This is a genomic window from Acinetobacter qingfengensis (assembly GCF_008693185.1).
GTDB classification, from domain to species: Bacteria; Pseudomonadota; Gammaproteobacteria; order Pseudomonadales; family Moraxellaceae; genus Acinetobacter; species Acinetobacter qingfengensis.
This window is the reverse complement of sequence record NZ_VXKN01000010.1, coordinates 1-115,343: the sequence shown is the minus strand read 5'-3', so window position 1 is coordinate 115,343 and position 115,343 is coordinate 1. Positions and strand designations below refer to the sequence as shown.

The window sequence follows — 115,343 nt, the reverse complement described above, 5'->3', positions numbered from 1 at the left end:
ATTGGCGATTATGCCTATTTGAAGGAATTGTCACAAGCAGGAATTAATAAATCCTAGTAATTTTCCAACGTAATATCAAACATATTACGCTAAACATCAGGAAAAAACCTGTAGAAAATTCCACAATTAAACCACGAATAAAAAGATAATGATCCTGATCGAGAAGAGGAACTAATTTCTCTGTATTTAAATAACAAAAGATTGCGCCCAGTATAACTGAACTGAATAAAGTTAAAAAAAATTGCCAATAATTCGGTGCATGTGTATTAATTATAGGCGCAGAAAGAACTGGTCGAATCAAAAAATAGACCAATGGCAAGGTAATGATTGAGGTTGTATATTGTAGAAATAAATCCAGTGGCATGGTTTTATGCAGCAATGGCACTTGAATGGATTGCATCATAAATTCAGTTGAAAAAAATATGGGTTGATTATCGTGAGTAAAGCTATCCCAGAGGAAATGCGTGCCAATCCCAACTAATATGCCAACCGTACAGAAAAAAATTGCATCAATTCTGGAATTTCCCAAAGGTGTGATTTGCCGATTTAACCCATAATAAACATATGGACGATATAAACTGAACCAGAGTAAACAGCCGATTAAACCAAAAATTAAATCTACACTGAACATGCCTGAATATTCATGTGCCCAATCCCGATCATTGATGATTTGTCCTGCAATATCCGGAATTGCTGCCCCAATTGCAATGCTGGCCAGAGGCAATTTCCGTTTAAATAAAGGATAAAGTGCAGGTGCAACCACCATATGGGAGAGAGTAAAAGCCATAAAATCAATGTAATGTTAAAAAAGCGTTTTATCTAATCATATTGGTCACAGGATTGCAGTATTTTTTATTAACAAGCTGTGACGACCTGTTATACGTGTGTATGGTAAGTAAATAACTGGCAATAAGATGATGTGCCCATGATCGTGGTTTAAGACCTTGATAATGCCCACAATGACTGCCATGTCGTGTCGTTACCAGAATTGTTGCTGAATTTGCTTCAATAACCTCACGATATTGCCAAGCATTATTGATATGACAAATTGGATCATCTTCAGCATTGAGAATCATGGTAGGAATAGCAATGTTGGTAAATACATCAATCGGATTACAAGCATTTAAATAGGATTTATAACTGTCAAAACCAGCGAATTCGAATAAAACTTTTTGAATATCTTGTAAACGTTTACTTTTTATGACCGGTTGTAATGCAGGGTGTTGTTGTAATTGCTGTTGGTAAGGCAGAATAAAGCGTTTTTTTATAGAGGTTGCCATATATCGGTCATAAAATTTATGGACTCGATCAAATGCGACGTTCAGATCGTAACCCGGACAATAGGCAAATGCTCCACGTAATGGTGTATTTTTTCCGACTTCACCAAGATAACGCGCTAATACTGCTGTACCGGCAGAACTTCCTACTGCATACAAAGGCGAGTCAGGAAACTTGCGCTGGATATGGTCGAGTTGAGCCTGAAAATCAGGTACAGAACCCATAATATTGATACTAGTAAATGGCTGGGATGTAGTGGTATGACCACGACGTAAGCATAAAGCAATACGCCAGCCAGTCTGCCGATAAAGATCTTCGACAATTTCAGTCATACTCTGGGTATCACCTGTAACAGTATGTAACATAATAATTGTTGGACAGTCTTGAGGTAAATCATAACCTAACCAAGCAATTTCGGTTGTGGCACCATCCAGCATGCGGCATTGTTCAATTGGCTGATATGCCAGTGGTTTATTGCGAATTTTATGTTTTAAAGTCATATAAATGATTTGTGCATGCGGATTAATTAACCAAGGCGTTACAGCATACTTTTGTTCAAGTATGGGTAATTTTTTAATAATAAATTGATTTTCTGGTGTTTTTTTAAAGTACAGCTTGGGCTTTTGTATCGTACGATATTGGTAATGAATTGCTGTTAAAGCACCTAAACTGACAATTGCTTTAAGCATTTTATAATCTCGCCGACTGTACTTTAAGCAGCTCATTATAGCAAAAATGGTTACATGACAAATGAGGGATATGTGTTTATTTTTTATAAGTAAAAAATGACTATTTAAAAATTTCTATATTTTACCCTGGTCTATCTTGCTTGAAAATTCTTGCACTTTTATAAAAATGTTATAACATAACAAAATTATATTTTTGGGGATAGACATGCAATTTAAACAAAATACATTGTGGATTGCGGTTGCAAGTACATTGTTTTCAACATTTAGTATTGCCAACGATGAGATATCACAACAGGTAACGAAAGTACATCAACTACAAGCCATCACGGTAACCGCACATCCACTTAATCCCAATCAAAATGATTTTGCGAATGCAGTTAATGTGGTGGAAAAAGAACAACTTAGTCAAGGATCTGCAACACTGGGGGATGCACTTAACGGTAAACCAGGTATTAATAGTGATAATTTTGGTCCTGGGGCTAGCCGCCCTGTAATTCGTGGACAAACTGCACCACGTGTCAAAGTCTTAACAGATTCTTCCGAAACAATGGATGCCTCTCAGATTTCACCTGATCATGCTGCAACGGTTGATCCAGTATTAGCAACACGAATAGAAGTATTACGTGGTCCATCTACATTATTATATGGTGGTGGAGCCATTGGTGGTGTAGTGAATGTATTGGATGAAAAAATTCCAACCCGTATGCCAGAAAATGGTGTGGAAGGTGAAGTTCATTTAAGAGGTAATACCAATACTAATGAAAAACTGGGCGCAGCTGGTATTACTGTAGGCTTAGGCGACCAGTTTGCTTTACGTCTGGAAGGTGATCATCGAGAAGCTGATAATTATCAGGTCAGTGGTTATAGTCATGAAGGAGAAAAAGAGAAACGGGTAGATGGTACATGGAATAAAGGCCAGAATGCCAGTATTGGATTATCATGGATTGGTGAAAAGGGTTATGTTGGTCTGGCATATACTGATCGTCAGGATAAATATGCTTTGCCGGGACATAGCCATGAATATGAAAGTTGCCATTTACATGATCTAAGTTTGCATTGTGGGGCACATGATGATGAAAGTGGACACGATCATGATCACGAACATGAAAATGCACCATGGGTCGACTTAAAATCCAAACGTGTTGATTTACGCGCAGAATATTTACAGCCGTTTTCAGGTATTGAAAAAATTCGTGCCAGAGCCAGTTATACGGATTATCAGCATCAGGAAATTGAGGATGGTGAAGCAGCAACTACATTTAAAAATAAAGGGTATGATGGTCGTCTGGAATTTGTACACCAACCTTTAGCTGGATGGGAAGGCGTATTTGGTTTGCAATATGCGCATTCTGAATTTGATAATATTGGCGAAGAAAAATTCTTGCCAAAATCAACCACGGAAAATCTGGCAGCTTTCCTGATTGAGCATTATCAATGGAACGACTTACATTTTGAGTTGGGAGGTCGTGTTGAAAAACAAACTGTAGATACAGATGAGTCTGATTACAAGGATTTTGATGATACAGCATTTTCTGCATCAGGTGCTATGACCTGGGAATTTATCCCAAATTATGTCACTTCATTATCCCTGAGTTATGCTGAACGTTTACCAAATGCTCAGGAACTTTATGCCAATGGTGTCCATTTGGCAACCAACACTTATGAACTGGGTGATCAAAATCTGGGTAAAGAGAAATCTAAAAATCTTGAACTTGGCTTAAGAAAAGTTGATGGAGATCTAACATTTGCAGTAAATGCTTTCTATAATCAGGTTGATGATTATATCTATGGTCATACACTGGCACATTATGAAAATTTCCGTTTAATTCAATATCGTCAGGCAGATGTCAACTTTTATGGTGCTGAAGCTGAAGTAAAATATCAATTTACACCAATGTATAGCACCAAAGTATTTGCTGATCATGTTCGTGCTGAACTTGATCAAGGTGGTAACTTACCAAGAATTCCTGCAACACGTGCTGGTATTCGTTTTGATGCAGATTTTCTGGACGGTATTCATGGTGGTGTAGAATATGTTCACGGCTTTAAACAAAACAAAATTGCAGATTTTGAAGAAGTCACTGATGCCTATAATCTGGTTAATCTGGATGTAAGTTATGATAAAAGTTTAAATAAAAAATTATCTTATCAGGTTTATCTACAGGCAAAAAATTTACTGGATGAAACCTATTATAACCATGCATCATACTTATCTACTATTCCACAAATGGGACGTAATTTTACAGCGGGTATTCGATTCCGTTTCTAAAATTGACCAGTTTAGATGCGTAAAGCCACATGATTATTCGTGATCATGTGGCTTTTTTGTATAGGAAAGCAGATTAATTTTAGTGTTCAGGATAATTTTTTATCATTGGATGAATCATGGGGAGAGTCAGTGATATTGACCTTGAATAGATCTGAAGTTTTGACCCAACTTACTAGAATAACAACTAAAGTTACGCCACCACCAAGCATTGATGCATAAACAGCACCTAAATATTTGGCGGCCAGACCAGACTCAAAAGCCCCTAATTCATTACTACTGGATACAAACATACCATTTACTGCAGCCACACGGCCACGCATATTTTCAGGTGGAAAAATTTGTAAAATCGTCTGGCGAATCACTACGGAAATACTGTCACAAGCTCCAGTCATGGCTAGGGCAAATAATGATAGCCACATTTGTCTAGAGCAGGCAAAAATGATGGTAAAAATACCGAACCCTGCCACAGCCAACAACATATTGCGCCAGGCATGTTGGGTAGGTGGAAATCTGGTCAGGACAATCATGGTGAGTAAAGCACCAATGGATGGAGCAGCCCGCAAGAAGCCCAGTCCTTCAGCACCGATTTTGAGAATATCATTGGCAAAAATAGGTAAAAGGGCGATCACACCACCAAATAACACTGAAACCAAATCAAGAGAAATCGCCCACAATACAATTTTGGTTTTGAATATAAAGCGAAATCCTTCACTTAAACTTTGCCATAAATGATCATGTTGAATTGTTGGAAAAGTACGTTTACTTAGTTTTGAAATTAAAATAAAGCTGATAATAAGCAGACAAGTGACAATAAAAAAACTATTTTCTCGTCCTAAATAAGCCAGCATAAAACCACCTGAGACAGGCCCCAGAATTACACCACTTTGCCAGCCAATCGTTGTCCATGTTGCGCCATTGGCATACAGTGCTTTAGGAATCAGAAATGGTTTGAGCGATGTTGCAGATGGATTATAGAAACCCCGAATCGTACCTAGGCAAAAAATAACTGCATAAATTCCCAATGCCAGTTGATCTGTACTGATCTGGTGCAATCCATGCCAATGAAATAATCCCCATAAAATCATTGGCATTGGAATGGAAAAAAATAAACAGCATTGCATAATACGTTGTTTATTAAACTTATCTGCAAAATAACCACCCCATAAAGACAGGGTAATAAAAGGAATAGCTTCTGCCAAACCAATTAAACCCAAAGTTAACGGATCTTTGGTAATTTGATACAGAGAATATGAAACAATGACTTCCTGAATTAAAATCGCCAGAGTCAGACAAAACTGATTAACAGTAACAATAGAGAAATCTCGATAACGTAGTGCCGCAAAAGCATCAGTATGCTGTGACATGCCTCTTCCTTGTATGAATTGTTCTGAGATTAAATCATGGATATAACAGAAAAAATAGCTGAATACTAAGATGGAGATATAAGATATAATAAAATAGCAAGAATTAAATGTGATAATATCACTAAAGTATAAAAGGATGATTTTATGGAAATTTATCACCAAATTATAGCGAGTCCAGTTGGCGCATTGCATTTATACGCCAGTACGCAGCATTTACTTGGGATATTGTGGGGAAATGAGCAGCCAAAATGGTTATTACAGGCAAAAAAAATACATGTACAACCCAATGTCATATTGCAAAAAACTCAAAATCAATTAACAGAATACTTTGATCGAAAACGTCACACATTTGATCTACCGCTCTTGTTACAAGGAACTGTATTTCAAAAAACAGTATGGGATTCCCTGCAAAATATTCCATTTGGGGAAACTTATAGTTATTTACAGATTGCACAATTTATTGATCATCCGAAAGCAGTGAGGGCGGTTGGTGCTGCAATTGGAAAAAATCCTATTTCTATTATTGTACCTTGTCATCGGGTCATTGGAACGAATGGTAAACTCACAGGATTTGCAGGTGGTTTGGAAAATAAAAAAATCTTATTAGATATTGAACAACAAGTTGTTTTTTGACATAAGCATACAAAGAACTCCGTGACATGAATTGGCATATTCGGCTAAAATCTGGCAAATTTTAGGTTTTCGGTTTATCCTACTATGCCGTCAAAAGTGATCGCCTGTTTTGCTGGTTTTTTTTTGTCCTAGCAATTATTAATCCATTTCGGTATTTACCAATTCCTAGCTTTATTTCAGAAATATTGGTTTTTGCTGCAATTATTTTGGCAATCGTATTATTTTGGAAAAAAACACTTTATTCGCCTAAAATTGCACTGCCTATACTGGTAATTGCATTTATTCCGATTATCCAGTTTTTATTTGGACAAGTATTTTTTCTACAAAATGCTGTTTTACCAAGTTTATTTATTTGTGCAACATGGTTTGCATTATCCACCAGCTATAGTCTGACACTAGCAAAAGCGCCAAATACAAAACCTTCAGAAGGTTTTATGTATTGTTTTGCTTTAACCATGATTGCTGCAGGCGTTATTTCTTGTATTGTTGCGATTATTCAATGGTTGCATTTGGATTTACATACTCGATTGGTACTTAATTTAGTCAGTGATCGTCCTTATGCAAATATTGGACAACCTAATTTATTTGCAACATCGCTGATCATGAGTGTGTTATCTGTTTTATATCTTTATGAAAAATATAAAATAAAAACCATTTTGGCCGTGTTGCTGGGGGCATTGTTGTTATTTACCATGTCTTTGACATTATCACGTACTGCATGGCTGGCCAGTATTGTGATTGTATTGTTTCTCTTGGTTAAAGCCAAATCCAGTGGCTTTCGATTGCAACGGCGTTATATGTTGCTATGGTTTGCATTATTTATGGGATGTTTCTGGATATTGCCATATTTAAATCATTTGGTTGCTGAATACATTGCAGCAACGCCAAAATTTCAGATGCGTTCAATGGCAGATCGGACAGGTTCAGGATTTGAACGTTTTGAGATGTGGAACCAGATTTTCCATGCCGTATTACAACAACCGTGGACAGGGTATGGCTGGTATCAAACAACAGCAGCACAATATGCCGTTGCCGGTCAATTTCCGGTGCATGTTTGGCTCACCAGTTCGCATAATATCATAATTGATTTATTGGCCTGGAACGGTCTGTTACTGGGTGGCTGTATCATCGTTTATTTTTTCTTTTTCTTGCTGATATTATTTCAAAAAGCAAAAACTGTAACTGCTGGTTGTGCCATCCTAATGATGTTCGCTGTATTGATTCATGCCTTACTCGAATACCCACTGTATTATGCGTATTATTTGATTCCAGTGGCATGTTTAAGCGGTGTCATTTTGGCACAGCAAACTCAACCAAAAAATCAGATTCGATTATCTCGATGGGTGCCACGTATAGGATTTATTGCCGGAATTATTTTTATGGCATGCACCTGTTATTTTTATAGTCAGCCCACGCCTCCGGCAAAGGCTTTAGGACAAAGTACACATAGCTGGCAACTTAGAACATGGTCATTATTTGATAAACTGGATACCCGTACACAATGGGTAAGATTAAAGCCGGCAACACATTTAAGCCCGATTGAAATTGAACATTACCGTCATGTGGTACAGTGCTATTTAACACATTATGATATGTATAAATTCGCACAAGTTTTAGCTTACAATGGCGATCAACAGGGTGCAATAGAGTTACTGGGCAAGATCAACGCCATGTACAATAAAAAATATACTTATAGTGATTTATTAAATACTTTAAAAGAAAAAAGCTCTAATTCATAATTAGAGCTTTAAATAAAAAATACCATCCAAGGCGGGTTTAATCATCTTCTAGCTGACTTTGAATATAATTTTCAATGCTAACTTTTTCAATAAGATCAAGTTGAGTATCTGCCCAATCTAGATATTCTTCTTCTTTTTCAAGAATTTCTTTGAGTAAGTCTCGGGTAACATAATCAAGTTCTTGTTCAGAAAGTTTAATCCCTGCTTGTACTGACTCAATGTTTTCTTTTACTTTACGAACGTCACACTGTAAAACTTCTTGTGTGTGCTGACCAATATACAATTTACCCAAATGCTGTAAGTTAGGCAGTCCTTCCAGAAAAAGAATACGTTCGATAATTCTATCCGCATGTTTCATTTGACGGATAGATTCTTTATATTCAGCTTTGCCTAGATTTTCAATTCCCCAGTCATTAAACATACGGGAATGTAAAAAATATTGATTAATTGCCGTTAGCTCATGAAATAAGACCTGATTAAGCTGCTGGATAACTTGTTTATTACCTTGCATACCATTCCCCGAAATATCATACCATTGGCAAATAGTTTAAGTGTTGTATCGATATTAGGCGAGTATTTTTTTGAACAGCAAATGAGAATAGAAATGAATATACCTTTGATAAAAAAGAAAAACCCGCTTTGAGTCGAAGCGGGGAGGAGAAGTTTGATCGTAGTTCTTGTTTGTGGTTATTATCGTTATCTTGTCAATAAAATTATGCTGCTACAGAAATTCTTGCTGCGATCTCTGCTAGTTCTTCTGAAATAATGGCTCTTGCTTCAGGAGCACAACGACCACAACATGTGCCTAGATCTAACATATCTCGCACTTCACGAAAACTTTGCGCACCGTTTTGCATGGCATCTTTAATGTCTTGATCAGTGATTCCACGACATAAGCAAACATACATAATATCGTCAGCCCGAGATTAAATTGGATAATTAATATTATTGATAATTATTATCGTTTGTCAAATAAAATTATCGATTTTTTGATATTTATTGATAGGAAAAAAAGATCATTTTTTGAATCACGATAGGAAAATGATAATCAATATTTATATTTAAAGAAGTATTTTTGCAGAAAATATTTTTAGGTTATTGATATATATTATTTTAATTTATGTTTTGCTTTAAATTTGTCTAATCAATAAAAAATCCGGAATAACCCATTCCGGATTTTTATATCAACTAGACTGTTGGTAATAGATTCAAAAATTATTTTTTGACAAAGACTATACCGTCCATTTCGACTAATGCACCTTTTGGTAAGCTAGCAACGCCTAATGCTGCACGTGCAGGATACGGCTGTGCAAAATATTCTCCCATAATTTGATTGACAAGCTGAAAATGCGATAAATCCGTTAAGTAGATATTTAATTTGGTAATATCCTCAAGACTGGCATCTGCGGCCACACATACAGCTTTCAAATTATCAAATACTCTGCGAATTTGCGCTTCAATCCCTTCAACAAGCTCCATACTATAAGGATCTAATCCAATTTGTCCGGAAAGATATAATGTATTTTCAACCAAAATTGCTTGGGAGTAGGTGCCAATTGCAGCAGGAGCATGTTCAGTATGAATCACTTGACGAGACATGATAGGATTTCTCCTTTATTTAAAATGTAAAAATTAACTTAGCTTACTTTAGCCGTGTGGTGTGTGGCAATAGGCATGTGTAAACGAGTAATGCGAGGAAAATTAAGTATCATCCGCAAATCTCGAATAATTTGTGCAATATGATTACGGTCAATCACAACAATGTTGAAGTAGGTTTTCTGATCTTCGTGCTGTACAGACTCAACACCGGCATTACTTTTACGTGCCTGATAAATGGCCTGCGTTGTTTGTTCATCATTTAATGTCTGGTCAATGACCAGATATGCGTGGAAGCGGACGGCTTCTTGCTCCTGATTTTGCCAAGACAACGGCATAATATTTTCAGGGTGTAAACGTTGTTCCTGAATTAGATTTTGACAAGGTGTACGATGAACAATCAATCCTCGGCGAGTTAAATGTCCAGTAATGGTATCGCCAAAAACCGGATTACAGCAATGCCCATATTTGACTTCTACACCTTCAGTACCTTGAATTAGGGTGTCTGATTCGGCATTTTCTGTTTCTTGATGATTATAAAGCTTGTTAGCAACCAGCTGTGGTACTAGATCCCCTACGGCGATTTGCTCAAATAGAGCATTTTTATCTGCTAGGTGACGCCAGCTTAAAATATGCTCCCAATCCTCATCATTCAATTGCTGAACAGATCCTCCAAAAGGTTTTAATGCCCGATTCAGCGCTTGTTTACCAATCAGAATTTGCTCATCTTGATCCTGATCTTTCAGGATATTTTGAATGGCGCGGCGAGCTTTTTGCGTATTTACAAAGCTAAGCCAATCTGGATTTGGTGTGGCAAGTACATCTGTAATGATTAATACTGTTTGACCGTTTTGCACAGCAGTAGAAAGCGGTTGCTGTTCACCATTGATTTTGCAGCCAACTGCATGATTACCTAAAAATAAACTGGCTGCATAAGCAAAATCTACAGCAGTTGCACCTCGGGGTAATTCGTGTAAATGACCTTGTGGGGTATAGGCTACAATTTTTTCCTGATGTAAATAATCCAGTAAATCACTAAAAGTAGTTTTTGCACATTCATCATCAATGATGTCATTTAAGTTATATAGTGAAGCTTGAATTGCAGAGCGACAGGCTTGTGGTGCTGCCTCACCCAGTACCAGCCCAAAACGGGAAGCTTTACGCATTAATTCTGTCTGGATGGTTAAGGATAGATAGGTTTTTTCGCCTTTTAAATGCAATAGTAGTGCCTGATTACCGCCTGGCATTGGTTTACGAATGTGATCGGTATACGATAATGTGGTGAAATTTTGTCTAAGTAAGTCAACTAGCGTATCGCAATCCTGCACGGATCGTAGGATGATATCAAAGGCATGGCTGTGCGTAAGCTGATGTAAATTGATGTCATTTTTAATAAAATGCCGTAGTAATTCTGTATTATTATTTTTCTTTTTAATTCGACCTTCAAGTTGATGATCTTTTAATAGCGTGTTTAGATGTTTTTCCCATGTTGCCTGATATTCACAGCGGCGAGGTTTGGTTTCCTGTAAGGCCTGTTGCACACTGGCATACATATCCAGATCCAGATTCTGATAACACAGGTTTTCAAGCCAGTCGGCCATTTCGTTCATACCGACCAAACGTGCCATAGGAACGTAAATATCAAATGTTTCCTGAGCAATTCGTTTGCGTTTATCCGGGCGTAAAGCACCGAGTGTTGTCATATTATGATAGCGATCAGATAATTTAATAATGATGACACGAGGATCTTGTAAGGTGGCTTGCAGAAATTTTCTGAATGAAGCTGCTTTATTAAATTGCTTATCACTGGAGCTGGTGAGTTTTGTTACACCATCAACAAGATCGGCAACAGTTGGATTAAAACGAGCACTGACATCTTCTTTGCTCACAGGCGTATCTTCAATCACATCATGAAGTAATGCGGCAATTAATGTATCTTTGTCCATGCGCATTCGTGCCAGCATACAGGCGACAGCGATCGGATGAATGATATAAGGTTCGCCACTTTTGCGTGTCACGCCCTTATGTGCATCATCTGCAAAATTGCTTGCATCCATTACTTTATCAACTTGTTGAGTAGATAAATATGGTTCAATCATTGTTTTGAGCTGCTGCTTGGCATGGCTGACTGCATCACCTGGCATAAATAGACTCATCCTAAGCGTTGGTTGTCTGAAAAAGGTTAACTTATAATGAAAAACAAATTGGAATGAAAGTCAATTATAATCTCTCAAAATTGTATTATTTTTGATACAACAGGACGGAAAAATGTCCTGTTGCTTTTAAGAGACAGGTTTATCAGAGATGGAAACCTAAATTAGAAACTAAAATTACCTAAATTCAGGTTATTGGCGGAAAGTGCCAAATCTAGATTAGATTGTTGTAAATCCTGATCACGTTGTTTCAGGATATCTTTCGTGACAGTACCTAAAGCGATTTCACGAAGTGCAACAACCGTAGATTTGTCATTATCCCAGTCAACAGTCGGTTCAATGTTTTGGCGTGCCAATTGACGAGCACGTTTACTCGCAACTAATACCAACTCAAAACGGTTATCGACATGTTCCAAGCAATCTTCAACGGTTACACGTGCCATGTTTAGCCTTATTTTGATCAAAAAATTAATCAGTAATTGTAGCGTTTTTTATGCGCGTTCTCAAGCATTGCACCACAGTTTCATATCAAAGTAAGTTCTGTGAAGGGGTTAATAATTTCTGAATTAATTCACCATTTTTTCTGGCTTGTTGTTCAAGGGTTAGACGGTTGGCTGTAATAATGGATTCTAGTTCATGCAAAGCCCGATCAAATGAATCATTGACGATAACGTAATCAAAATTCACATATTGTTGCATATCAATCACGGCACCATTTAAACGGCGTTCAATGACTTCAACGCTGTCCGTACCACGATTGGATAAGCGTTGACGCAAGTCAAACTGGCTTGGTGGCAAAATAAAAATTTGAATGGAATCTGGAAAAATTTTGCGCACCTGTTCCGCGCCTTGCCAGTCAATTTCCAAAAGTACATCATGGCCTTTCTTGAGTTGCTCTTCAACTTTGGCTTGCGATGTGCCATAAAAATTACCGAATACCTCTGCATATTCGATAAAGCCATTTTTATCGACCAATTCCAGAAAGTTATCTTTATTGGTAAAGTGATAATGCACGCCATCCAGTTCTCCCGGACGTTGTGAGCGTGTGGTATGTGATACAGAAACATGTAAATTGGTGGTACGATCCAGTAGTGCTTTGACCAAAGAGGTTTTTCCTGTGCCTGACGCAGCAGATACCACAAAAAGTAAACCCGACATATAAAAATTTCCTGTATCATCAGTAATGCTGTTTAGATTGTATTAGAATGTTGATCTAAACAAAACCCAAATCCTTTTATTTTGTCAGCATATCGTTCAGGTGCAACAATGGAAATTCTTTTAGCCAATCCCCGTGGTTTTTGCGCAGGCGTGGATCGAGCCATAGCAATTGTGAACCGGGCACTAGAATGTTTTGGTGCGCCGATTTATGTGCGTCATGAAGTTGTTCATAATAAATTTGTGGTTAATGATCTTAAACAGCGTGGTGCAATTTTTGTTGATGAGCTTGATCAGGTGCCTGATGATTCGATTGTGATTTTTAGTGCGCATGGTGTGTCGAAGTCGGTACAACAGGAAGCGGAGCGTCGTCAATTAAAAGTATTTGATGCAACCTGTCCATTGGTCACTAAAGTCCATTTTGAAGTCACTAAATACTCTCGTGAAGGTACAGAAGCCATTTTAATTGGACATCATGGACATCCTGAAGTTGAAGGGACGATGGGACAATATGATACCCGATACGGTGGGAATATTTATCTGGTTGAAGATGAGCAAGATGTCGAACAATTAAATGTAAATTATCCTGATCGGTTGGCATTTGTAACTCAAACAACCTTATCCATTGATGATACTTCGAAAGTAATTGAAGCTTTGCGTGATAAATTTCCAGATATTCATGGACCGCGCAAGGATGATATTTGTTATGCTACACAAAACCGTCAAGATGCTGTACGTGATTTGGCAGAACAATGTGATGTTGTTTTGGTCGTAGGCTCACCAAATTCCTCTAATTCCAATCGTTTACGTGAGTTAGCCGAGCGTATGGGTAAATCTGCATTTTTAATTGATAATGCAGAGGAATTACAACAGGAATGGTTTTCTGCACATGCCAAAATTGGTGTAACTGCTGGGGCATCTGCGCCGGAAATTTTAATTAAACAAGTGCTTGATCGTTTACAGGACTGGGGTGCTAAAATTCCTGAAGAACTGGCCGGAAGGGAAGAACATATAACATTTAGTTTGCCTAAAGAGTTACGAATAAAAATTACGGAAGTGAACTAGAGTGTGTTGAGATTTAAATTTTTATCAGATTGACTTAATAAAAAAGCTGTTTTACTACCCGTTTAAATTCAAAGTGTAATGACGGTTTAATCGCCTATCATGACACTTTATCTATAAAAAAAACACCTTGGTCATAAAAGACCTCTACCTAATGGACAAATGTATTATCTTTGTATCCAAGCGGTAGGGGTGCAAAGATGCAAAAAAATACAGGATTTACCTTAGTTGAATTAATGGTCACGATTGCGGTTCTGGCTATTATTATGATGATGGCTGTACCTTCTTTTAGCACGTTGATGGCCAAGCAAAATTTGAATGCGACAACTCAAGAGCTTATCGCTACATTAACTGAAGCACGTGGTCAGGCAATTTTAAAAAGAACTGCTGTTACTGTGACATTAAATTCTACTTCTGAAAACTCGAGTAATCATTATTACTGGTCGCCGAAATCAAATAATACTTTAACGGCGCCAAGTGGATTATCTTCTATTACTTTTAATGAAAATGGGACCGTTACTGCGGATACAGATTTTGTGATATGCAATTCCAGATCAAATACAACAAAAACATTTTCTTTGAGTGTCATGGGTGTGGTGTATGCAATGCCCTCAGCAGATGGGACATGCTAATGCAACATAATCAGAAAGGTGTGGGAATGATGGAGATACTGGTTGCATTATTAGTCTTGGCAATAGCAGTGCTTGGTTTTACGGCTTTGCAGTTACGGGCAATTTCCAGTACCGATGAAGCTTTACAAAAAGTCAATGCAATGAGTTTAGCACGCGATCTAGCCGAACGTATTCGAGCGAATCGATCTGCATATTCAACATATCTTGCGAATTTAAATGCTTCAACACAAACAACTTCCGCATCAAAAGCATGCTTAAATGGCACAACCTGTACAGCAGCAGAAATGGCAAATTATGATACGGCGCAAGTGATTAGCAGTGCAAATGATCAGGGTATGAAAATTGCCATGCCAAGTTGTCAAGTGTCTGGAACGATCGCAAGGCAATGTATTTATGTTTCATGGAATAAAACTCAGCCACAAGATGGAACAGCGGATACCAATTGTACCAATGGCGGTTCCTATCAACCCACGGCAAGCTGTGTAGTGATGGAGTTGTATTGATGAAAACACAATATAAGCAATATGGTTTTACCTTAATTGAATTGATGGTGGCGATTGCATTGGGCTTAATTATTGTTGCAGCCGGAATTCAATTATTTATCACCGGGCAGCGCAGTTTAAATATGCAAAAGGGCATAGCTGATATTCAGAATAATGGTGTGTTTGGTCTAAATTATATGCTTAGAGATATTGGTTTAGCCAATCTGGATGCAGCGAGCACAATAATTACTGATACGACCACGTATGGTGGGATTGTTTTATCAACATCAAATTTACCCACAACAATAACGTCTACTATTCCATTGTCACAAAGTTCAGTAAATACCAGTAATGTTAATGTTAGTGCTTCAGCACAAAATAGTGATCAATTGGTTATTCAGTTTTATGCGACACAAGCGGGTTATAACTGCGAAGGTGAAAAATACAATTCGGGGCAATACATCATTCAGCGTTATTTTTTAAGAAAAGATGATAATGGTGCATCAACAGAACCAAACAGTCCACTGGCTTTGGCTTGTGAAGCTGGAAGTTATTCAGGTAGTGAGGCAACAGTGATTTCACCTACAAAATTTGGTGAGGGGAAAGGGCAAATTATTTTGCATCGTGTCGATCATTTTCATGTACTACTTGGTGTTTCTAATGCAAATCATGATGGCGCATTTCGTTATATGAATTTTGCTCAATATATGGCACTTTCTAGCCGGAGTGATACCCGAATTAATTCCATACAATTGGGCATGTTGGTACGCTCTTCTGAAAGTGTTGGCTCGGAAAATCTAATCAGTGAAACTCAAACTTTTCAGGTTTTGGATCAATCTGTAACGGTGAAAACAACAGATTCTACTGCGAAATATTTAAGACGAGTTGTACAACAGACAATCGCATTAAGAAATGGTCTATGCATCACTGACTCTTCATCAACGACAGAAAGTTGTTCTTAGTGGAGCGAAAGTTATGATAAAGCATCAAAACGGTTCCACCTTAATTGTAGTTTTAATCTTACTGTTGATGATTACCATCATGGGCACTTTGGCTGTTCGGCAAGGATTAACAACATTAAATATTGCCACCAATACACAGGCAAACCAATTGTTATTCCAGTCTTCTGATACGCCTTTATACCGTTTAGGCTCAGGTGGATTCTCCAGTACAAGTGGTAAAGCGACCAGCCTATTGGGTTATGCTTTGCTTAATCAAGGTAAAGAAGTGATATTTTGTTTTAGAAGTCAAACTTCTGAAAGTTTATTTAACACGTCAAATACAAGCTTATTAACATGGAATTCGGCACAAACAGATATTACTGTAAGTGGTACTGGTGGTTTTTGTAGTTTAAGTACGGCAACAGATTTTGCCAGCAGTCGTAAAGCACAGATGACTCAAGTTGCAATTATTGCCAATCCAATAACATCTACAGTTGATACCACACCATTCTCTTCTACATCACTTGGAACAGATTCAGATAGTTCCAACGTCACGGATACCAAGTTATTCCGTGTGTACGTTAATTCTTTTATTCCGGCACTTTCTACAGCAACAGATGCTGAAATTACAGCTTGCCTAAAACGTCCTAATGAGAGCCCATTAAGTGGTTCGGCTTCTACGATGTCAAGTTGTTTAAAGGGCTTAAATATTCCATTTAATTCACAAGTCCAAGATTTTAAACTGGATAGTTGTACCATTAGTTCAGCTAATGCTTCGACCATTACCAGTTGTAGTTAATGCTTAGGTGGCTATCATGAAAAAGATAAAATTTATAAAAAATACTGCACTTTGTCGTAAGTCTTTGGCAATCGCAATTGCTACAAGCATTATGAGTATAGGGTTGGTTCCGATTCAAATCACGACTGCCAGTGATATGGAGATTTATCAGAATCCATCAGTACAGGGTAAAACCATTATTATGCTGATGTTGGATACATCATGGAGTATGTATAACAATAAAGATGCTGGGCCCAATAGTAATGAACGACGTAGTGCAGTCATGGAACGTTCAATTAGCCTGATTTTAAATGGTGGAACAGATGATAATGGTAATACTGTCACCGCTTTAGATGATGATGTCATTGTCGGATTTTCAATGTTTGCCAATAGTGTTTACGGTCCTGGTGCAGTCGTTATTCCTGCTCGTCCACTGTCAACCAGTGTAACGGATCCGATTAGCGGTGGAACAATTACCCAGCGTGCTTTAATTCTAAAAGCCATGACATATAGTACGTCTAGTCCAAGCAGCCAGTTACAACCTAACTATTCCGCAACAACGCCAACGGTTAATTTATATGCCGAAACTGCGGCTTATTTATTGGGCACCACTACACTTGGTACAAGTACAACACAATCTTCTGGAGGAAAACGAAATACTGCGATTGGCAATGATATGACAAGTTCATCCACTTTCCAAAATAGTGGTTTTGACTATTCACAAAGTACCACGAAATCAGGATCAGTTTATAGTCCACCACTTACTGCACAAATATCCGATGATGACACACGACAGTGCTCAGCACAGGGGATTTTCTATTTTACCGATGGTACACCAACCCTGATCACACCAACACAAGCATTACCTTTATTGCAAAACTCTTTATCGCAATCGAGCTACGACAGTACTTTTAGTTGTGATAGTTCTTTGCTTAATACGGTTTATTATACTACTGGTAATCAGACCAATAAGGCTGGAGCTTATACGCCATTTTCAAATAGCCAGGATAATTCTAATTTAGAAGATCGTAGTGCCTTAACCTGTATTGGAAATTTTGCCCAACGTTTAGTGAATAAGACAGCATTAACTGCAACACCTCTTGATAAACGCATTTATACCTACGTGGTTGGTTTTGGTGCAGACTTTAAAAACAATACAACCAATTGGTTGGTTGCTAAAGAAATTCGTAAATGGGGTTATATTGGAATGAATGGAAGTCTGGATGATTATGATAATCCGACTTCTGTGACTGGCTTAACAACAACTTCCGGTTTTACTGTGGCTAATGATACAGCCGGGATTGCAACGGCAATGTCTGATTTCGTGTCCCAGCTACAAACAACATCTTTTGATGCGGCTAGTTTTGGTACTTATGTTGTCCCTAAAGATCCATTTGATACGGATAGTTCATATTCATATACCAATAGTGGTGATACGGTCTATCCTGTATTTGCTCCACAGTTCCAACCAAATATCAGTGCCGGTAATTCTACCAAACAACTTTGGCTGGGTAATTTAAAAAAATACCAGATTGTTTCCGGTGTTATTAAAGACAGCACAGGCACAACTTTACTGGATGATGATAGTCAGGTTGTTTCATCAACACATGATTTTTGGAATGCCGGAAGTAGCTCTGATGGTAGTTCTGCATTGTTGGGGGGATCACTTTCACGTTTGATTACACCGGATGCATCTTCGCAGACAACAGCAGCGAATGTAACAACAAGACCATTGTGGATTGATGCCAGTATTACCAGTGGAAAACTTAGTGCTGCAAATAGTCTGACCAAACTTACTACAGCAAATGTACTCACTGCAAGTTATACGGATACGGCTGATACAAACTATAGTTCGAGTGATAGCTCAACTTATTGGCGGGCCAATAAGTATCAACCCTATTTATTGTCAGCATTGGGATATCAATTACTTAAAAATACATTAACTGGTTATACAGCAATAAAAACATGGACGCAGTTCAGTGACGTGAGTAGTTTATCTACAGGCTCCCAAATGGGTGCGATTGTCCATTCCGACCCAATTTTGGTCACGTTGTCTGGTACCTATGATAGTGATTCAGGTACGTATACCGATCGTAGTGATTATGTGGTGTTCGGTTCTATGCAAGGTATTTTGCATATGGTGAACCAATCGACAGGTAAGGAAGTTTTTGCATTCTTGCCAAATGAAATTTTACAAGACAGTACGACGACTGATGGTACGACAACTACGTCTACAGGCGGTCGTCGGGATGCTTTGCTTAATCAGGACAATACTGTTAGATCAACAACATTACCTTATTCAGGTTTAGATGCGCCATGGAATGTCTGGACTGAATATGCTGCGGGCTCTAACAATACATTTAGCGCGACAGTTGCCAATATTTATGGCGGTATGCGTATGGGCGGAAATAGTTATTATGGCATTAATGTACTTGATCCAACTAACCCCAAATTTCTATTCCAGATTGATCCTATCAATGGGACAATTAAATCCAGCTCATCAGTTACAGTGACTACCGCTCAACAGGCTGCGTTGCAAGCCATGGGGCAAAGTTGGTCGAAACCGACACTGGCAAAAATTCGTTATAACAATGAAATCCGTAAGGTAATGATTGTCGGTGGCGGTTATGATACTGCCTATGAAGATACGGGATATGTGCCACAGAAATCTTTAGGGACTACAACCACAACATCAACGCAAACAAGTGATCCAGTGGTAACCACTACTACTGGCTCAACTACTACAACTACAACTCCAACCTCAACTACTACAACCAGTTATGTTACTTCTAATACAGGTGCTGGTACTACAACTGCAACAAGTTCGACATCAACGACAACATCAACCAGTGATCCTGTAACAACAACATCGATCAGTGGTAATACCACTACGACCACAACGGAGACTACAGTAACGACTGTAGCAACAACACCAATCACAGAAACGAAAATTAGTTATTCCAATGCGAATTCTAATAGTTGTCAGGGTGGAGGACGTCGCAGTTGTTATCTAAAAACTACAACAACATCAACTTACAATCAAATTGTTACAACAGTGGAAACAACGACTTCAGTTGTTACCACCACTACAACGAGTACAACTACAACCAATACTTCAAACAAAGGCGCTGGTGTTTATATCTTTGATGCCGAAACCGGTGAACTGATCTGGGATGCCCGATTTGGTTCTAGTAGTACGGCTGCCGGTGAGATTAAAAGCCCAAATATGCAATATAGTGTTGTTAGTCAGATTAAGGCAGAAGATCGTAATAATGATGGTTTGGCAGATCATTTGTATTTTGGCGATTTAGGTGGACAAGTTTGGCGGGTCGATTTAAATAATACTTATGGGACTGCTAAGGTAAGTTTTGCTGAATTAACTCGCTTGGCAGATTTTAGCAGTCAATATCAACGTTTTTATGAAATGCCAACGTTTACTATTCATACAGATAGTAATGGTCGTTTTGCAGCGATTGCTTTGGCATCAGGTAATCGTAGCCGTCCACTAGATGAAACGAATACGTATAATAATCGCTTATATGTATTGTTCGATCATGATGTAACTTCAAATAGTTTATATAGTAGTAGTTATACTAAAACTCTGCAAAATGCGGCTGAATCTAATTTAGTTGCTTTTTCCGGTTTAGGAACTGCTGCGACAACAGCATTTACCAATAAAACTAAAGCAGGCTGGTACTATGAATTAACCAATACAGGAACTTCAACTAGCTATAGTAATGGTACAGTAAAAGCATTGGGTCCTTATGTTGCATTGGCATCAGGTGGAAATTATTCTGATCTATATGTGTCTTTATATAATCCGGAAGAAAGTTCCAGTAATCAGCCAACGACTTGTACAGGTGGAATTACCGGAGTCACCACATCAGCGCAATTTTGTTTGCCCTATGGTATTTGTTCTGGTGCAACATCAGGCGGTATCGTGTTTACTAAAATGGGTGACGGGATTCAAAAACTGAATGCAGCAACTTATAGCAATGGTTCAAGTACTGTATCTGGTATTCTGAACGTTTCAACATCCACAAATACATCCGGGACATCTAATAGTACTTACACGCAAATTAAACAATTTAAACCGTTACGCTGGTTTAACCAAAGTGTGGTTGAGTAAGGGGGGCATGATGACGATGTCCTCTATACGTGGGTTTACTTTAGTAGAATTGATGCTGGTCGTGATTATTGTAGCGATTTTTGCAGTAGTCGCTATTCCATCCTATCAGGCTTATATTCGACGTTCTCATGCAGCAGCAGTTCAGGCAGAAATGCTACGTCTTGCGGATCAATTAGAACATTATAAAAGTCGTAACTTTTCATATCATGGCTTTGATCCTTATTATTTATATGGCAAGACCAGTGGTGTGAGTAGTTTTGAATTTCCTGTACAAGATGATGTAACCAAACGTTATACAATTACTTTGGCAGATGTCAGCAGTGGCAATAACGATGGCAGTTTATTAGCAACGAATAATGATGGTTTGGGGCAAAAGTGGGCGATCAATGCTATTCCTAAAAGTACTCAATATGATGCCATGCTGTTAACCAGTACAGGAGTACGTTGTAAGACAACGTATTATAGTGATGCGGATTTAACAGATATTAGTGCTTATACAGGCTGTGGCAGTAGCACAGCATCTTGGTAAAATGAAGTGGAATTTATTTCAGTATGAAAAAGCAAACAGGCATTACTCTGATTGAACTTATGATTGTTGTTGCAATTATTGGTATTTTGGCAGTAATTGCTTATCCATCTTATACACAATATAAAATCCGAACGAATCGTGCAGATATTCAGACCGAGATGATGAGAATTTCGCAAAGATTACAGAGTTATCATGTAATTAATCATAATTATAGTGATGTGACTTTGGCTACAGCCGGCGCAACTGCTAATTATCCAACAACAGGATCCGCTTTTTATGTACTGGCTTTAAATGTTGATGAAGATAATCAAGGCTATATCCTTACAGCTACACCACAAGCAGGTATTCAAAATGGCAATGGGATTGTTTGCTTAAACCAAGATGGACAAAAATATTGGGCGAAAGGCGCCACTGCTTGTGCGTTATCATCTTCATCAAATTGGGAAGGCAATTAATCCTCATCGGCTTGGGTTTTTTGTTCAAGCCATTCTTTAACATCTTCATTTTGGATACGATCATAAAGCTCTTCAACAGATACGGTTAAACCGACTGATTCAAAGGTGACATCATCACCCAAAAAGTAATAATTTGGTTGCCAACCGTGTGTTCTGCGTAAAACCTGTATTTCTGCTTTATCTTGTTCGATCAAAACGTATTCCAATAATGTTTCAATTGTTAAATAGTTTTTAAGTTTTAGTGTTTTGTCATATTGCTGCGTACTTTTGGATAGGACTTCTACAATCAATATTGGCGTCTGGGTAAAGCTGTCTTGTCCAGACATGTTTGAGCAATCGACCAGTACGTCAGGATAAAAATACTTTGTGCCAATTTTGACTTTCATATCAGAAGTAAAGGGGCGACAAGATTTTCCTTTTAGGTGATTTCCCAGCACAAGTAATATATTGAATGCAAGTGTATTATGATTGGCAGTTGCACCCACCATGGCAAAGACTTCGCCATCAATATATTCATGTTTGAAATCGCTATGTAGCTCGCCAGTAAGGTAGTCTTGTTCTGATATTTTTAAATGTGATGCAAGATTCGCCATAATCGTATCTCAATCATTGAACTGATGCTTCGAGTATAAACATTTATTCTTTCTTTTGTCTAAAATTTAACGTAAAATACCGCCCTCTATGAAAGGGGTTTGAAATGTTGCCGATGGTCGGTGCAGGGATAATCCGTAAAAATTATAAGGTTTTTCTCATGGTAGTTATTCGTTTAACTCGTGGTGGCGCAAAAAAACGTCCATTTTATCAAATCGTTGTAACTGACAGCCGTAATGCACGTGATGGTCGTTTCATCGAACGTATCGGTTTCTTTAACCCGACTGCACAAGGTCAGGCGGAAAAAGTTCGTTTAGATACAGTACGTTTTGATCACTGGGTTGCACAAGGTGCGCAAGCATCTGATCGTGTTGCTGCATTGGCAAAACAAGTTCAAAAAGCAGCTGTTTAATACATGAGTCAGACATCCATGCAGAATGTGCCAGAAGATCGTATTCAGATTGGACAGTTACGTTCGCCGTATGGTTTGAATGGCTGGCTTTGGGTCTACTCCAATACAGATCCAATGAGTAATATGTTTGACTACTTACCTTGGTATATTCAAACCAAGGCAGGCTGGCAAACAGTTGATGTAAAACGCTGGAAATCACAAGGTAAAGGTTTGGTTGTGAGCCTAAAAGGTGTGAATGATCGCACTGCAGCAGAGCAACTCATCGGTGCCGAAATCTGGATTGCGAAATCGCAATTGCCACAAGCAGGAATAGATGAATATTACTGGTCAGACCTGAAAGGTTTAACCGTAATCGGATTGGATGATGCTGAACAGGAAATCAATCTTGGAAAAATTCATGAACTGTTTGAAACTGGAGCCAACGATGTCATGGTGGTACGCGCCACATCTGACAGCGTTGATTCTGAGGAGCGTATGATTCCTTGGCATAAAGAGGTGGTTCAGCGTGTTGATATCGAAAATAATCGCATTTACGTCAATTGGGGCGTAGATTATTAATCAGCCGATTAATTAAGGGAAAGAGGAAGAATCTGCGATGTTTTTTGCAGTTATTACGTTATTTCCCGAAATGTTTGATGCGATTACACACTATGGTATCAGTGGGCGCGCGGCAAAACGTGACATGGTACAAGTAACTTGTATTAATCCACGTGATTTTGCTGAAGGTAACTACAAACGAGTTGACGAACGTCCTTTCGGTGGTGGTCCCGGTATGGTGATGATGGCAGAACCTTTAGCGAAAGCCGTTCATCATGCCAAAAAACTTGCAATGCAAGCAGGCTGTGTTCATGTCCCTGTGGTGTATATGTCACCACAAGGAAAAGCACTTAATGAACCTGCAGTACAAAACTTTCTTGATTATGATGGATTAATTGTACTATGTGGGCGTTATGAAGGTGTTGATGAGCGTTTGATCCAGCAATATGTTGATCAGGAATGGTCAATTGGAGATTATGTCTTATCTGGTGGTGAACTGCCTGCCATGGTGTTACTCGACAGTATCATTCGGCGATTACCGAATGTAATGTCTGATGAACAATCACATGTGCAAGATTCTTTTGTTGATGGTCTTCTGGATTGTCCGCAATATACCAAGCCAGATCATTTTGAGGGTTTGGATGTTCCTGAAGTTTTAAAATCAGGACATCATGCAAATATTGAAAAATGGCGGTTTTTGCAGCGATATCAGCGTACACTTGATCGCCGACCTGAATTGGTGGAAAAGGTGGTGTTGAGCAAGCAGCAAATAAAATGGCTAAAAGATTTGGAAACTGTTAGAAAATTATAATCCTTCTCAATTTCTCCTCATGAGGGGAAGACATTTTCTCTTGATTGCGCTGTTTGGCAAGCAGAGGAGATTGAATGGCAATATTTGATACAGTTTCATTATAGTGTCCCAAATTGCATGTTGTGATTTGGGGGAAATATAAACGGGTTGATATGCGTTTTAGCCTCTATCACCAGCGAAAATTCATCTTTCGCACATTGGAGATTCCCACAATGAGTGGCAAACATCCTTTAATTCAAGTCATTGAAAACGCTCAATTGAAAACTGATATCCCAGCATTTGCTCCAGGTGATACAGTGATTGTTCAAGTGAAAGTTAAAGAAGGTGACCGTGAACGTCTTCAGGCATTTGAAGGTGTGGTTATTGCGAAGAAAAATCGTGGCTTAAACTCTGCTTTTACTGTTCGTAAAATTTCTAGTGGTGTTGGTGTTGAACGTGTATTCCAGACACATTCACCGATTGTTGCTAAAATTGAAGTGAAACGTCGTGGTGATGTTCGCCGTGCGAAACTTTACTATCTACGTGAACGTTCTGGTAAGTCTGCACGTATTCGTGAAAAATTACCTGCTCGTAAAACTGAAGCTTAATTTCGGTTTTACAGTGATAAAATGCGCCGCAATTGTGGCGCATTTTTTTTGAATAATGACTCAAGCATAGATTAGATTATGGCGGCAAAATCATCCAAACGTCAAATTCACGGCGTATTTTTACTCAATAAACCTTTGGGTATTAGTTCTAACGCAGCTTTACAAAAAGTGCGCTGGTTATATCAGGCCAATAAAGCAGGACACACGGGTGCACTGGATCCTTTGGCTACAGGGTTATTACCGATTTGTCTGGGTGAGGCGACTAAATTTTCACATTATTTGTTAGATGCCAATAAACGTTATCAAACGACGATCCAGCTTGGGAATAGTACAACGACAGGTGATGTTGAAGGTGAAATTTTTCAACAAGCATCTATTCCTCCGTTAACAGAAGAATTACTGCAATCCGTATTACGTGGTTTTTTAGGCGAAACAATGCAGATTCCACCTATGTATTCTGCTTTAAAAAAGGATGGTCGTCCTTTATATGAGTTGGCAAGGCAGGGCATAGAGATTGATCGTGCAGCACGACCGATTTATATTCAGCAAATTAATTTAATTGAGCATACAGAAAATAGTTTGACACTGGATATCCTTTGCTCGAAAGGCACTTATATTCGGGTATTGGGTGAAGATATTGCCAAAGCATTGGGAACTTTTGGTCATTTAAGCGCACTACATCGTATTCAGACCGGACATTTTCAGCTTATTCCCGAATATACAATTGAATATCTGGAAAGCTTAAATCGTGAACAACGTGATGCCTTATTATTGCCAGTAATTGCTCCTGTGGCACAATTACCTTGTCTTGAGTTACCAGAACCACGTCTTAAATATTTTTGTAATGGTCAGGAAAGTACGGTCGATCATGCAGCGTGTGATGCTATATTGGTGTTCTTTCAGGGGCGATGTCTGGGATTGGCAAAAATAAATGCACACGGACGATTGATACCACAAAGATTGTTAAATTTATAGAAAATGGATGATGTTGGGGAATTGTGTTGGAACCATTTACAATTGTTGCATTAGTCGGGTTTGCTTTTTTTGCAGGATTAATTGATGCTGCTGTGGGCGGTGGCGGTCTTATTCAGATTCCTGCATTAATGAATTTTTATCCAACGACATCCGCAGCAACAATCTTCGGTACCAATAAACTGGCATCAATTTGTGGTACAGCTTCTGCTGCTTTAAATTATGCTCGCCGTGTGGTGTTTAATTATAAACTGATTGTGATTGTGGCACTTTTTGCTGGAATTTTTTCCTGGATTGGCGCGCATAGTGTCAGTCTGATTCCACAGGATATTTTACGTCCGATTGTTTTGGTGATGTTAATTGCGATAGCCATTTATACCTTTAAACAAAAACAGTTTGGGCAGTTACATCAGCATTTTGTCTGGTCGAAAAAAACTGCAATCCTTGCGATTTTAGGCGCTGCAAGTATCGGTTTTTATGATGGAATTTTTGGTCCCGGCACAGGTAGTTTTTTTATTTTCTTTTTTATTCGCTATTTGAATTTTGATTTTTTAAATGCTTCTGCATTGGCCAAGATTGCCAATCTCACTACTAATATTGCTGCCTTAAGTTTTTTTATTCCTTCAGGGCATATTTTGCTGCAAATTGGTTTAATCATGGCAATGGCCAATATTGTCGGTGCGATTATTGGTGTCAGAATGGCATTCCATTATGGTACAGCTTTTATTCGCAAATTATTTTTGCTGCTATTGGTAATTTTGATCGGACGTTTGGTCTGGCAAACATTTTTAACTTGAATGTATATTTATTCAGGGTTTTAAGACGATTGGTCAATCCTTTTTCATGGAAAAACATAGTATAGTGTTGTTTTGGATTTGATTGATTGGCTTACGATGAAATCACAACGTCAGGAACAATTTAAGGAAAGAGAGCAACAAATTATTGCAGTTGCAGAAACATTATTATTAGAAAACCAGAATTTTACGCTGGATGAAATTGCCAAAGAATTAGATCTGGCAAAGGGAACCTTATATAAACATTTTGCCAGTAAAAATGAACTATTGATGCATCTTGTTATTGATAATGAACAGAAAGTATTGGAGCTTTCGCAGCAATATCATCAGGATATTAATGAATATGTTCCACGTTACATGCTTTACCACCTATTGATGCCGAAAAAAACCATTATTCTGCATCAAATTGAAGAGCAGTTAACCATGACGGCATCTCAGACCAGTTTGGATTTTGAACACTTGTATCAAATTCGCCAACAACGTATTTTGGCGATTAGAGATATGGTTGAAGCATATTTAAAGCAAGTAAATTATGATATTTCTATTCGTGATTATTCATCCTATGTCTGGTCATTGACTTTTGGCGCTTGTTTATTGTTGAATTCTAGTTATTATCAGCGTTCAATTGGTTCGCGAAAAAAACTCATTAATTTATATATCAATCAAGCATTAATTTTTCCAAAAATACAAATTAATACAGATAATTTCTGGGATAGTGAAACACTGTAATTTCAAAAGTTAATAATATCCGTTCCTGTACACTAAAAAACGAAATATGGGCAATATCATATTCAGGTTTTTTGTCGTGTACAGGGATATTTTTTAATGAAGTATAAAACTTGAATTAAATGAAGATTTACGCTCTATATTTTTTATTACATACTGCTCAAACTGGTTTAATAAAGTATTTGGTTCACTATTAGTTTTATACATACCAAATGTCATATCATCAAGCAGAGGTAAACTGTCCAGCTTTAGCACCTGAATGTCCTCAGGTACAGATAATAAAGCACGTAAACTAATCCCTATCCCTGCACGTAATGCTGCCCATAATGCATGTACAGAATTACATTCATATGCGATATGCCACTGTAAACCCTGTTGATCCAACTTTTTTATTGCCATTTCCCGTAATAGACATGGGTGTTGTAAAGTTACCAGTGGAATGGATTGTCGTTTTTCTAACAGCATCTCAATGTGTGATGCTTCACAATATAGCCATTGTGTTTGCATCGTCGTAAGTGGCGTAAAGTATTCTTGCTGCTGTGACTGACTCCATATGAGTGCCAGATCTAATTCATGCCGTTGTATTTTTTCAATTAATCGCTGATTGCGGTCAACTTCAATCTGAAATTGTATATTTGGATGAAGCTGTATAAATCTGGCAATTAAAGCTTGTAAAATACTTTCGCCAAAATCTTCTTGTAAGCCAAAGCGAATTTTTCCGTATTGCTGATTTTGGTTTAATGTCACAAGAATTTGATCATTAAGTTTTAACATTTGTTTTACTGTACTTAATAAAACTTCACCATATGCAGTTAATACCAAACCCCGACCACTTTTACGTAATAATTGACACTGGGTTTGTTGTTCAAGTTTCTTTAATTGAGCACTAATTGCAGCCGGAGAACGACATAACTGTTGTGCAGCAAGTTGGAAACTGCCTAACTCAATCCCTTTTACAAAAGCACGTAAGGCATCTAAGTCTAAATTTGTTGGAATTTTATTTAAATTATTCATGATTTCCGAACTATATATAAAAAATATTTTGATTTTTAAAACTATAGCAAACTGTAATACTGTATTCAACAATCTTGATGAGTCCTAATAGATGTTTAGAAAAATTGATATTTCCAATCTATCTCAGATTTCACCCAAAATTTATGATCTCAGTAAAAACATATTATTTGCTGACATCTGGCAAAGAGAGCAACTTGACATCAAAACACGCTGCCTTATCACCATTACCACATTGATTATTCTAGGTCGCTATTCGCAACTGCAATGGCATATTGAAAATGCACTTAAGCAAGGTGTTAATAAAGAACAAATTCTGGAGTTAAGCACCCATCTTGTCTTTTATGTCGGATTACCTACCGTTATTTCTGCCCTTGAACATATGCCAGAGGAGATTTGGTCATGCCCATGATTCGCTTTAGCACAGCCTATACTTATACAGCAAAAGAAAAACAACAGATTTCTAAAATCGTTCAGGTTTGTATGGAAACTTACTTTGATACGTCAAAAAATGATTGTTTTCATATTTTTGAACAATTATGTCATGAGCAGATTATTGTTGATCCAAATTATTGGGTAGAAGCTCCCAGAACTGAAAAATTTCTTTTACTTTATATTACCTCAGGAAAACCGAGAACCGCCGATCAAAAACTAAAATTAATGCAAAATGTCAGCTCACAATTGCAGCATACATTTAATATTCCTGATCAGGATATTATGTTTGTGATTGTTTCAAATACAGCCGAAGATTGGTGCTTTGGTCACGCAAAACGAGCAGATCTTTATATACAACAAAATCTTTAAAACATCACAAGGATGATCAACGATAATCGCAAAAACCTGAACTAAAGCCATTTACTTGCTATCATGGCTCGTTCAGGTTTGAATATAAATATGATTTAGCTTCGTTCTAAATACTGAATCAAGTTGAATATGACGAATCCGATTTTTAGAAAAGTGTCGTTTACAGAAAATAGCGTTACATAATATTGCGTGGTATTTATAAATTTATTTTGAATTTTAAATTAAAACTACATAACTCTTTATTATAAACTGATTAAATCATGGACATAAATACAATGAAGATAAAATCAACGTATTTATATCCATGCATAAGGTTTAACCTGCAAAAATTAATTATTCTTTAGGTAGGTGCTGAATATCTAGTGTAAATATTGGTTCAGATTGTTGGTCATTAAACAATAAGGCATGATCATCCAGATCCAGCATGTAAAAATGTCCTTGGTCAGTCAGAAAATGCCATGAGATATGTTGTTGACCTTGATATTGAAAATTCGGATCTCCTGCCGTAATTCGATCCAATTGTAAATTTGCTGCTTCACATAAGGCATCAACTACATGATAATATCTAGGTTGATTAGCTTTGGCTGCCTGTATACGTTCTTGTAAATTTGGAATGTTTTTGGCGATTTGATCCAGATACTGCTCTAGTTCTGCTTCAGCAATTGCTTTTAGTAAAGGATGTTGTTTAAGCCATTCTTGATTGAGAGTGGCTAAATTTTCTTGCTCATTCAGGCGATAGAAAGTTTCATCAAAAGCATTCAATGTATCTCGTTGTTGATTCTCACCAAAATATTCTCCTTCTAGAAACTGTTCGAGTTGATCAGGCGTAAATTGATGAAGAATTTCTGAATTTTGTTTAAAAAGTTGTAAGTGTCGATCAGCTCCGATGGCTTGTAAACCATCTTCAATCCATTGAATGATATCTGGATGCCAACCAGTGTTATACACAAATTGTGCAAAGCCACCATTTTCAATTTGTGCCAGATAATAATCAATATAATAACTTTGTAATGCTGCCTGAGGAACTTCTTCTGCTTGAACATAGCGTTCAAACAAGGCATTTAAAATATCAATGTTATTTTCAACAATACAATTGGGTTCAGTCTGATCCAGACTTTCTTGAGTTACGAGAATATGATTAAGTAACATAGATAAATATCGATAAAATTTGTTTAAATTCAGACTAGCAAAACTTATTATTAAAACCTAATTTAATTTGTATTGAATCGCTGTATGTGATGTAAATTTTTTGAAAATGTGGATAACTTGTATGTTATACACAATTTAACATTGGTTTGACAGCGATGAAAAAACAGGTCAGGCTAATCTCCTAGAATTTTGATCCGGCAGTCGTCCTGTGAATAGTCTTGGTCAGCTTTTTCAAAACTTCAAAAATAATTCTCTTTTTATTTATTGTGTTCAAATTTTTATTGTGTTGTCTGGTACGACATTAGGTTTATTTTTTTTAAATTATGAACAATGGATTGTTCCTGTGACTTTGGGAGCAATTGCGGCAGCATTAACAGATTTTGATGATCGTTTAGTGATGCGCTTACGCAACTTGTTATATGTCTGTATTTTATTTTTTGTGGTCAGTAGTATTCTGGAATTTCTGTTTCCATATAAACTTTTGTTTATTTTGTATTTATCTTTAAATAGTGCAGCATTGATTCTGTTGGGTGGTTTGGGGCAGCGTTATGCCACCATTTCTTTTGGTGCAGTGCTATTGTCTATTTATACTATGTTTGGTTTGGGTGAACATCACGTCTGGTACATACAGCCTTTATGTTTTGTCGTTGGGGCAATCTGGTATGGTATTAGTTCAATTATTTTTTATTTGATTAAGCCTACTCAGGCTGTACAGGATAATCTTTGCCAATCTTTTATTGCGATTGCAGATTTATTACGCAGTAAAGCACAATTATTTGATCCGGATCATCGCGATCAGGTCGAGGCTTTGCTTTACGCCATGTCATTAAAAAATGCTACTGTCGTACAAAATTTGAATCAGACTAAAGCGTCTTTATTGACGCGCTTAAAGGCTGCTCGCGCTAATCATAAAATGATTCACTGGCTTAATCTGTATTTTTTTGCACAGGATATACATGAGCAAGCTAGCTCCAATTATTTACATTATGAGCAAATTCAGCAAAATTTTAGTCGCACAGATGTAATTTATCGTATTCAAAAAAATATTCGGCTTTTGGCCTGTGCATGTGAAGATCTAGCACAGAGTATTTTGCAAAATAAGAGTTTTGAAGTGCAGCATGAACTCACAGCGCCATTAGAGAATTTAACACTTTCCATGCAGGATTGGATTAGGCAAAACCCTGATAATCTCGAAGTTAAAAATCTACAATTGATTTTAAATAATCTGAAAAGTTTATATACGGAATTACACAGTTTTCAAAAAAATTCGCCGCCAGTGCAAAACCGTTATCAGCAACATATTGATAACCTTAATTTGCTGGATGATGATATTCAGGGTTGGCATGATTTATGGCTAAAATTAAAACAACATTTGACACCACAATCTGCTTTATTTCGTCATGCAGTACGCATTGCTTTTGTTTTTGCTCTGGGTTACGTCATTTCATTATTACCATTTGCCAGAAATGGTTATTGGATTTTATTAACCAGTTTATTTGTTTGTCAGGTGAGTTATTTTGCGACGAAAAGTCGTCTGATCATGCGCACAGTGGGAACATTACTCGGCGTATTAATTGGTGTTCCTGTGTTGTATTTTATTCCGAGTATTGAAGGACAATTATTATTAACCATTATTTGTGGTGTGTATTTTTTCTATTTGCGTTCCAAAAAATATGCGATTGCCACATTAATGGCAACCTTGATGGTATTACTGATTTTTAATTTAAAAGGTGCAGGCTATAGCATCATTTTTCCAAGAATTATTGACACGCTTTTGGGGTGTTTAATTGCATGGTTTGCCGTCAGTGTGATCTGGCCAGACTGGAATTTTCGTAATATTTCCAGAACGATTAATAAAAGTAGTATGGCAACAATGACTTATTTTTCTGCTGTGGTGCAGCAACACCAGTCTGGTAAAAATAATAGTATGGCATATCGTAAAGCCAGACGGGCAGCACATAATGCTCAAACAGAGCTTTCCAGTATGATTTCCAGTTTAAGCACAGAGCCACATCCGGATCAGCATCTGGTTCATAATGCTTTTCGTTATCTGGTCTATAGTCACAGCCAGCTAAGCTATATTTCTGCATTGGGCAGTCACCGGCAACAGGTAACGGATACAAAGATTTTACAATTGTTACTCTGGACAGAACAGACTTTAAATCAGGCGATGCTGGATGAGCGACATCTATCTGAACGGGAAATTTTTCATCAGTTACAGGAAATTCAGCAATTGAATAGTCAACAACAATTATCAGAACACTGGCAATTGGTACTCAAACAAATTAGTTTACTACTGGAAACTTTGCCTGAACTGTTACGTTTGAAACAACAATTGCTTGCGATAGAGATTAAATAAGTTGATCTCTACCGCCAAATAGAAAGGAATCTCAACGCCAGAATTTATTTTTGCTGGTTTTGCCAATGCCGGAATTAAAACTGTTGGTTGGATCAAGTTGTTTAAAGTGAGTCACGTAATCATCCGAAGCATGATATAAGTGCCCCACATTATGTTCTGCAGGATATTTTGCGCCACGCTGTTCGAGATAAGGAATCATTTTTTCCTTAAATTCCAAAGCATTATAACCTTCTTTTAAAATGTAGTCCTGATGAACGACATAGCAGAAAAAATGACTACAGCAGGATTTTAGTTCAACTTGTGCTGCCAGTTCGGGGGGTAAATCCAATGTAAAATGATCATCATTGGCTGGAAGTGCGACATCAAAGGCCACAAGGCGCTGATCAGTTGAAATGTTCTTGCTTTCACAATAATAAATTGTACAGCCACCTACGGCAAAACGAATGAGAAAAGCATTTTTCGCTTCTTCCGGTGTACAGTTAAAAAAATTACCTTCATGTTGTGCAAAAAACTCTTGTAGCAGTTGTTGCATTTCCTGTTGATTTTTTACATCAGTTTTTAATATTAAATGATGCTCAAATTGTTGGTAATATTCCCAGATTCGAGGTTCGACATGATGTCTGGTCATGCGATTGGCAAATTGAATCAGACGATCTGCACCATTATCCGGCATGAAAGGAATGGCTTTAAATAAGCGGTCTATTGTATTTTTAAAGTGAAATAGTTCCGGAATACGTGCAGCACCAAATTTATCAATGGCACGATACATGTGTTTGGCATAATGTACAGTGAGTTCAAAAGCAGAACGATGAATATATTCGGCTTGCATTGGCAAATCAGTAAGTTTTTGCAGCAGAAACCGTCTTAATGCCACAAAAACGGCTTCACTGTTACTACCAATATAAAATGTTTCTGTTGCTTCAGGTGCCTCGAATGTCGGCAAACGTACGGCAAAGACTGCTAACTTACCGGAACAACCAGCACTGTCGTGTAAGTATTTCGGATTACCATTAAAGCGGGTAGGTTGAGACGAATCAACATTTCTCAGATTATCTGCATAATCTTCTGCCCAGAGCTTTCCTTCCCAATCAGGTTGATCCCCATATTGATAGTGTTGTTGTTCCAGATTTTTCAGGATATCTTCGGGAGTTTCTCCCAAGGCAATGCCTAAATGATTTACCAGTTGTAATTGACCATTAGTATCAATTTGTGCGAACAAAGATTTTTCGGTAAACGCAGGCCCTCGATGTAACAGTGAACCACCGGAATTATTACAAATTCCGCCAATTACAGAAGCCCCAATACATGATGAACCAATAACTGAATGCGGCTCACGATCGAAAGTTTTTAAAGCCTGTTCAAGTTCAGTCAAAGTACTACCCGGAAAAGCAATCACCTGTTTTCCGTCATCAATGACCTGAATTGCCTTAATTTTTCGGGTACTGATAATGACAATATCTCGATCATAATCATCACCATCTGGTGTAGAGCCACCTGTGACACCAGTATTGGCAGCTTGCATTAAAATAATGACATCATGTGTGACACAGATATTGAGAATTTGCCACATTTGTAGCAAGGTTTCGGGAATAATGACTGCCAGAGCTTTTCCATGTCCCAGACGAAAACCTTTGACATAAGGTTCCAAAGCAGCAGGTTGATATAAAACCTGATGTGTGCCAACAACTTGATGAAATTCATTAAAAAGTTGTTGATGGGCTGATGACATGGTGTTCTCCCACTGAGCTGAAATAGATAAGTTAAAATTTTAACAGTTTTGATTTGTCTGTGTCAGATGTATTGCTATTGTATGGTAACGGTTGGCGTAGTAAAAATAATGCAGCAATGGCTGCTACCAGAATCATTGGTAGACTTGACGCAATCACAAAGGCTTCATTTTGTCCCATACTTAGTAAATAGCCTGCGATTAATGGCCCAGTAAATGAGCCTATTCGACCTACAGCAACTGCTGCGCCTACACCTGAGCCGCGCATATGTGTGGGATAATATTTTGCAGCCAGACTATATAGAATTGATTGGCAACCAATGATAAATAAACCACTACACGCAGCAGCGAAGATTAACGTATGGCTTTGAGCTGAAAAAGCTAAACCGCTGAGAGACGCTAAAATACCCAAATATACGAGTGTAATGACGATATGTTTATTGATTCTATCTAATAATATTCCCAGGACAAGTGCACCAATGGCACCTCCTAGATTAAAGCCGATTTGTACATAATTACTGGTTGCTTTTGAGGCACCCAGATTAGTCATTAGGGTAGGTAACCAGTTCTGTAATAAAGTGAGGACCAGTAAGGTTCCAAAAAAGCTCAACCATAAACAAAGCGTGATAAAAATTCGTTGTTTACTAAAGATTGCATGCATAAATCCGATTTTTTCGGATAGAACAGATTGCTGTTTTAACGCCAGATAATCTCGGGATTCAGGTAATAACCAGATTAAAAAAGGTACAAGTAAAATAGGACAGATGCCACCAAAATAAAAAATATGCCGCCATTCGTGATCTGCATTTAAAGACAATGCCACCACTGAACTTAGAATTCCACCAACAGGCATACCACAATACATTATACTTACAGCAGTTGCTTTATGCCGTTCGGAAACAGCTTCAGAAACCAATGTAATGACTAAAGGTAATGCGCCACCCATTCCCAGACCAGTTAAAAAACGGATAAGAATGAGTAAGTCAAAATGTCCGACAAAAGGTGTACATAAGGACATGACACCAAACAAAAAAATACAGGTAATCAGCACATTTTTACGACCAAAAATATCTGCACAACGCCCAGCCAATAAAGCCCCTGGCAGTGTTCCCAATACTGCGGCACTAAAGATCCATGCCATTTGAGAATTTTCCAGCCCCATTTCAGCTTTCATTCGTGGTGCTGCAACGCCCATTGACTGCAAGTCAAATCCTTCCAGAATGGCAATGATAAAACACAGAAATAGCGTATAAATGGTGGTGGTCAAAACAGTCCGTTGTTGCATGGCAGGTTCCATCATGATGATTGAATTTTCAGGGTTAGCAGTATAAAAAAATTGATGTGGATTGTATAAAAAAAATCAGGAAATTGCATTTACTGATATTTTTCTTAAAAAATGAATAGATCAGGGCAGACGATGGGATCAGGCACAAGTTTAGTGATTATTTTCATGTATCATGCCATGAAATAGTGGAAATGCAGGAATGTAAACATTATGCAAATTGCTCAACAGAGTACAACTATCCGTAATATGATCATTGCTAGTGCAATTATTTTGGCACTTTCATTGGGGATTCGACATGCATTTGCCTTATATCTTGAGCCAATGAGCCATCATTTTGGCTGGGGGCATCAGGTATTTAGTTTGGCAATTGCATCACAAAATTTAATTTGGGGATTGGCACAACCTTTTACCGGTGCTTTGGCAGATCGTTATGGTAGTCGAATCGTTGTTGCAATAGGTGGATTACTTTATATGATTGGGCTTGCCATAATGGCGGTTAGTTCAACAGGAATATTGCTAAATTTAAGTCTGGGATTAATTTTAGGTATTGCACTTTCGGCAACATCTTTTTCGGTATTACTATCTGCCATTGGTCGAATGGTGGTTGCAGAAAAGCGCAGTATGGCCATGGGAATTGCTAGCGCGGCAGGCTCATTTGGACAATTTATTATGTTGCCATCGACATTGATGTTGATCCAGTATTTTGGTTGGTCTGCAGCATTATTGGTCAGTGCAGTTCTGGTGGCCTTGATTTTGCCGCTTAGTTTTTGGATTAGATCTCCGGTGATAGGTAAGCAAAAAGCCTTTGCTAATAAAGCTGATCTGACTTTAAAGCAAATATTAAATATTGCACGTCATCATCGTCCATTTTGGTGGTTATCTCTAGGATTTTTGGTGTGTGGTTTTCAAGTGGTTTTTCTTGGAATTCATTTACCAGGATATTTGATTGATCATGGTTATGATGCCAAAACAGGAACAATTTTTCTGGCGTTGGTTGGTTTATTTAATGTGATTGGTACCTATGGCGCAGGCTGGTTAGGAGATCGTTATTGCAAAGCTAGATTACTGACTTATCTATATGGATTAAGAGGTGTAGCGATGATCTTGTTCTTATTATTACCATTAAGTGTATATAGTGTATATGCTTTTGGTATCGTTATGGGATTGTTGTGGTTATCAACAGTTCCTTTAACCAATGGATTGGTTGCTAATATGTTTGGAGTTAAATATTTGTCTATGCTAAGCGGTATGGTATTTTTAACCCATCAAATTGGTTCTTTTCTGGGTGGATATCTAGGTGGTTTAAATCATGACCTTACTGGAGATTATTACTATGTATGGTTGTTTTCAATTCTTCTGAGTGGATTTGGGGTGGTTATTCATTTCTTTGTCAGTGATCACTCAGCGTTGCCAAAGCAGGAATAGTGCATGAAGATTATGTCTTTTATTCTCTTGTTATTGTTAGGGCTATCAGTATTTCTATGGGTACAAACACCTGATTTATTTGATTATATGAGCCACGTGTTTTGTGCCTGAAACGTACTGAATATTTAGAGATCTGATTTATCCGGTTAATTGTACAAGCTCGGAGTTTAGTCTATAGATATCTACATCTTTTTGAGTGGATATGCTAATGCAAATTTAACCATACTTTTTAAATCATTAATCGAATGCTGTTAATTCAAGGAAACAAGATGCCAAACTTAAAAGTAGCCGTAGTTAAGCATGTAAAAAACAAATATCAGATAGCACCAGACTACCCCTGGAGCAAATATCCAGATTATGCTGCACTAAGACATCATGGAACGAAGAAATGGTTTGCGCTCTTGATGAATGTTCCCAGAAACAAGCTTGGACTTGAAGGGACGGATGGAATTGATGTATTGAATGTGAAGTGTAGACCAGAAATCGTGGGTTCCTTACGTCTGGCACAAGGGTATTTACCAGCATATCACATGAATAAAGAGCACTGGCTTACGGTACTTCTTGATAATACTGTTCCAGAAAAAGAAATTTTTGAATTGATTGACGATAGTTACTATCTCACTGGGCATGATTAATAGCTCATATTCTAGTAACTCGAAAGGCAGTGCCGTGCAGATTTGCAATAAGAGAATAGTCGTGTATATTTTTTATGTATATACGATTATTAATTGAATCAGGCACTAAACTGACGGCTATTCCCCATAATTTATATTGTGGTTTATGTGCAAAAGATGTGCTTGAACTGGCATAAAACGCATTGTCTAGACAATATACCAACCAGTTGGTTTATGGGACAAAATCGGGTGAAATTCGGATTACCCCCCCATACTCTGAAACGTCCTAAAAAACCTAAAAGGGCATCCTTTTTTGTCAAATAAGCAAGTTTGGAAATATAGACAGCATAGGATTCTTGTCTAGATTACGATTCCCTCAACCACTGGGTGGATTGAGGGAATCTATCAGTTATAGATCAAATAATTTACCTGGATTCATGATGTCATTTGGATCAAAGACTTGTTTCAATGCTTTCATATAGGCAATTTCTTCTGCCGAACGGGTATAGCCCAAATATGGTTTTTTGGTCATTCCCACACCATGCTCGGCAGAGATAGAGCCGTTGTATTTTTTTACAGTATCAAACACATGTTTATTCACAATCTGACATTTTGCAAAGAATTCATCTTTGCTTAGATCTTCAGGTTTTAGAATGTTTAAGTGCAGATTTCCATCACCGATATGACCAAACCAGCAAATTTCAAAATCAGGATAATTTTCCTGAACAATCGCGTCAATTTCTTTAATAAATGCTGGAACATGGGTAATTAACACCGAAATGTCATTTTTATACGGTGTAAATGGTGCAATTGATTCCGAAATATCTTCACGTAGGCGCCATAAATTATGTAATTGATCCAGACTTTGACTCATCACACCATCAAGCACCCAGCCTTGTTCCATACAATGTTCAAAAATTTCCATGGCCTTATCCATGATAGGTTCATAAGGCGCTTCAAATTCAAGCAAAACATAAAATGGACATTGAGTTTCAAATGGGCGTTGGACATGACCATTGTCCAATACTTTTTGCATTGACAATTCACCAAAGAATTCAAAGGCGGTCAGATCAATTTTGCTTTGGAATGCATGTAATACAGGCATGACTGCATCAAAATCAGGCACACCCAATACCATAACCTGTAAGTCGTGCGGTTGGCGTTCCAGTTTGATTTCTGCTTCAGTTACAATGCCCAGCGTACCTTCACCACCAATAAATAAGTGTTGTAATGCATAGCCCGTAGCATTTTTAATCATACCTTTGTTCAGATGTAATACATCACCTTTTCCTGTAACTACGGTCAACCCTAAAATCCAGTTGCGTGTCATTCCATATTTGATGACTTTGATACCACCAGCATTGGTTCCAATATTGCCACCAATTTGTGATGAGCCTGATGAGGCAAAATCAACCGGATAATAAAAACCGTTTTCTTTAGCAAAATTCTGTAATTGTTCGGTGATGATTCCAGCCTGCACGTGTACCATACGATCTGCTGGATAAAAGTTTAAAACTTTATTCATGCGATCTGTGCTGATGACCATTTCGCCATTGGCTGCTACAGCTCCGGCAGAAAGTCCGGTACGACCACCTGAGGGTGTAATGGCAATATTGAATTCGTTAGCAACCTTTACCAGTGCAGCAACTTCTTCAGTTGTCGCAGGAAAAACCACAACCGATGGGTCTGGAGCAAAGTGTTTTGTATGATCCTTGCCCCAAGTCAATAGGGTATCAGTGTCGGTTTTAACACGTTGTTCACCAACGATAGAACGGATGGTATTCAGAAAATCGGCAGATAAATTGACTGGAGCATTCATAAGAGATGAACCTAATAACAATTAAACAAGTTATGAGCAATATGGTATCATACTGCGACCAAAATATTTGGCCTTTATAACGGAGACGTAATGAGCCAGCATCTTTCTCTTCCTAAAGATAAAATCCGTTTCTTGCTATTAGAAGGCGTTCATCAAAACGCTATTGATACGTTAAACGCTGCGGGTTATACCAATATTGATTATCGTAAAACTGCACTTGAAGGCGAAGCATTAAAAGACGCCGTCAAAGAAGCACATTTTATTGGGATCCGTTCACGCACTCAGTTAACTGAAGAAGTTTTTGAAGCAGCAAATAAACTGATTGCTGTGGGGTGTTTCTGTATCGGAACCAATCAGGTAAATCTAAATGCTGCAATGGTGCGGGGTATTCCTGTTTTTAATGCGCCATATTCCAACACACGTTCAGTTGCTGAACTTGTGCTTGCCGAAACCATTCTTCTATTGCGCCGTGTACCTGAAAAATCAAAAACAACACATGCGGGCGGCTGGCAAAAATCAGCGGTAGGTTCTTTTGAAACTCGTGGTAAAACTCTGGGAATCGTAGGTTACGGTTCAATCGGTTCTCAGCTTTCTGTCTTGGCAGAAAGTCTGGGTATGCACGTGATTTATTATGATGTTGTGACCAAATTACCAATGGGAAATGCCCGTCAGGTTGGTTCAATGGCAGAGTTGCTGGCAAATGCTGACGTTGTAACTTTACATGTACCTGATGTACCATCAACCCGTAATTTCTTCGGAAAAGATCAGTTTGCGCAAATGAAAGAAGGCGCCATCTTCCTGAATGCGGCACGTGGTACTTGTGTGGTAATTGAAGATTTAGCCGATGCAATTAAATCTGGTCATATTGCCGGTGCTGCGGTTGACGTATTTCCGAAAGAACCAAAAGCCAATGGTGAGGAATTCCAGTCAGCATTACGTGGTTTGGATAATGTGATTTTGACACCGCATGTTGGTGGTTCAACCATGGAAGCACAGGCAAATATCGGTTTGGAAGTTGCTGAAAAATTTGTTGCCTATTCTGATAAAGGAATGACGCTGTCTGCGGTCAATTTCCCTGAAATTGCATTGCCATTAACCGAAGGCAAGCATCGTTTATTGCATATCCACAAAAATATTCCGGGTGTATTGTCCAAAATCAATACATTATTTGCTGAACATAATATCAATATTTCTGGTCAGCAATTGATGACTAAGGGTGACGTTGGTTATCTAGTGATTGATGTTGATGCTTCTGCATCTCAGGAAGCATTGGAAACCTTGCACAATGTAGAAGGCACAATCCGTGTACGTGTGTTGTTTTAAATAAAGCATTAATTAAAGCCACAGCTTCGGCTGTGGTTTTTTTATGGCTAAAGCTTTCTCCTATTCTCTTAAAGCATGGTGAATATCTGCTTAAGATTAGGTAATCAATGATTAAATCAATGGTAAATATATGTTCTCATCTCAATTAGGTGCCATGCTTTGTATGCTGATTTCGATGTTGTCCTATCAATTCAGCGCATCTTATGCAAAACATTTATTTGAAGTTTTAGATCCAACTTCGGTAACAGTATTAAGGTTGAGTTTTGCTTTTTTGATCATCTTTTTCATGTTACGTTCATGGCGTATCTGGAAAAAATTAGCCTTTGTGCAATGGCAAATTATCCTGTGCTATAGTTTGGCATTGGGATTGATGAATATTTGTTTCTACCATGCACTAAATGATTTACCACAGGGTATTGCAGTTGGGCTGGAATTTATTGGTCCATTAGGTTTGGCATTATTATCAGTAAAACAACGCAGTGATTTTATCTGGGTTGGGTGTGCAATTTTAGGCATTGTATTATTGATGCCGTGGACAGGTTATCAGCGTTTATCTTGGAGAGGTGTCGGATTTGCATTGAGTGCAGGTTTTTGCTGGGCGATGTATATTTATTTTGGACAAAAAGTCATTCGTCAGAATATTGGTATTCATAGTCTGACGTTGGGGATTGGACTTGCTGCCTTATGTCTTTTACCTTATGGGCTTTGGCAAAATTCAGCAGGAATTTTAAATACAATGTACTGGAAAAATGCTCTGATTCTTGCATTACTGGCAACGGCTATTCCTTATGCATTGGATTTGTATGCACTTAAATCGCTGAATCGATTGAGTTATGGCACCTTTACCAGTTTATCGCCTGCAATGGCTGCGATCGTAGGTATGTTGGTATTAGATGAATATCTTAGCCTGATTCAGTGGGTTGCATTATTTAGTATTATGCTGGCATCTATTGGGATCACACTGCGTAGTTATAGACAAAGAAAGAAATTGGGTGCATAACAAAAAATGCAGGGTAGGAGTTGATTTGATTAAAAAAATCAGGCTAGGGAGGAACTTCTAGCCTGACAAGAGGAGTAAGGTTTAAAGGTATTTTTGATACTCATTTAAATAGTTTTTAGCCAATTGCTGTTTATCCCGATCAGATAAAATTTTACCTGCTTGTTGAAAAAAACCATGTTCTTCTTCCTTTAAATGATGATGCACCACATCTGCCAGTTTCTTTGCTGTAGCCAACCAACCGGTATTGCTTAATTCAGTTTGTTCAAGTTGTTCTACCAACTCATCCATTTCGTGATGTTCTGAGAGTGCATGTCGGGTAATATCCAGACCTGTATCGTTAAACATCATGGGAATATAAAGATAACGATCTTCAGCCACAGAATGTGCATATAATTCCTGTTTTAACGCAGTAAAAATTTCCCTACGTTCCAGACTGTCCCCATGAGTGTCTAATAATTGCTGACACAATATACGTTGTTTATCGTGACTTTCTCGAAGTGCTTCAAAAATATTCATTTGATTGATTTCCTTATTGTAGCTAGTTTATAAAAATTGGCGAAATACAGGAAAATTTAACTGTTTTTCTATTGTATGAAAAATGAGCTTATTCGGTGTATAAAGCTTGCAATAATATGTTGATGCCATGTAAAACAATTGTATTGAATGGTTTTTTTTACGCTAAACTCAATTTTAAATGTAATTTAAAATTTGAATTTGAGGCTAGAGTAAAAGATCTGTCATACGTTACAATCAGCTTTTTATAATATGTTACAGGGATAAAATGATGACAATTGAGCCAACACTTGAACAACGTAAAGTTATTTATCGTTCACGTCGTGGTTTAAAGGAACTGGATATTTATTTTGACCCTTATGTTCGAGAACATTATCTATCTGCATCTGATGCAGAAAAAGCATTGTTTGCAGAACTGGTTGCAGCAGAAGATCCGGATTTACTCGATTGGTTTATGGCTGTATCTGAACCACCAAAACCAGAGCTTTCAGAATTGATCGAAAAAATGAAAAACAACGTTCATCAGGTTTGACCGATATGCAGCACACTCACCCCCGTCATTTTGATTTAGAGACAGGATTATTAAAATTACTGCTCATGATTACGGTGTTGTTGTGCTTGTTTTATGTTTTAAAGCAAAGTGTAGCTGTCTATTGGGCTTTGAGTATCGTGCTATTGACCGCATTATTCAGCTTTTATTTGCGTCCAAAATCTTCAATCCGGCGTTTAAGTCACTTAACTGAGGATCTATGGAGTTTAGAGGATCAATATCAACATCGTACACAACAACGATTATTAAAAATTCAGTCATTGGGTATTGCAGTTTTTTTGACATTTGTTGAAGAGCATACCCAAAATAAAACCACATTATGTATTATGCAGGATCAGTTAAATCATCAGCAATGGTGTCGGTTGCAGCGATTGGTAAGACATCAGTAGCATTAGGCATATCCTGATGAAAACAACCGCCATATCACCACTGATTATAGATTGCTTAATAAAATCCTTAATTTTTAAGTTGCTGTTGCAAATCTGCAATCTGCTGCTGTTTTAATTCAATAAGGCGATCCGCCGACTGGTGTTGCTGCTGTAATAGTTGTTTTTGTTCATGCAACTGTTTTTGCACATCTGCTAATTGCTGGAGTTCATCTTTAGCGAGAGCAGGATTTTCTGGGAGAGGTTGCTTGTCTAAATCATTTTGTACCAAAGCATTAAATGTCTGATCAATACTGGCAGGTTGCGCCGTTGATGCCGAGTTTGTGGCTTGTAACGACATTGCATCAGTGTTGCTTGTTGTATTTTGATTGCTTGATTTAGCACTAGGATTGACAGCAGTTTCTTTTTGTTGTGAAGGACTATTCAATGAAGAATAGGCAAAATAAATCAGTGCAGCAATGGCGAAAACGCCACAAATTGCCGCAAAAATCATCCAGACGGTTTTATTGCTTTGAGTATGATTTGACATGATGTTATTCTAAAAAAATCAAAAGTTTATTTCTTGCGTGGTCGAAACTGAATGACCCCAATTTCATCAGGCACGGCAGGCGCTTCATAGTCTACTTCAGTTGGACGCTTGTCCGTGTAATCACATTCGATACATTCAATCCACTCATCATTTTCGGTAGAGATCATCACGATACGATCCTGTGCCTGACATTTGGGGCATTTTGCACCCGCAATAAAGCGACGTTTCATCATGATGTCCTGTTCAAAAAGTTGTTCTAGTTTAACCAATTCAGATTTATTCGTCTAATTTTACCAGTGATAAAATTGGCAATGCATCGTTATCTCTGATGGGATAAAATAGATTGTGGCATATTTTTGCGCTAAATATAAAACAATCTGCTTGTGAAGTGTAATCACTTAAAAAATAAGCAAAAAATATTTATATTTTTTGCTTGACGATCGTTTTTTTTTATGATGGGGAAGTTTTAAGGGTGTTTTTTAATCATTTTTAGGGGCAAAAACAATGACATATCTACAAAGGCAGCAGCACTGAGCCACTCACCAGATTAAATTTTAAAAAATGAACAGTAAAAAAGGCTGAACAATGAGGATAGTACGCCCTCAGGGCTTTACTTTGGTTGAATTAATGGTTGTGATCGTGATTATTGCGATATTGGCAGCGATTGCATTACCGAGTTACCAAAATTACATCAAAAAATCTCATATTCAGGTGGCAAAATCATGAGGTCTGCCATGTCTAATTATTCAAAATTACAATAAGGTGCAGCCACAATTTTAATGATATTACTGGTGGGTTTTGCACTGGTTTTTATGGTATTGGGAACAGTCTATTATTTAAGTATGAAAAAGCAATTGGTAATCACTAGTCATGTCTTGGCCAATGCCCAGCAAGGAGCATGGACAGGCGTGGAAGTGGTACGGCAGTATTTGCAAAGTCGCACATCAGACCAGTTGGCAGAATACAAAACAACGAGCGAAACTGATCCAGAGCAATTAATCATTAATCTTCCTGCAGGCGCTAAAAATAAGATTGGTGCACAAATTATTAAAGCCATATCATATTCTGATGATAGTTATGACATCACCGCACAGATAACAAATAATAATACGCTTGCAAAATCAACGTCTACGATTGAGGTGGTTTATACATTATCAACAACTAATTCAGGAGTTGATCCTAGCAATGGAAAAATGAAAACAGAAATAACCTCCAAAATCAAATGGGCACGTTATTTATAGCATTTGGGTTCTAGGTGTTAAACGTAGAGCTGTTGAGTTTTAATTTTTAATCCCCTTGCGGAATATGTTGCTTAAGTAAGATTAAAAGGGGGTTTAAATGTTTTCGAAAGAGGTTGAGTCTATAAAAACCAGAATGGGAGCTTTGCTCTGCTCCCAAAAACTGGATACTTTTAGCCTAATTGGTCCAGCCACTATGACGTAATAAGGCATCAATTTTAGGTTCGCGTCCTCTAAATGCCTTAAATGCTTCCAGTGCATCAATTTGTCCACCGACAGCCAGAATGGATTGACGGAATGCTTGTCCGGTCTGGGCATTAAAAACGCCTTCCTGTTCAAAGCGATCAAAAGCATCACTGGCCAGAACTTCTGCCCATTTGTAGGAGTAGTATCCAGCCGCATAACCACCTGCAAAAATATGGCTAAAGCTGTACTGAAAACGATTGTATGCAGGGGTTGGTAAGACGGCAACTTTTTCCCGTACTTGATCCAAAATTTGTTGGATGCCTGCAACATCTGGGGCAGGAACAGTATCGTGGATATTCAGGTCAAACAGGGCAAATTCCAGTTGACGCAGGGTTTGCATTCCGGTTTGGAAATAACGTGCGGCAAATAGCGCTTCCAGTAATGCTTTGTCCAAAGGGTCGCCGGATTCAATGTGCGCGCTGATTAAATCGATACCTTGCTCTTCCCATGCCCAGAACTCCATAAATTGACTTGGGAGTTCTACCGCATCCCAAGCAACGGCATGCGTTCCTGCAACGCCGATATGGTCAGCTTCGGTAAGTATATGATGTAAGCCATGACCAAACTCATGGAACAGGGTGGTAATCTCATCATGGGTTAATTGTGCAGGTTGATTACCGACAGGTGGTGCGAAGTTACAGACCATAAATGCAACAGGTTTTTGATCCTGTGTCAGATCTTTGATTTTGGAGCGGAAACCACTCATCCATGCACCACCACGTTTTTGGTCTCGTGCATATAAGTCGAAATAGAAACCACCGATGACATTTCCATGTTCTTCTACTTCATAATATTTGGCATCCTTGTGCCAGACATCAGCCTGCTTTTGAATAATTTGAATGCCATACAATTTTTCGGCAATAGCAAACAAACCATTCACAACTTTATTGATTGGAAAATAAGGTTTTAAAGCTTCTTGTGATAGATTGAAGTTTTTCTGTTTTAGTTTTTCTGCATAATAACCACTATCCCAGGGTTGTAAAATGTCTATGTCATTCTGTGCAGCAAAATCTTTTAACTGGGCAATTTCTGCTTGTGCGGGCGCTTGTGCTTTATCGGCGAGATCCAGTAAAAATTCTCTGACTTTTTCAACACTAGGCGCCATTTTACGTGCCAGCGATAATTCGGCAAAAGTATTAAAGCCGAGTAATTTCGCCTGTTGTTCTCTTAATGCCAAAATTTCCTGCATGATTGGACCATTATCAAATGCTGTTTTACCGAGTTCAGAGGCTCGAGTGGTATAGGCTTGATACAAGGTTTCTCTTAGTTGACGATCATCTGCATAAGTCATAATGGCAAGATAGGCTGGAATATCTAGTGTCGCAGCAGCTTGTTGCAGACCTTTTTGTTGTCCATATTGCTGTAATAGCGCTTTGCTGCTTTCAGGTAAACCTTTGAGTTGAGCATCGTCTAACGCTAGAACATAATCCTGTGTTGCGTCCAAAACATGATTGGAAAAATCAGATGATAATTGCGATAAGCGTGCTGCAACTTTTGCAAATTCAGCTTTTTTATCTTGCGGTAGAGCAACTCCTGACAATTTAAAATCTTTAATTGCTTGACGGATCGCACTTTGCAAGGCTGGACGTAAAGTTTGAAATTGGGTTTGATCAGCCACAAATTGATAGTTTTGATACAGCGCTTCACTTTGCCCGATTTGGGTGTAGAAATCACTGATTTCAGGGAGTAAGGATTGATAAACTTCTCTTAACTCAGGTGTATTCATCACCGCATTAAGATGCGAGAGTACACCGAATTGCTCACTAAATTGATTTTCAAAATCATCAAAAGCATCAATGGTTGCTAGGGCTTCTGCAAAATTTTCACTCGCTTGTACTTGTTGTAGTAATTGCTGCCCTTGTTGTAGTAATTGCTGAATATTGTGTTTCAGATCCTCAATTTTGATTTGACTGAATTGAGGTAAGGGTAAAGTTGCAGCAGTTAATGTCATTGTTGTACTCTCTAAATAAGATCAATTTGCAATAATTCATTAGATAAGTGCTATTTAACAAGAAATCAAGCGTAATTTTTGCAACAGTATAAATTAATGGTCTATATATCCAGCTTCGTTGCAATCCTGTAGCCTATTTAATATGTAGATAAAAATAAACTAAAAAATGATCACTGATAAAGTGATGGTTTTTGAGTACAGTGATTTTGATGAATATTTTGAAGAGGTACGATGATGAAAAAGTTAGTGATCATGTTGCATGGCGTTGGAAGTTATGGTGCTGATTTGGAATCAATTGCCCGATATTGGCAGAAGGGTGTTACTGATTTGGAGTTCGCTTCACCAAATGCACCATTTCATTTTATGAATAGCCCGGATGCATTTCAATGGTTTAGTATTAGCGAGATAAATCAGGAAAATCGATTCCAACGCATCGTTGAAGCTAGAGTTGCATTTGATCAGACCATTACAACGATCTTGCAACAACATCAAATGCAAAATCATTTGGATCAGGTTGTATTCTGTGGTTTTTCACAAGGAGCGATTATGGCACTTGATGCTGTAGTGTCTGGTCGCTGGCCAGTTGCAGGGGTTATTGGCCTATCTGGACGTTTGGTGACGCCAATCCTTGATGGTGTGTCGAAGTCAACACAAATACTTCTTATGCACGGTGAAGCAGATACTGTCATTTCTGTACAGGAAAGTCATTTGGCACGAGAGCAGTTATCCCTGGCGGGTTTTAATGTACATCTGGAAACATTTGCCGGATTACCGCATGCCGTTAATCAACAGGAATTAGAGCGGGGTGAAATGTTCTTAAAAACTATACTCGGTACTTAAATAGGTATATGTTTTGGTTATAAAATTGATGTCTGTTTTAATATTACTTATATTAGAACAAGAATCTCTAGCATTGATTGAACTTATGGTAATGACATATTGTGTAAGCATAATAGACTTCTTGCGAGATATTTATAACTTATTAAATTCTCTTTTATTGGGTGGGTTTAATGCCTTTCGCAAGAAATCTAGTCTATAAAATAGTATATGCTGTTTATATTTGGGTTAATCCGCCATCAACAATGAGTTCTGCTCCATTCACATATCTTGCTTCATCAGAAGCCAGAAATAATGCAGTAGATGCAATATCCTCAGGCTGGGCAACAAATCCCAACGGAACAGTAGTTTCTGCATATTCTATTAGTGCATGTATTTGTGCATCATCTAATTTCATCCCATTTTTCATGATAGGTGTTTGTGTAAATCCGGGACTTAATGCATTGACACGAATTTTTCGCAATTTTAGATCATTGGCTAATGTTCGTGTAAATGAGCGGATGGCTGCTTTTGATGCACTATAAAGACTCAAGTGGTCAAGTCCTTTATGAGCAACAAATGATGAGGTTAATACGATTGCCCCACCGTCATTGAGGAGTGGTAATAAAACTTGGATTGAAAAAAATACACCTTTTACATTAATATCAAAAATTTTATAGAACTGTGCTTCTGTAGTTTGTTCAAAATGGTTGGTTTCGGCAATCCCTGCATTTGCAAATATAATATCTAATCGGTCACCATAATTTTCAATTTCTTTTTTTAATCTCTGTAGGTCAGATATGCTTGCGACATCGGATACAACAGCAATAGCTTTTTCACCTAGATGATCTACAGCTTTTTCAAGTCGATCTATGGATCTACCCGTAATATAGACACGCTTAGCTCCTGCTGTGAGCAATTTTTTTGCGATGGAAAAACCAATTCCTGTAGAGCCACCGGTAATCACCGCTACTTTGTTAAAAAAATCATAAGACATTTTTATACTCCTGATCATCATTTACTGTGAATAAATTTGTATATAAATAAAATAGAAAATCCAATTGCATAAAGCCTAATTCGATTTTCCGCTTAAATTCGATTGCTTATAGATGAGGGCAACCCTATTGTTGCGACACAAGCACTTATCAGTGATTAATGTATATCTGCTATTTTCTTTGAATGGACTTGATAATAACTAAGGAACAAACCTATAGCACTTATCCCTGCTGCGATTAACGGTAGTTTCGTCAAATATATACCGTGATCAATTGTGACTCCTCCAATCCATGCCCCACAGGCATTTCCTAGATTTAATGCTGCAATATTAAATGCAGATGCGAGGACAGGGGCTTTCCCTGCGACAGCCATAACATTAAGTTGGAGTGGTGGTATCGTTGCAAATGTGGCTGCACCAAAAAAGAAGATGACGATGACCATTGCCGTGAAAGAATTCATCACAAAATAAACTGCCAGCATGATTAAAATAAGACTGGAAAGTGTGATCCGTAATGCTGAGGTAATATTTTGACTTGCCAATCTTGCACCAATAGGATTACCCAAGGCCAAACCTAATCCGAACACTAACAGTAGAAAGGGTACGGTACTTTGTGCAGCACCTGTGATTTGAGTGAGAATAGGTGCAATGTAAGTAAAAAGCGTGAATGTTCCTCCAAATCCCAAAACAGTAATCAGTAAGGCACGAATCATGCTCGGCTGCACAAGTGTTTTAAATTCCTGACGTAAATTGATTGTACGTTCGGTTTCTATGTATGGCAGTAGTCTTGAAATGGCTAAAGCTGCAATCAAACCTAGACAGGCAATAACAATAAAGGTTGAACGCCAGCCAACAGATTGGCCGATCGCAGCACCTAATGGTGCACCAAGAATATTTGCTAATGTTGCACCAATAAACATAGCGGCAATGGCATTTGCTTGTTTATCCGGTGTAACCAGTTTTGCTGCAACAACAGCACCTAAACCAAAAAATGTGGCCTGAGATAAAGCTGTTATTAAGCGTGCAATCAAAAGCATCTCATAAGTCGGTGCAACAGCACATGCTAAATTTCCTACAGTAAATAAAAGCATTAATCCGACCAGTACAGCTTTTCGATTAAGTCCCAATAGAAATGGTGTCAAAAAAGGTGCACCCAAGACTACACCCAGCGCATAACCAGTGACTAAGAAACCAGCCTGACCAATTTTTATATTTAGATCATGGGCTACTTCAAGTAACAGCCCCATAATAATAAATTCACTGGTACAAATTGCAAAAGCTCCTGCGGCCAGAGCCCAAATAGCGAATGGCATTATCTAATTCCTAAAATTAAATCAACAACATAAATAACGATAAAACTTATCTTGTAGAGATAATGATTGCTTCTGCTGCAAAGAAATAGTATGAATAGCTTTTTTAATTAAAAACCTAGAGTTAGGAATGAATCGTTTAGAAAGTATGGCAACATACGTGAAAGTGGTTGAGCGAGGAAGTTTTATTGCTGCGGCTGATGAAATTGGTATTTCCTCCACGATGGTCGGTAAGCACATCAGAGAATTAGAAGAACATTTATCGGTAAAATTATTAAATAGAACGACAAGGCAACAAAACTTGACTGATGCTGGTCGTCTTTATTACGAAAAATGCAAAGCAGTTTTATTACAAATAGCAGAAGCAGAACTTGATGTTCGTGAAATGAATTTCAATCCCAAAGGTATTCTTCGAGTGAGTGCGCCATTAACATTTGGAGCCCAATGTCTATCCCCGGCAATTGCAGAATATTTACGTGAATATCCGGAAGTAGAAGTTCAATTATTATTAAGTGATATAGAAAGTAATCTGGTACATGATAATCAGGATATTGCGATACGGATTGGTCATTTACCTGAGTCAGGGCTGATTGCCCGACCACTTAAACCATATAAAATGGTGTTATGTGCATCACCACATTATCTTGAGGTATATGGTACACCCCTGAAACCTGAAGATTTAAAACATCATAATTGTTTAGCTTTTCATCATCATGCGGCAAAGAGGGAATGGCGTTTTTTATGTCCGGAAGGAGAGACGCTCATCAATGTTTCTGGTCAGTTAAGTATAAATAATGGTCAGGGTCTACGCATGGCTGCTTTACAAGGTGTCGGTATTATTATGCAGCCCGAGGTTTTACTGAAACCAGATTTAGAAGCAGGTCGTTTAACTCAGATACTCAAGGAAATAGAACTTCCTGCACGTCCAATGCATATTATTTACCTTCGTGACAAAATGATGCCTCCAAAAATAAAAAGTTTTATTAATTTTATCCTAAAGAAATGGGGTGTTTAATGTGATTAGCGGGATTATGATTAAAATAAATTTAATACAGGAAAGATAGATTTAAATAATCGTCATTTATAAACCAAAAAATTATAGTTAATGTTTATTTATGAATAGAAGGATAAAAAGAAATTATTATTTATAATCATTTTGTTGGCTGATGTGTAATCTAAAATAACCTTTACCATCAGCTAATGCAGGACAATAGCTGATGGTAAAGAGTAGAGCTTAATCTTCAGCTCTGGCTTTTGCATTGGACTTTTTACTTTTTTTGACGGCTTTTTTCACTTTGTCTTTCTTTTTAGTTTTGCCTTTGTCTTTGCTTGGTTTACGATCAGCAACATGGTCTGATTTTTTCTTTTTGGCTTTTTTAGGTTTATCTTCAGTTGGTGTTACGAGTTGTTCTGGAAGATTTGGTTGGTTATCTGTCACTGTAGGGGTACGTTTTTTACGCACTGGCTTATTACCAGTTGACGTATTGTCATATTGTTGTGGTTCTTTTGCTGCTGTCCGACTCCGAGTAGATCGGGGTGTTGCCGTGCTATTACTACGTGGTGCTTTACCACGCACCAGACGACCAGCACTACTGACTTGTTTGACCAGCACAAAATCAAGTTTACGTTCTTCAAGGTTTACCGCTGCGACTTTGATAACGACTTTATCACCAAGCGCAAACACCTGTCCCTGATGTTGTCCTGTTAAGCGCTGTAAAGCAGCATCGTAAACAAAATAATCATCGCCAAGTTGACTGATATGAATCATGCCGTCTACATAAAGGTCGCTTAAGGTCACAAACATGCCAAAATCAGTTACGGCTGTAATCACACCTGTAAATTCTTCACCCAGATGTTGTTGCATATAATGGCATTTTAGCCATGCAGTGACATCTCGAGAGGCTTCATCGGCACGGCGTTCTGTTTGGGAGTAATGTTCACCGGCTGCATCTAGCGCAGCACCTTGTAATGGATAAGGTTTTTCGGCCAGTTTGGCTTTAATTGCACGATGTAAAAGTAGATCCGGATAACGGCGAATTGGGGAAGTAAAGTGTGTATAAGCCTCATAGGCTAGACCATAATGTCCGGCATTTTTAGGTGCATAATACGCTTGCATCATGGAGCGTAACAGCACAGCATGAATACTGGTTGCATCAATGCGATCTTTAGTTGCTTCAATAACGCGTTGATAATCGGCCTGAGTGGGTTGTTCTGGGAAACTTAACCCTAAAAGTTTGACATAATCACGTACTTTTTGAATGCGGGAAAATTCAGGTGGCTCATGCACACGGTATAACATTGGAACATCATTTGTTAAGGCGAAATCAGCCGCAGCGACGTTGGCAAGCAGCATACATTCCTCAATCAGTTTATGTGCATCATTACGACTACGTGGCAGAATCTCCTTGATTGCACCTTTGTCATCAAAGGTCATATATGTTTCAACTGTTTCAAACTCCATGGCATGACGTTGTTCACGTAACTGCAATAAGGTTTGATAGAGTTGAAATAGCGTATTGATGGATTTATGGATTGCTGCATTATTGACAATGGCCTGACTATCTCCAGCTAGATATTGGGCAACTTGTGTATAGGTCAAACGTGCCTGTGAATGCATTACAGCCGGATAAAATTCGTATTTAGTGACTCGTCCGGCACGGGAAAGGTTTAAATCACAGACCATGCATAGCCGATCGACATCTGGATTGAGTGAACATAAGCCGTTCGATAATGCTTCTGGTAGCATGGGTAAGACATAATGCGGAAAATAAACAGACGTCCCCCGTTGTTGCGCTTCATCATCCAGAGGTTTGCCCACATTGACATAATGACTGACATCTGCAATGGCAACAATGACGCGGTAACCACCACCAGGACGTTTTTCTGCATAAACTGCATCATCGAAGTCACGGGCATCTTCACCATCAATGGTTACTAATGGTAAATCTCTTAAATCGACCCGATTTTTGCGATCACGAGCAGAAGGCTCCTTGAATTTTTCTGCTTCAGCAATGACTTCTTGCGGAAATTCATAAGGCAAGCCGTATTCCAGAATGGTTGCCGGAATAATAATTTGTGTATCAGCCTGATTTGCCATGGATTTGATAACATGCCCAGTTGCAAATTCTTCGCGTGTTGGATAGTCGTCAATGGCGATTCTTACTGCATCACCTACACGAAGTCCTGCATGTTCAACCAGTTCTTTTTCTAGTGTAACTGGTTGGTGTGTATTGGGAGCTGAAGGCTGAACATAAAATTCACCTTCATGTTCACACAATTCACCAATCACTTGCTGTACCTGATGTTTGATCACCTCAGTAATAAAACCTTGTGTGCGTCCACGACGGTCAATACTGGTTGGACGCACCCGAATACGGTCACCATTAAAAACCAGACGAAGTTCCCGTTCACTGAGCAACAGATCATCTCGGTCCTTAATGACAGCAAAACCTTGACCACGTTGGTTAATGTCAACTAAAGCATCATATTCCTGATCATCATTACATAGCTGATATGTCTGACCGATACGGATTAATTGTCCATCTCTTATCATCGCACCCAATCGACGTCTGAGTGCTTCAAGGCTATTTTCATCTTCTAACTGAAATGCCTGAGCAACATCATCATACGTCATCCCCTGATCAGACTTTTCAACCAGTGACGAAATTAATGTACGGCTAGGGATCGGGTTATCATAACGTTGTGATTCAAGCAATGCTTCAGGATCATTCCATTTTTTCATCATTATTAACACATCAATTTTAACTTTACTTGCAGTCTATCATAGACGTATTGCGTATTGCTGTGAAGCCTTAATGGTAACACGCTAAGAAAGTACAAAGATTTGCTAAATTTGTACAAAAAATAGATATTTGGATGAGAAATAATAAAAAAAGCCGATGCAACGCTTGAATTGCAAGAGTTAAATTTGTATTATGGCGACCTCGTTACGGTGAGATGTCCGAGTGGCCGAAGGTGCTTCCCTGCTAAGGAAGTGTGGGTTTTATAGCTCACCGAGGGTTCGAATCCCTCTCTCACCGCCACGAGATAATGTTTGAAATGATGCGCTCATAGCTCAGCTGGATAGAGCACTTGGCTACGAACTAAGGGGTCGGGAGTTCGAATCTCTCTGAGCGCACCACTAAATGAAATTCTGGATTTCTTCATACATTATATGATGCGCTCATAGCTCAGCTGGATAGAGCACTTGGCTACGAACTAAGGGGTCGGGAGTTCGAATCTCTCTGAGCGCACCATTTCCTTTATAGGAAAAATTAAACTGCATTCTTATGGAATTGCGGTTTTTTTGTGTTTAAAGAATTATTATTTGTTACAATGTTTATTCCATTTTATTTAAATGATCAAACAATAAGATGTCTGTACCTGAGAATAAACAACAACTTTTAATTGCGATTGATAAAAACTTTAATTTACTGATTAAGAAACTGCATCAAGTTCCAGTAGAGCTGGCATATTTGCCTGTATTGGATGGACATGTCAAAAATACATGCATCAGTGTGGCACAATTGGTTGCCTATCTCATTGGTTGGGGAGCGTTAGTGTTAAAATGGCATGATAGAGAGCAGCAGGGGCTGGTCATTGATTTTCCAGAAACAGGATATAAATGGAATCAACTGGGTTTACTGGCACAAAAATTTTATCAGGATTATGCCGCAGTGAATGACTATGTTGTCTTGTTGAAAAAATTGACAGAGAATCAACAGGCGATAAAGCAATTGGTATCACGTTTTGATGATCAGCAACTTTATGGGCAAGTATGGTATGGAAAATGGCCAAGAGGTAGAATGATTCAATTTAATACGGCATCCCCTTATAAAAATGCTGTAGGACGTTTGAATGCGTGGTTTAAACAAAGTCTTCAGAAATAAAGATTTTAGAACACAAATTAGGCAATTGTTCTATTTCTTTTGAAAAAGGCTGGTATATTTCAATTAATTATCTATAATATGCCCACGATGCGCTCATAGCTCAGCTGGATAGAGCACTTGGCTACGAACTAAGGGGTCGGGAGTTCGAATCTCTCTGAGCGCACCACTTCCTTATATAGGAAAAATTAAACTGCATTCTTATGGAATTGCGGTTTTTTTGTGTTTATTATTTGACATTTATTCATGATTTTAGCTTTGATTGAATATAATAAATCGCCAAAGCTTATCTACAGTCCGGCTAAAATATGAATAAAAATGAGTCCCATCAATGGAAGATGGGGGGAGAGAAACAGCATTGCAGTGGACAGGATGGAGTCGTCTTATGCTGGAACAAACTTTACTTTATGATGTAACAGGTCAACCCATTCCACAATCACATAATTCGTCTTCGCAAGATTGGGATGAAATTAAGGCATGGACAGATCAAGTCTATATGCCATATAACGTTATACTTTTGGGGAAATCTCCTGATCCTGTATCTAGTATGCATTCAATAAAAGTTGGTCATATGATTGTGACCCGTTTTAAGTATGGTGTTCCTGTGCATTTGAACAAGTGGGATCAACAAGCAGGAAATATTATTTTATTGACCACACTTCAGGGGCAGGGTCATCATGCGGTTAATGCTGCACACTGGCATACAACAGAAGTTGGTGAATCTTTTCTGGTTGATTGCAGTCAGACGGATGATTATGCTGTAAGTTTTCATCCTGATCATTTACAACTGAATTTGACAATTCCACATCGTTGTATGACGGAATTGATGTTGGCAAATTTTGGTCATCATGCACCAGTAAAATTATGGCAATTCAAGACTTCATTTGGCGGTGTTCATTCCAGTTGGTTGATGTTGTTGCAATATTTAAGCAAAAGTATTGGCGAAATTCCTGAAATTCAATTGCAGGCACGTGCTGGTGAACATTTACAGCAAATGGTCTGTTTACATATTTTAAATGAATGGGCAGCACGGGCGCAGATTAATTTACAACAACAAGAATATATTGCACCGAAGTATATTGATCGGGCAGAGCAATATATGCGGGACTCCATTTGTTATAGCCCAACCATTGCAGAAATTGCAAAGGCAGTAGGGGTAAGTATTCGGACTTTGTCATCAGGATTTAAAAAATATCGCCAGATTACCCCAGCACAATTTATGCGAGATATTCGTCTGGCAATGGTTCGGCAAGAGCTTTTGCGGGCATCATCTGGTCAGACTGTTGCAGCAATTGCTTATGCCTGTGGTTATATTAATTTAGGTGATTTTTCTCGCCAGTATCGTTTGAAGTATGGCGAACGTCCTTCACAGACCTTACAAAAAAAACAATGAGTACAAAAATAATTGCCGAAATCTGACAGAGCTTGCCGGATTTTAGTAGAGAAATAAAATGATGACTGCATAAACTCCTATTCAGATATCGGAGGATATCTTTTGTGATTTTCCAGATGGAATGGAGTTAAAATATGAAACAGCAATTAAAGCAAGCTCTTGATCCTATTTTACAACAATCGATTGTAGATAATTATCCAGTTGCTGGCGTTGTGGCAGGTGTAACGGATCAGCATGATATTTTGTATTTGAATCATGCGGGCGAACGAGATCTTGCCACCCATACGATGATGGCGAATGATAGTGTTTTTGCAATTTTTTCAACCACAAAGGCCATTACAACGACAATTGCCCTGCAACAATATGAACAGGGAAAACTGGATCTGGATGCTCCTGCTTGGGAATACTTACCTGAGATTGGTGAGTTAAAACGATTACAGGGTTTTGATGATCGTGGTCAGCCTGTATTTGTGAATGCCAGACATGAGATTACAACCAGAATGTTGTTATTGCATACAGCTGGTATGGGCTATGACTTTTTTAATGATGATTATCATCAATTAACCGTCAGACATGCGTATCCCAGTATTATTACCGCAACGAAGGCATCATTAAAAACACCATTATTATTTGAACCAGGTACAGCATGGGAATATGGTTCCAATATTGACTGGGCTGGTTTGGTAACAGAAGCGGTCGGAGGTAAACGTCTGGGAGAGTTAATGCAGGAACAGATTTTTAATCCATTGGGAATGCAGGATACAGCATTTACAATGACTGACAGTATGCAACAGCGTCGAGTCAGTATGCATCATCGGCAGGCTGATGGTTCTTTGCAAGCCGATTCAGCATTTATTTTGCCACAGGATCCAGAAGTGCAGATGGGGGGACATGGATTGTATTCAACAGTTCCTGATTATTTAAAATTTATCCGTATGTGGTTAAATCATGGTGCAGTTGAGGGGCAACAACTGTTACAGGAAAACACGATTAAACTGGCCTTACACAATGGTCTGGGTGAAATTGCCATGAAGAATTTGCCTGGAGCCATTCCTGCCTTGTCCAATGATGTGAATATTTATCCAGAAGCAGAAAAAGGCTGGACACTAGGTTTTATGCTGAATGAAACAGAAACTGCTTCTGGCCGTCCAGCAGGAACGATTGGTTGGTGTGGTTTAGCAAATTTATATTATTGGATTGATTTAAAAAATCATATAGGTGCTTATTGGGCAACGCAGACTTTGCCTTTTCTGGATCAAGGATCATATGGCAGTTTTCTTAAATTTGAAACAGCGGTGAATCACATCATCAAACAATAATCAGATTATCTGTTATTGGATTGATGAAGTATATATAGGGACAATCGTTCAAGGGAATGAATCATGAAAAAATTAATGCTAATGGCACTGGCATGTGCCAGTACGATGACGCAGATCAGTCATGCGCTAGATGTGGATGCGGGAGATTATGATTATGTCCCTAATGGCGTAAATCTGGGTCTTATTTATTATCAGCATGCTGTACGTGACACATTGTATAGTGGCAGTCAAAAAATGGCAGGAGATGCAAAACTGACTTCAGATATTGGAATCGCCCGTTATGTGCATTATATGGAAGTTGGTGGCGTACAAATTGCTCCACAAATTTTAATTCCTTTCGGGCATCTTGATGCTGAACAAGATATTTCTGCACTGGGGAGTGCCAGTGGCCTGGGAGATATTATTCTGGCCAATACTTTTTTTGTACATCATGACACTGCCAGTAAGACCATGATCGGGATTACACCATATTTGTATTTACCTACAGGGAATTATGATCAGAATGGTGCTTTAAATATTGGTGAGAATCGTTATAAATTAACGGTACAGGGGGCAGTTACAATCAGCGTTGCCAAAAATTTGTTATGGGATGTTTTGGGTGATGTAACTTTCTATGGTAAAAATGATGATTATGCAACTGGTGAACTCAAGCAAAACATGGGATATCAATTGCAGACCAACATGCGTTATCAAATGAATGATCGTGTAGATTTACGTGCAGGATTATCTTATGCAGACTTTGGTGATACCCGAGTGAATGGCGTTACCACTGATGCGATGACGCAAAGTAAATTCTGGCTTGGAACTGCTGTTAAACCAACGACGACAACGCAGCTAATTGCAACTTATGGTCAGGATATTCGAGTAGAAAATGGTTTTAAGGAAAGCCATCGAATGAATTTACGCTTTTTAAAAGTCTTTTGATTTTTAGATCAGGACGTTCTAATCAAGTCACTGTAAATGAGGCAACTTAACAGTGACTTTATTAAGTGTCATTCAAAAATTGCTTGTCACCATTAAAACCATCAAGTAATGTTATGGCTGATTTTAACCATGATGTGTGATGACAATGACGGATGCAAATCCAAGTTTTAGCTGTCGATATTTCTTAACACTGGATGAGGCCAAAGAAGGTTTTGCATTGGCAACGTTTGGAAAAAAACGATTTACCCAATATATTACCCCGATTCTAAGTATTCTTATTATTATATGGGGATTGAGTCTTGGTTTATCTGGTGTTGGTAAATTTTATGTCATACTCGGCGCAACTTTTCTCATTTTGCAACTTTTATTACGGTTCGTACTATTACCAAAATTATTTACACGTCAGTATCAGCGTTACAAGTTTGGCGAAACAGAGCAAGGAATAGATCTTTATCAGCAACATGCAGTAATTTTAGTGGCTGGTAATGAACAAATTATTCAATATACCGAAATTGCAAAGTTTGCCGAAGCAAAACAAGCTTATTTAATTGAATTAAAAAATAAAACCGTCATTATTATTTCCAAAAAAGCCGTTGAAGTTACCGGACAGAAGGATTTTTTTGAATCGGTATTTAAAGCATATAAAGTTTAAGCAGAATATTTATGTCTGTTATACAAGGAGCAAACATGTCAGTTCAACCCTCTAAAATCGTTTGTGTTGGTCGTAATTATGCCGATCATGCCAAAGAACTGGGTAATGCTATTCCTGAACGCCCAGTTTTATTTATTAAACCACCAAGTAGTTTAATTGGTCTAGATGATGGTATTCGCTGGAATCAACAGCTTGGAGAGTGCCATTTTGAATGTGAAATTTCATTACGTATTGATCGTCCTTTATCTAATGAAACTGATCCAGAAAAAGCATTACAGGCCATTGGCGCACTGACATTAGGATTGGATTTAACCTTGAGAGATTTGCAAACGGAATTAAAAAATAAGGGCGAACCCTGGGAACGGGCAAAAGCATTTGATGGGGCTTGTGTATTGGCAGACTGGATTGATGTGAATGAAGTCACCGACTGGGCAGCACTGGAATTTAGTTTTGTGCAAAATGGCATTGAAAAACAGCATGGATTCACTGTAGATATGTTATTTGATATAGCAACGGTATTGGTAAATATTAGTCAGGCCTTTAGCTTACAGCCTGGCGATGTTGTAATGACAGGAACACCTAAAGGTGTAGCTGCATTACAGCCGAAAGACCAGTTATTATTAAAATTAAAAACCCAGAAAGCTGAACATGTATGGCAAACCTTTTGTAAAGACTTCTAAAAAAATCCCTGACTTTAAATCAGGGATTTTCTTATTATGAATTTACTGCCGCTTGATTTGGTGCAGGTGGTTGTGGTGCCAGTTGTCCATCTTGAGGTGGTAGAGGTGGTTGTTGACCTTTTTCCGGACGGTTTGGTTTAAAATTCACTTCACATTTACCTTCAAGTGTTTTATCACCAACTTTTACAGAAATGGTTTGGCCGACTTTACCTTCGCAGGCTTTGTCTAGTGCTTCACGTTTTGCTTGATGTTCCTGCATACGTTGCTGGAATGCTGCCTTTTCCTGATCAGTCATTTTATCAAATGGTTTTCCACTATGTGGTAGTGGTGGACGTTGTTTATCGTTATGAGCGGATTTAGGCAAATGGTCTGGACGATCATTGTGTGGTGCAGTATTACTTTGGCACGCTGTTAAACCGACTACGGATGCCAGCGCTAAAGTCATCATTGAAGTCTTTAACCATGTACTCATCTCATTATCCTCTAAAAATTAAAAAAATTGTCATGCTTTAATAGTTACAAAGATTAGATAATAAACATGAAGAAACAATGGAGAGAGTTTTGGGGCGTTGTTGGTTACAATGCATGATGATGAAGAACAGTTTTTTTGATGTATTGATGAGGAATTGATTTGAAATACTGGCGGCTTCCCATTGCATTTCGGTTGTTTTTAATTGTGTTATTAACAACATTGCTGATTACAACTGTTAGTCTGGGAGTACTCCAGTGGGCATTGCAAAAGAACTTCTCGCGCTATGTGACTGAAGTTGAAATGCAAAAATTAGAGCATTTGAATAATAATTTATCCGAAGTATATCAGGTATATGGCAGTTGGAATAAAGCCATTCAAAATAGTACGAAAGGATCTGATCGCAAGATGGATCAGGATGAGCTAAAGCACTTACCACAGCGTTGGTTACGGAGACAATACGATATTGCCCAGCAGCAAAGTGAAATTATCAAAAATCCGGCGTTATTTCAGGCAAGAATGAGTAATGATGAAAATAAAATTTATGTACCATCGCATTTTGAACCATTTGCAAAGCCGCCAGAATTAACTGATGAGCAGATTAAACGTTTAAATAACTTCAACGGTGCCGAAGATTTACCACCACCAAGAGGTTGGGATGGAAAACATCGCTGGCTGATTCCAGTTCCTGATCGCTTGGGTTATGGTCATCGACTGGCACTTTATGATACAGATAAAAAATTAATTACAGGCGATCCTGCTTCGGATATTCCTTTACAAAGCATTATTGTTGATGGAAAAATTGTCGGTTATCTGGGGTTGCGTCCGGCATTAAATGTAGACGATGCTTTGAGTATTAATTTTTTCAGTAATCAACAACGTTATTTAATGTTGATTTATGCAGTTTCTATTATCATTAGTGCGATTGCGGCTTTATTGCTGGCAACATATTTTAAAAAACCTATTCATCGATTATTGAATGCTGCGGTTGAATTAAGTAAAGGTAATTATCATTACCGGGTAGAAATTAACAGTAATGATGAATTGGGAGATTTATCCAAACTGATCAATCAATTATCCAAAGTTTTAGATCAACATGAACAATCACGCAGGCAATGGGTTGCGGATACTTCACATGAATTAAAAACACCAATTAGTGTATTACAGGCACAAATTGAAGCGATTCGCGATGGTGTGCGTCAGGCAACACCAGAACATCTGGATCGTATGATGCATCAAGTATTAAGTTTAAAAAAATTGACGCAGGATTTAGCAGATTTGGCACAAGCAGATGCACAACAGCTGACATGTTATCGCAGTAAAATTAATCCTTGGGATATTGTATTGCATGAAATTGAAAATTTTAAACCAAAATTTGAACAAAAACAGCTTGAAGTTACTGCAACGGGTGAGGGCGTGAGCTTGTTTTCTGATCCTGATCGCTTTAGACAAATTATTGTCAATTTATTGAGTAACAGTGTTCGTTATACTGAGACAAAAGGTAAGATTCACCTTCATACAGCATTAACCGCAGATGACTGGTTTGTGTATATTGATGATAGCCCATTGGGTGTAACGGATGAACAATTGCAGCAATTGGGTGAGCGTTTTTATCGTGTTGATGATTCCCGTACTCGAAGTACCGGTGGAACCGGTTTAGGTCTGGCTTTATCGAAAAAAATTGCTCAAGCGCTTGGTGGTGATTTACAGTTTGATCATTCACCTTTGGGCGGATTACGTTGTACAGTACGCTTAAATCGCCAGCAAAAAAATGAACAGTAATAGGAGATAACATGAAACATATTCTTTTGGTTGAGGATGAAATTGAACTGGCTGAGTTGGTAAAAGATTATCTTGTGGCGGCAGGTTTTGAGGTCAGCATGTTTCATGATGGTCAGGCAGCTTATGATGCTTTTCTACAACATAAGCCTAATCTGATGATTTTAGACTTGATGGTGCCACGTATGGATGGTTTGACGATATGCCGAAAAGTCCGTGAACAATCCGATATTCCTATTATTATGGTCACAGCACGCACTGAAGAAATTGATCGGGTGCTCGGCTTAAATATGGGGGCTGATGATTATATTTGTAAACCATTTAGTCCAAAAGAACTGGTCGCACGTGTACAAGCTGTATTACGCCGCTTAGAGCGTAAAGCAGAACCTGAGAGCAGTAATAATAGTACCTTTAGAATAGATAAAGCTCAGCAACGTATCTGGTTTAAACAGACTGCGTTGAATCTGACACCCACTGAATTTCGGTTACTTGAATTATTTTTAGAGCATGTGGGTCATGTTTATTCGCGTTCACAACTACTGGATCATATTAATCCGGATAGTTATGATGTGGCAGACCGTGTGATTGATAGTCATATTAAAAACTTGCGCCGTAAAATTACTGATGTGACAGATACCGGAAATCGGCACGAATGGATACAGGCGGTTTATGGTGTAGGTTATCGCTTTGAATTTCCAGAGTAAAACATAAAATTGCACAAGTTGTCCTGTGGATAATCACAATGTTATCCACAGAAATTGTGGACAACTTGTCCTAATTCTTAAAAATTAAGATGAACAACTCACCATGACATCGGGTACATCATTCGATAATGGTGCTAAATCTTCAGTTATTTCTAAATCTGCTTGTTTGGTATAAGGTTGGCTGAGCAGCTTAAATAAACGATCAACTTCAGATAAATCACCTTGTTCAGCGCGTTCAATGGCACGTTGTGCCATGTGATTACGTAAAATATAAATAGGGTTGTGTTGTTGCATGTCCATATCCAGAATACTTTGCTGTTGATTTTCTCTGAGCTGATGGTAAGTTGTGAGAAAATCATCAAAAGTACGAATATCAAGGCATTGATCCCTAATCGCTGTATATTGATGGCTGCTGAGTTGTCTAAAGCTTGTGGTGTAATCCAGTTGTTCTGCTTGCAGAATTTTTAGAAATTGTAAGCCACATTGAAAACTTTGTTCATTGTCTACAGGCAGTCCCATTTTTTTGCATAAGCCTGAAGAATAATAATGTAGAAAATTTTGTTCATATTGTTCAAGTTGCTTGGCTAATTCTTGTTTAAAGGCTTCTTTTTGTTCGGATTTTGCAAGTGGTATCAGGTTATTCAGCCAGATCCATAAATTCCAGTGTGCTATGCTGGGTTGATTTTGATAGGTATAACGCCCTTGACCATCAGAATGATTGTTAATCCAGTTTGGGCGGAAACGCTCCATAAAACCGTAGGGGCCAAAATCCAGTGTCGAACCAGTAATATTGAAATTATCCGTATTCATGACCCCATGTGCAAAACCAGTTAATTGCCATTGTGCAATCATATATGCTGTACGATCAATGACTTGCCCGGCAAAAGCAAGCACAGGTTCGGCATGTTGCAGGCATTGTGGATAATAATTTTGAATACAGTGTGTGGTAAATTCCGTCAGTAGTTCAGGTTGATATTGGTTAATCCATTCAAAATGTCCCAAGCGAATATGGCAGTCAGATGTACGTAGCAACATTGCCGCAGGTTCCTTGTGTTCACGTTGAATCTGTAATGCATGAGAATAAACAAAACCAATGGCATTGCTGCTAGGAACATGCAAATGTTGCAATGCATGACCAGCAAGATATTCACGAATAACAGAACGTAATACGGCTCGACCATCTCCCATACGTGAATAAGGTGTTAATCCGGCACCTTTAATATGCAGGTCAATCAATTTGCCAGAAACATCACGAATTTGTCCAAGTAACAATCCCCGGCCATCACCTAATTGTCCCGCCCATTGCCCAAATTGATGTCCGGCATAGACCATTGCCAGCGGATCACTGCCTTTAAGTTGAGTGTTGCCATTAATAATGTTGATCCAGTCATCTTGTTCTGCAACAGACCATTGTAATTGTTGTGCCAAAACGGGATTAAAATGACCACCCTGTACATCGGGTAAACTATTAATACTTTGCCGATGAAAAAGTTTGGAGGATAAAGTGGCATAACGATTGTCAAATTGCATGTGGGAATCCTGTGCGTTGGCAAAATTTACTATAACAAGATTTTTAAACAAATAAAAAGCTCCGCATGTTGCGAAGCTTTGATGTGTAGTATCGAGGGAGGGATTAAATACGTTTAACTTCTTTACGTAAAGAGCGCAAAACTACCTCAACACGATCACTTTGTTCCACCAAATTTTTTTCGATCAAGTTAAATTCTTGTTTGAGTTTAAGATCAATTTGATGAATTTTCTCTGCCATACTGGCCTTTTTCGATTGTAATTCCTGTTCTTTTAATTTTGCCCAATCATTCATGGTTTGGGTAAACATGTCATATTCAAGTGCAATCTTATGTTTTAAATGTACAATGTCTTCATTTAAATCATGACCAAAGATTTCAAAATCTTTTTCTGCATATTTAAACTTCATGGCAAGTTCAGCACGTTTAATATTAAAACTCGGAATACGACGTAGATTACGGGTAAGTCCAACAGTTGATAATGACCAGATGAGCCATTTGGTTGGGTCATATTGCCACCATTTTACTCCATTACGATAGTCGTACTGGAAGATATGATGGTAGTTATGATAACCCTCACCCCAAGTAAAGATCGCCAGAATAAAATTATCACGGGCAGTATTTTCATCAGTATAAGGGCGTTTACCGAACATGTGGCATAGAGAGTTAATGAAAAATGTCACGTGATGGCTAACAATGAGGCGTAATAATCCACCCAATAACATAACGCCCCATAGATCACCAATTGCCCAACCAATCAATGCAGGAATACCAAAACTGGTAACGATCACTAACGGAATATAATGTTTATGTTGAAACATAACCAATTTATCATTGCGTAAATCAGGAACATTTTTAAAATCCAGCTCACCGCTTGGATAATCCCTTAACATCCAGCCAATATGAGAATACCAAAATCCTTTTTTTGCTGAATATGGATCAAGCTCCAGATCATCAACATGACGATGATGAATACGGTGACCTGATGACCAAAATAAAATACTGTTTTGTACTGCAAATGTTCCGGCAATCATCATCATAATCTGAACTGGCTTTGAGGCTTCATAAGTTTTATGTGCCCATAGACGATGATAACCAGCAGTAATTCCTAGACTACTGAATGCGAGTAAACAGATAAAACTGATCCATGCACCTGGAGTAAAATCATGACTCTGACTATACCACGGGATAAGAATAATTGCAGCGAGGGGTGTTCCTAATAAAGTAAGTACCGCAGGCCAGTTAATCGGAGCTTTGCTAGTTGAGGAGCTAGGCATTATCAGGAAATCTCCCAAAAGAAATGGAATAAGGCTTTAAAACTGTGGATTAAAACATGCTAGATGATTTATTTTAACACTTATTGTTTGAATAAATCACAATTAAAATACAGTTGTATATTCATGCGCACATCATAGCATGTCATTTTAGAACTTCATGTAATAAATTGCATAATTTATATCAAAACATGACAAAATTAGAGGGTAAATTGACACCAATTTAAATAGCAAAAATCGCACCAGATTACAGTGGAGATAGATGTTGCAACATACGTTTAGGATAATCTGTAATCAATCCTTGAATACCAAAATCCTGTAAGGTTTTTGCCCGGTCTATATCGTTGACTGTCCAGACGCTGACATCCAGTTTTGCTTGCCGAGACAGTTTGACAATTGATTCATTGACTAGTTCATTTTTCCAGCCAATGCGCTGACAATTAAATTGTGTTGCAATATCAATCGCATGTTCACCAATGGGCATTTCAACCAATAATCCGCGTTTAAAATCAGATTGTTGACTTTGTAATGCTTTGAGGATTTTTAAATCAAATGAAGTAATTGTAATGTGGTCTTTGCAATGCTGTAGTTGTTGCTGAAGTGTATGAACAATTTTTTCTGCATTTTTTTCATTTTTTACACTTTTAACTTCAACTTCGATGTGTTGAAAGTCTTTTAAAACATGCATGACTTGACGCAATAACGGTAGTGGTTCGGTTTGATGCCAGAATTCCCAGCCTTTAATTTGGTTAAAACGTTGTGTGTCCTGTTGAGTACAATCCTTAACCTGATAATCTATCCCAGCAGTACGCAAAAAATTATCATCATGAATGACGCTTAACTCGGTGTCAGCTAATTGCCTTACATCAAATTCTACAGCCCTGACACCTAAATCATGTAAATATTTAAATCCGCCAAGGGTATTTTCCGGTGCTTCGCCTCGTGCGCCACGATGACCAATAATTTGCATGGGAGTTCACAAAAATATAGCAATACAAAGTGCCTATATTATATGTCATTCATTATGTCATTTATATTTCTTTGCCATAAAACTTCTGTACCGGAATTTTGGGTTTGTAATTGTCTTGATGCAACAAATAACCAGTCAGACAAGCGATTGAGAAGCTGTGAGGCAGTTGATTGAATATTTTGATCCCGTTGTTGTAGTGTGGTTAGACTACGTTCTGCCCTACGACATACTGCACGTGCATGATGTGCATAGCTACAGGCGAGATTACCACTCGGTAAGATAAAATCCTTAAGCATCGGTAAGTGCTGATTCATCTGATCAATATCTTGTTCAAGGAAATGAACACTATGTATCTGTAGCAACTGGTAACTTGGGATACAGATTTCGCCACCCAAATCAAATAACCAGTGTTGGATCAAGCTAAGTTTTTTATCCCAAGTATCTTTGTGTTTGATGTCACTTTGATGAATTTGAGCGCGTAAAACGCCAATAACCGCATTAAGTTCATCAATTTCTCCTAATGCATGGATACGTAAATCATCTTTGGCAATACGTGAGCCATCGCCTAGGCCGGTGCTACCTGTATCACCTGTGCGAGTGTAAATTTTGCTTAAACGGTGTCCCATAATATTATATTGCCTTTGATTTGGTCATTAAAAAAGGATAATGCCGGTCAAGAACATTATCCATAAACTTTATATCAAGTTTTTCATTTTAATGGTGTATTCATCAATATTTCAGTGTGACACCCACAGATGCCTGACGTCCACCGTTGATATACCAATATTCAGGTGACCATGAAGATGGTGAATTGTATACGGTAGGATAACGTACATCACCAATATTCTGAATGTTGGTAAATAGTCTTATATTTGAATTTACATTCCAAAAAGCATTGATATCAACTGTTGCATAGCCTGGCACTTTGACACCAGAAGTACCTGTATTTGCTTTGGAGCGTGATACAAGGGATGTATTGACACCATATTTACCATCATCATAACCTGCTGTTAAAGTATAGGTTTGGCGTGGGCGGTAAGCGATATCTTCTTTACTATTTTTATTTTGGGCAATTACGTATGTATATTCAGCACTGGCAAATACGTTATCTCCTGACCATTTAAAGCCTAATTCACCACCTTTTATATTCGCTCTATTAATATTTACATACGTTGATTGATTGTTAATTGTACCAAATGCCATTAAATTCTTTGCATCAGTATAATAAGTTGAAATATAGGCAGAAAGACCATAGTTGAATTTCTGATCTAAACCAATTTCATAAGAAGTGCTTTCTTCTGGTTTTAGATTTGGATTACTATAGAAATCATAACCATAAGAACCATATAAATGTTCTAAGGTAGGTGCTTTAAATGCTGTTCCAATGTTTGCATAAATACTTGTTAAAGGCAGTATTTGATAACGTATAGCAGCCTGACCGACAGTGTGGGTACCAAACCAATCATTATCTTCAACACGTAGCCCTGCCTGTGTATGGATACCATTATTATCGTATTGGTGTTGTAGGTAATAACCGGTAGAACTTATGGTTCTAACTGATTCTGGTGAAGAGCTGGCATTATATTCTGAACGGTTATAGGTTACACCACTTAAAAGATTTTGATGATTTGTAAAATGCCACTTAGCATTTAAGTCACCTTCATCAGATGTGGTATTAAAATGATTACCATATATAACTTGTTCACTTTTATCCAGAGAATGAGAGTATCGAGCATTCAATGTCAAATTTGATATGATATTATAGCTTCCTAACCAGTTAATCAGACGATTTTCAAAATTACGTCTTGCATTATTGGTCGTATAGTTAGTGGTGTAGATATTTGTTCCCTGATTTTGATCAATGGATAGGCTGGTATTGATGATATTATTGATATAACCAATTTGTGCATTATAACCTTTTTGATCAAAAGCAGCTTTTTGATTTTTAGCTTGAATATCAATAACAGAAGTACCATCGCTTTCCATGCGTTGACCACCAATACTTACATAAAATCCGTTATCATTTACATAATCTGCATTAATACTAGCTTTATACGTATTATTTTCACCATATATTCCACTTAAACTTGCACCAGTCTTCAATGGTTTTTGTGAAATTAACTGTATTACACCACTAGACGCATCAGAACCATACTGAACGGATGCTGGACCTTTTAGGATTTCAATTTGATCAATATTTGATAAATCAATAAATTCTGGTGTAACAGGTCCTAAGCCATTTTGACTATTTAAACGTGCACCATTTTTGAGTAATAGCGTAGATCCAGTTCTACCCCCACGTAACGATAGGTCTGTTAACTGTCCTATTCCTCCAGACTGTTTTACATAAATAGAAGCATCTTTTTGTAATACATCAGATAGGTTCAAAGCAGGATTTTTTTCAATTTGTTGTTTGGAAATTACTGTAATCCGGGCAGGGACTTCACTGACTTTTTCTTCAGTCTTGGATGCTGTAACCACGATAGGATCAAGTTGGTTGATTTGCTCAGCCGCAAAGCTGGTTGATGAAATCAGGGCAAGTAGGATGGCACCGGATAAAGTGGCGGGCTTAAATAAAACAGACATGGTTATCTCCGACATTCACTCCCCGTGAACGTATTGGTGGATCAATACAGCATGCAGGTTTCCGGACTTGGAGATATTCATGGCAAAATATCATCTTCTGACATGATCACCTATTCACCTTCCCACATGGTTTATGATGCAGTGGCGTCAGTTTTGGGCTGAGATAATAGGGGTTTCATCGTTACCGTTGCGGGGGCAGTACTGGATTTTCACCAGTTTCCTGAGCCGATATGGCTCGGTACATGCGATAAACTTGAGCGAAGTATAAAGATTTAGTTGCATTTTCACAACGTAAATGCAACGCTTGTATAGCAAAAGCGAATGCAAGCTATTGAGGTTGTTTTTCAAATTGTATTAAAAGTACTCAGGATTTATTGAGAAGAATATATGTATCAGGCGACAGGGCGTATAAGGGCAAAAGTTTGTGGTATTACCAGAAGTCAGGATGTGATTGCTGCTGTACAGACTGGTGTTGATGCCATAGGTTTAGTTTTTTTCCCACCTAGTCCACGTTATGTTGCGATTGATCAGGCCAGACAGTTGATCAGGCATGTGCCACCTTATGTCCAAATTGTCGGATTATTTGTGAATGCCGATGTGGATCAGATTGCAGAAGTTCTGACACAATTACCGATTGATATTTTGCAGTTTCATGGTGATGAAACTCCGGAAGATTGTCAGAAAATTGCACAAAAGTTTCAGCGGCGTTGGTACAAGGCTATTCAGGTGCGGGCCGGGCTGGATGTTATGGCACAGATTCAGCATTATCAAAAGGCGGGTGCCAGTGCAATTTTGCTGGATGCATGGCATCCACAATTAAAAGGTGGGACAGGGCAGGCATTTGACTGGTCACAGTTTCCTGAAAGCGATATGCCATTAATTTTGGCCGGAGGTTTGACTCCGGAAAATATAGAATATGCAATTTCCATTACAAAACCTTATGCTGTGGATGTCAGTGGTGGTGTAGAATCAGCGAAAGGCATCAAAGACCAACAACTTATCCAACACTTTATGCAAGGAGTCCAACGTGGATCAACAAACTAATCGTATTGACTATACTCAATTTCCTGATACACAGGGGCATTTTGGTATTCATGGTGGACGTTTTGTTTCTGAAACATTGATGGCAGCATTACAGGATCTGGAAAACTTATATTTTCGAATGAAAGATGATGAATCATTTTTGGCTGAGTTTGATCGGGATCTTGCATATTATGTTGGTCGGCCAAGCCCCTTGTATCATGCCGAGCGTTGGTCAAAGCAGTTAGGTGGTGCGCAAATTTATTTAAAACGTGAAGATTTAAATCATACCGGGTCACATAAAGTCAATAACACCATTGGTCAGGCATTGTTGGCCAAACTTTCTGGTAAAAAACGTATTATTGCTGAAACAGGGGCAGGTCAGCATGGTGTGGCAACGGCAACCATTGCAGCACGATTGGGGTTGGAATGTGTCGTGTATATGGGGGCAGATGATGTCAAACGTCAGGCCATGAATGTTTATCGTATGCGCTTATTAGGTGCAACAGTTGTTCCTGTAGAAAGTGGCTCTAAAACTTTGAAGGATGCCATGAATGAAGCGATGCGTGACTGGGTAACCAATGTTGATAGTACTTATTATGTGATTGGTACGGTTGCAGGGCCACACCCGTACCCGCAATTGGTTCGTGATTTTCAGTCGATTATCGGTCGTGAAGCACGTCAGCAAATTCTTGAACAGGCTGGAAAGTTACCTGATGCATTGGTGGCTTGTGTAGGTGGTGGTTCAAATGCCATGGGATTATTCTACCCATTTTTGAACGATTATGGTGTAGCAATGTACGGTGTTGAAGCCGCAGGTCTGGGTATTGAAACAGGTAAACACTCTGCACCATTAAACGCTGGGCATGTGGGTGTATTACATGGTAATCGTACTTATTTAATGAGCGATCCGCAGGGTCAAATCATTGAAACACATTCTATTTCTGCTGGTTTGGATTATCCAGGGGTTGGGCCTGAACATAGCTTCCTTAAAGACATGAAACGTGTGCAATATGTCCCAATCAATGATAATGAAGCACTTCAGGGTTTTCGTGATCTGACCAAAATTGAGGGAATTATTCCAGCACTTGAAAGTTCACATGCTATGGCTTATGTCACTAAACTTGCGCCAACGCTGTCCAAAGATCAAATTATTATTGCTACAGTTTCAGGCCGAGGTGATAAGGATTTGCATACTGTAGCGAAAGTTGATGGTATGTCAATGGATGGGTTATAAACTTGGATTTGTTTATGGTATTGCTTGGCGGTAAACATCCGCAAGCCAATATTGAAGTTCATGATTTAGTCTTCACACGAGCATCCTGTTTACAGGATGCTTATCCGGCACTAAAACAAAGTTGGTTTGGATCAAATAATACAGTGCATATTGATGCATGGATGCGAATTTCAGGTCTGCAATATCAACAAAAAAATTATCAAATTGTCTTTAAGAAAGAACCCACTTTAGTCGATGGCTTGAAATTATTTGCTGTAAATTTGGGTGCATATATGCCTGATCAATTTGGTGAAATCCATCGCTATGTTATGGTTGCTGCCTATAATCAACGCGAAGCCAAACAGCAAGCAAAAGCATTTTATGAAAAAAACTGGTTTAAACCACATACTGATGCAATTATCGATGTTGATGATTGCATACATTTGAAACAAATTGAGCAACAGTATATTCATTTAATCGCCGGGGATTTTCAGCCATTACAATGGTGTAACGACTACATTGTTCTATAGGTATGATGATATTTTATAGAAAAATCTAACCTCCTTCTCATTTAACAAGATTTAAAAACAGCATAATAATATTAAAGAAATGTAAAAGTGGAAGATTCGATCATTGAGTCAAACTTTTTTGCTGTTTATCATCATGTCATTGCAATCTAATGCAGAAAAGTGCAAATCAACCGTGCAATTTTATCGTGTTTAGTTTTATGATTGCTGTACATAAGAACGTTATTGATAGGAATTGCAAAGGTTATGTCTCGTCTAGCGCAGCGTTTTGCCCAACTGAAAGCACAAAATAAAAAAGCACTGGTCACGTATGTGATGGCGGGTGATCCAAACCCACACGTTACTGTGCCTTTAATTCATGACATGGTCGCTGCTGGTGTAGATATTCTGGAAATTGGTATGCCATTTTCGGACCCTATGGCCGATGGACCAGTCATCGCTCTGGCTGCTGAACGAGCTCTGGCAGGTGGTACCAATACACTGGATGCTATTGCCATGGTCAAGCAATTCAGGGAAAAAGATCAACAAACACCTGTTGTGTTGATGGGATATCTGAATCCGGTTGAAGTCATTGGTTATGACAAATTTGTACAAATTGCAGCAGATGCAGGTGTGGATGGTGTGATTTTGGTAGATTTACCACCGGAAGAAGCGATCAAATTTGATGATGTATTAAAGCAATACAATATGGATCAGGTATTTTTGCTTGCACCTACATCAACCGATGAACGTATTGCCCATGTTATCAAACAGGCAAGTGGTTTTATTTATTATGTGTCATTGAAGGGTGTTACAGGCGCAGCCACACTGGATACGCAATCAGCCGCAGAACGTATTGCCAAGATTAAGGCACAAACAGATTTACCTGTCGGTGTCGGTTTTGGGATTAGTGATGCCGCATCAGCCAAAGCTATGGGTGCCGTTGCTGATGCAGTGATTGTAGGCAGTGCTTTTGTCAAACCTTTTGCCACCGAAAATGCAACTGATGCTGCGGTAAAAGCTGTAGCAAAAGTGAAAGAATTACGAACAGCTTTGGATGAGCTATAACATGAGTGAAACGCAAACAGATCAAGCGCAATCGTTGTTAGCGGCAACATCTTGGATGGAGCGTACAGTTCCTAAAGTGCATGTGCCTGAAGAAAACAAGGATCAGCCAACATTTAGTGAACCTACGGTGGAATGCCCTGAATGCCACGCATTGGTGACTCAAACGGCGATGTCATTTAACACCTACGTTTGTCCACAATGTGATGAACATCTGGCAATGAAAGCACGTGAACGTTTGCATTGGTTTTTTGATCAGGTTAATCAGGAATTAGGACAGGAATTTACGGCAAAAGATCCATTGGGTTTTGTTGACAGTAAACCTTATCCAAAAAGAATGGAAGAAGCACAACAAAAAACTGGCGAAACAGAAGCCTTGATCAGTATGCATGGCGTATTGCAGGATGTCGCCATGTATGCAGTTGCCTTTAACTTTGAATTTATGGGCGGCTCGATGGGAACCGTTGTGGGTGATCGTTTTGTGCAGGCAGCTGAACAGGCATTGAAAAATCGTCAGCCATTAATCTGCTTTGCAGCATCGGGCGGTGCCCGAATGCAGGAAGGGATGTTATCCTTGATGCAAATGGCTCGTACTTCCGCAGCCATTGAGCGTTTGCGTCAGGCGGGTGTTCCATACATCGTGGTATTAACTAATCCGGTATATGGCGGTGTGACAGCATCTTTGGCAATGTTGGGTGACGTACATTTGGCTGAACCAAAAGCCATGATTGGTTTTGCTGGTAAGCGTGTCATTGAGCAAACAGTGCGTGAAAAATTGGAAGAGCCGTTCCAGCGAGCTGAATATTTGCTTGAACATGGTGTAGTCGATCAAATTGTACATCGCCATGCATTAAGAGATACAATCTATCGTATCGTAACCAAATTGATGAAATTACCTTGAGTCAAATCGCCCCATTATCGACTGATTCTTTGCAACAATGGCTGAATTATTGGACGACCGTTCATGTTACAGCCATTGATTTAGGTTTAGAGCGTGTGTTACCTGTAGCACACGCTTTAAATGTTTTAAAGCCACAGGCAAAAATTTTTACGGTTGCTGGCACCAATGGTAAAGGTTCTACAACTTCAACCTTGGCAAATATTCTCCAATCTGCTGGTTATCAGGTCGGGCTTTATCAGTCGCCACATATTATTCGATTTAATGAAAGAATCCGTATCAATGGCATTGAAATCTCTGATCAAGCTTTGATTGATGCTTTTGTTCAGGTCGAACAGGCACGGCAGCAATGCGAGTTGACTTTATCATTCTTTGAAGCCACCACACTTGCAGCATTGTTGATTTTTAAACAGCAACTATGTGATGTCTGGGTGTTGGAAGTCGGGCTGGGTGGACGATTGGATGTGGTGAATATTATTGATCCCGATGTCGCAGTGATTACCAATATTGGTTTGGATCATGTTGACTGGCTAGGAGATAGTATTGAAAAAATTGCCTTTGAAAAAGCAGGAATTATTCGCTCCAATATTCCAGTAATTTTTGCTGGAAATCAGGAACTACCACAAGCAATCGCCGATAAAATTGCTGAATGTCAGGCAAGTTTATTTCAATATCAAAAAGATTATGATTTTCAGATCAATTCTGAAAACTGGTATTTGGCAATGCCAGCATTGACCATGGCTTTACCACATGGACATTTGGCGCATATTAATCAAAGTGCAGCAATTATGGCTGCTTTGGTGAGTGACTTAAATATTACCCAGACAGCGATTGAAACTGCATTAGAACATACACGTTTGGCTGGCCGTTTTGAGCAGCGCTATTATAAAAAGCATCATTTGATACTAGATGTCGCACATAATCCACATGGTGTGGCGTTTTTAACACAGCAATTAACACGATATTTACAATTAAATCCTGAAATTACGCAAGTGAATGCAGTATTCTCCATGTTAGAGGATAAAGACATTGATGGTGTGATTGAACTACTAACAAATATTGTGAACAAGTGGTATATTGCCCCATTAAATGTGTACCGTGCAGCATCTATTGAGCGTCTACAACAGGCTTTAAATGGCTATAACGTAAAGGTTTCGGACAACATTCAATACAGTTTCCAGATCGCTTTACGTGAAAGTGAAGAGCATCAATTGATTTTAGTCTGTGGTTCATTTCATACGTTAGAAGCGGTTTGGGAGTGTTTGTTACATGGCGATGAACAGTAAACAGCGCCTGTTAGGTGGCATCGTTTTACTTGGTGGTGGAGTATTGTTGGCCGCAATTTTGTTACAAAATCATAAGGATGCACCCTACCCCACAACAGCAAGCACAACACAGCAAGCACAACATCATCAGACCAATACAGTCGGACAGGAAGTCAATTTGCAGCCTTTGGCTGTGGATGTTGAAACTGAAAAACGCTTATTGGAAGAACAGCGTAAGGCACGTGAAAAAGCTGTTGCAGAACAGGAACAACGTGCTGCGGATTATTTGGCTACACAACAGCAAGCTGAAGCCGATGCAGCCCGAAAAGCTGCTGCTGAACAAGCTGCGGTTTTAGCACGACGCCAATCTCAACTGCAAAGTTCTGACAATATTCCGCCTGAATTGGTTCAGGATGCCAAAAATAAATTAAACCAAACTACAAAACCGGATAGCGTTAATAAATTAAAAACTGACAGTGACGAAAAAATTAAGGCAGAGGCTGCTGCCAAAGCAAAAAAAGATGCAGAATTAAAGGCAGCAAAAGCTAAAGCGGAGGCGCAAGCCAAACATCAGGCAGAAACTTCCGCTAGAGCCAAGGCAGAAGCAAAAGCCAAGACAGATGCAGATGCTAAAAGAAAAGCAGAAGCTACAGCAAAGGCCAAAGCGGATGCAGATAAAAAGAAAAAAGATGCAGATAAGGCAAGAGATTTATTAGAAAATGGTGATAAAAAATGGATGGTGCAAGTAGCCTTGGCTGCAAGTCAATCCAATGCAGATAGCATTACTGCCAAACTCCGTGCTAAAGGTTATAAAGTCACCCAAAGTCCAACATCCAAAGGCGTGCGTATTATGATTGGCCCTTCAAAAGATCGTGATTCTGCGGATGCAATCCGTAAGAAAATTACCAGTGATAGTAGTTTAAATATGAAATCGGCGTGGGTTATTGGCTGGGTTCCTTTGGATCAGCGTTAAGTTAAGTATATTCTCACCAGCATTTCAGTGGGCGACTAAATTTTGAATCGTCCGCTGAATATTATTTTAAGTAAATTTTATAATATCTTGCGAAAAACAATCATTTTACTATTTTCAATTGTTCCATATTTATATCTTTGAGTTGATCTAGTTTGGTCTGAATATTCCATTGTTTTTCATCGTCCACAGGGCTGGGTAGTCGTCCTTCCAGCCAGTCACAAATGATGTCTGGTGGAAAATCAGCATGATTACATTGAACGATCCATGCCAAAAACTCTTTGGCTTCACCATTCATATAGGGTGGTGGAGAAACAGGAAAAAATAATGTTGGGAGTCGTTCATTGGTAGACAGATAATTCAGAACATGTCCAAACTCTTGCACAGTTTGCCACGCCAGAGCATGTTCAATATTGATTTTAAATTTGATCCACCATGCATGTTGCCCATCTGAACCATGAGCAATTAAGCCCTGTTCCTGAATTGCCGGAATTTTTTTAAGGAAGTCAGTAAGGCGACTAAAGTTCAGTTCACTCATGAAGTGTTAGGCATTTAAATTAAGTACTTTGTATGGTAACGGTTTTTATCGTAAAAAACGAGTATGCTCATACAAATACAATTCTCCTGATTTCGTTCATAGTTTTAACAACATTACTTTATAAGCCAAAGCGATATTCATTTTTTTTTCGTAATAATGCGCTATATTTTACATTATGAAACAAATTGGAGAATGTAATGAAAAAATTTACTACAGTGATGATGGGCGTAGTATTGTCGTTAAGTGCGGCGACTTCGGCATTTGCAGAACCAGGCGATAATAATGATCAACGTCGTGGGGATGTGCCTAAAAAAGAAGTGCAGCGTGATCAACCACGTCAACAGGCTCAGCAGCAGCCTCGTCAACAAGCGCATCAGCAACCAAAACAGCAAGTTCGTCAGCAACAACCTCAGCATCAACCAAGACAGAACGTACATAACTCACATAATAAGCAGCAATTTAAGCGTGGTCAGCGTTTACCAAAGCAGTACTATCAAAACAAACGTTATTATGTACAGGACTGGAGAAAAGAAGGTTTACGTCAACCACCTAAAGGTCATCGCTGGGTAGAAGTTGATGGTCGCTATCTTTTGGTATCTGTTGCCACTGGTGTGATTGCAAGTATTTTGCTTGCTCACTAAATTTTTTGGTTTTAAATGTAATAAAAGCCTGAATAATCAATTATTCAGGCTTTTTTTATGAGTAAAAAGCAGTAATTTTCAGATTTTTGATATCAATGAAGCGAAGAAAACAATTAGGCAGCTTAACGGTTGCCGTGTATGATTCTGTCAATTTCTTAAAGATATGAGAATGTGATGATTTAACTCGGAGTGAAATCACTACATTCTTTGCATGACGGGATTTTTGTAATATGAAGCATTTTCGTTTTTCCATTATTTTTAGCATCATCTGTTTGAGTTTATCCGCATATTGGGGCTATACACATGGTATAGAAGCGGGTGTCTCAACCATGTTCAAGGCACTGGCGATTACCGGTATTCTGGCAGTGATGGAAATTTCCCTGTCATTTGATAATGCTGTCGTTAATGCATCCGTCCTTAAAAATTGGGATCCTTTTTGGAAAATGCTATTTTTAACAGTAGGGATTCTGGTTGCTGTATTTGGTATGCGTCTGATTTTTCCATTATTGATTGTTGCAGTAACTGCAGATATGGGAATGATTGAAGTAGCCAAGCTGGCATTAAATGATCCAGCACAATATTCCGCACGTTTGATGGCTCATCATGCAGAAATTGCAGCTTTTGGTGGGATGTTCCTCTTGCTGGTATTTTTGAATTTTATGTTTGATGATGAAAAAGATACCCACTGGTTTAAATGGTTAGAACATAAATCAGCACATTTAGGCAGTATTCCTGCAATGGCTGTTTTTATTGCTCTGATTGTGCTGTTAATTATGGCAGCTAATGTTGCTGAGCAGGATCGTTTAGTGGTTACTATGGCCGGAATCTGGGGAATTGTGGTCTATGTTGGTGTACAGGTGATAGGTCATTTACTGGAAGGTTCACAAGATCATGATGATGAAGCAAATCTGGCAGCACAAGGTAATGCTGAAGTTGCAAAAACAGTTATGAAAGGTGGGATCGGTGGCTTTATCTACCTTGAAGTACTGGATGCATCATTTAGTTTCGATGGTGTTATTGGCGCTTTTGCGATTACCAATGATGTGGTGATTATCATGCTTGGTCTTGCGATTGGTGCCATGTTTGTGCGTTCAATGACGATTTATTTGGTTGAAAAAGGTACGCTAGAAGCTTACGTTTACCTTGAGCATGGTGCGCATTATGCGATTGGTGCTTTGGCGGTGATCATGTTGGGAAGTGGTACAGGATGGCATGTTCCGGAAGTTGTCACAGGATTGATTGGAATTATCTTTATTGTCTGGGCAGTGATTTCTTCAATTTCTTATCGTAAAAAAGAGCAGCAGAGCCATTAATTGATAGGATTATTAGAGCTTGTTAGGCTTAGCAAAACAGGCTACAACCATTGATAAATCTTTAAACCGTATTAAACAATGCTGCATCTCGTGATGCAGCATTGTTGATTTAGATACAGCTTTTTAACCAATTAAAACTATCCGCTGATAAACCGCTAGGTTTATATTCGGCACCACAATAGCCCAAATATGTACTTTGCTGAATCCATTGAAATAATGCGGAATAATTTATAATTCCTGTACTTGGTTCATGGCGATATGGAAAATCTGCAAATTGAATATGGGCAATCTGATCCAGATTTTCCTTTAAACCTTCCAGAACATCCTCACCCATCATGGCCATGTGATAACAGTCATATTGGAGCTTAAGGGCAGGATGGTGTACAGCTTCCAGCATTTCTTGTCCCTGAGCCAGATTTTGGATCAGAAAACGAGGCATATCAATGTTGTTGATCATTTCGATTACAGGCGTGATTCCGGCATTTTGAAATGCATCACTGGCAAAACGTAAATTATCTGCCAAGGTTTTAAGGCAAGGCAGTAAATCAGCATTTTCAGGTTGTTTACCTGCCAAGATGTTCACGGTAGGAACTTGTAGTGCCAATGCATATTCCATCGCTTGTTTGACTGCTTTGGCAAATTCGATTTCCAGTCCGGGAATACCAGCCAAACCGTTACCACCTTGCATTAAATCACCGGTGGGGACATTGATTAGAACCAGATCAAGATCATGTTCGTCCAGTTGCTGCTGAATGGCTGTGGCAGGTAATTCGTAAGGAAACTGAATCTCTACAGCCTGAAAACCTTGTTGTTTGGCCAAAGCAAAGCGTTCAATCAGGGGAACTTCAGTGAAAATCAGGGATAGGTTTACAGCGAGGTTTAGCATGGCATGATCTCCCTTAATTTGTGTTTTTTATGTTGAGGATGATTGTGGATAGATCTCTTTGGGCATAACCTTGTTGCTGGTGCTGCTGCAATTGTGTGAGTGCATGTTTTGCCACCGGAATATCCAACTGTAATTGTGTTGCTAGTTGAACTGCATTGCTCAAATCTTTACTCAAGGTTTGAACTTTCCATTGTACAGGTTCAAATTGTTGGATTGCCATTCTTGGAGCAAGAATTTGCAAAGGTTTTGAATCAGCAAAACCACCGGCAAGTGCTGGTGCCAGTAATTGAGTATCGACACCAGCCTGTTCAGCCAAAGCTACAGCTTCTGCAATCAGTGTGCTGGATGCGGCAACAATCAGTTGGTTACAAATCTTGGTAGCTTGCCCGGTACCTGTTTTTCCCATACAACTAACACGTTGTGATAATGGTGCATAAATTGGTTGAAGGGCATTAATCAGATCAATATCACCGCCTGCAAAAACAACCAGTGAGCCTTGTTCCGCACCGAATGTACCTCCCGAAACAGGAGAATCAATCCAGATAATTTGTTGTGTGACAAGTTGTTGTGCCAAAGCAGTGGTGGTGTGTACTGATAAGCTAGAAAAATCGATAATAATTTGTCCACTACGTAAGTAGGGCCGAATTTTATCGATTGTAGATTGAACCGCTTGATCATCAGCCAGACAAAGCATAATGATAGGATAATTCACCAGATCTTCAAAGATCAAGGATTTTGCACCTTGTGCAAAAAGTGGTTCGCATGCTGCAATGCTACGATTCCAGACTGCAATTGGAAAACCGGCATCCAGCAAGCGTTTACTCATGCGACTACCCATTAGCCCCATACCTAAAAAAGCAATAGCAGTATTTGTGGTAAAGGTGTGCATGTCATCCTCATGTTAAAAATACCGGAATTTTGTATTTAACGTTGCCGATTGAAAAAATTTAGTTCGGGTTGTTTGTCTTTACGTCTGGCAATCCGGCTATTTTTGCCAAGAATTAGACGAAGTTGCCAGATTTTTTCCAAACATAGCACAGATTGACGACGTTGTTGCATTGCATTAAGGATAAGTTTTGCTGCCATTAATGCATCTGGTGAGCGCTGTAAATATTCCTGTGCTAATTGTTGCGCTCTGATCAATGGTTGAGGATGAATTTCGCTGACTAATCCAATTTGTTTTGCGTATTCTGCACTGATGATACGTCCTGAAAAAGTAAGATCCTTGGCATGATCAATACCAATGAGATCCGCTAATGTTTTACTGATTCCCATATCTGGTACTAATCCCCAGCGACTTTCCATGATGGAAAATTGGCAACTGGAATTCGTAATTCTGAAATCACCAGCCAATGCTAATTGTAGTCCAGCACCGAAGCAATAACCTTCCAGAGCGATAATCACTGGAACAGGTAATTGTTGCCAGATTAGACATGCCTGTTGAAATATACTTTGCTGTGGTTTGATGAGTTGCCAGAAGGCATAGAGTTTTTGCTTGGGAGCATTCAAATCAGATAGATCAATGCCTGCACTAAAAACCTGTGCACAACCTGTAATAATGACACAACGGATCTGACGATTTTTTTGAATACTTTTCGCTGTACTAATGAGTGCCTTGAGCATGGTAAAACTCATGGCATTACGTTTATCAGGACGGTTTAAGGTGACGATTGCCAAGCCGGTTTGATCGACATCAAGTTGAATCAGTGTCATGCTATTTCCCTAAACAAATGACTGTATTTAGCATAACAGTTCGTTATGGATTGCCAACTCCTGAAAATGACGCAGTATTCAGCTTAAATAGGATTTTGCGGCATGTTCTACTCGTTGCATGGCTTCAAGCAAGAAAATATAGCGTTGATGGACTTGTTCTATAAACTGAGTATCAGCAACACGTTTTTGCTTACGTAGTTGAGAAACAAATTGCTCAAAATCACCAGAAACCTGCTGAAGCTCAGGCGTTCCCACATAACGAGTTGCCCCATATAAACGATGTAGATTATGTTCCAGTTGTGGAAAATCTTCATCTTCGATTAGTTGTTGCATTTCTTCCTGTTCACGACTGAAGCTGTCTATGAGCATTTTTAGTAAATCTTTGGCAAGATCCTCTTTGTTGGCAGAGAGTTCTACACTTTGTTTCCAGTCCAGAATTTGCCGATCGACCTGAGTGGGATGAACAGGAGTAATGTCTAATAATTCGTTTTGATTGGAATGAGTGCTTCGAATATCTGTCCATGTTGTTAATATATTGATTAGTTGTTCAAGCTGAATGGGTTTAGTGACATAATCATTGAAACCAGCTTTTAATAAGTGTTCTTTTTCATCTGCCATGGCATGAGCTGTTAGTGCAATAACAGGTAAAACAGTTGGGCGTTCCATTGCATATTCAAGTGCGCGAATGGCTTGGGTTGTTTCTATACCAGACATCACGGGCATTTGAATGTCCATAAAAATAAGATCAAATAATGGTTGATTTTGATCAATTCGTGCATGTAAACGATCCAGTGCCATTTGCCCACTGAGTGCCGTACTGACTTTGACGTTTAATTCATTGAGTAAAGCTTCAAGTACGATCAAATTTGGTAAATGGTCATCAACAGCCAATACATGTAATCCGTTACCATTAAAGGGTTCAATAAAAGTTGCAGGTTGTTCGCTATTAAAAATTTTTAATAAATTAATTCGGCTAATCGGCTGATGTAGTGCAATGGTGTGGTATTGTTTTAATACATTTGGATCAAGACGCATCTGATAGCCGTAAATAGCCAGATTACCAGTATAGCGATTACGAATTTCTTGTAATAATGATTCTGTATCACCGGAATGTTCAACAAAAACCCAGCCCTTATCACCGTAATGATTAAAAGTGCGTAATCGGCTGAACAAGTCCAGAATTGATGTTGCTTCAATATGTGCCGCATCATAATCTTCTAGATACTGTTTTAGAATGTTTGCCGTTGCATGGTGATCAATAAAACTCAATACATGATAAGACGATAAATTCGGTTCCTGTTCTGGGCGTTCTTGTTCAATCTCGAACTCTGCGGTAAACCAGAAGGTAGAACCTTTTTCTGTTGGATTACGTTCCTGATTATCTTCAAAGTTAATCTCGCCATGCATCATATGTGCAAGTTGGCGGGAAATGGCCAGACCTAAACCTGTACCTCCATATTGGCGGGTAACAGATGTGTCTCCTTGCTGGAATGAAGCAAATAATTTTTTGCGGTCTGTGCCGCTTAATCCGATCCCACTGTCTTGTACACTGCAATAGAGAGTAACGGTATTTAAGTGTTGCTGTTCCAGGCGAGTGCGAAGAATAATATCTCCTTCAGGGGTAAATTTAATGGCATTGGACATGAGGTTAGTGACAATTTGTTTGAAACGTAAAACATCACCGTAGACGATATAAGGCAATTGTTTGTCAAAATACATTGCCATATCCAATCCTTTTTCCGAAGCCAAAGGTGACATCATATCCATGACATCGTAAATGGCCTCTTCCAGATTAAATGGGGCAACTTCAAGTTCCAATTTACCAGCATCAATTTTGGAAAAATCCAGTACATCATTGATTAAAGCCAATAAATGTGCCGATGATTTATGAATGGTTTGTAGATACATTAGATTTTCATCATTGAGTTGCTGCCGACGCAACATCAGATTGATAAAGCCATCGATACTATTGAGCGGTGTTCGTAACTCATGACTGATGTTGGCAAGGAAAACAGATTTGGCCTGATTGGCAGAAATCGCCTGATCCCGAGCCTGTTTATAGGTAATATTCTGTAATTCCAATGTATCTAGTGTTTTACGTAAATCATCTTCGGTTTGTTCTGTATGTTCACGTAGTTCTAGAAAGCTGATGTTTAGACGTCTTAATAATCGCGCAATATCTTTTTGTAATAACGCCAATTCACCTGAACTTTGTGTTTGAAAAGGTCTTCCCAGGCTTTCGGCATTCATTCGTTGTAATTGTAGCCGCATTTCATAAATTGGTGCGATCCAGCGCCTAGAGTAAAAATTTAAACATAACAATAATAATAGCAAAGTCAGTAGTCCTGTGACAGCCAATGCTAAAAGTACCCGGTAACGGGTAATCGCATAGGAACGATTGTCCAATGCAATCATTAACCAGGCCGGCTCTGCTTCACTGGTTTGAATTTGAAGGGCAAAAATACTGCTACCAGCTTGTTTTATGGGGCCAAAACGTGTTTCATTTTCTGGCGGATCAGGCCATGAATCCGGAACATCTAATCCTGCACTAATGATGACTTCGCCAGTATTACTTACAATTGCACTACGTACCAGATCAGGTTCGTTGCGCATATACATGAGAATATTTTTTGCAGTATTGATTTGATCAGGATGTTGATGGGTAAGCTCTAATAAAATTTTGGCTGTTTGATGATAACGAGTCAAAATAGCAGATGCTGCCGAGGTTTGTTGCGCTCTGCTGGAATGATAAATTTCGTTGAGTACAATGATTGCACCTGTTAGCGCCAGTATGGTGATTGGTACAAAAATCAAGGCAATCAACTGCCCGTAAGCATTGCTGATTTTAAAACGTTGCCAGAAAGTTTCTGATGGTCGTTGCATGGTGTGCGATCAACATCTTGCGGAATTTCTCAGGCGAAATACTATCATGTATTTTTTCTACACTGTGAAAAACTCCAGATATTTCATGTTGAATTATGATGAGATCAGGTGCAGGCACAAAGGTTTTTCACTACAATAGGCAACTATTGATGAAAATCGGCATAGCGTTGAAGAGCCAAATATGAACAGCAACTCCCTTTTTGAACAAGCCCAATACACACTAGATGACTATGTAGGTAAAACGCCACTGGTACGTTTACAACGATTGAATCAGTGTACTGCCACGGTCTTGGCGAAGTTAGAAGGGAATAATCCGGCAGGCTCCGTTAAGGATCGTCCTGCCTATAACATGATTATGCAAGCTGAGCGTCGCGGAGAGATTAAACCGGGCGATACTTTAATTGAAGCAACCAGTGGCAATACAGGGATTGCTTTGGCAATGGTTGCAGCGATGCGTGGATATCGAATGATTTTGATCATGCCGGATAACATGAGTCAGGAGCGTAAAGATGCCATGCTTGCCTACGGTGCAGAATTGGTTGAAGTTACCAAGGCACAAGGTATGGAAGGCGCACGTGACCTTGCGCTACAAATGCAGGCAGAAGGTAAAGGATTGGTATTGAATCAGTTTGGAAATCAGGATAATCCTGAAGCACATTACCTGACCACAGGACCGGAAATTTGGCAACAAACACAGGGGAAAATTACGCATTTTGTTAGTTCTATGGGAACGACAGGCACCATTATGGGTGTGTCAAAATATTTAAAAGAACAGAATCCAGATATTCAAATTGTTGGCTTACAACCTTCAGAAGGTTCGAGTATTGCGGGCATTCGGCGCTGGCCAAAAGCGTATTTACCAACAATTTTTGAGGCCAGTCGTGTTGATCAGATTATGGATGTTGATCAAAAAGATGCTGAAGTCGCTATGCGCCGTCTGGCACGTGAAGAAGGGATCAGTGCAGGCGTGTCTTCTGGCGGTGCTGTTTGGGCTGCACTGGAAATTGCAAAAACTCATCCTGATGCAGTCATTGTTTGTATCATTTGTGATCGTGGTGATCGTTATTTATCAACCGGATTATTTTCAGTTCAAGACAAGGAATAATGATGTTTGGCTTTCCTATATTGATATTTGATGTAGAAACCATGACTGATATAAAGGCAGGAAGCCAGCTTTATCAGCTTGATCTTGCTGATGAATCTTCGTTACAGGCATTGGCAAAATTACGAAGGCAGGAAGCGGGAACAGATTTTGCAAAATTACCCTTGCATCAAGTGGTTTGTATCTCTGGGTTATGGATTGATGAAGGTAAGTTTCAGCTATTTTCTTGGACGCAGCATGAATATAGTGAAAAAGAAATTCTACAAAAATTCACAGGGATTTTTGAAAAAAAACAGCCCATTCTAGTGAGCTGGAATGGTACACAATTTGATTTGCCTGTCATTATGTATCGTTGCTTATATCATGGTATTACCGCAGCAACCTTATTTGAGCAAGGCGAATGGGATCAGCAAAAACGTTATAATAATTATCAAAACCGTTATTTGCCCAGACATACTGATTTGATGGATGTCTTGTCCGGATTTAATCAAAAATCGTTCCAAAAACTTGATGAGATTGTCAGAATTTTAGGATATCCCGGTAAGCAAGGCATCAGCGGAAATGATGTTGCTGAGTTTGTACAGCAGGCACAGTGGGCAGCGCTTGGTTGTTATTGCGAAAGCGATGTTCTCAACACATGGCTGGTTTATTTACGTTGGTTGTTACTTCGAGGTTTTGTTGATCAGCAGCAGCACCAATATTGGATTCAGCGTACCATCGGTTATTTACAGCAACATGCACAGCATGCGGCATTTTTACAGCAGTGGCAAAAGAGTTGTTTAGGCACTGCATTTACTGCCAATGATTTCTTGCAAAATCCATAGGCGCTATTTTTTTTGGAAAAAACTTGAAAAGACAGACACGTTCACAGCCAAAGCGACAGCAACAAAGTCAAAGTAGCCAGAGTGTAACGTTTACAATCCAAAACCTCTCACATGAGGGACGTGGAGTCGCACTTTATGGCGATCAGGCTACACATGATCCAAAACAGCAAGGCAAAAAAGCTTTTGTACGTTTTGCTTTACCCGGAGAGCTTGTTCAGACCAAAATCACTAAAACGCATAAACGGTTTGATGAAGCTGAATTAATTCAGGTGATTGATCATGTCTCTTCTCATCGAGTGGCGCCAACATGTCAACATTTTGGTGTTTGTGGTGGTTGTTCGTTACAGCATTTGGATGCAGAACAACAAATTATCTTTAAACAACAGGTGGTTGCCTCACATTTACAGCATTTTGCAGGTGTTTCTCCAGAGGAGTGGTTGCCACCAATTCGAAATGCGCAGGCAGATTATCGTCGTAAAGCCAGAATGGGGGTGCGCTGGCGTGAAAAACAACAACAAATGGTGTTAGGTTTTCGTGAACAAAACAGTAATTATCTGGTACCTATTCAACAATGTAGTGTACTGGATCAGCGAGTATCAGCACATTTATTGGCACTAACACAAACCTTGGCTTCTCTTGAAAATAAAACAGCAATCACGCATATAGAATTTGCATTGGGCGATAGAGATGTTGCACTTTTGATCCGGCATGTTACTTCTTTACAGCGCCAAGATATTGAAAAATTGTTAGATTTTGTAAAAAAACACCAGTGGCAGCTGTATTTGTTGCCAGATCGCTACCAAACGCTACAACGTATAGACGCAGAAAATGCTACAATGCGCTTGCATTATGCGTTACCTGAGTTTGCTCTGAATCTGGCGTTTTCACCACTGGATTTTACTCAGGTTAATGCAAATGTAAACCGACAAATGGTGTATATGGCATGCCAATTGCTTGATTTACAACGAGGCGAAAGAGTTTTGGACTTATTTTGTGGGCTAGGTAATTTTTCATTGGCATTAGCACAATGTGTTGGTAAGACTGGACAAGTGATTGCTGTTGAAGGTGTTGAGGAAATGGTGCGGCGTGGTGAAGAAAATGCCAAACGTAATCAACTTCAACAAGTTTCTTTCTATGCGCAGGATTTGTCACAGGATTTCTCTAATCAAACATGGGCAAAACAGGGATTTGATGCGCTCTTGATTGATCCACCACGTTCTGGAGCAGAACAGGTAATGCACTATGCAGCGAACTTTGCTGCAAAACGGATCGTTTATGTGTCATGTAATCCGGCAACTTTAGCAAGAGATGCCGCAATTCTGATACAGCAGGGTTATCGTTTGGTAAAGGCTGGAATTATGGATATGTTTAGCCATACAGAACATGTTGAGTCTATTGCCTTATTTGAAAAAATCGCCACGATAACGAGCGATAAAGAAAGATGAATATAATGAAAGGGAGGATGGTATGGTCACAGTACGAGAACAACTGCCGGGACGATTGAATCAGGTTTCAGCAGTGACCACTGGAGAACATGCCGCCGAAACACAGATCGATTTGGTGGCTTGGCTAGAGCGGTTAAAACAACAGAACAATAATTTTCAGGATTTAGATGCTCTACATCGTGCCAGTCATCTGGCACTGGATCATGAAATTAACAGTACCATTAAACATCGTAGCAATACCTTTGCCATGGGTATTGGTATGGCAGATATTCTGGCACATCTGAATGTCGATGAAGAAACACTGGTTGCTGCGGTACTATATCGTAGTGTCCGTGAAGAATTGACTACATTGGATGAAGTTGAACAGGAATTTGGTCATGCCGTATCGCAATTGGTAAAAGGCACATTGGCCATGGGGCAATTGTCTGAACTGATTGAAAACAATAAACATCTGGAAGATCATTTTAATAATGACCAGCGTGAACATTTAACCGGTATTTATAAAATGCTGATTGCTGTCACCGAAGATGTAAGGGTTGTGCTGATTAAACTGGCCGAACGTACCTATGTACTGCGTCAATTGAATAATGCACCTAAAGACCGACAGGAACGGGTTGCACGAGAAATTCTAACCATTTATTCTCCGTTGGCACATCGTTTGGGGATTGCCCAGCTAAAATGGGAACTGGAAGATCTGGCATTTCGTTATTTATCGCCAGACCGTTATAAGGAAATTGCAACTTTACTCAATGAAAAACGTACTGAACGTGAGCAATATATTCAGCATGTTATCAAAACTCTAAAGGATGAGCTGGAAGAAAACGGGATTGAAGCGGAAATCATGGGACGTGCCAAGCACATCTATTCGATTTACCGTAAAATGCGCAAGAAAAATCTAAGCTTTGACCAATTGTATGATATTCGTGCTTTAAGAGTTTTGGTGAACAGTGTGCCGGAATGCTATCACTCATTAGGCATCGTTCATCAGATCTGGCGACATATTCCACATCAGTTTGATGATTATATTACTAATCCCAAAGCCAATGGTTATCGCTCATTGCATACGGCTGTGATTGCTGAAAATAAATCACTTGAAGTACAAATTAGAACCAAAAGCATGCATCAGGAAGCAGAGCTGGGTGTATGCTCACATTTTAATTATAAAGAAGGTCAAAAGCGTACTGATCATTCTTTTAATCATCGTCTGCATTCCTTACGCTCTGTACTTGAAAATTATCAGGAACGCAAAGAAGCGCAACCAGGTTTACAATCCAATGAAGAAGATCATGACAATACCGATTTAATTCAGGATCTGGAAGGCTACGAAAAAGTTTATGTGTTTAGTCGTGATGGGGACATTAAAGAATTACCGCGAGGCTCAACGGTTCTGGATTTTGCCTACCATGTACATACCGAGGTGGGTAATCATTGCTATGCGGCACGAGTAAATCAGCGTTATGTTCCGCTAACTTATGAGCTAAAAACGGGCGAACAAGTTGAAATTTTGACCAAGAAAGATCGTGAACCTAATCGTGACTGGTTAGTGAACTCTTTGGGTTATATCAAGACGGCACGGGCACGTGATAAATTACGTCACTGGTTTAGACAGCAGGATCGCAGTAAAAATCTGGAAATTGGACGGGAAATTCTGCATAAAGAATTAACTCGTTTAGCATTACATCCCAAAAGCATTGATTTAAGTGATTACTGTTCAACCTTTAATGTGAAATCTGGTGATGATATTTTGATTGGTTTGGTCACAGGCGATATCGGCTTGCATAGCTTGATGAATCAAATTAATCGTCAAATGCACATTGATGATGGTGAACCTGAACTAGTACTTAAACCTGCGCTTAATCCACGAGCGAGCCGTACACTTTCTGCTCATGGCATTCTGATTGATGGTCTGGATAATGTTGAGCTGCATATTGCACAATGTTGTCAGCCTGTGCATGGCGAATCCATTGGTGGATACATCACCATTAATCGTGGTGTGAGTATTCATAAAATTGCTTGCTCCGATTATTTACGCATGATTGAAAACGAACCAGAGCGTATGGTCGAGGCCGATTGGGAAATGCAACCCACCCGTGGTCAAAGTGTCCAGATTATGGTTGAAGCCTATGATCGTCGAGGTTTACTCAAAGACCTGACACAAGTTATCTTTGCTGATCATATTAATATCCGTCAGGTCAACACATTGTCAGACACTGATGGCATAGCCAACATGAAACTGATGATTGAAGTGAAAGGCTTATCTCAACTATCCCGATTATTGGCTCGTCTAGAGCAACAACCGAGAATTATTAGTGCGCGTCGTGTAGTGCAAGGCCATTAAAAAAACCACTGCATCATGTTTTAATATAAAAAGACCTACAATTGATTTGTGGGTCTTTTTTATGGCTGAGGCTGTAAAAGTACTGGATCTTCAATGTGATATCCCTGTTCTAATGGGATACCAAAATAATCAATGGTCACCAGTAATTTATTTTGCTGTGGAATACGATAAGCCTGTTTAACATCTAATTGATTAGAAAAGGTCTTAGCCGTTTGTGTTGGACTTTGATAGTTTCGATTTTTCACTTTGTACTGAAAAATATATTGAACAACAGGATTCGCCTGATCATTGGAATCAACATCATGCCATTCATGCTGTGTTGAGCTGTTTCTTTGTTGAATTTCAACCTCAAAAATTGCTGGATTAAGCGGAATTAATGGTTGAGTACGGCGTTTAATCCGATCAAGTTCCCGATCAAAAATCACTTCATTAGGATGATCATAGTCAATTTTTCCAGTTTTCTGATTAATATACAGAGAGTCAACCTGTATTAGCGGATAATTTACAGCATTTTTTTGGCTAAAATCATAATAATAAAGCTGTGGTAAACGTCCTCGCCCATCTTCAAAGTGACGTAATACATAAACTTTTTGTTCACGTGCTGAATAGCCAATCATTTCGATTATTTCAGAACCGCCAACAGTTGCATAAGCAAAATGTATACTTCCCATACCCAAGAGTAATGCAGAAATTTTGTGTAAGTACATCAATCTTCTCCCAACAAAAAATTCATGTGATCACAGGCCATCATGGTGTTTGAGAGTAAAAAAATTAGCAAGCTTAAAAATGTTAAATATCAGCAATTTGTTGTAAGATAAATTTTTGAGCAAAAGACAAGAGCCATGCAGGATTTACTTGAGTTAATGCAAACGCTAAGAGAAAAATGTCCGTGGGATCGAGAGCAAACACCGGCTAGTCTGACACCTTATGCTATTGAAGAAGCTTATGAAGTCGAAGATGCAGTAAGGTCGGGCGAGATTGCCCATATTCAGGAAGAATTAGGCGATTTATTATTACAAGTCATCTTTCAGGCACAAATGTATAGTGAACAGGGAGCATTTGATTTTTATGATGTGGTTGAGGGGCTGAAGCAAAAATTGATTCGCAGACACCCGCATGTATTTGATGAAAATTATGTTAATTTATCTACAGATCAAGTCAATGCGTTATGGACTCAAATTAAACAACAGGAAAAACAGCAACGAGGACAAACCCATGTCAGCGCACTGGATCAGGTTAAACTTGGTGCAAGCATTCATCAGGCACAGCAAATTCAGCAATACGCAGCAAAATTAAATTTTGACTGGGAAAATGTCGAAGGTGCATGGTTAAAATTTGATGAAGAAATACAGGAATTAAAACAAGCCATTCAGCAGCATGATCCAGTACATATTGAAGAAGAACTCGGCGATAGTTTATTTGCATTGATCAATGTCGGACGTAAATTACAACAAAATTGTGATCAGGCATTACTTGCTACAATCTCTAAATTTCGTTCGCGTTTTGCCTATATTGAACAGCAATTGGCGCAGCAAGGCTTGCGTCCGGAACAGTGTAATCTTTCACAGTTAGATGATTTATGGAATCAGGCAAAGGATGCTGAAAAAGTTTAGTTTGGTACTGATATCGTACTTATTTTCATCTACTGTGCTGGCGAATACTGCACAGCAGATGGATTATCATGCATGGAAAGTCAGACAGGAACAGCATGATTTACGTTTAAAACAATATAAATCCAGTCAGAACATACAAGTCCGTGCCGTACAATTGCTTGATACTTCACCAGCAGTACATCCGCAGTCGCAGCCACAAACTGTTATTTTAGGTGAACAATTTAGTGTCAATATCAATACCGCAACAGTACAGGAATTATCAGCAAAACTTAGCGACATTGGTACAAAAAAAGCCAGAGCAATTGTGCAATATCGTCAACAGTATGGTGCTTTTAAGAGAATTGAAGATTTGCAAAATGTTAAAGGGATTGGTGAAAAAACCTTTGAAAAAAATAGAAATAAACTTAAAATTCGTGATTAGCATGCTGTGGAAAGCGCATAAACAAATTGCCCTTTGCCAGCGTTAGCGATATGATTAAGCCATTCTTTACTAGCTAAATTCCAACTTGGAGCCAGCTTCTTTGCAAACTTTGCGTGCTTCGAAATGTGGTTTGTCCACATCAAAATTATCACCTGCCATATTAGAAATTATCGATAGCTTATCCAAAGCAGGATATGACGCCTATATCGTTGGCGGCGGTGTCCGTGATCTTATGCTTGGGGAAAATCCCAAAGACTTTGATGCTGTGACCAATGCGACCCCTGCACAAATTAAACAGGTGTTTGGACGCCGTTGTCGAATTATTGGACGCCGTTTTGAATTGGCTCATGTTCATTCAGGTCGTGAATTAATTGAAGTTGCAACCTTTCGTGCTCCACCAAAAAAAGCAGTGACCAGTGCTTCAGGTATGATTTTAAGAGACAATAACTGGGGCAGCATCGAACAAGATTTTTCACGGCGCGATTTTAGTATTAATGCCATGTATTATCAGCCGCGTCAGGGAATTGTACTGGATTTTTGTGAAGCATTTCAGGACATTCAGCAAAAAAAATTACGCTTACTGGGAGATCCGAAACAGCGGTTTGAAGAAGATCCTGTGCGAATGTTGCGGACATTACGCTTTGCCGCAAAACTTGGTTTTCAGATCGATCAGGGAATTCTGGACATTTTTACGCCTGAATGTACTCAATTACTTAGAGAAGTATCACCTCACCGTTTATACGATGAATCACAAAAAATGTTTTCAATGGGTAAATTGACTCAGCTTTTACCTTTATTGATTCAATTTCATATTTGGCAGCAATTACTGGCAGACCTTAAGCCAAAAATTACACCACTAATGCAACGTGCAGCGGAAAATACCGATAAACGTATTGCACAAGGTAAATCCATTAATTCAGCATTTTTTTATGCCGTTTTATTATGGCAACCTTATCTGGAGCGAATGGAGTTTTATCGCAGTAAAGGCGTAATTGACGCTGAAGCCCGAGCGCAGGCCAGTATTGATGTACTAAAACGTCAGGCAACACGTACCATTATTCCTCGTTTTGCCGAAACCTTTATTCGAGAAGTCTGGGAAATGCAAACTCGTCTGATTGCACCTAAAGCCCAACACATTATGCAATTGGTTAACCATGCCCGATTCCGGGCAGGATTTGACTTTTTATTGTTACGGGAACAATCTGGCGATGCCGCAACGCAAAATATGGGCGCATGGTGGGAGCAATTTCAGGAATTGAACAATGACCAAAAAGAAAAGGCCATTGCCGATTATCGTCGTCAACAGCAACGCTCCCGTAAAAAAACGACTGAACAGTCTGCGGAACCATTTGTGCCACTCGTATTGGAAACCGAAGTGAATAGTCGAGCTGCCCGGCGTGCCAAACAAAAAGCACTGGTGAAACAACAACGTGCAGAAATTATCGATAAGGTACCAGTGAGTATGCAGCAAGGTCAAGGCATCTCACCTGACCATCCGATTTTAAAACGCCGCCGTGTTCAACGTGATTTAAGCCATGTGGTTTTTGGACCGACACAATGAGTCAGATTCAGCAGTGCTATATTGGTCTGGGTAGTAATCTGGGGGATAGTCGGCAAACCTTAAAACATGCTGTACAGCAACTTGAAGATCTTGGCACAATACATGTGTCACGTTTATATTCCAGTCCCCCCATGGGGCCTCAGGATCAGCCAAATTATTTAAATGCTGTGGTTAACTTACAAACTACACTGGAACCATTGGCTTTATTGGATGAGTTACAACGTATTGAAAATGAGTCGGGACGGGTGCGATTGCGTCATTGGGGAGAGCGTACCCTGGATCTGGATTTATTATTATACGCCACATTAGAAATTAATCACCCTCGTTTAACAGTACCTCATGTTGGATTGTTATTACGTGATTTTGTAATTTTACCATTATTGGATCTTGCGCCAGATATGCAGGTCAATCAACAGAATTTAAGAGAATTGCCTTGTATTCAGCAAGCGACTGCAAAAGTAATTGCAGATTCAGACTGGTATCATTAACGGGATAATAGGGATCGTTACAGCAAGAGGATTACATTATGATTAGCTTGACAGATTTAAAAAAATTTAAAACAGAAGGACGTAAATTTTCCTGTCTGACTTGTTATGACGCAAGTTTTGCCAAAGCTATTCAGCAAGCCGGAATTGATAGTATTCTGGTAGGAGATTCGCTTGGTATGACGATTCAGGGACACGATTCTACCTTACCTGTAACTGTTCAGGACATGATCTATCACACTCAGGCAGTTGCCCGTGCTAATCAACATGCATTTATCATGACAGATCTACCATTTATGAGTTATGCCACGGTTACGGATGCATTGAAAAATGCAGGTGCAGTCATGCAGGCTGGTGCGCATGCAGTAAAAATTGAGGGTGGAGCATGGCTTGCAGATAGTGTGCAAGCTTTAACGCATAATGGCGTACCTGTATGCGTACATTTGGGACTGACACCGCAATTTGTAAATCTATTCGGTGGTTACAGACTTCAAGCCAAAACCCGCAATGCCGCAGATCAATTACTTGCAGATTGTCATGCTGTTGTTGAAGCTGGTGCTGCATTATTGTTATTGGAATGTGTTCCCGCAGCGATTGCCAAAGAAGTGGCTGCAACATTTGATGTTCCTGTCATTGGCATTGGTGCAGGTGCAGATACTGACGGACAAGTATTGGTTGTTCAGGATATGTTAGGGTTAAATTTTGGTAAAGTCGCACGATTTGTTCGTAACTTTATGCGGGAGCAATCAGGTGAACATGCCATTGTGAATGCCATCAAAGCCTATCACGATGCCGTCATCAATCAGGAATTTCCAGCCATAGAACATACCTTTCAAGTTGAGTTGTCATCATGAAAACTGAAACCACTATACAAGGCTTAAATGCAGCTTTAGCATCAGCACGATTGGCTCGTAAAACGATTGGCTTTGTACCGACCATGGGCAATTTACATGAAGGGCATTTAAGTCTGGTTCGGGAAGCAAAAAAATTATGTGATGTTGTGGTTGTTAGTATTTTTGTGAATCCAATTCAGTTTGGGCCAAATGAAGATTACGATAATTATCCGCGTACATTGGAAGCCGATAGCCATCTATTGGCAGATGTCGGTTGTGATTTATTGTTCGCACCGACAGTACAGCAAATGTATGGTGATCATGTTCGTAAAACCAGTGTGGTTGTGTCAGGTATTACGGATTTACTTTGTGGGCAATCACGTCCCGGACATTTTGATGGTGTAGCGACGGTTGTCACTAAACTATTTAATATTGTACAACCCAATACGGCTTTTTTTGGACAAAAAGACTGGCAACAGCTAGAAGTGATCAGAGCCATGACAAGGGATTTAAATCTTCCACTAGATATTGTGGGTGTACCGATTGCTCGTGCAGAAGATGGTCTGGCATTAAGTTCTCGTAATGGCTACTTGACAGAACAACAACGCCAACAGGCACCAGTGATTTATCAAAGTTTATTGGCTGCAAAACAATCGTTACAAAGTGGCGAAGATTTATCCGTAGTTTTACAGAATATTCGTGATACGCTGCAACAGGCTGGTTTTGAAATCGATTATGTCGAAGCCTACACGCCTCATTTACAGTCGGTACAACAATTTAATCAGGATATTATGTTGTTTGTAGCAGCGAAATTGGGGCAACCACGTTTAATCGATAATTTACTGGTCAAATATATTCCGAATTAAAAATAAGAGTGGCATCATCACAACATGAAAAAAATTGTATTGGTGACAGGGCGTTCAGGTTCTGGTAAAACCTCAACGTTACAAGTGCTTGAAGATCTTGGTTATTATACCATTGATAATCTGCCCATTTCGCTAGTTCCAGGTATCGTTGCAAAACTTGATCAGGACAATGCCATGGAATTATTGGCATTGGGTGTTGATATCCGTAGTTTACAAAATGATCAGATTTCTATCGATGAAGTACTGGATGAGTTACAACATTATGGCGTATTTGAAGTCATTTATCTTACTTCAAGGGAAGATGTTTTATTAGCACGTTATGCCTCATCTCGAAGACCACATCCTCTAGCCACAAAATATGATTCATTGACTGAATGTATTCGTGTTGAGGAGCAATTACTGTATCCAATTTATCGTCGTGCTACTTTAACTATTGATACCAGTAATAAAAATGTACATGATTTGCGTCATACCTTGTCAGTTAAACTAGGGCAAGGTGACAAACTGGTGGTGATTTTACAGTCTTTTGGCTTTAAACATGGTTTGCCTTTGGATACAGATTATGTCTTCGATCTCAGGCATCTGATAAATCCACACTGGATTAGTGAATTGCGGGCATATTCTGGACTAGATATTCCGGTACAGGAGTTTCTGGCTGCTGATGATATGGTCAATGATATGTATGAGGATATTGAGCAATTTTTACAAAAATGGTTGCCAGTATTTAGTCAGGGCCATCGTCAATTTATTACCATCTCCTTTGGTTGTACCGGCGGTCAGCACCGTTCGGTTTATTTTGTAGATAGACTTGCCAAAGCACTTCAGGCAAAATGGTCGGTGCAAGTTTTACATCGGGAAATGAAACACTGGTCATGATTGACACTACCGTAAACGTAATTAATAAACTAGGACTTCATGCACGTGCTTCAGGAAAATTGATTGAAGTTACCAGTCGCTATCGCTCCAGTATTCAACTCGGCAAAGGCAAGGAATTAATCGATGCCAAAAATATTATGTCACTTTTAATGCTCGGTGCTGGTAAAGGCACACAATTGCGCTTGGTGATTGAAGGATCTGATGAAGAAAAAGCCTGTGAGGCGATTCAGGCATTATTTAACGCTAAATTTTATGAGGCTGAATAATGGCTCGGCGTCCACGTTCTTATACCGAACAAGATTTTGAAGATTTACCAGAAGATGGCCGTATTAGTAAGGCTGAACAAAAACGTCATATACAGCGATTGGCTGCACTGGCTGAGCAACTTGCAGCATTACCCAAAAAACAACTTCAAAAATTGCCGGTTGATGAAAGACTCATTGATGCATTTTTAGAATTGGAAAATATAAGTTCTTTTGAAGCACGCCGCAGACAATTTCAGCGTATTGGTAAATTATTACGTAATGAAGACGAAACGGTACTATTGAGCTTTCTTGTGCCTAAACAAGGTGCTAAAAAACAGGCGCAACTAATGCGTTGGGTTGATCGGGTGATTGAGCAGGGCGATACAGCAATTCATGAGTTTTGTAAGCAATATCAAGCAGCTGAACGTCATACATTAAGACAGCATGTATTGCGTTATCAACGTGATGCACAAAACAATGCTGATGCTGAAAGCTTACAAATTTTACGCCAAAATATTATTAACTATGTCCAACAAGTTGCATTAATTTCTGAGTAAGCTACAAAGTATTTTTTAAACTGCGAAATTCTAGAAATTTCGCAGTATTGTTTATTCTGAATTGGATTAACGTAATGTATATTGGTCAATTGGCAGCACTGACAGGTGCAACACAAAAAGCTATCCGACATTATGAAGCATTAGGATTATTGCCGATCCCACAGCGTAAAGGTAATTATCGCATCTACGATCCAATACACGTACACTTAATCAAGATGATTCATCGTGCGAAGGCCGTGGGATTTAGTCTGGCTGAAATTACAGAGTTAGCACAGATTAAAGCGCAACAAAAACGTTTTCCTCTCGATCTTGCACAACAGCTTTTTCAACAAAAACACCAGCAAATCCGGCAACAACAAGAAAAATTGGCATTAATTGAAAAAAATTTGACAGCTTTAGAGTTAGAGCTTATAGATCTTTATAAAAAAGACAAAGACCTTGACTAACTTTATTGCCACAAAGGAAAAAATTTATTTGACTCTTACCTTAAGGGCAGGGTTTATAGTCAATGCCTTATTTATTTTTAGGTCAAAACAATGGATACATTGGCATTATTTAAAGGTTCAACAGCCCTAATTACAGGTGCATCTTCTGGTATTGGAATGGGGTTTGCCAGAATATTGGCAAGTTATGGTATTCATTTAGTAATTACAGCAAGATCAGAACAATCATTACAGCACTTAGCTGCCGAATTAAAAGCAAAATACGAGGTTGAGATTGATGTGTTGGTACTGGATTTAACGCTAGCTGGCGCAGCTCAAAAGCTATTTAACGATATTCAGCATTTAAATAAATCCATTGATATTCTGATAAATAATGCTGGTTTTGGTAAATGGGCAAATTTTTTGAATGAATCATTAGAAAGCTATCATGATATGTTGAATTTAAATATTCACGCACTTGTAGATTTAAGTTATTTATTTTTACCAGCAATGTTAGCAAGAAAGAAAGGAGTAGTGATTAATCTAGCTTCAACTGCTGCATTTCAGCCATTACCTTATATTGCGATTTATGCAGCGTCAAAATCTTTTGTATTGAATTTCACTGATGCGCTTGCTGGGGAGTATTCTGGTCAAGGAATAAAGTTCTTGGCTTTGTGCCCGGGAAATACAACCACAAATTTCGCTCAAACTGCCAATGCAGATACTACGGGGATGTCTGCATCAACAGTGCAAGAAGTTGTACAGGCTGCCATACAAGCACTTGATCAAAATAAATTATATTGTGTACCTGGAATAAATAATTATCTTACTGCACAACTATCAAGAATTTTACCAAGATCAATGATGGTTAAACTGACATCCAATATGTTGAAGAAGCGAGTAAAAGTATAAGCGGGTTGCTGAATATTGCAGGTTAATTTCTTTAGGGTATTCCCCTGCAATATTTTCAGTTCTTAATCACAAGTAGAATAAATTTATGATGAATTCTCAATAAAACATCTGGATGGAATTAAAACTTTGAGAAATGTATGAACAAGTGTAAAATGAAGCGCTTAAAATTAACCATGATTTGATATTCATTTATATATCAATCTCGCGGTGACATGCTCCGTAGTGTGGGGCATCACTCCTTAAGGATTACATTATGCCAGTTATCACATTGCCAAATGGCGATCAAAAAACTTTCGATCATCCAGTTTCCGTGATGGATGTTGCACAGAGTATAGGACCAGGTCTTGCAAAGAATACTGTTGCGGGACGTGTTAACGACAAGTTGGTAGATGCTTGTGACTTAATTACCGAAGATGCAACCTTACAAATTATCACGCCAAAAGATGACGAAGGTCTGGAGATTATTCGCCATTCCTGTGCACATCTGGTTGGGCATGCAGTAAAACAATTATTTCCTGAAGCAAAAATGGTGATTGGACCAGTTATTGAAGAAGGATTTTACTACGATATCTGGATGCCACGTCCATTTACTCTGGAAGATATGGCAAAGGTCGAAGAGCGTATGAAACAGCTCATTGATCAGGATTATGATGTCATCAAAAAAGTAACACCTCGAGATGAAGTCATTAAAGTATTTTCTGATCGTGGGGAAGAGTATAAATTACGTCTAGTTGAAGATATGCCTGATGAAAAAGCCATGGGTTTATATTATCATCAGGAATATATTGACATGTGCCGTGGTCCACACGTGCCAAATACCAAATTTTTAAAATCATTTAAATTGACAAAAATCTCTGGCGCATATTGGCGTGGAGATGCCAAAAATGAACAATTACAACGTATTTACGGCACTGCATGGGCAGATAAAAAGCAACTTGCAGCATATATCAAACGTATTGAAGAAGCTGAAAAACGTGATCATCGAAGAATTGGTAAAGCGCTGGATTTATTCCACATGCAAGAAGAAGCACCAGGAATGGTCTTCTGGCATCCAAATGGCTGGACAATTTATCAAGTACTAGAACAATACATGCGTAAAGTCCAGCAAGACAATGGTTATCAGGAAGTACGTACCCCACAAATTGTTGATTTTGTCCTTTGGGAAAAATCGGGACATGCTGCAAATTATGCAGAAAATATGTTTACTACACATTCTGAAAATCGTAACTACGCAGTTAAACCAATGAATTGTCCATGTCATGTACAGATTTTTAATCAAGGATTAAAATCTTACCGTGATTTACCGATTCGTTTAGCAGAATTTGGTTCCTGTCATCGTAATGAACCATCAGGTTCTTTGCATGGGATTATGCGTGTACGTGGTTTTACTCAAGATGATGCACATATTTTCTGTACCAAGGAACAAATTGGACAAGAAGTTGCAGATTTTATTAAATTAACTTTAGATGTTTATAAAGATTTTGGCTTTGAAGATGTTCAGATGAAACTTTCTACACGTCCAGAAAAACGTGTAGGTTCAGACGACCTATGGGATCTTGCCGAGAAATCACTGGCAGATGCACTGGATGCAGCTGGTCTTTCATGGGAATTACAACCGGGTGAAGGTGCTTTCTACGGTCCGAAAATCGAGTTCTCCCTCAAAGACTGCCTAGGTCGGGTATGGCAATGTGGTACAATTCAATGTGATTTTAATTTGCCACAACGTTTGGATGCTTCTTTTGTCACAGAAGACAATGACCGTGATCAACCTGTGATGCTACATAGAGCGATTCTTGGAAGCTTTGAACGATTTATTGGTATACTTATTGAACATTATGCTGGATTCATGCCACCATGGCTTTCTCCAGTGCAAGCATGTGTCATGAACATTACCGATGCTCAGGCAGATGCGTGCAAAAATGTTGTAGACAAGTTAAATGCACATGGTCTTCGTAGCATTTCCGACTTGAGAAATGAGAAAATCGGTTTTAAAATCCGTGAGCGCACATTAGAGCGAATTCCTTATTTACTGGTTCTAGGTGACCGTGAAGTGGAAGAAGGAACAGTAAATGTGCGTACACGTACAGGAAAAAATTTGGGTACCATGTCAATTGAAGCCTTCATTGATCTGGTAAAAACAGCCGTCGCCGAGCGTGGCCGGTATATAGTGGAGTAATAGCAATTAAACAGCCTGACCGTAACCAACCACAAGGTGCTAAAAGTAACCGTCCTGCAATCAATGATGAAATTCGTGCAAAAGAAGTGCGTCTGGTTGCAGCAGATGGAGAACAAAAAGGAATTGTTTCTTTAAGTGAAGCATTGCAAGCTGCCGAAGATGCAGAACTTGATCTTGTAGAAATTGTGGCCAATGCCGAGCCACCAGTCTGCAAGATTATGGATTACAACAAGCATTTGTTTGACTTAAAACAAAAGCAAAAAGATGCTAAAAAGAAACAGCATCAGGTACAAGTGAAAGAAATCAAACTACGTCCGGGAACAGACGTAGGTGATTATAACGTGAAGTTACGCGCTATTCTTCGATTCCTTGAAGATGGCAATAAGGTCAAGATTACTTTACGTTTCCGTGGTCGTGAAATGGCGCACCAACAGCTAGGTCTTGTCCAGCTACAAAAAATTGAAACCGATGTTGCGGAATTTGGTGTAGTTGAACAACCACCTAAAATGGAAGGGCGTCAAATGGGCATGTTGCTTGGTCCGAAAAAGAAAAAATAGTTCTCGGGCTGAACGAAAACGCTGCAATTATGCAGCGTTTTTTAATTTGTTTTTAATCAAATCCTTGCAACAGATAATTCTTAGCAATATACGATAGAATCACCAAGCGAGTTTGTAATATTCAAATCACCACTTGTGGTATTATTTGTATAAAATTATTGTAAAAATTAAAAATATTAAATTAAATCAAAAGCTTTAATCGACTACAAAATAATCTTGCATGTACAAAATATGCCATGTTAATTTAAATTATAAATTTTAGGATAGAATGGGAAAGAAAATGATTGATCTCTATTACTGGGGAACTCCGAATGGACATAAAATTTCAATTGCTTTGGAAGAAATGGAATTGGAATACCGTATTTTTGCTATTAATATTTTAAAGGATGAACAATTCGCCCCCGAGTTCTTAAAAATTTCACCAAATAATAAAATTCCAGCTATCGTTGATTATGACAGTGCAGATGGGCATCCTATTTCTGTATTTGAATCGGGTGCAATCTTACAATATTTAGGTCGAAAAACTGGTAAATATTACCCTCAACAAGAACGGCAGCGAGTTACAGTTGAAGAATGGCTGATGTGGCAAATGGGGGGACTTGGGCCAATGTTAGGGCAAAATCATCATTTTAGTAAGTTTGCACCAGAACGTATCGAATACGCTACCAAGCGTTATCAACAGGAAACTTTAAGACTTTATGGAGTGCTGAATCGCCGTTTGTCTGATCGAGATTATGTTGGAGATGAATACTCAATTGCTGATATGGCAATTTTGCCATGGCTTTTACGTCATGAATGGCAAGCAGTGGATTTAAATGATTTTTCTTATGTCAAAATGTATATTGATAATTTATTGACAAGACCAGCAATCAAAAAAGCATTGGCAATAACCGTATAATTTGCTTGTAAGAAATTCTTTTGACGATTTAGTCAGAAGAATTTAAAAATATTTTTTATAAAAATAATTAAGTTAAATTCGCAAATAGAGATGTTTCTATAAAAATGAAAATGATTCCCACGGTGTTTTTAGATATTTTTATAACATGTATTGAAATTGTTAGATTGTGAATGAATATTGCATAAATATGAAAGATTATTAGAATACATGTAAATAATTATTGTTTATATTTTTAAATGAATCCTATTATGTATTTTAATAAATCCGCTTTATCCACTCTCCTGTCAATCTCCACAATATTGTACTTAAACTACGCATTTGCTGAAGAAGGTAATTTGTCTATACAGCAAAACAATGTGGCAGTATTACCAACATTGCAAATCGAAGCAATGGATGATGGAGATCCAGTAAAAACTTACGTTGATTATAAACAGGCCAACGTAGCTCGTAATGGATTAGATAAAAAAGATATTCCACAAACTATTGATACAATTGATGTTTCTAAATATAAAATTTATGGTACCAATGATTTAAGCATCATGTTGCAAGGAACACCGGGAATATCAACTAGCTATGATGCAGAAGGAGATGGTATCAGTATTCGTGGCTTTAATGCAGATGCCGGGGATATTTATCGGGATGGTATTCGTGATAGTGGAAAAATTCGTCGTAGTACTGCAAATATAGAACGCATTGAAATTCTAAAAGGGCCTGCTTCAGTGTTATATGGACGTAATGCTGGTGGTGGTGTGATTAATATGGTTAGCAAAGCTGCAAACTTTAATTCCAGAAGTTCTATAGGGACTTTCATTGGTTCATATAATAATTATGGCACAACATTGGACCTTAATCAGATTATTCATCCAAATGTTGCTATTCGTCTAGCTGGTGAATATAGCGATACAGAAAGTTTTAGGCGCGGGATTGATCAGAATCAAACCATGTTATCTCCAAGTATTAGTTTTCAAAATGATGATGAATCACTCTTATGGACTGTGCAATATACTTATGATGCACTTGATCGGGTTACTGATCGTGGAGCATATTATTATAATCTGCCCGATGATGTTCCTACGGATCTTGGTTTTGCACAATCCGGAGATTACATCAAAGATGAATTACAAATGATACGTAGTGATTTAAAGTATCAATTTTTGCCAGAATGGAATTTTCATTGGGGATTAAATTATCTTCAGGCTGATCAGGACTATGATAATTTCTTTGGTGGTAGTTATTGTATAACCGATACTACCAAGCGTAATTGTAAAGCAGGTTATGTATTACAAAATTATAAATGGCAACAAGCAACGAATAAAACCTTTATCAATACCTTTGATATTTCAGGAACATTTAATACAGGCGACATCAAGCATCAAATACTGTTGGGTGCAGATATTACACGTGAAGTTCGTAATATTAGATTTGGAAGTTTTTCGGATACCAGTACTTCCGGACCAAAAGGTTATGTGAATCCTTATAACTATTCAGATCGATTTTTTGTGGGTTCCCGCCTAGATACTGTTACATCTCACAATGATCATGAAGCTAATGGATTGGGTGTTTTTCTACAGGATTTAATCATGTTAACGCCAGAAATCAAACTTATGTTGGGCTTGCGTTATGATGCTTATGATTTTAAATCGTTAAATCAATTATCTTTGCTTAGACTTAAGAACAATGATGAAAGCCTTAGCCCCAATATTGGTATTGTTTGGCAACCAACAGAAAATCATAGCTTTTATGCCTCCTATAATAAAAGCTTTGCACCTTATGGCGGTCGAGGGTATATAGAGATTGATTCAACCGAAAGTACTGAACCTGAATACAATCAGCAATATGAAATTGGATTAAAAAGTGATTGGTTTAACCAACAGTTAAATACACAATTAGCAATATATCATATTGAAAAAAATAACATTCGTTATCAACCAGATTCAGTAAATTATCCTGACGTTTGGGCAATTGCCGGACAACATAAATCACAAGGTATTGAATTTAGTTTTATTGGACAATTGCTTCATAACTTATACCTCCGTGGTGGATATGGCTATACTGATGCAAAAGTTAGCAAAGATTTGCAAACGCCAACTAATGTAGGAAATCGTTTAAGTCTAAGCTCAAAGAATACAGGCAATCTATTTATACGCTATTTACCTACAAATAATATTTATACTGAAATAGGTGTGACCTATGTCGGCTCTTTTTATAATAATGTACGTAATGTTTATAAAATTGATAGTTTTCATCGTGTAGATGCAGCAATTGGCTATAAAAATGAGCAATGGGGTGCAACTTTTGCAGTGAATAACTTAACAGATGAAAAATACTGGCGTTTTTCTTCAATGCCTGGAACACCACGTAATTATTTATTTCGTGTAAATTATTTTTTTTAATCATTGAGATTATCCTCATCATTAGTTTTTGAAGATGTTATGGGAACTTATATGTAATGTTATATTTAAGATTTTGATTTTTAAATCATAAATTTAAATTGGGGAAATATTGATATTTACATTTTCCCTTCATTTTTTAATTTAAATGTATTTCTAGTGTTAAATTATGAATAAATATTGAATAAATGTAAAAAAATATTAAAATACTCGCAAACAATTATCGTTTACTTATTGAAATAGGCTTTATTATGATTTACCAAAGGACGACATTATCCTTAATGCTAACAGTGGCTACAATGCTGCATTTGAATCATGCATCTGCAGAAACGAATGTATCGACACAGCAAAGTAATGTGGCAGTACTACCAACACTACAGATTGAAGCTATGGATGATGGAGATCCAGTAAAAACTTATGTTGATTATAAACAAGCCAATGTGACACGCAATGGATTGGATAAAAAGGATATTCCACAAACCGTTGATACAATTGATGTTTCTAAATATAAGCTTTATGGTGCCAACGATTTAAGTATTATGTTACAAGGTACCCCAGGTGTGACCACAGCGTACGATATGCGTGGTGATGGTATTACACTCCGAGGTTTTAGTGCAGATAATGGTGATATTTACCGAAATGGTGTACGTGAAAGTGGACAATATCGACGTAGTACAGCAAATGTTGAACGAATTGAAATTTTAAAAGGACCTGCTTCTGTACTTTATGGTAGAAGTCAGGGCGGTGGCGTAATTAATTTGGTTACAAAAACTGCCAATTTTGAATCTCGTAGTAATATTGGTGCCTATGTTGGTTCATATGACAATGTGGGTGGAACAATTGATCTCAATAAAGTTGTGACTGATAATTGGGCGATTCGTTTGGTTGGCGAAAAATTTGATACCAACAGTTTTCGTTCAGGCATCGGTACAAAGCAGAATTCAATTTCCCCAAGTGTGACTTATCGTAGTGATGATGAAAAGTTAACATGGACGGCAGAAGCCACTTACGACAAAATGGAACGTGTTCCGGATCGTGGACCAAATTATTCTGTATTATTGCAAACAGGTTATCCCATTAATATTAAACAAGGATATGCTCAAAATGGCGATATTGTTACTGATGAAACTAAATCTGCACGTTTAGATCTTAAATATGAATTTCTGCCAGACTGGAAATTCCATTGGGGGCTGAGTTATAGGAATTCTTTCCAAAATTTTGATCATTTCTATCTAGGTTCTTATTGTTCATCGACCAGTGCAGCATGTGCTGGTCATATTGGGCAGATTTCACAAGTTTATTATTGGCAAGAAACGGAAACGTCAACATTGACGAATACATGGGATATTGCTGGTGAGTTTAATACAGGAGCAATTAAACATAATGTTATGATCGGAACGGATTGGACGAAAGAAGAGCGAAATCCGAAACTTGCAAATCAATATGTGGGAAGTAATGGTACAACTTTAACCTCAATCTATGGTTGGTATGATCCGGCAACCGGTAAGCTCAGTAATACACGTAATGGTGGTACTTTATCTACTCGAAGTTATAGTGAGATTGAAGCAACTTCTTTAGGTATATTTATTCAGGATTTAATCAGCCTTACTCCTGAATTTAAACTTATGTTGGGTGGTCGATATGATACTTATGACATGAGTTCGCATCAAACTCGAAATGCCAATAAAGATGTCGATGTATATGGTTCATATGATGGAGAATCATTCAGTCCTAATGCCGGTATCGTTTGGCAGCCTACAGCAACCCAGTCATTTTACGCTTCCTATAGTAAAAGTTTTTCTCCCTATGGTGGTCGAGGTTGGATCAGTGTAATTGATGAAACCGCGGAAGATTTAAAACCTGAAAATAATACGCAATATGAGATTGGAGTAAAAAGTGATTGGTTTGACAATCGTTTAAATACACAGTTATCAGCATATCAAATTAAGAAAGATAATATGCGTGGGCGTGCTATTGAAGATGATGATAGTTCACCAATTATTAATATTGGTGAAAGAGAGTCAAAAGGTATAGAGTTTAGCTTTATCGGTAAAGCAACGGATAATGTATTTATTCGTGGGGGCTACGGTTATACTGATACAGAAATCACAAAAAATATTCGTACGCCTGCGAATGAGGGAAATCGATTCTCAAATTCTGCAAAAAATACTGGTAATTTATTTATTCGTTATTTACCTACAGACAGAATCTATGGTGAGATTGGTGCAACTTATGTTGGTTCTTTCTATACATCCGATGCAAATACCACCAAAATTGATGGATGGACGCGATTAGATGCTGCAATTGGTTATAAGGATGATCATTGGGGTGCAACATTTGCAGTGAATAATTTAACAAATAAAGAATATTGGCGTACTTCATCTATGCCAGGCACACCACGTAATTATCTATTCCGTTTAAATTACTATTTTGATTAAAACAAGGATGAGTCTAAAAAATACTTCACTGCATTTGTGGTGAGGTATTTTCATTTGATTATTTTTTCTATAGAATATTCCATCCCTTACCTGCAGGTCGTATTGCATGGTGCAAACGTGCCGAACAGGTGCTTAAAGAGGTTGTTATGGCAGTTAAATTAAAAACTCGCCGTGGTGCAGCTAAACGCTTTAAAGCGACTGCGAACGGTTTTAAACGCAAGCAAGCATTCAAACGTCACATCCTGACCAAAAAATCTGCTAAACGTATTCGTCAATTACGCGGCTGTGTAATGGTTCATGTTTCTGACATGGAATCAGTTCGTCGTATGTGCCCATACATCTAAGGAGATTTTAAATGGCTCGTGTAAAACGTGGTGTAGTGGCTCATCGTCGTCACAAAAAAATTCTTGCTCGTGCAAAAGGTTACTATGGTGCTCGCTCACGTGTTTATCGTGTAGCATTCCAGGCAGTGATCAAAGCTGGTCAATATGCATATCGTGACCGTCGTCAGAAAAAACGTCAATTCCGTGCTTTATGGATTGCTCGTATCAATGCTGGCGCTCGTCAAAATGGTTTGTCTTACAGCCGCTTTATCTCTGGCTTGAAAAAGGCTCAGGTGATCATCGACCGTCGTGTACTGGCTGACATCGCTTATCATGACGTAGTAGCATTTGCTGCATTGGCTGAAAAAGCAAAATCTGCATTGGCTGCTTAAGTCAGATGGTATTGAAAAAGACTGCATTTGCGGTCTTTTTTCATTTTTACTATTGTAGATTCATTTAAAAGATTCTTTTTTCGTCATGATGATGAGGTAGTTGTTCAATACTTTTTTGTAATTTAGTCGCAATTTCCATATAACTTTCATACGCTGCGTCTTTGGCAATTACACTGGGTTTGCCTTGATCTGCATTTTCCCGAATAGAAGCATTTAAAGGCAAGCGTCCAAGTAAAGGAATATGGTAAATTTCAGACAGTTTATCACCACCACCTACACCAAAAATCTGTTCTTCAAAACCACAGTTAGAGCAAATATGTGTAGACATATTTTCTACTACACCCAAAATTTTAATATTTACTTTATTAAATAATTCAATACCTTTTTGTGCATCAAGTAAGGCAACATTTTGTGGTGTTGTAACGATAACTGCTCCAGATACAGGGATTCGTTGTGCCAGTGTCAGTTGAATATCTCCAGTGCCTGGTGGCATGTCGATCAATAAGACATCAAGTACAGGCCATTGGGTCTGATTAAATAACTGCATGAGTGCGCCCGTTGCTTTGGGACCACGCCAAGCAACAGGTATCCGACCATCTCCGGTTAAATGACCAATAGAAAGTACAGGCATGCCGTATGCTGCGATTGGTATAAATTGTTCATTTTCAATTAAGGGGCTTTGGCCTTCATTTCCTAACATGGTCGGGATACTTGGTCCATAAATATCGGCATCAAGAACACCTACTTTTAGCCCTAACTCACGTAAAGCAAGTGCCAGATTTACAGTTGTTGTTGATTTTCCGACACCACCTTTACCTGAAGCAACAACAATTACATGCTGTATATGTGGATGAGGCTTAATTTGGGTTTGGGTAGGTGCAGCTTTTTTTATAGGTGCTTCTTCCTGTTGTGGCTGATATTGTTGTTTTGCCTGCTCTAATGTCTGATTTTCTACGGCATTAACTGTCGGTGGAATGCTTGTATTTTGCGGCTTCTTCTTTTGTACAACATGTAAATTTAAGGTCTTTACCCCAGCTTGTGCCAGTTTTGCACTTAATTCATCATGTAATTGTTGTAAATGATCAATTTCGTTTTCATAAACAAAAATAGATAATTGTAAATTATCTTGTTCGATATTCAGTTGAGTAATTCGATCTTTCAATATTGCCTGAGAGACAGGAATTGAAAACTGTTCCAGACATGATTGAATTTTCTCCTCATTGATTTCCTGTGCAGGGGAAAATTTGGCTTTTAAGGAAGAAAACCAGGACATGAATTGGCTCCAATGAATAAAAGGGGATTTTGTTGTAGTGTAACGTTATTGTGAAGGCAGGTTAAGTGCAAGTGTTTAAATAATTACGATATCACAATGCACAGGTATTGGTTTATCCTATTTTATGGTAATTGAATTTATACCTAATAATTTATGTGTCTTAATCTTACCTTCCTAAGGTTGAAGCGTTTGATTGTAGGACAACATCACTGTATTGTAATGTTGAAAAGTAAAACTTAATGTTGTGGTTAGTCATAATATGAACAAAAAAAATATGATGTGCTTTGTGGGATTAGTCTCATTATATAGTGGACTTATTTGCTCTGCTTATGCGGATGATCAACCTCCGGTCCAGTTATCTAAATCACTGGAAGCTATTATTGATGATAATAAAATGGTGATATCTGAATATAGCGTTACATTAACGCTTAAACCTGATGTAGCCACACAGACAATACAAGTTATATTTCCAGATGATGCAAAATTGCCTACGTTACTTAAAAATCATGTGCGAAGATTGGCACAGCAAACACCTCTATCCCATTTTCCAACACAGCAAGTAAATGCTAATTCTGAAACACAACAGGGAACATCACAAAATACAGTGCAGACAAATAAAATAGAACCTAAACAAGAAACAAAATTTTATCCTGTTTATCAAAAAACCTTTGAATTTTTACCTATAGGCAAAGCGGTTGCTAAAGTTATTCGACCAAGAATAAATCATTCAACTTGTAAATGGCTGCAACAAAAAAATGTACCGATGAATGGTCATAACCTTCAGGTCATTTATTCTTTCCAGATTAATCAACAAGGTAAGCTTAATCCTCGTATTGTTACTCCCGCCTTAACTGACCAGGCTGCATATTCCAGAGTAATTAGAATATTGAATATAAGATCGTCAGGATTAAAAGTATTTAATTTAAGTACAGGGCAGTATGAAGCGGTAAGTTTAGTTCAACCTGTAGCAATAGAATGTCCTGTAATGAATCAAGATCGTAACTCAAACTAAAAGGTAACATAATTATCAGATGACTTAACAACATCTTATTATTTTGATCCACGAAGATATTTTAGATCAGGAATAAAGAGAATTCATGAATTGATACATGCAACGGACATGTAACTCATGTAAAATCAAGACGTCAAAAATAGTGAAAGAGAGAAATATGTCTGCACGCAAAATCTTGGTCACCAATGCTCTTCCTTATGCTAATGGCCCAATTCACATGGGTCATTTGCTTGGTTATATTCAGGCAGATATCTGGGTACGGGCCATGCGGGCAATGGGACATGATGTGATTTATGTCTGTGCAGACGATGCTCACGGTACTGCAATCATGCTTCGTGCAGAAGCCAATGGCATTACACCTGAACAGCAAATTGCCAATGTACAACAAGAACATGAGCGTGATTTTGCTGGATTTGGGATCAGTTTTGATCATTATGATTCAACACATAGCACAACCAATAAAGCTCGTTCCGAGTATATCTACCTAAAAAACCGTCAAGCTGGTCATATCGCTGTCAGACCTGTACATCAATTATTTGATCCAGAGAAACAAATGTTCTTGTCTGATCGTTTTATTAAAGGTACTTGTCCAAAATGTAAAGCGGATGATCAATATGGTGATAGTTGTGAAGTGTGTGGAACCACATATAATGCAACTGAGCTGTTAAATCCGCATTCTACTCTAAGTGGCGCAACACCAGTTGAAAAATCGTCAGATCATTACTTCTTTAAGTTACCAAATTTTACTGAATATTTGCAAAAATGGACACGAGATCAAGGTCGTTTACCAGTTTCTATTGCCAATAAGTTAGATGAATGGTTTGAGGCGGGTTTAGCTGATTGGGATATTTCTCGTGATGCACCGTATTTTGGTTTTGAAATACCAGATGCGCCAAATAAATATTTTTATGTTTGGGTCGATGCACCTATTGGTTATATGTCGAGTTTTGAAAACTATATCCAAACCAAACGTCCTGAATTAAACTTTGATGATTATTGGAAAAAAGACAGTAGTCACGAAATTTATCATTTTATTGGTAAAGATATTGTCTATTTTCATGCACTGTTTTGGCCGGCAATGCTGGCAGGTGCAGGCTATCGTACCCCGACAGGTTTATTTGTGAATGGCTTCTTGACCGTAAATGGCCAGAAAATGTCAAAGTCACGTGGTACATTCATTAAGGCAGAAACGTATTTACAACATTTAAATCCAGAATATCTACGTTATTACTTTGCTTCAAAATTATCCGATAAAGTTGAGGATTCCGATTTGAATCTGGATGACTTTATTCAAAAAGTAAATTCCGATCTTGTTGGTAAAGTTGTAAATATTGCCAGTCGTTGCGCCAAATTTATTAACACCAAATTTGATCATCAATTATCTGCACAATGTGCCGAAGCTGAACTCGTAAAAAGTTTTATTGATGCAGGCGATTCGATTGCCAGCGCTTATGAAGATCGTGAGTTTAGTGCTGCAATTCGAGAAATTATGTCCCTCGCAGATAAAGCCAATCAGTATATTGACGAGAAAAAACCATGGGCATTGGCTAAACAAGAGGGTACAGAGCAACAAGTGCATGAAGTGTGCTCAGTAGGAATTAATTTATTCCGTCAATTGGTCATCTACTTATCACCTGTATTACCAAAATTAGCCAATGAAGTACAAGCATTTTTACAACTGGAAAAATTTGATTTTGCATCCCGTAAAACAATTTTACTCAATCATGAGATTGCACAATTTCAACCATTAATGCAACGTGTTGATAAAAAAGCAGTTGATGCAATGGTCGAAGCCTCCAAAGATTCTTTAGCTGCGCCTGTCGCTGTACCAGTAAAAGCCGCAAAGAAAAAGGAAAAAGCTGTTGAAAAACCAACCTCGACAATCGAATCAGACGTTATCAGTATTGATGATGTCCTAAAAGTAGATTTGCGTGTGGCGCAAGTGCTGGATGCCAATATCGTTGAAGGTTCAGATAAATTATTGCAATTGACTCTGGATGCAGGTGAAGCTGAACCACGTAATGTATTTAGTGGCATTCGTAGCCAATATTCACCAGAAGATTTAAAAGGTAAACTGGTGGTTTTGGTTGCTAATCTTGCTCCGCGTAAAATGAGATTTGGGATCTCAAATGGTATGGTTCTATGTGCTGGAAACGATGAAAGATTATCTATTATTTCACCTGAAAGTGGTGCAAAACCTGGTGATAAGGTGTCTTGATTGAAATGGGAAAAGTAGTATTTAAGATTTACTACTTTTCCCTTGCTTCAATGCTTTACATAATTTGAATTAGCATTTTTGAATCATTTTCATGATTTGCCATATTGATAATAAAAGACTCTGGAATATTTAGAATTAATTTGTTGTGTTGTGATTAGACAGATAGCATTTTATTTATGAAATTATAATAATTTAATCAATCACTTAATTATACTAAATTTAAAGAAATTTATATTAAAAATAAAATATCTATTGTTAAATTTTAAAATAGAGATACTACAATATATGTGCATAAATAAGAAAATTTATAAAAATAATTGTAAAAAACTTATGAAAAAAGCACAATCTTGCCTTAATATTACGCTTTTTCAAAATTTACAATTATCATGTCTACATTGCGTTTTACGGATATTATTGCATTGGGCTTCATGACCTTTGCTTTATTTATCGGTGCCGGCAATATTATTTTTCCTCCTATTGTTGCTCAACAAGCCGGGGAAAATGTATGGATTGCTGCACTTGGTTTTTTGATTACAGGTGTAGGTTTGCCTGTAATTACAATTATGGCATTATCAAAAACTAAAGGTTCTATTGAGATTTTAAGTTCTCCTTTAGGGAAATATGCCAGTTTATTGCTTACGGTTATTTGTTATTTATCAGTTGGCCCACTATTTGCCACGCCAAGAACCGCAACGGTATCTTATGAAATTGGTATGTCCTCGTATTTTACCAATAAAGATCAAGGGTTATGGATCTATAGTGCTTTGTATTTTTTTGCGGTGATGATCGTTTCACTATATCCCAATAAACTTTTGGATACGGTAGGCTATGTTCTGGCTCCATTAAAAATTATTGCACTTGCTATTCTTGGCATTACTGCATTTGTAATTCCGGCAGGGACAATTGCACCACCGATTAAAAACTATGTTGACCATCCTTTCTCTGAAGGTTTCGTGAATGGATACCTTACCATGGACACCCTAGGCGCCTTGGTTTTTGGGATTGTCATTATTCAAGCCATTTATTCTCGTGGAATCACGGAAACCAGACAAGTGACGAAATATGCTGTAATTGCAGGAATTATGGCCGGAGTAGGATTAACTTTTGTATATCTCAGTCTATTTAAATTAGGTCTTGGTAGCCATGATATTGTGCCGAATGCAGAAAATGGTGCCATTATTCTGCATGCCTATGTACAACATGCTTATGGTGATCTTGGCGCATTATTTTTAACAGTATTAATTTGTCTTGCCTGTATGGTAACTGCTGTTGGTTTAACCTGTGCTTGTGCTGAATATTTTCATGAATTAACAAAACTATCTTATAAATTACTGGTATTTATCTTGGTGGGATCAGCTTTTATTGTGTCAAATCTAGGCTTGACTAAACTAATTGCTGTTTCAGTACCTGTATTGACAGCTATTTATCCACCTGCGATTGTAGTGATTGTACTTAGTTTTTTATGGAAATATTTAAATCAACCCTCTCATGTTATTGCGCCTGTCACGGCAATTGCCCTTATTTTTGGAATTATAGATGGATTAAAAGTTGCGGGTTTCTCGGATAAGCTGCCACAAGTTTTACAAAACTTACCTCTTAATCAGGAAAATCTTGCTTGGTTGATGCCCTCATTAATCATATTCGTTATATGTTTTATGATTGATAAATCTAGAAAAATAGCATAATAAAATGTAGAAGCCGATGTAGCATAATATTTCAACTACATCGGCCATTTTAAAATTTCTCAGCAATTAAAAAAATTACATCACTAGAAAAACTACCATCTTCTTGAATCTCAAAATAGTTTTTTACAATATCAGCAGATTGAGATTGCAAAAAACGAATTGTTTCAATTTGAGTGGGTGTTGTTTGCATACGGATTACCCAAGCATGAAAATTCAAAATAATTCTCTGTTTTTCAATGGTTTTAATTTGAAAATTAGAATATTCCAACATTCGTAACCATTCACTCAAACTATAGTTTCGAACATGACTTGGATCACGAATAAGCTCAATAGATTGCAAAAAAGTATCTAAAATGGGCATATCTGATCCTAGAATATCAACCAAAATAAATATCCCATTAGGTTTTAAAACTCTCCAGGCCTCATTCAGCGCACACTCAACATGTTGCCAATGATGTGCAGAGTACCGCGTTACTACAACATCAAAAATTTGATCTTTAAAAGGTAGTTGCTCAGCACAACCTTGCTGAATATCAATATTAACTAATTTCCTTGTCTTTGCCGTAGCTTCTACCGTATTTAACATTTCTTGAGATAAATCATAAGCAATTACCGATTTTACAAAAGGTGCCAGATGATAACTAACATGTCCACCACCACAACCCAAATCCAACACGACAGGATCAGAAATAGTAGAAACTTGCTTAATCACTTTCTCAAACTCTATACCTTGGGAATGTACCTGACTATTTAAATAAGATCTGGATTTATTGGCATATTGCTTTTGATTAATATCGTGCTGGGAAATCATTTTAAACTATCCTAAAAATTGAAAAATTAGCGTAAATCAAAAAATAAATAATTAAAAATGACAAATAATTTAAATATTAATAAAATAAAGTTATGTTTTTGCGAGAATAGCTCAATTTTCACGCACTCAAGAAGAAAAATTAGAAAAAAGGGTTTTGGGGTATTGCAAAGGTATGGGGATAGTGTAGAATGCACATCCATCGGCGGTGATGCAGATAAAAACTTGTTGAAAA

The 115,343-nt window shown here is 38.4% G+C and carries 108 protein-coding genes, 4 tRNA genes, 1 pseudogene and 1 riboswitch; of the genes and pseudogenes, 77 read left to right on the top strand and 36 right to left on the bottom strand.

Annotated elements, in window-relative coordinates; all coding sequences use genetic code 11:
* Nucleotides 1-43: 43 nt before the first annotated feature.
* Together F4V57_RS12380 and F4V57_RS12375 are read right to left on the bottom strand one after the other, a co-directional pair.
* The gene (locus F4V57_RS12380) at nt 44-787 is read right to left on the bottom strand and encodes a DUF4184 family protein (RefSeq protein WP_081409292.1); all 744 of its coding nucleotides are present in this window, start codon (nt 785-787) and stop codon (nt 44-46) included.
* Nucleotides 788-815: 28 nt separating this feature from the next.
* Nucleotides 816-1,967 (bottom strand): YheT family hydrolase, encoded by a 1,152-nt coding sequence (locus F4V57_RS12375; RefSeq protein WP_070071017.1) that lies wholly within the window; start codon nt 1,965-1,967, stop codon nt 816-818.
* A gap of 205 nt (nt 1,968-2,172) precedes the next feature.
* Here F4V57_RS12375 and F4V57_RS12370 point away from each other — a divergent pair, with 205 nt between their 5' ends.
* On the top strand, nt 2,173-4,236 hold the full coding sequence (locus F4V57_RS12370) for a TonB-dependent receptor domain-containing protein (protein WP_070071016.1): 2,064 nt from the start codon (nt 2,173-2,175) through the stop codon (nt 4,234-4,236).
* Nucleotides 4,237-4,322: 86 nt separating this feature from the next.
* On the opposite strand, the gene F4V57_RS12365 is transcribed toward F4V57_RS12370, so the two are convergent.
* Nucleotides 4,323-5,600, bottom strand: a complete 1,278-nt coding sequence (locus F4V57_RS12365) for an MFS transporter (RefSeq protein WP_070071015.1) — start codon at nt 5,598-5,600, stop codon at nt 4,323-4,325.
* Between the two features lie 144 nt (nt 5,601-5,744).
* On the opposite strand from F4V57_RS12365, the gene F4V57_RS12360 reads away from it, so the two are divergent.
* Both F4V57_RS12360 and F4V57_RS12355 read left to right on the top strand, forming a co-directional pair.
* Nucleotides 5,745-6,233 (top strand): methylated-DNA--[protein]-cysteine S-methyltransferase, encoded by a 489-nt coding sequence (locus F4V57_RS12360; RefSeq protein WP_070071014.1) that lies wholly within the window; start codon nt 5,745-5,747, stop codon nt 6,231-6,233.
* Nucleotides 6,234-6,439: 206 nt separating this feature from the next.
* The gene (locus F4V57_RS12355; RefSeq protein ID WP_141729294.1) at nt 6,440-7,972 is read left to right on the top strand and encodes a PglL family O-oligosaccharyltransferase; all 1,533 of its coding nucleotides are present in this window, start codon (nt 6,440-6,442) and stop codon (nt 7,970-7,972) included.
* A gap of 37 nt (nt 7,973-8,009) precedes the next feature.
* Here the strand turns inward: F4V57_RS12355 and bfr are convergent, their stop codons facing one another.
* The 6 genes from bfr to gmk form a co-directional block, all read right to left on the bottom strand.
* A complete protein-coding gene (gene bfr / locus F4V57_RS12350; RefSeq protein WP_070071012.1) occupies nt 8,010-8,483 on the bottom strand; it encodes a heteropolymeric bacterioferritin subunit Bfr in 474 nt (157 codons plus the stop codon).
* Between the two features lie 202 nt (nt 8,484-8,685).
* Nucleotides 8,686-8,880, bottom strand: a complete 195-nt coding sequence (locus tag F4V57_RS12345) for a bacterioferritin-associated ferredoxin (protein ID WP_070071011.1) — start codon at nt 8,878-8,880, stop codon at nt 8,686-8,688.
* 307 nt (nt 8,881-9,187) lie between these two features.
* Nucleotides 9,188-9,571 (bottom strand): RidA family protein, encoded by a 384-nt coding sequence (locus tag F4V57_RS12340; protein WP_070071010.1) that lies wholly within the window; start codon nt 9,569-9,571, stop codon nt 9,188-9,190.
* 38 nt (nt 9,572-9,609) lie between these two features.
* Nucleotides 9,610-11,712: a RelA/SpoT family protein gene (locus tag F4V57_RS12335; RefSeq protein WP_070071009.1), complete on the bottom strand. Its 2,103-nt coding sequence runs from the start codon at nt 11,710-11,712 to the stop codon at nt 9,610-9,612.
* A 173-nt stretch (nt 11,713-11,885) separates the two neighbouring features.
* Complete coding sequence (gene rpoZ / locus F4V57_RS12330) at nt 11,886-12,164, bottom strand: DNA-directed RNA polymerase subunit omega (protein ID WP_070071008.1); 279 nt, start codon at nt 12,162-12,164, stop codon at nt 11,886-11,888.
* A gap of 85 nt (nt 12,165-12,249) precedes the next feature.
* Entirely contained in the window at nt 12,250-12,879 is a 630-nt protein-coding gene (gene gmk / locus F4V57_RS12325; RefSeq protein ID WP_070071007.1) for a guanylate kinase, read from the bottom strand.
* Nucleotides 12,880-12,987: 108 nt separating this feature from the next.
* Here gmk and ispH point away from each other — a divergent pair, with 108 nt between their 5' ends.
* The 8 genes from ispH to F4V57_RS12285 all read left to right on the top strand — a co-directional run bounded on the left by ispH (nt 12,988) and on the right by F4V57_RS12285 (nt 21,884).
* On the top strand, nt 12,988-13,941 hold the full coding sequence (gene ispH, locus F4V57_RS12320) for a 4-hydroxy-3-methylbut-2-enyl diphosphate reductase (protein ID WP_070071006.1): 954 nt from the start codon (nt 12,988-12,990) through the stop codon (nt 13,939-13,941).
* A 197-nt stretch (nt 13,942-14,138) separates the two neighbouring features.
* Nucleotides 14,139-14,570 (top strand): GspH/FimT family pseudopilin, encoded by a 432-nt coding sequence (locus tag F4V57_RS12315; RefSeq protein ID WP_070071005.1) that lies wholly within the window; start codon nt 14,139-14,141, stop codon nt 14,568-14,570.
* Complete coding sequence (gene pilV / locus F4V57_RS12310) at nt 14,564-15,073, top strand: type IV pilus modification protein PilV (RefSeq protein WP_228268232.1); 510 nt, start codon at nt 14,564-14,566, stop codon at nt 15,071-15,073. The genes F4V57_RS12315 and pilV overlap by 7 nt, the downstream gene beginning before the upstream one ends.
* Nucleotides 15,073-16,014, top strand: coding sequence for a PilW family protein (locus tag F4V57_RS12305; protein WP_070071003.1), 942 nt, complete (start codon nt 15,073-15,075; stop codon nt 16,012-16,014). Before pilV ends, F4V57_RS12305 begins: the two co-directional genes overlap by 1 nt.
* Before the next feature lie 13 nt (nt 16,015-16,027).
* Nucleotides 16,028-16,792 (top strand): pilus assembly protein PilX, encoded by a 765-nt coding sequence (locus F4V57_RS12300; RefSeq protein ID WP_081409290.1) that lies wholly within the window; start codon nt 16,028-16,030, stop codon nt 16,790-16,792.
* A 16-nt stretch (nt 16,793-16,808) separates the two neighbouring features.
* A complete protein-coding gene (locus F4V57_RS12295; protein ID WP_070071002.1) occupies nt 16,809-20,900 on the top strand; it encodes a pilus assembly protein in 4,092 nt (1,363 codons plus the stop codon).
* A gap of 16 nt (nt 20,901-20,916) precedes the next feature.
* A complete protein-coding gene (locus F4V57_RS12290) occupies nt 20,917-21,429 on the top strand; it encodes a type IV pilin protein (RefSeq protein WP_070071038.1) in 513 nt (170 codons plus the stop codon).
* Nucleotides 21,430-21,452: 23 nt separating this feature from the next.
* Nucleotides 21,453-21,884 carry a type IV pilin protein gene (locus F4V57_RS12285; protein WP_070071001.1) on the top strand — a complete coding sequence of 144 codons (432 nt, stop codon included), beginning with the start codon at nt 21,453-21,455 and terminating at the stop codon, nt 21,882-21,884.
* On the opposite strand, the gene F4V57_RS12280 is transcribed toward F4V57_RS12285, so the two are convergent.
* Nucleotides 21,881-22,477: a Uma2 family endonuclease gene (locus tag F4V57_RS12280; protein ID WP_070071000.1), complete on the bottom strand. Its 597-nt coding sequence runs from the start codon at nt 22,475-22,477 to the stop codon at nt 21,881-21,883. The genes F4V57_RS12285 and F4V57_RS12280 overlap by 4 nt on opposite strands.
* Nucleotides 22,478-22,635: 158 nt before the next feature.
* Here F4V57_RS12280 and rpsP point away from each other — a divergent pair, with 158 nt between their 5' ends.
* From rpsP to F4V57_RS12245, 7 genes are all read left to right on the top strand, one after another.
* On the top strand, nt 22,636-22,887 hold the full coding sequence (gene rpsP, locus F4V57_RS12275) for a 30S ribosomal protein S16 (protein ID WP_070071037.1): 252 nt from the start codon (nt 22,636-22,638) through the stop codon (nt 22,885-22,887).
* Between the two features lie 3 nt (nt 22,888-22,890).
* Nucleotides 22,891-23,445 carry a ribosome maturation factor RimM gene (rimM, locus tag F4V57_RS12270; protein ID WP_070070999.1) on the top strand — a complete coding sequence of 185 codons (555 nt, stop codon included), beginning with the start codon at nt 22,891-22,893 and terminating at the stop codon, nt 23,443-23,445.
* Between the two features lie 37 nt (nt 23,446-23,482).
* Nucleotides 23,483-24,235: a tRNA (guanosine(37)-N1)-methyltransferase TrmD gene (gene trmD, locus F4V57_RS12265; protein WP_070070998.1), complete on the top strand. Its 753-nt coding sequence runs from the start codon at nt 23,483-23,485 to the stop codon at nt 24,233-24,235.
* Nucleotides 24,236-24,447: 212 nt separating this feature from the next.
* Nucleotides 24,448-24,822: a 50S ribosomal protein L19 gene (gene rplS, locus F4V57_RS12260; RefSeq protein ID WP_070070997.1), complete on the top strand. Its 375-nt coding sequence runs from the start codon at nt 24,448-24,450 to the stop codon at nt 24,820-24,822.
* 78 nt (nt 24,823-24,900) lie between these two features.
* Nucleotides 24,901-25,797 carry a tRNA pseudouridine(55) synthase TruB gene (truB, locus tag F4V57_RS12255; protein WP_070070996.1) on the top strand — a complete coding sequence of 299 codons (897 nt, stop codon included), beginning with the start codon at nt 24,901-24,903 and terminating at the stop codon, nt 25,795-25,797.
* Between the two features lie 26 nt (nt 25,798-25,823).
* Entirely contained in the window at nt 25,824-26,591 is a 768-nt protein-coding gene (locus F4V57_RS12250) for a sulfite exporter TauE/SafE family protein (protein WP_070071036.1), read from the top strand.
* 96 nt (nt 26,592-26,687) lie between these two features.
* The gene (locus F4V57_RS12245; RefSeq protein ID WP_070070995.1) at nt 26,688-27,317 is read left to right on the top strand and encodes a TetR/AcrR family transcriptional regulator; all 630 of its coding nucleotides are present in this window, start codon (nt 26,688-26,690) and stop codon (nt 27,315-27,317) included.
* A gap of 93 nt (nt 27,318-27,410) precedes the next feature.
* Here F4V57_RS12245 and F4V57_RS12240 read toward each other — a convergent pair whose 3' ends face one another.
* Nucleotides 27,411-28,328 (bottom strand): LysR substrate-binding domain-containing protein, encoded by a 918-nt coding sequence (locus tag F4V57_RS12240; protein ID WP_070070994.1) that lies wholly within the window; start codon nt 28,326-28,328, stop codon nt 27,411-27,413.
* Between the two features lie 91 nt (nt 28,329-28,419).
* Here F4V57_RS12240 and F4V57_RS12235 point away from each other — a divergent pair, with 91 nt between their 5' ends.
* Both F4V57_RS12235 and F4V57_RS12230 read left to right on the top strand, forming a co-directional pair.
* On the top strand, nt 28,420-28,737 hold the full coding sequence (locus F4V57_RS12235) for a carboxymuconolactone decarboxylase family protein (RefSeq protein ID WP_070070993.1): 318 nt from the start codon (nt 28,420-28,422) through the stop codon (nt 28,735-28,737).
* On the top strand, nt 28,728-29,129 hold the full coding sequence (locus F4V57_RS12230; protein WP_070070992.1) for a tautomerase family protein: 402 nt from the start codon (nt 28,728-28,730) through the stop codon (nt 29,127-29,129). The genes F4V57_RS12235 and F4V57_RS12230 overlap by 10 nt, the downstream gene beginning before the upstream one ends.
* Before the next feature lie 333 nt (nt 29,130-29,462).
* Here the strand turns inward: F4V57_RS12230 and F4V57_RS12225 are convergent, their stop codons facing one another.
* Nucleotides 29,463-30,278, bottom strand: a complete 816-nt coding sequence (locus F4V57_RS12225; protein WP_070070991.1) for a DMP19 family protein — start codon at nt 30,276-30,278, stop codon at nt 29,463-29,465.
* A 208-nt stretch (nt 30,279-30,486) separates the two neighbouring features.
* On the opposite strand from F4V57_RS12225, the gene yccS reads away from it, so the two are divergent.
* Nucleotides 30,487-32,637 (top strand): YccS family putative transporter, encoded by a 2,151-nt coding sequence (gene yccS, locus F4V57_RS12220; RefSeq protein WP_070070990.1) that lies wholly within the window; start codon nt 30,487-30,489, stop codon nt 32,635-32,637.
* Nucleotides 32,638-32,668: 31 nt separating this feature from the next.
* On the opposite strand, the gene dld is transcribed toward yccS, so the two are convergent.
* Nucleotides 32,669-34,366, bottom strand: a complete 1,698-nt coding sequence (gene dld / locus F4V57_RS12215; RefSeq protein WP_070070989.1) for a D-lactate dehydrogenase — start codon at nt 34,364-34,366, stop codon at nt 32,669-32,671.
* 31 nt (nt 34,367-34,397) lie between these two features.
* Nucleotides 34,398-35,648 carry a 3-(3-hydroxy-phenyl)propionate transporter MhpT gene (mhpT, locus tag F4V57_RS12210; RefSeq protein ID WP_227515722.1) on the bottom strand — a complete coding sequence of 417 codons (1,251 nt, stop codon included), beginning with the start codon at nt 35,646-35,648 and terminating at the stop codon, nt 34,398-34,400.
* Nucleotides 35,649-35,858: 210 nt separating this feature from the next.
* On the opposite strand from mhpT, the gene F4V57_RS12205 reads away from it, so the two are divergent.
* Both F4V57_RS12205 and F4V57_RS12200 read left to right on the top strand, forming a co-directional pair.
* Nucleotides 35,859-37,073, top strand: a complete 1,215-nt coding sequence (locus tag F4V57_RS12205; protein WP_070070987.1) for an MFS transporter — start codon at nt 35,859-35,861, stop codon at nt 37,071-37,073.
* 269 nt (nt 37,074-37,342) lie between these two features.
* Nucleotides 37,343-37,708 (top strand): MmcQ/YjbR family DNA-binding protein, encoded by a 366-nt coding sequence (locus F4V57_RS12200; protein WP_070070986.1) that lies wholly within the window; start codon nt 37,343-37,345, stop codon nt 37,706-37,708.
* 388 nt (nt 37,709-38,096) lie between these two features.
* On the opposite strand, the gene F4V57_RS12195 is transcribed toward F4V57_RS12200, so the two are convergent.
* The gene (locus F4V57_RS12195; RefSeq protein ID WP_070070985.1) at nt 38,097-39,506 is read right to left on the bottom strand and encodes an FAD-binding oxidoreductase; all 1,410 of its coding nucleotides are present in this window, start codon (nt 39,504-39,506) and stop codon (nt 38,097-38,099) included.
* Nucleotides 39,507-39,596: 90 nt separating this feature from the next.
* On the opposite strand from F4V57_RS12195, the gene serA reads away from it, so the two are divergent.
* Both serA and F4V57_RS12185 read left to right on the top strand, forming a co-directional pair.
* Nucleotides 39,597-40,829: a phosphoglycerate dehydrogenase gene (gene serA / locus F4V57_RS12190; RefSeq protein WP_070070984.1), complete on the top strand. Its 1,233-nt coding sequence runs from the start codon at nt 39,597-39,599 to the stop codon at nt 40,827-40,829.
* Between the two features lie 130 nt (nt 40,830-40,959).
* Entirely contained in the window at nt 40,960-41,829 is an 870-nt protein-coding gene (locus tag F4V57_RS12185; protein WP_070070983.1) for an EamA family transporter, read from the top strand.
* A gap of 81 nt (nt 41,830-41,910) precedes the next feature.
* Here the strand turns inward: F4V57_RS12185 and F4V57_RS12180 are convergent, their stop codons facing one another.
* Nucleotides 41,911-42,345, bottom strand: a complete 435-nt coding sequence (locus F4V57_RS12180; protein WP_070070982.1) for a hemerythrin domain-containing protein — start codon at nt 42,343-42,345, stop codon at nt 41,911-41,913.
* A gap of 268 nt (nt 42,346-42,613) precedes the next feature.
* Between F4V57_RS12180 and F4V57_RS12175 the strand changes: the two genes are divergently transcribed.
* Together F4V57_RS12175 and F4V57_RS12170 are read left to right on the top strand one after the other, a co-directional pair.
* Nucleotides 42,614-42,874 (top strand): FAD assembly factor SdhE, encoded by a 261-nt coding sequence (locus F4V57_RS12175; protein ID WP_070070981.1) that lies wholly within the window; start codon nt 42,614-42,616, stop codon nt 42,872-42,874.
* 5 nt (nt 42,875-42,879) lie between these two features.
* Nucleotides 42,880-43,281, top strand: a complete 402-nt coding sequence (locus F4V57_RS12170) for a protein YgfX (protein WP_070070980.1) — start codon at nt 42,880-42,882, stop codon at nt 43,279-43,281.
* 67 nt (nt 43,282-43,348) lie between these two features.
* Here F4V57_RS12170 and F4V57_RS12165 read toward each other — a convergent pair whose 3' ends face one another.
* Both F4V57_RS12165 and F4V57_RS12160 read right to left on the bottom strand, forming a co-directional pair.
* A complete protein-coding gene (locus F4V57_RS12165; RefSeq protein ID WP_141729292.1) occupies nt 43,349-43,807 on the bottom strand; it encodes a hypothetical protein in 459 nt (152 codons plus the stop codon).
* Nucleotides 43,808-43,833: 26 nt separating this feature from the next.
* A complete protein-coding gene (locus tag F4V57_RS12160; RefSeq protein ID WP_070070979.1) occupies nt 43,834-44,037 on the bottom strand; it encodes a YheV family putative zinc ribbon protein in 204 nt (67 codons plus the stop codon).
* A gap of 355 nt (nt 44,038-44,392) precedes the next feature.
* Between F4V57_RS12160 and F4V57_RS12155 the strand changes: the two are divergent.
* A pseudogene (locus F4V57_RS12155) lies at nt 44,393-44,527 on the top strand (prepilin-type N-terminal cleavage/methylation domain-containing protein); the annotation flags it as partial.
* A 59-nt stretch (nt 44,528-44,586) separates the two neighbouring features.
* Nucleotides 44,587-45,048: a hypothetical protein gene (locus F4V57_RS12150; protein ID WP_070070978.1), complete on the top strand. Its 462-nt coding sequence runs from the start codon at nt 44,587-44,589 to the stop codon at nt 45,046-45,048.
* Nucleotides 45,049-45,223: 175 nt separating this feature from the next.
* Here F4V57_RS12150 and F4V57_RS12145 read toward each other — a convergent pair whose 3' ends face one another.
* Nucleotides 45,224-47,242, bottom strand: a complete 2,019-nt coding sequence (locus F4V57_RS12145; RefSeq protein ID WP_070070977.1) for a M3 family metallopeptidase — start codon at nt 47,240-47,242, stop codon at nt 45,224-45,226.
* 231 nt (nt 47,243-47,473) lie between these two features.
* On the opposite strand from F4V57_RS12145, the gene F4V57_RS12140 reads away from it, so the two are divergent.
* Nucleotides 47,474-48,082: an alpha/beta hydrolase gene (locus F4V57_RS12140; RefSeq protein WP_070070976.1), complete on the top strand. Its 609-nt coding sequence runs from the start codon at nt 47,474-47,476 to the stop codon at nt 48,080-48,082.
* Between the two features lie 214 nt (nt 48,083-48,296).
* Here the strand turns inward: F4V57_RS12140 and F4V57_RS12135 are convergent, their stop codons facing one another.
* Both F4V57_RS12135 and F4V57_RS12130 read right to left on the bottom strand, forming a co-directional pair.
* A complete protein-coding gene (locus F4V57_RS12135; protein ID WP_070070975.1) occupies nt 48,297-49,055 on the bottom strand; it encodes an SDR family NAD(P)-dependent oxidoreductase in 759 nt (252 codons plus the stop codon).
* A gap of 155 nt (nt 49,056-49,210) precedes the next feature.
* Nucleotides 49,211-50,365 (bottom strand): MFS transporter, encoded by a 1,155-nt coding sequence (locus F4V57_RS12130; RefSeq protein ID WP_070070974.1) that lies wholly within the window; start codon nt 50,363-50,365, stop codon nt 49,211-49,213.
* A gap of 127 nt (nt 50,366-50,492) precedes the next feature.
* Between F4V57_RS12130 and F4V57_RS12125 the strand changes: the two genes are divergently transcribed.
* Complete coding sequence (locus tag F4V57_RS12125; protein ID WP_070070973.1) at nt 50,493-51,377, top strand: LysR family transcriptional regulator; 885 nt, start codon at nt 50,493-50,495, stop codon at nt 51,375-51,377.
* A gap of 219 nt (nt 51,378-51,596) precedes the next feature.
* Here F4V57_RS12125 and rnr read toward each other — a convergent pair whose 3' ends face one another.
* Nucleotides 51,597-54,107, bottom strand: coding sequence for a ribonuclease R (gene rnr, locus F4V57_RS12120; protein ID WP_070070972.1), 2,511 nt, complete (start codon nt 54,105-54,107; stop codon nt 51,597-51,599).
* Between the two features lie 206 nt (nt 54,108-54,313).
* Between rnr and F4V57_RS12115 the strand changes: the two genes are divergently transcribed.
* From F4V57_RS12115 to F4V57_RS12070, 10 genes are all read left to right on the top strand, one after another.
* Nucleotides 54,314-54,405, top strand: a tRNA-Ser gene (locus F4V57_RS12115).
* 21 nt (nt 54,406-54,426) lie between these two features.
* Nucleotides 54,427-54,503: transfer RNA gene (locus tag F4V57_RS12110), tRNA-Arg, on the top strand.
* 38 nt (nt 54,504-54,541) lie between these two features.
* A tRNA-Arg gene (locus F4V57_RS12105) sits at nt 54,542-54,618 on the top strand.
* Between the two features lie 117 nt (nt 54,619-54,735).
* Entirely contained in the window at nt 54,736-55,251 is a 516-nt protein-coding gene (locus F4V57_RS12100; protein ID WP_070070971.1) for a ClbS/DfsB family four-helix bundle protein, read from the top strand.
* 89 nt (nt 55,252-55,340) lie between these two features.
* Nucleotides 55,341-55,417: transfer RNA gene (locus F4V57_RS12095), tRNA-Arg, on the top strand.
* Between the two features lie 162 nt (nt 55,418-55,579).
* On the top strand, nt 55,580-56,641 hold the full coding sequence (locus tag F4V57_RS12090) for an AraC family transcriptional regulator (RefSeq protein WP_081409289.1): 1,062 nt from the start codon (nt 55,580-55,582) through the stop codon (nt 56,639-56,641).
* A gap of 134 nt (nt 56,642-56,775) precedes the next feature.
* The gene (locus F4V57_RS12085) at nt 56,776-57,960 is read left to right on the top strand and encodes a serine hydrolase domain-containing protein (RefSeq protein WP_070070970.1); all 1,185 of its coding nucleotides are present in this window, start codon (nt 56,776-56,778) and stop codon (nt 57,958-57,960) included.
* 63 nt (nt 57,961-58,023) lie between these two features.
* Nucleotides 58,024-58,884, top strand: a complete 861-nt coding sequence (locus tag F4V57_RS12080; RefSeq protein WP_070070969.1) for a transporter — start codon at nt 58,024-58,026, stop codon at nt 58,882-58,884.
* A 145-nt stretch (nt 58,885-59,029) separates the two neighbouring features.
* Complete coding sequence (locus F4V57_RS12075; RefSeq protein ID WP_070071033.1) at nt 59,030-59,536, top strand: YcxB family protein; 507 nt, start codon at nt 59,030-59,032, stop codon at nt 59,534-59,536.
* Nucleotides 59,537-59,571: 35 nt separating this feature from the next.
* On the top strand, nt 59,572-60,216 hold the full coding sequence (locus tag F4V57_RS12070; protein WP_070070968.1) for a fumarylacetoacetate hydrolase family protein: 645 nt from the start codon (nt 59,572-59,574) through the stop codon (nt 60,214-60,216).
* A 34-nt stretch (nt 60,217-60,250) separates the two neighbouring features.
* On the opposite strand, the gene F4V57_RS12065 is transcribed toward F4V57_RS12070, so the two are convergent.
* On the bottom strand, nt 60,251-60,688 hold the full coding sequence (locus F4V57_RS12065; protein ID WP_070070967.1) for a hypothetical protein: 438 nt from the start codon (nt 60,686-60,688) through the stop codon (nt 60,251-60,253).
* A gap of 159 nt (nt 60,689-60,847) precedes the next feature.
* Here F4V57_RS12065 and baeS point away from each other — a divergent pair, with 159 nt between their 5' ends.
* Complete coding sequence (gene baeS / locus F4V57_RS12060; protein ID WP_070070966.1) at nt 60,848-62,467, top strand: sensor histidine kinase efflux regulator BaeS; 1,620 nt, start codon at nt 60,848-60,850, stop codon at nt 62,465-62,467.
* 11 nt (nt 62,468-62,478) lie between these two features.
* Entirely contained in the window at nt 62,479-63,168 is a 690-nt protein-coding gene (locus tag F4V57_RS12055; RefSeq protein WP_070070965.1) for a response regulator, read from the top strand.
* An 84-nt stretch (nt 63,169-63,252) separates the two neighbouring features.
* Here the strand turns inward: F4V57_RS12055 and F4V57_RS12050 are convergent, their stop codons facing one another.
* The 5 genes from F4V57_RS12050 to F4V57_RS12030 form a co-directional block, all read right to left on the bottom strand.
* Complete coding sequence (locus F4V57_RS12050) at nt 63,253-64,698, bottom strand: protein adenylyltransferase SelO (protein ID WP_070070964.1); 1,446 nt, start codon at nt 64,696-64,698, stop codon at nt 63,253-63,255.
* Nucleotides 64,699-64,801: 103 nt separating this feature from the next.
* Nucleotides 64,802-65,971 carry an acyl-CoA desaturase gene (locus tag F4V57_RS12045; protein WP_070070963.1) on the bottom strand — a complete coding sequence of 390 codons (1,170 nt, stop codon included), beginning with the start codon at nt 65,969-65,971 and terminating at the stop codon, nt 64,802-64,804.
* 244 nt (nt 65,972-66,215) lie between these two features.
* Nucleotides 66,216-66,938: a glycerophosphodiester phosphodiesterase gene (locus F4V57_RS12040; protein WP_070070962.1), complete on the bottom strand. Its 723-nt coding sequence runs from the start codon at nt 66,936-66,938 to the stop codon at nt 66,216-66,218.
* Between the two features lie 38 nt (nt 66,939-66,976).
* On the bottom strand, nt 66,977-67,564 hold the full coding sequence (locus tag F4V57_RS12035) for a cob(I)yrinic acid a,c-diamide adenosyltransferase (RefSeq protein WP_070070961.1): 588 nt from the start codon (nt 67,562-67,564) through the stop codon (nt 66,977-66,979).
* A 103-nt stretch (nt 67,565-67,667) separates the two neighbouring features.
* Nucleotides 67,668-69,524 (bottom strand): TonB-dependent receptor plug domain-containing protein, encoded by a 1,857-nt coding sequence (locus F4V57_RS12030; protein ID WP_070070960.1) that lies wholly within the window; start codon nt 69,522-69,524, stop codon nt 67,668-67,670.
* 35 nt (nt 69,525-69,559) lie between these two features.
* Nucleotides 69,560-69,785: riboswitch (cobalamin riboswitch) on the bottom strand.
* Nucleotides 69,786-69,911: 126 nt separating this feature from the next.
* Here F4V57_RS12030 and F4V57_RS12025 point away from each other — a divergent pair.
* The 7 genes from F4V57_RS12025 to F4V57_RS11995 all read left to right on the top strand — a co-directional run bounded on the left by F4V57_RS12025 (nt 69,912) and on the right by F4V57_RS11995 (nt 76,467).
* A complete protein-coding gene (locus F4V57_RS12025; RefSeq protein WP_070070959.1) occupies nt 69,912-70,568 on the top strand; it encodes a phosphoribosylanthranilate isomerase in 657 nt (218 codons plus the stop codon).
* The gene (gene trpB, locus F4V57_RS12020) at nt 70,552-71,781 is read left to right on the top strand and encodes a tryptophan synthase subunit beta (RefSeq protein ID WP_070070958.1); all 1,230 of its coding nucleotides are present in this window, start codon (nt 70,552-70,554) and stop codon (nt 71,779-71,781) included. The genes F4V57_RS12025 and trpB overlap by 17 nt, the downstream gene beginning before the upstream one ends.
* 14 nt (nt 71,782-71,795) lie before the next feature.
* Nucleotides 71,796-72,290 (top strand): DUF1543 domain-containing protein, encoded by a 495-nt coding sequence (locus F4V57_RS12015; protein WP_070070957.1) that lies wholly within the window; start codon nt 71,796-71,798, stop codon nt 72,288-72,290.
* Between the two features lie 243 nt (nt 72,291-72,533).
* Nucleotides 72,534-73,334, top strand: coding sequence for a tryptophan synthase subunit alpha (trpA, locus tag F4V57_RS12010; protein ID WP_070070956.1), 801 nt, complete (start codon nt 72,534-72,536; stop codon nt 73,332-73,334).
* Between the two features lies 1 nt (nt 73,335).
* Nucleotides 73,336-74,232, top strand: a complete 897-nt coding sequence (gene accD, locus F4V57_RS12005) for an acetyl-CoA carboxylase, carboxyltransferase subunit beta (protein ID WP_070070955.1) — start codon at nt 73,336-73,338, stop codon at nt 74,230-74,232.
* Entirely contained in the window at nt 74,229-75,515 is a 1,287-nt protein-coding gene (gene folC / locus F4V57_RS12000; RefSeq protein ID WP_070070954.1) for a bifunctional tetrahydrofolate synthase/dihydrofolate synthase, read from the top strand. Before accD ends, folC begins: the two co-directional genes overlap by 4 nt.
* A complete protein-coding gene (locus F4V57_RS11995; protein ID WP_070070953.1) occupies nt 75,499-76,467 on the top strand; it encodes an SPOR domain-containing protein in 969 nt (322 codons plus the stop codon). Before folC ends, F4V57_RS11995 begins: the two co-directional genes overlap by 17 nt.
* A gap of 100 nt (nt 76,468-76,567) precedes the next feature.
* Here F4V57_RS11995 and F4V57_RS11990 read toward each other — a convergent pair whose 3' ends face one another.
* On the bottom strand, nt 76,568-77,002 hold the full coding sequence (locus tag F4V57_RS11990; RefSeq protein WP_070070952.1) for a hypothetical protein: 435 nt from the start codon (nt 77,000-77,002) through the stop codon (nt 76,568-76,570).
* A gap of 197 nt (nt 77,003-77,199) precedes the next feature.
* Here F4V57_RS11990 and F4V57_RS11985 point away from each other — a divergent pair, with 197 nt between their 5' ends.
* The gene (locus F4V57_RS11985; RefSeq protein WP_070070951.1) at nt 77,200-77,643 is read left to right on the top strand and encodes an RcnB family protein; all 444 of its coding nucleotides are present in this window, start codon (nt 77,200-77,202) and stop codon (nt 77,641-77,643) included.
* 230 nt (nt 77,644-77,873) lie between these two features.
* Nucleotides 77,874-78,956, top strand: coding sequence for a DUF475 domain-containing protein (locus tag F4V57_RS11980; RefSeq protein ID WP_070070950.1), 1,083 nt, complete (start codon nt 77,874-77,876; stop codon nt 78,954-78,956).
* 109 nt (nt 78,957-79,065) lie between these two features.
* Here the strand turns inward: F4V57_RS11980 and F4V57_RS11975 are convergent, their stop codons facing one another.
* The 4 genes from F4V57_RS11975 to F4V57_RS11960 form a co-directional block, all read right to left on the bottom strand.
* Nucleotides 79,066-79,842, bottom strand: coding sequence for a hydroxypyruvate isomerase family protein (locus F4V57_RS11975; RefSeq protein WP_070070949.1), 777 nt, complete (start codon nt 79,840-79,842; stop codon nt 79,066-79,068).
* 13 nt (nt 79,843-79,855) lie between these two features.
* The gene (locus F4V57_RS11970; RefSeq protein WP_070070948.1) at nt 79,856-80,731 is read right to left on the bottom strand and encodes an NAD(P)-dependent oxidoreductase; all 876 of its coding nucleotides are present in this window, start codon (nt 80,729-80,731) and stop codon (nt 79,856-79,858) included.
* 35 nt (nt 80,732-80,766) lie between these two features.
* Complete coding sequence (locus tag F4V57_RS11965) at nt 80,767-81,555, bottom strand: crotonase/enoyl-CoA hydratase family protein (RefSeq protein WP_070070947.1); 789 nt, start codon at nt 81,553-81,555, stop codon at nt 80,767-80,769.
* A gap of 78 nt (nt 81,556-81,633) precedes the next feature.
* Complete coding sequence (locus tag F4V57_RS11960) at nt 81,634-84,438, bottom strand: response regulator (RefSeq protein ID WP_070070946.1); 2,805 nt, start codon at nt 84,436-84,438, stop codon at nt 81,634-81,636.
* Nucleotides 84,439-84,619: 181 nt separating this feature from the next.
* On the opposite strand from F4V57_RS11960, the gene cysM reads away from it, so the two are divergent.
* From cysM to F4V57_RS11940, 4 genes are read left to right on the top strand one after another with little or no spacing between them, the layout of a single operon-like run.
* Entirely contained in the window at nt 84,620-85,543 is a 924-nt protein-coding gene (gene cysM, locus F4V57_RS11955; RefSeq protein ID WP_070070945.1) for a cysteine synthase CysM, read from the top strand.
* Nucleotides 85,543-86,364: a 3'-5' exonuclease gene (locus tag F4V57_RS11950; RefSeq protein WP_070070944.1), complete on the top strand. Its 822-nt coding sequence runs from the start codon at nt 85,543-85,545 to the stop codon at nt 86,362-86,364. The genes cysM and F4V57_RS11950 overlap by 1 nt, the downstream gene beginning before the upstream one ends.
* Nucleotides 86,365-86,387: 23 nt before the next feature.
* Nucleotides 86,388-87,809, top strand: coding sequence for a 23S rRNA (uracil(1939)-C(5))-methyltransferase RlmD (rlmD, locus tag F4V57_RS11945; protein WP_070070943.1), 1,422 nt, complete (start codon nt 86,388-86,390; stop codon nt 87,807-87,809).
* Between the two features lie 22 nt (nt 87,810-87,831).
* The gene (locus F4V57_RS11940) at nt 87,832-90,147 is read left to right on the top strand and encodes a RelA/SpoT family protein (RefSeq protein ID WP_070070942.1); all 2,316 of its coding nucleotides are present in this window, start codon (nt 87,832-87,834) and stop codon (nt 90,145-90,147) included.
* A gap of 59 nt (nt 90,148-90,206) precedes the next feature.
* Here the strand turns inward: F4V57_RS11940 and F4V57_RS11935 are convergent, their stop codons facing one another.
* Complete coding sequence (locus tag F4V57_RS11935; RefSeq protein WP_070070941.1) at nt 90,207-90,854, bottom strand: hypothetical protein; 648 nt, start codon at nt 90,852-90,854, stop codon at nt 90,207-90,209.
* Nucleotides 90,855-90,989: 135 nt separating this feature from the next.
* Between F4V57_RS11935 and mazG the strand changes: the two genes are divergently transcribed.
* From mazG to rplT, 18 genes are all read left to right on the top strand, one after another.
* Nucleotides 90,990-91,760, top strand: a complete 771-nt coding sequence (gene mazG / locus F4V57_RS11930; RefSeq protein ID WP_070070940.1) for a nucleoside triphosphate pyrophosphohydrolase — start codon at nt 90,990-90,992, stop codon at nt 91,758-91,760.
* Nucleotides 91,744-92,181: a ComEA family DNA-binding protein gene (locus F4V57_RS11925; RefSeq protein WP_070070939.1), complete on the top strand. Its 438-nt coding sequence runs from the start codon at nt 91,744-91,746 to the stop codon at nt 92,179-92,181. The genes mazG and F4V57_RS11925 overlap by 17 nt, the downstream gene beginning before the upstream one ends.
* Before the next feature lie 100 nt (nt 92,182-92,281).
* On the top strand, nt 92,282-93,742 hold the full coding sequence (pcnB, locus tag F4V57_RS11920) for a polynucleotide adenylyltransferase PcnB (protein WP_070070938.1): 1,461 nt from the start codon (nt 92,282-92,284) through the stop codon (nt 93,740-93,742).
* The gene (gene folK / locus F4V57_RS11915) at nt 93,739-94,230 is read left to right on the top strand and encodes a 2-amino-4-hydroxy-6-hydroxymethyldihydropteridine diphosphokinase (protein WP_070070937.1); all 492 of its coding nucleotides are present in this window, start codon (nt 93,739-93,741) and stop codon (nt 94,228-94,230) included. The genes pcnB and folK overlap by 4 nt, the downstream gene beginning before the upstream one ends.
* Before the next feature lie 38 nt (nt 94,231-94,268).
* Nucleotides 94,269-95,081, top strand: a complete 813-nt coding sequence (gene panB / locus F4V57_RS11910; protein WP_070070936.1) for a 3-methyl-2-oxobutanoate hydroxymethyltransferase — start codon at nt 94,269-94,271, stop codon at nt 95,079-95,081.
* Complete coding sequence (panC, locus tag F4V57_RS11905) at nt 95,078-95,926, top strand: pantoate--beta-alanine ligase (protein ID WP_070070935.1); 849 nt, start codon at nt 95,078-95,080, stop codon at nt 95,924-95,926. The genes panB and panC overlap by 4 nt, the downstream gene beginning before the upstream one ends.
* Before the next feature lie 24 nt (nt 95,927-95,950).
* Complete coding sequence (gene rapZ / locus F4V57_RS11900; protein WP_070070934.1) at nt 95,951-96,802, top strand: RNase adapter RapZ; 852 nt, start codon at nt 95,951-95,953, stop codon at nt 96,800-96,802.
* The gene (locus F4V57_RS11895) at nt 96,799-97,068 is read left to right on the top strand and encodes an HPr family phosphocarrier protein (protein ID WP_070070933.1); all 270 of its coding nucleotides are present in this window, start codon (nt 96,799-96,801) and stop codon (nt 97,066-97,068) included. Before rapZ ends, F4V57_RS11895 begins: the two co-directional genes overlap by 4 nt.
* The gene (gene yjgA / locus F4V57_RS11890; protein WP_070070932.1) at nt 97,068-97,604 is read left to right on the top strand and encodes a ribosome biogenesis factor YjgA; all 537 of its coding nucleotides are present in this window, start codon (nt 97,068-97,070) and stop codon (nt 97,602-97,604) included. The genes F4V57_RS11895 and yjgA overlap by 1 nt, the downstream gene beginning before the upstream one ends.
* Before the next feature lie 74 nt (nt 97,605-97,678).
* Nucleotides 97,679-98,050: a MerR family transcriptional regulator gene (locus F4V57_RS11885; protein WP_070070931.1), complete on the top strand. Its 372-nt coding sequence runs from the start codon at nt 97,679-97,681 to the stop codon at nt 98,048-98,050.
* Between the two features lie 90 nt (nt 98,051-98,140).
* On the top strand, nt 98,141-98,938 hold the full coding sequence (locus F4V57_RS11880; protein ID WP_070070930.1) for an SDR family NAD(P)-dependent oxidoreductase: 798 nt from the start codon (nt 98,141-98,143) through the stop codon (nt 98,936-98,938).
* A 253-nt stretch (nt 98,939-99,191) separates the two neighbouring features.
* Entirely contained in the window at nt 99,192-101,114 is a 1,923-nt protein-coding gene (thrS, locus tag F4V57_RS11875) for a threonine--tRNA ligase (protein WP_070070929.1), read from the top strand.
* A gap of 5 nt (nt 101,115-101,119) precedes the next feature.
* Nucleotides 101,120-101,671, top strand: a complete 552-nt coding sequence (gene infC / locus F4V57_RS11870) for a translation initiation factor IF-3 (RefSeq protein ID WP_081409287.1) — start codon at nt 101,120-101,122, stop codon at nt 101,669-101,671.
* Nucleotides 101,672-101,951: 280 nt separating this feature from the next.
* A complete protein-coding gene (locus F4V57_RS11865; RefSeq protein WP_070070928.1) occupies nt 101,952-102,569 on the top strand; it encodes a glutathione S-transferase N-terminal domain-containing protein in 618 nt (205 codons plus the stop codon).
* Between the two features lie 248 nt (nt 102,570-102,817).
* Nucleotides 102,818-104,962, top strand: a complete 2,145-nt coding sequence (locus tag F4V57_RS11860) for a TonB-dependent receptor (RefSeq protein WP_227515721.1) — start codon at nt 102,818-102,820, stop codon at nt 104,960-104,962.
* Nucleotides 104,963-105,210: 248 nt separating this feature from the next.
* A complete protein-coding gene (locus F4V57_RS11855) occupies nt 105,211-107,397 on the top strand; it encodes a TonB-dependent receptor (protein ID WP_070070926.1) in 2,187 nt (728 codons plus the stop codon).
* Between the two features lie 146 nt (nt 107,398-107,543).
* Complete coding sequence (gene rpmI, locus F4V57_RS11850) at nt 107,544-107,741, top strand: 50S ribosomal protein L35 (protein WP_070070925.1); 198 nt, start codon at nt 107,544-107,546, stop codon at nt 107,739-107,741.
* 11 nt (nt 107,742-107,752) lie between these two features.
* Nucleotides 107,753-108,112: a 50S ribosomal protein L20 gene (gene rplT / locus F4V57_RS11845; protein WP_070070924.1), complete on the top strand. Its 360-nt coding sequence runs from the start codon at nt 107,753-107,755 to the stop codon at nt 108,110-108,112.
* A 64-nt stretch (nt 108,113-108,176) separates the two neighbouring features.
* On the opposite strand, the gene F4V57_RS11840 is transcribed toward rplT, so the two are convergent.
* Nucleotides 108,177-109,385 carry an Mrp/NBP35 family ATP-binding protein gene (locus F4V57_RS11840; RefSeq protein WP_070070923.1) on the bottom strand — a complete coding sequence of 403 codons (1,209 nt, stop codon included), beginning with the start codon at nt 109,383-109,385 and terminating at the stop codon, nt 108,177-108,179.
* A 259-nt stretch (nt 109,386-109,644) separates the two neighbouring features.
* On the opposite strand from F4V57_RS11840, the gene F4V57_RS11835 reads away from it, so the two are divergent.
* The 3 genes from F4V57_RS11835 (at nt 109,645) to brnQ (ending at nt 114,300) form a co-directional block, all read left to right on the top strand.
* Entirely contained in the window at nt 109,645-110,397 is a 753-nt protein-coding gene (locus tag F4V57_RS11835) for a hypothetical protein (protein ID WP_070070922.1), read from the top strand.
* A 157-nt stretch (nt 110,398-110,554) separates the two neighbouring features.
* Nucleotides 110,555-112,615 (top strand): methionine--tRNA ligase, encoded by a 2,061-nt coding sequence (gene metG / locus F4V57_RS11830; RefSeq protein ID WP_070070921.1) that lies wholly within the window; start codon nt 110,555-110,557, stop codon nt 112,613-112,615.
* A 386-nt stretch (nt 112,616-113,001) separates the two neighbouring features.
* A complete protein-coding gene (brnQ, locus tag F4V57_RS11825) occupies nt 113,002-114,300 on the top strand; it encodes a branched-chain amino acid transport system II carrier protein (RefSeq protein ID WP_070070776.1) in 1,299 nt (432 codons plus the stop codon).
* 49 nt (nt 114,301-114,349) lie between these two features.
* Here the strand turns inward: brnQ and F4V57_RS11820 are convergent, their stop codons facing one another.
* Nucleotides 114,350-115,111 carry a class I SAM-dependent methyltransferase gene (locus F4V57_RS11820; RefSeq protein WP_070070777.1) on the bottom strand — a complete coding sequence of 254 codons (762 nt, stop codon included), beginning with the start codon at nt 115,109-115,111 and terminating at the stop codon, nt 114,350-114,352.
* Nucleotides 115,112-115,343 lie beyond the last annotated feature (232 nt).

Coding starts and splice junctions, on each gene's coding strand:
- F4V57_RS12380 (WP_081409292.1), bottom strand. CDS start 787: ATGGCTTTTACTCTCTCCCATATGGTGGTTGCACCTGCACTTTATCCT.
- F4V57_RS12375 (WP_070071017.1), bottom strand. CDS start 1,967: ATGCTTAAAGCAATTGTCAGTTTAGGTGCTTTAACAGCAATTCATTAC.
- F4V57_RS12370 (WP_070071016.1), top strand. CDS start 2,173: ATGCAATTTAAACAAAATACATTGTGGATTGCGGTTGCAAGTACATTG.
- F4V57_RS12365 (WP_070071015.1), bottom strand. CDS start 5,600: ATGTCACAGCATACTGATGCTTTTGCGGCACTACGTTATCGAGATTTC.
- F4V57_RS12360 (WP_070071014.1), top strand. CDS start 5,745: ATGGAAATTTATCACCAAATTATAGCGAGTCCAGTTGGCGCATTGCAT.
- bfr (WP_070071012.1), bottom strand. CDS start 8,483: ATGCAAGGTAATAAACAAGTTATCCAGCAGCTTAATCAGGTCTTATTT.
- F4V57_RS12345 (WP_070071011.1), bottom strand. CDS start 8,880: ATGTATGTTTGCTTATGTCGTGGAATCACTGATCAAGACATTAAAGAT.
- F4V57_RS12340 (WP_070071010.1), bottom strand. CDS start 9,571: ATGTCTCGTCAAGTGATTCATACTGAACATGCTCCTGCTGCAATTGGC.
- F4V57_RS12335 (WP_070071009.1), bottom strand. CDS start 11,712: ATGCCAGGTGATGCAGTCAGCCATGCCAAGCAGCAGCTCAAAACAATG.
- rpoZ (WP_070071008.1), bottom strand. CDS start 12,164: ATGGCACGTGTAACCGTTGAAGATTGCTTGGAACATGTCGATAACCGT.
- gmk (WP_070071007.1), bottom strand. CDS start 12,879: ATGTCGGGTTTACTTTTTGTGGTATCTGCTGCGTCAGGCACAGGAAAA.
- ispH (WP_070071006.1), top strand. CDS start 12,988: ATGGAAATTCTTTTAGCCAATCCCCGTGGTTTTTGCGCAGGCGTGGAT.
- F4V57_RS12315 (WP_070071005.1), top strand. CDS start 14,139: ATGCAAAAAAATACAGGATTTACCTTAGTTGAATTAATGGTCACGATT.
- pilV (WP_228268232.1), top strand. CDS start 14,564: ATGCTAATGCAACATAATCAGAAAGGTGTGGGAATGATGGAGATACTG.
- F4V57_RS12305 (WP_070071003.1), top strand. CDS start 15,073: ATGAAAACACAATATAAGCAATATGGTTTTACCTTAATTGAATTGATG.
- F4V57_RS12300 (WP_081409290.1), top strand. CDS start 16,028: ATGATAAAGCATCAAAACGGTTCCACCTTAATTGTAGTTTTAATCTTA.
- F4V57_RS12295 (WP_070071002.1), top strand. CDS start 16,809: ATGAAAAAGATAAAATTTATAAAAAATACTGCACTTTGTCGTAAGTCT.
- F4V57_RS12290 (WP_070071038.1), top strand. CDS start 20,917: ATGTCCTCTATACGTGGGTTTACTTTAGTAGAATTGATGCTGGTCGTG.
- F4V57_RS12285 (WP_070071001.1), top strand. CDS start 21,453: ATGAAAAAGCAAACAGGCATTACTCTGATTGAACTTATGATTGTTGTT.
- F4V57_RS12280 (WP_070071000.1), bottom strand. CDS start 22,477: ATGGCGAATCTTGCATCACATTTAAAAATATCAGAACAAGACTACCTT.
- rpsP (WP_070071037.1), top strand. CDS start 22,636: ATGGTAGTTATTCGTTTAACTCGTGGTGGCGCAAAAAAACGTCCATTT.
- rimM (WP_070070999.1), top strand. CDS start 22,891: ATGAGTCAGACATCCATGCAGAATGTGCCAGAAGATCGTATTCAGATT.
- trmD (WP_070070998.1), top strand. CDS start 23,483: ATGTTTTTTGCAGTTATTACGTTATTTCCCGAAATGTTTGATGCGATT.
- rplS (WP_070070997.1), top strand. CDS start 24,448: ATGAGTGGCAAACATCCTTTAATTCAAGTCATTGAAAACGCTCAATTG.
- truB (WP_070070996.1), top strand. CDS start 24,901: ATGGCGGCAAAATCATCCAAACGTCAAATTCACGGCGTATTTTTACTC.
- F4V57_RS12245 (WP_070070995.1), top strand. CDS start 26,688: ATGAAATCACAACGTCAGGAACAATTTAAGGAAAGAGAGCAACAAATT.
- F4V57_RS12240 (WP_070070994.1), bottom strand. CDS start 28,328: ATGAATAATTTAAATAAAATTCCAACAAATTTAGACTTAGATGCCTTA.
- F4V57_RS12235 (WP_070070993.1), top strand. CDS start 28,420: ATGTTTAGAAAAATTGATATTTCCAATCTATCTCAGATTTCACCCAAA.
- F4V57_RS12230 (WP_070070992.1), top strand. CDS start 28,728: ATGCCCATGATTCGCTTTAGCACAGCCTATACTTATACAGCAAAAGAA.
- F4V57_RS12225 (WP_070070991.1), bottom strand. CDS start 30,278: ATGTTACTTAATCATATTCTCGTAACTCAAGAAAGTCTGGATCAGACT.
- dld (WP_070070989.1), bottom strand. CDS start 34,366: ATGTCATCAGCCCATCAACAACTTTTTAATGAATTTCATCAAGTTGTT.
- mhpT (WP_227515722.1), bottom strand. CDS start 35,648: ATGCAACAACGGACTGTTTTGACCACCACCATTTATACGCTATTTCTG.
- F4V57_RS12205 (WP_070070987.1), top strand. CDS start 35,859: ATGCAAATTGCTCAACAGAGTACAACTATCCGTAATATGATCATTGCT.
- F4V57_RS12200 (WP_070070986.1), top strand. CDS start 37,343: ATGCCAAACTTAAAAGTAGCCGTAGTTAAGCATGTAAAAAACAAATAT.
- F4V57_RS12195 (WP_070070985.1), bottom strand. CDS start 39,506: ATGAATGCTCCAGTCAATTTATCTGCCGATTTTCTGAATACCATCCGT.
- serA (WP_070070984.1), top strand. CDS start 39,597: ATGAGCCAGCATCTTTCTCTTCCTAAAGATAAAATCCGTTTCTTGCTA.
- F4V57_RS12185 (WP_070070983.1), top strand. CDS start 40,960: ATGTTCTCATCTCAATTAGGTGCCATGCTTTGTATGCTGATTTCGATG.
- F4V57_RS12180 (WP_070070982.1), bottom strand. CDS start 42,345: ATGAATATTTTTGAAGCACTTCGAGAAAGTCACGATAAACAACGTATA.
- F4V57_RS12175 (WP_070070981.1), top strand. CDS start 42,614: ATGACAATTGAGCCAACACTTGAACAACGTAAAGTTATTTATCGTTCA.
- F4V57_RS12170 (WP_070070980.1), top strand. CDS start 42,880: ATGCAGCACACTCACCCCCGTCATTTTGATTTAGAGACAGGATTATTA.
- F4V57_RS12165 (WP_141729292.1), bottom strand. CDS start 43,807: ATGTCAAATCATACTCAAAGCAATAAAACCGTCTGGATGATTTTTGCG.
- F4V57_RS12160 (WP_070070979.1), bottom strand. CDS start 44,037: ATGAAACGTCGCTTTATTGCGGGTGCAAAATGCCCCAAATGTCAGGCA.
- F4V57_RS12150 (WP_070070978.1), top strand. CDS start 44,587: ATGATATTACTGGTGGGTTTTGCACTGGTTTTTATGGTATTGGGAACA.
- F4V57_RS12145 (WP_070070977.1), bottom strand. CDS start 47,242: ATGACATTAACTGCTGCAACTTTACCCTTACCTCAATTCAGTCAAATC.
- F4V57_RS12140 (WP_070070976.1), top strand. CDS start 47,474: ATGATGAAAAAGTTAGTGATCATGTTGCATGGCGTTGGAAGTTATGGT.
- F4V57_RS12135 (WP_070070975.1), bottom strand. CDS start 49,055: ATGTCTTATGATTTTTTTAACAAAGTAGCGGTGATTACCGGTGGCTCT.
- F4V57_RS12130 (WP_070070974.1), bottom strand. CDS start 50,365: ATGCCATTCGCTATTTGGGCTCTGGCCGCAGGAGCTTTTGCAATTTGT.
- F4V57_RS12125 (WP_070070973.1), top strand. CDS start 50,493: ATGAATCGTTTAGAAAGTATGGCAACATACGTGAAAGTGGTTGAGCGA.
- rnr (WP_070070972.1), bottom strand. CDS start 54,107: ATGATGAAAAAATGGAATGATCCTGAAGCATTGCTTGAATCACAACGT.
- F4V57_RS12100 (WP_070070971.1), top strand. CDS start 54,736: ATGTCTGTACCTGAGAATAAACAACAACTTTTAATTGCGATTGATAAA.
- F4V57_RS12090 (WP_081409289.1), top strand. CDS start 55,580: ATGGAAGATGGGGGGAGAGAAACAGCATTGCAGTGGACAGGATGGAGT.
- F4V57_RS12085 (WP_070070970.1), top strand. CDS start 56,776: ATGAAACAGCAATTAAAGCAAGCTCTTGATCCTATTTTACAACAATCG.
- F4V57_RS12080 (WP_070070969.1), top strand. CDS start 58,024: ATGAAAAAATTAATGCTAATGGCACTGGCATGTGCCAGTACGATGACG.
- F4V57_RS12075 (WP_070071033.1), top strand. CDS start 59,030: ATGACGGATGCAAATCCAAGTTTTAGCTGTCGATATTTCTTAACACTG.
- F4V57_RS12070 (WP_070070968.1), top strand. CDS start 59,572: ATGTCAGTTCAACCCTCTAAAATCGTTTGTGTTGGTCGTAATTATGCC.
- F4V57_RS12065 (WP_070070967.1), bottom strand. CDS start 60,688: ATGAGTACATGGTTAAAGACTTCAATGATGACTTTAGCGCTGGCATCC.
- F4V57_RS12055 (WP_070070965.1), top strand. CDS start 62,479: ATGAAACATATTCTTTTGGTTGAGGATGAAATTGAACTGGCTGAGTTG.
- F4V57_RS12050 (WP_070070964.1), bottom strand. CDS start 64,698: ATGCAATTTGACAATCGTTATGCCACTTTATCCTCCAAACTTTTTCAT.
- F4V57_RS12045 (WP_070070963.1), bottom strand. CDS start 65,971: ATGCCTAGCTCCTCAACTAGCAAAGCTCCGATTAACTGGCCTGCGGTA.
- F4V57_RS12040 (WP_070070962.1), bottom strand. CDS start 66,938: ATGCAAATTATTGGTCATCGTGGCGCACGAGGCGAAGCACCGGAAAAT.
- F4V57_RS12035 (WP_070070961.1), bottom strand. CDS start 67,564: ATGGGACACCGTTTAAGCAAAATTTACACTCGCACAGGTGATACAGGT.
- F4V57_RS12030 (WP_070070960.1), bottom strand. CDS start 69,524: ATGTCTGTTTTATTTAAGCCCGCCACTTTATCCGGTGCCATCCTACTT.
- F4V57_RS12025 (WP_070070959.1), top strand. CDS start 69,912: ATGTATCAGGCGACAGGGCGTATAAGGGCAAAAGTTTGTGGTATTACC.
- F4V57_RS12015 (WP_070070957.1), top strand. CDS start 71,796: ATGGTATTGCTTGGCGGTAAACATCCGCAAGCCAATATTGAAGTTCAT.
- trpA (WP_070070956.1), top strand. CDS start 72,534: ATGTCTCGTCTAGCGCAGCGTTTTGCCCAACTGAAAGCACAAAATAAA.
- accD (WP_070070955.1), top strand. CDS start 73,336: ATGAGTGAAACGCAAACAGATCAAGCGCAATCGTTGTTAGCGGCAACA.
- F4V57_RS11995 (WP_070070953.1), top strand. CDS start 75,499: ATGGCGATGAACAGTAAACAGCGCCTGTTAGGTGGCATCGTTTTACTT.
- F4V57_RS11990 (WP_070070952.1), bottom strand. CDS start 77,002: ATGAGTGAACTGAACTTTAGTCGCCTTACTGACTTCCTTAAAAAAATT.
- F4V57_RS11985 (WP_070070951.1), top strand. CDS start 77,200: ATGAAAAAATTTACTACAGTGATGATGGGCGTAGTATTGTCGTTAAGT.
- F4V57_RS11980 (WP_070070950.1), top strand. CDS start 77,874: ATGAAGCATTTTCGTTTTTCCATTATTTTTAGCATCATCTGTTTGAGT.
- F4V57_RS11975 (WP_070070949.1), bottom strand. CDS start 79,842: ATGCTAAACCTCGCTGTAAACCTATCCCTGATTTTCACTGAAGTTCCC.
- F4V57_RS11970 (WP_070070948.1), bottom strand. CDS start 80,731: ATGCACACCTTTACCACAAATACTGCTATTGCTTTTTTAGGTATGGGG.
- F4V57_RS11965 (WP_070070947.1), bottom strand. CDS start 81,555: ATGACACTGATTCAACTTGATGTCGATCAAACCGGCTTGGCAATCGTC.
- F4V57_RS11960 (WP_070070946.1), bottom strand. CDS start 84,438: ATGCAACGACCATCAGAAACTTTCTGGCAACGTTTTAAAATCAGCAAT.
- cysM (WP_070070945.1), top strand. CDS start 84,620: ATGAACAGCAACTCCCTTTTTGAACAAGCCCAATACACACTAGATGAC.
- F4V57_RS11950 (WP_070070944.1), top strand. CDS start 85,543: ATGATGTTTGGCTTTCCTATATTGATATTTGATGTAGAAACCATGACT.
- F4V57_RS11940 (WP_070070942.1), top strand. CDS start 87,832: ATGGTCACAGTACGAGAACAACTGCCGGGACGATTGAATCAGGTTTCA.
- F4V57_RS11935 (WP_070070941.1), bottom strand. CDS start 90,854: ATGTACTTACACAAAATTTCTGCATTACTCTTGGGTATGGGAAGTATA.
- mazG (WP_070070940.1), top strand. CDS start 90,990: ATGCAGGATTTACTTGAGTTAATGCAAACGCTAAGAGAAAAATGTCCG.
- F4V57_RS11925 (WP_070070939.1), top strand. CDS start 91,744: ATGCTGAAAAAGTTTAGTTTGGTACTGATATCGTACTTATTTTCATCT.
- folK (WP_070070937.1), top strand. CDS start 93,739: ATGAGTCAGATTCAGCAGTGCTATATTGGTCTGGGTAGTAATCTGGGG.
- panB (WP_070070936.1), top strand. CDS start 94,269: ATGATTAGCTTGACAGATTTAAAAAAATTTAAAACAGAAGGACGTAAA.
- panC (WP_070070935.1), top strand. CDS start 95,078: ATGAAAACTGAAACCACTATACAAGGCTTAAATGCAGCTTTAGCATCA.
- rapZ (WP_070070934.1), top strand. CDS start 95,951: ATGAAAAAAATTGTATTGGTGACAGGGCGTTCAGGTTCTGGTAAAACC.
- F4V57_RS11895 (WP_070070933.1), top strand. CDS start 96,799: ATGATTGACACTACCGTAAACGTAATTAATAAACTAGGACTTCATGCA.
- yjgA (WP_070070932.1), top strand. CDS start 97,068: ATGGCTCGGCGTCCACGTTCTTATACCGAACAAGATTTTGAAGATTTA.
- F4V57_RS11885 (WP_070070931.1), top strand. CDS start 97,679: ATGTATATTGGTCAATTGGCAGCACTGACAGGTGCAACACAAAAAGCT.
- F4V57_RS11880 (WP_070070930.1), top strand. CDS start 98,141: ATGGATACATTGGCATTATTTAAAGGTTCAACAGCCCTAATTACAGGT.
- thrS (WP_070070929.1), top strand. CDS start 99,192: ATGCCAGTTATCACATTGCCAAATGGCGATCAAAAAACTTTCGATCAT.
- F4V57_RS11865 (WP_070070928.1), top strand. CDS start 101,952: ATGATTGATCTCTATTACTGGGGAACTCCGAATGGACATAAAATTTCA.
- F4V57_RS11860 (WP_227515721.1), top strand. CDS start 102,818: ATGTATTTTAATAAATCCGCTTTATCCACTCTCCTGTCAATCTCCACA.
- F4V57_RS11855 (WP_070070926.1), top strand. CDS start 105,211: ATGATTTACCAAAGGACGACATTATCCTTAATGCTAACAGTGGCTACA.
- rpmI (WP_070070925.1), top strand. CDS start 107,544: ATGGCAGTTAAATTAAAAACTCGCCGTGGTGCAGCTAAACGCTTTAAA.
- rplT (WP_070070924.1), top strand. CDS start 107,753: ATGGCTCGTGTAAAACGTGGTGTAGTGGCTCATCGTCGTCACAAAAAA.
- F4V57_RS11840 (WP_070070923.1), bottom strand. CDS start 109,385: ATGTCCTGGTTTTCTTCCTTAAAAGCCAAATTTTCCCCTGCACAGGAA.
- F4V57_RS11835 (WP_070070922.1), top strand. CDS start 109,645: ATGAACAAAAAAAATATGATGTGCTTTGTGGGATTAGTCTCATTATAT.
- metG (WP_070070921.1), top strand. CDS start 110,555: ATGTCTGCACGCAAAATCTTGGTCACCAATGCTCTTCCTTATGCTAAT.
- brnQ (WP_070070776.1), top strand. CDS start 113,002: ATGTCTACATTGCGTTTTACGGATATTATTGCATTGGGCTTCATGACC.
- F4V57_RS11820 (WP_070070777.1), bottom strand. CDS start 115,111: ATGATTTCCCAGCACGATATTAATCAAAAGCAATATGCCAATAAATCC.